At 58.3% G+C, this 115,343-nt stretch carries 86 protein-coding genes, 3 tRNA genes and 6 pseudogenes (1 of these 95 running past the window's edge); 44 read left to right on the top strand and 51 right to left on the bottom strand.

The annotated features are described in order from the left end of the window. From ACESTR_RS00475 to dinB, 3 genes are all read right to left on the bottom strand, one after another. Window positions 1-365, bottom strand: partial view of a BamA/TamA family outer membrane protein gene (locus ACESTR_RS00475; RefSeq protein ID WP_217729544.1) — the start only. Its footprint begins 1,939 nt before the window's first position; the window shows 365 of its 2,304 coding nt (coding positions 1-365); its start codon is at window positions 363-365; its stop codon lies beyond the left edge, outside the window. Further along, entirely contained in the window at window positions 349-5,223 is a 4,875-nt protein-coding gene (locus ACESTR_RS00470) for a translocation/assembly module TamB domain-containing protein (protein ID WP_373178669.1), read from the bottom strand. Before ACESTR_RS00470 ends, ACESTR_RS00475 begins: the two co-directional genes overlap by 17 nt. 205 nt (window positions 5,224-5,428) lie before the next feature. Further along, window positions 5,429-6,505, bottom strand: coding sequence for a DNA polymerase IV (dinB, locus tag ACESTR_RS00465; protein WP_195559191.1), 1,077 nt, complete (start codon window positions 6,503-6,505; stop codon window positions 5,429-5,431). A 90-nt stretch (window positions 6,506-6,595) separates the two neighbouring features. Here dinB and ACESTR_RS00460 point away from each other — a divergent pair, with 90 nt between their 5' ends. After that, a complete protein-coding gene (locus ACESTR_RS00460; RefSeq protein ID WP_279066838.1) occupies window positions 6,596-7,237 on the top strand; it encodes a nitroreductase family protein in 642 nt (213 codons plus the stop codon). Between the two features lie 41 nt (window positions 7,238-7,278). Here the strand turns inward: ACESTR_RS00460 and ACESTR_RS00455 are convergent, their stop codons facing one another. From ACESTR_RS00455 to ACESTR_RS00425, 7 genes are all read right to left on the bottom strand, one after another. After that, window positions 7,279-7,755 (bottom strand): TspO/MBR family protein, encoded by a 477-nt coding sequence (locus ACESTR_RS00455; protein ID WP_009597169.1) that lies wholly within the window; start codon window positions 7,753-7,755, stop codon window positions 7,279-7,281. A 173-nt stretch (window positions 7,756-7,928) separates the two neighbouring features. Then, complete coding sequence (locus ACESTR_RS00450) at window positions 7,929-8,138, bottom strand: hypothetical protein (RefSeq protein WP_009597228.1); 210 nt, start codon at window positions 8,136-8,138, stop codon at window positions 7,929-7,931. A gap of 186 nt (window positions 8,139-8,324) precedes the next feature. Next, entirely contained in the window at window positions 8,325-9,767 is a 1,443-nt protein-coding gene (locus ACESTR_RS00445; RefSeq protein ID WP_014775518.1) for an alpha-amylase, read from the bottom strand. 111 nt (window positions 9,768-9,878) lie between these two features. Next, window positions 9,879-10,850 carry a manganese catalase family protein gene (locus ACESTR_RS00440; protein ID WP_009597216.1) on the bottom strand — a complete coding sequence of 324 codons (972 nt, stop codon included), beginning with the start codon at window positions 10,848-10,850 and terminating at the stop codon, window positions 9,879-9,881. A 42-nt stretch (window positions 10,851-10,892) separates the two neighbouring features. After that, window positions 10,893-11,180, bottom strand: a complete 288-nt coding sequence (locus tag ACESTR_RS00435) for a hypothetical protein (protein WP_014775519.1) — start codon at window positions 11,178-11,180, stop codon at window positions 10,893-10,895. Window positions 11,181-11,191: 11 nt separating this feature from the next. Beyond that, window positions 11,192-11,461, bottom strand: a complete 270-nt coding sequence (locus ACESTR_RS00430; RefSeq protein WP_195291321.1) for a hypothetical protein — start codon at window positions 11,459-11,461, stop codon at window positions 11,192-11,194. Between the two features lie 68 nt (window positions 11,462-11,529). Beyond that, window positions 11,530-12,777: a spondin domain-containing protein gene (locus tag ACESTR_RS00425; RefSeq protein WP_195559195.1), complete on the bottom strand. Its 1,248-nt coding sequence runs from the start codon at window positions 12,775-12,777 to the stop codon at window positions 11,530-11,532. 354 nt (window positions 12,778-13,131) lie between these two features. On the opposite strand from ACESTR_RS00425, the gene ACESTR_RS00420 reads away from it, so the two are divergent. The 3 genes from ACESTR_RS00420 to ACESTR_RS00410 all read left to right on the top strand — a co-directional run bounded on the left by ACESTR_RS00420 (window position 13,132) and on the right by ACESTR_RS00410 (window position 15,390). After that, window positions 13,132-13,986, top strand: coding sequence for a VIT1/CCC1 transporter family protein (locus tag ACESTR_RS00420; protein ID WP_130063030.1), 855 nt, complete (start codon window positions 13,132-13,134; stop codon window positions 13,984-13,986). Window positions 13,987-14,166: 180 nt separating this feature from the next. Further along, a complete protein-coding gene (locus ACESTR_RS00415; protein ID WP_195291324.1) occupies window positions 14,167-14,601 on the top strand; it encodes a PepSY-like domain-containing protein in 435 nt (144 codons plus the stop codon). A gap of 102 nt (window positions 14,602-14,703) precedes the next feature. Next, window positions 14,704-15,390 carry an SOS response-associated peptidase gene (locus ACESTR_RS00410; protein ID WP_195291325.1) on the top strand — a complete coding sequence of 229 codons (687 nt, stop codon included), beginning with the start codon at window positions 14,704-14,706 and terminating at the stop codon, window positions 15,388-15,390. A 64-nt stretch (window positions 15,391-15,454) separates the two neighbouring features. Here ACESTR_RS00410 and ACESTR_RS00405 read toward each other — a convergent pair whose 3' ends face one another. The 4 genes from ACESTR_RS00405 to ACESTR_RS00390 all read right to left on the bottom strand — a co-directional run bounded on the left by ACESTR_RS00405 (window position 15,455) and on the right by ACESTR_RS00390 (window position 19,185). After that, window positions 15,455-15,769 carry a hypothetical protein gene (locus tag ACESTR_RS00405; RefSeq protein WP_178848675.1) on the bottom strand — a complete coding sequence of 105 codons (315 nt, stop codon included), beginning with the start codon at window positions 15,767-15,769 and terminating at the stop codon, window positions 15,455-15,457. Window positions 15,770-15,771: 2 nt separating this feature from the next. Further along, entirely contained in the window at window positions 15,772-16,032 is a 261-nt protein-coding gene (locus ACESTR_RS00400) for a GlsB/YeaQ/YmgE family stress response membrane protein (protein ID WP_014775522.1), read from the bottom strand. Between the two features lie 71 nt (window positions 16,033-16,103). Then, window positions 16,104-18,071 (bottom strand): type I pullulanase, encoded by a 1,968-nt coding sequence (gene pulA, locus ACESTR_RS00395; protein ID WP_022044134.1) that lies wholly within the window; start codon window positions 18,069-18,071, stop codon window positions 16,104-16,106. A 10-nt stretch (window positions 18,072-18,081) separates the two neighbouring features. Beyond that, complete coding sequence (locus ACESTR_RS00390; RefSeq protein WP_022044133.1) at window positions 18,082-19,185, bottom strand: mechanosensitive ion channel family protein; 1,104 nt, start codon at window positions 19,183-19,185, stop codon at window positions 18,082-18,084. A 171-nt stretch (window positions 19,186-19,356) separates the two neighbouring features. Between ACESTR_RS00390 and ACESTR_RS00385 the strand changes: the two genes are divergently transcribed. Further along, window positions 19,357-19,575, top strand: coding sequence for a hypothetical protein (locus tag ACESTR_RS00385; RefSeq protein WP_373178663.1), 219 nt, complete (start codon window positions 19,357-19,359; stop codon window positions 19,573-19,575). 338 nt (window positions 19,576-19,913) lie between these two features. Here the strand turns inward: ACESTR_RS00385 and ACESTR_RS00380 are convergent. Continuing rightward, window positions 19,914-20,000 (bottom strand) — tRNA-Ser (locus ACESTR_RS00380). A 273-nt stretch (window positions 20,001-20,273) separates the two neighbouring features. Here ACESTR_RS00380 and ACESTR_RS00375 point away from each other — a divergent pair. The 8 genes from ACESTR_RS00375 to ACESTR_RS00340 all read left to right on the top strand — a co-directional run bounded on the left by ACESTR_RS00375 (window position 20,274) and on the right by ACESTR_RS00340 (window position 27,884). After that, window positions 20,274-21,431, top strand: coding sequence for a hypothetical protein (locus tag ACESTR_RS00375; RefSeq protein WP_042493471.1), 1,158 nt, complete (start codon window positions 20,274-20,276; stop codon window positions 21,429-21,431). 20 nt (window positions 21,432-21,451) lie between these two features. Further along, complete coding sequence (locus ACESTR_RS00370) at window positions 21,452-23,179, top strand: OmpP1/FadL family transporter (protein WP_009597202.1); 1,728 nt, start codon at window positions 21,452-21,454, stop codon at window positions 23,177-23,179. A gap of 96 nt (window positions 23,180-23,275) precedes the next feature. Then, a complete protein-coding gene (proS, locus tag ACESTR_RS00365; RefSeq protein ID WP_009597231.1) occupies window positions 23,276-24,760 on the top strand; it encodes a proline--tRNA ligase in 1,485 nt (494 codons plus the stop codon). 202 nt (window positions 24,761-24,962) lie between these two features. Then, the gene (locus ACESTR_RS00360) at window positions 24,963-25,880 is read left to right on the top strand and encodes a cation diffusion facilitator family transporter (RefSeq protein WP_014775528.1); all 918 of its coding nucleotides are present in this window, start codon (window positions 24,963-24,965) and stop codon (window positions 25,878-25,880) included. Window positions 25,881-26,219: 339 nt separating this feature from the next. Then, the gene (locus ACESTR_RS00355) at window positions 26,220-26,804 is read left to right on the top strand and encodes an RNA polymerase sigma factor (protein ID WP_009597243.1); all 585 of its coding nucleotides are present in this window, start codon (window positions 26,220-26,222) and stop codon (window positions 26,802-26,804) included. Window positions 26,805-26,868: 64 nt separating this feature from the next. After that, window positions 26,869-27,018 carry a hypothetical protein gene (locus tag ACESTR_RS00350; RefSeq protein ID WP_022043830.1) on the top strand — a complete coding sequence of 50 codons (150 nt, stop codon included), beginning with the start codon at window positions 26,869-26,871 and terminating at the stop codon, window positions 27,016-27,018. 93 nt (window positions 27,019-27,111) lie between these two features. Next, complete coding sequence (locus tag ACESTR_RS00345; RefSeq protein ID WP_288298933.1) at window positions 27,112-27,513, top strand: VOC family protein; 402 nt, start codon at window positions 27,112-27,114, stop codon at window positions 27,511-27,513. Beyond that, window positions 27,510-27,884, top strand: a complete 375-nt coding sequence (locus tag ACESTR_RS00340) for a DUF488 domain-containing protein (protein ID WP_009597188.1) — start codon at window positions 27,510-27,512, stop codon at window positions 27,882-27,884. Before ACESTR_RS00345 ends, ACESTR_RS00340 begins: the two co-directional genes overlap by 4 nt. A gap of 277 nt (window positions 27,885-28,161) precedes the next feature. On the opposite strand, the gene ACESTR_RS00335 is transcribed toward ACESTR_RS00340, so the two are convergent. Beyond that, window positions 28,162-28,746 carry an HdeD family acid-resistance protein gene (locus tag ACESTR_RS00335; RefSeq protein ID WP_009597194.1) on the bottom strand — a complete coding sequence of 195 codons (585 nt, stop codon included), beginning with the start codon at window positions 28,744-28,746 and terminating at the stop codon, window positions 28,162-28,164. A 332-nt stretch (window positions 28,747-29,078) separates the two neighbouring features. After that, window positions 29,079-30,203, bottom strand: a complete 1,125-nt coding sequence (locus ACESTR_RS00330) for an MBL fold metallo-hydrolase (RefSeq protein ID WP_227042642.1) — start codon at window positions 30,201-30,203, stop codon at window positions 29,079-29,081. 219 nt (window positions 30,204-30,422) lie between these two features. On the opposite strand from ACESTR_RS00330, the gene ACESTR_RS00325 reads away from it, so the two are divergent. Both ACESTR_RS00325 and ACESTR_RS00320 read left to right on the top strand, forming a co-directional pair. Beyond that, on the top strand, window positions 30,423-33,539 hold the full coding sequence (locus ACESTR_RS00325; protein ID WP_227042641.1) for a SusC/RagA family TonB-linked outer membrane protein: 3,117 nt from the start codon (window positions 30,423-30,425) through the stop codon (window positions 33,537-33,539). Between the two features lie 2 nt (window positions 33,540-33,541). Then, on the top strand, window positions 33,542-35,170 hold the full coding sequence (locus tag ACESTR_RS00320) for a SusD/RagB family nutrient-binding outer membrane lipoprotein (RefSeq protein ID WP_302266936.1): 1,629 nt from the start codon (window positions 33,542-33,544) through the stop codon (window positions 35,168-35,170). 125 nt (window positions 35,171-35,295) lie between these two features. Here the strand turns inward: ACESTR_RS00320 and ACESTR_RS00315 are convergent, their stop codons facing one another. Next, window positions 35,296-35,541, bottom strand: coding sequence for a hypothetical protein (locus tag ACESTR_RS00315; RefSeq protein ID WP_022043826.1), 246 nt, complete (start codon window positions 35,539-35,541; stop codon window positions 35,296-35,298). Between the two features lie 134 nt (window positions 35,542-35,675). Here ACESTR_RS00315 and ACESTR_RS00310 point away from each other — a divergent pair, with 134 nt between their 5' ends. Then, entirely contained in the window at window positions 35,676-36,749 is a 1,074-nt protein-coding gene (locus tag ACESTR_RS00310) for a linear amide C-N hydrolase (protein WP_195291342.1), read from the top strand. 743 nt (window positions 36,750-37,492) lie between these two features. Continuing rightward, window positions 37,493-37,918, top strand: a complete 426-nt coding sequence (locus tag ACESTR_RS00305) for a hypothetical protein (protein WP_279183088.1) — start codon at window positions 37,493-37,495, stop codon at window positions 37,916-37,918. A gap of 387 nt (window positions 37,919-38,305) precedes the next feature. Here ACESTR_RS00305 and ACESTR_RS00300 read toward each other — a convergent pair whose 3' ends face one another. Further along, window positions 38,306-38,629 (bottom strand): helix-turn-helix domain-containing protein, encoded by a 324-nt coding sequence (locus ACESTR_RS00300; protein ID WP_373178657.1) that lies wholly within the window; start codon window positions 38,627-38,629, stop codon window positions 38,306-38,308. Between the two features lie 2 nt (window positions 38,630-38,631). Beyond that, window positions 38,632-38,796: a helix-turn-helix domain-containing protein gene (locus ACESTR_RS00295; RefSeq protein ID WP_373178798.1), complete on the bottom strand. Its 165-nt coding sequence runs from the start codon at window positions 38,794-38,796 to the stop codon at window positions 38,632-38,634. A gap of 1,249 nt (window positions 38,797-40,045) precedes the next feature. Here ACESTR_RS00295 and ACESTR_RS00290 point away from each other — a divergent pair. Next, a complete protein-coding gene (locus ACESTR_RS00290; RefSeq protein WP_019150245.1) occupies window positions 40,046-40,402 on the top strand; it encodes a plasmid mobilization protein in 357 nt (118 codons plus the stop codon). A gap of 2 nt (window positions 40,403-40,404) precedes the next feature. Then, the gene (locus ACESTR_RS00285; RefSeq protein WP_302266928.1) at window positions 40,405-41,769 is read left to right on the top strand and encodes a relaxase/mobilization nuclease domain-containing protein; all 1,365 of its coding nucleotides are present in this window, start codon (window positions 40,405-40,407) and stop codon (window positions 41,767-41,769) included. A gap of 79 nt (window positions 41,770-41,848) precedes the next feature. On the opposite strand, the gene ACESTR_RS00280 is transcribed toward ACESTR_RS00285, so the two are convergent. Further along, window positions 41,849-42,697, bottom strand: a complete 849-nt coding sequence (locus ACESTR_RS00280; RefSeq protein WP_302266926.1) for a hypothetical protein — start codon at window positions 42,695-42,697, stop codon at window positions 41,849-41,851. A 20-nt stretch (window positions 42,698-42,717) separates the two neighbouring features. Next, on the bottom strand, window positions 42,718-43,608 hold the full coding sequence (locus ACESTR_RS00275) for a HEPN domain-containing protein (protein ID WP_302266924.1): 891 nt from the start codon (window positions 43,606-43,608) through the stop codon (window positions 42,718-42,720). A gap of 712 nt (window positions 43,609-44,320) precedes the next feature. On the opposite strand from ACESTR_RS00275, the gene ACESTR_RS00270 reads away from it, so the two are divergent. Together ACESTR_RS00270 and ACESTR_RS00265 are read left to right on the top strand one after the other, a co-directional pair. Then, a complete protein-coding gene (locus ACESTR_RS00270; protein ID WP_302266922.1) occupies window positions 44,321-44,758 on the top strand; it encodes a hypothetical protein in 438 nt (145 codons plus the stop codon). Then, window positions 44,731-45,330 (top strand): hypothetical protein, encoded by a 600-nt coding sequence (locus ACESTR_RS00265; protein ID WP_302266920.1) that lies wholly within the window; start codon window positions 44,731-44,733, stop codon window positions 45,328-45,330. Before ACESTR_RS00270 ends, ACESTR_RS00265 begins: the two co-directional genes overlap by 28 nt. 59 nt (window positions 45,331-45,389) lie before the next feature. Here ACESTR_RS00265 and ACESTR_RS00260 read toward each other — a convergent pair. From ACESTR_RS00260 to ACESTR_RS00225, 8 genes and pseudogenes are all read right to left on the bottom strand, one after another. After that, window positions 45,390-45,500, bottom strand: a pseudogene (locus tag ACESTR_RS00260) (recombinase); the annotation flags it as partial. A gap of 9 nt (window positions 45,501-45,509) precedes the next feature. Then, complete coding sequence (locus ACESTR_RS00255) at window positions 45,510-46,550, bottom strand: nucleoid-associated protein (protein WP_279183080.1); 1,041 nt, start codon at window positions 46,548-46,550, stop codon at window positions 45,510-45,512. A gap of 465 nt (window positions 46,551-47,015) precedes the next feature. Continuing rightward, window positions 47,016-47,597, bottom strand: coding sequence for a hypothetical protein (locus ACESTR_RS00250; RefSeq protein ID WP_279183079.1), 582 nt, complete (start codon window positions 47,595-47,597; stop codon window positions 47,016-47,018). A 122-nt stretch (window positions 47,598-47,719) separates the two neighbouring features. Continuing rightward, window positions 47,720-47,962, bottom strand: coding sequence for a hypothetical protein (locus ACESTR_RS00245; protein WP_279183078.1), 243 nt, complete (start codon window positions 47,960-47,962; stop codon window positions 47,720-47,722). Window positions 47,963-48,109: 147 nt separating this feature from the next. Then, entirely contained in the window at window positions 48,110-48,631 is a 522-nt protein-coding gene (locus tag ACESTR_RS00240) for a site-specific integrase (protein WP_373178796.1), read from the bottom strand. A gap of 120 nt (window positions 48,632-48,751) precedes the next feature. Continuing rightward, a pseudogene (locus ACESTR_RS00235) lies at window positions 48,752-48,901 on the bottom strand (phage integrase SAM-like domain-containing protein); the annotation flags it as partial. A gap of 229 nt (window positions 48,902-49,130) precedes the next feature. Further along, window positions 49,131-49,271, bottom strand: a pseudogene (locus ACESTR_RS00230) (site-specific integrase); the annotation flags it as partial. Between the two features lie 337 nt (window positions 49,272-49,608). Then, window positions 49,609-49,690, bottom strand: a tRNA-Leu gene (locus ACESTR_RS00225). Between the two features lie 98 nt (window positions 49,691-49,788). Between ACESTR_RS00225 and ACESTR_RS00220 the strand changes: the two genes are divergently transcribed. Both ACESTR_RS00220 and ACESTR_RS00215 read left to right on the top strand, forming a co-directional pair. Beyond that, the gene (locus tag ACESTR_RS00220) at window positions 49,789-51,342 is read left to right on the top strand and encodes an NAD(P)/FAD-dependent oxidoreductase (RefSeq protein ID WP_288298936.1); all 1,554 of its coding nucleotides are present in this window, start codon (window positions 49,789-49,791) and stop codon (window positions 51,340-51,342) included. Window positions 51,343-51,366: 24 nt separating this feature from the next. Continuing rightward, window positions 51,367-52,434 (top strand): CDP-glycerol glycerophosphotransferase family protein, encoded by a 1,068-nt coding sequence (locus tag ACESTR_RS00215; RefSeq protein WP_288298937.1) that lies wholly within the window; start codon window positions 51,367-51,369, stop codon window positions 52,432-52,434. Between the two features lie 59 nt (window positions 52,435-52,493). Here the strand turns inward: ACESTR_RS00215 and ACESTR_RS00210 are convergent, their stop codons facing one another. The 3 genes from ACESTR_RS00210 to ACESTR_RS00200 all read right to left on the bottom strand — a co-directional run bounded on the left by ACESTR_RS00210 (window position 52,494) and on the right by ACESTR_RS00200 (window position 56,184). Further along, a complete protein-coding gene (locus ACESTR_RS00210; protein WP_195291346.1) occupies window positions 52,494-53,498 on the bottom strand; it encodes a glycosyltransferase family 2 protein in 1,005 nt (334 codons plus the stop codon). Window positions 53,499-53,526: 28 nt separating this feature from the next. Next, entirely contained in the window at window positions 53,527-54,372 is an 846-nt protein-coding gene (locus tag ACESTR_RS00205) for a glycosyltransferase family 2 protein (RefSeq protein ID WP_195559202.1), read from the bottom strand. Between the two features lie 1,074 nt (window positions 54,373-55,446). Beyond that, window positions 55,447-56,184 (bottom strand): RsiV family protein, encoded by a 738-nt coding sequence (locus ACESTR_RS00200; RefSeq protein WP_217729858.1) that lies wholly within the window; start codon window positions 56,182-56,184, stop codon window positions 55,447-55,449. A gap of 141 nt (window positions 56,185-56,325) precedes the next feature. Here ACESTR_RS00200 and ACESTR_RS00195 point away from each other — a divergent pair. After that, window positions 56,326-56,397, top strand: a tRNA-Glu gene (locus tag ACESTR_RS00195). A 276-nt stretch (window positions 56,398-56,673) separates the two neighbouring features. On the opposite strand, the gene hpf is transcribed toward ACESTR_RS00195, so the two are convergent. After that, window positions 56,674-56,970 (bottom strand): ribosome hibernation-promoting factor, HPF/YfiA family, encoded by a 297-nt coding sequence (gene hpf / locus ACESTR_RS00190; protein ID WP_009597127.1) that lies wholly within the window; start codon window positions 56,968-56,970, stop codon window positions 56,674-56,676. Window positions 56,971-56,994: 24 nt separating this feature from the next. Then, a complete protein-coding gene (locus ACESTR_RS00185) occupies window positions 56,995-57,897 on the bottom strand; it encodes a tyrosine-type recombinase/integrase (protein ID WP_009597134.1) in 903 nt (300 codons plus the stop codon). 52 nt (window positions 57,898-57,949) lie between these two features. Here ACESTR_RS00185 and ACESTR_RS00180 point away from each other — a divergent pair, with 52 nt between their 5' ends. The 3 genes and pseudogenes from ACESTR_RS00180 (at window position 57,950) to ACESTR_RS00170 (ending at window position 60,968) form a co-directional block, all read left to right on the top strand. Next, on the top strand, window positions 57,950-58,768 hold the full coding sequence (locus tag ACESTR_RS00180; protein WP_009597120.1) for an alpha/beta hydrolase: 819 nt from the start codon (window positions 57,950-57,952) through the stop codon (window positions 58,766-58,768). A gap of 8 nt (window positions 58,769-58,776) precedes the next feature. Then, window positions 58,777-59,337, top strand: a pseudogene (locus ACESTR_RS00175) (flavin reductase family protein); the annotation flags it as partial. 455 nt (window positions 59,338-59,792) lie between these two features. Next, the gene (locus ACESTR_RS00170; RefSeq protein ID WP_279066577.1) at window positions 59,793-60,968 is read left to right on the top strand and encodes an MFS transporter; all 1,176 of its coding nucleotides are present in this window, start codon (window positions 59,793-59,795) and stop codon (window positions 60,966-60,968) included. Between the two features lie 187 nt (window positions 60,969-61,155). Here ACESTR_RS00170 and ACESTR_RS00165 read toward each other — a convergent pair whose 3' ends face one another. Beyond that, complete coding sequence (locus tag ACESTR_RS00165; protein ID WP_278714489.1) at window positions 61,156-66,408, bottom strand: Ig-like domain-containing alpha-2-macroglobulin family protein; 5,253 nt, start codon at window positions 66,406-66,408, stop codon at window positions 61,156-61,158. Between the two features lie 39 nt (window positions 66,409-66,447). On the opposite strand from ACESTR_RS00165, the gene pbpC reads away from it, so the two are divergent. Next, window positions 66,448-68,757, top strand: a complete 2,310-nt coding sequence (gene pbpC, locus ACESTR_RS00160) for a penicillin-binding protein 1C (RefSeq protein WP_279066574.1) — start codon at window positions 66,448-66,450, stop codon at window positions 68,755-68,757. Window positions 68,758-69,080: 323 nt separating this feature from the next. Continuing rightward, a complete protein-coding gene (locus tag ACESTR_RS00155; protein WP_302266895.1) occupies window positions 69,081-71,417 on the top strand; it encodes a glycoside hydrolase family 127 protein in 2,337 nt (778 codons plus the stop codon). A gap of 64 nt (window positions 71,418-71,481) precedes the next feature. Here the strand turns inward: ACESTR_RS00155 and ACESTR_RS00150 are convergent, their stop codons facing one another. The 5 genes from ACESTR_RS00150 to ACESTR_RS00130 all read right to left on the bottom strand — a co-directional run bounded on the left by ACESTR_RS00150 (window position 71,482) and on the right by ACESTR_RS00130 (window position 81,415). Next, entirely contained in the window at window positions 71,482-73,626 is a 2,145-nt protein-coding gene (locus ACESTR_RS00150; protein ID WP_302266893.1) for a PL29 family lyase N-terminal domain-containing protein, read from the bottom strand. Window positions 73,627-73,974: 348 nt separating this feature from the next. After that, a complete protein-coding gene (locus tag ACESTR_RS00145) occupies window positions 73,975-76,260 on the bottom strand; it encodes a glycoside hydrolase family 2 TIM barrel-domain containing protein (RefSeq protein ID WP_276807569.1) in 2,286 nt (761 codons plus the stop codon). A gap of 6 nt (window positions 76,261-76,266) precedes the next feature. After that, window positions 76,267-77,250 (bottom strand): sugar-binding domain-containing protein, encoded by a 984-nt coding sequence (locus ACESTR_RS00140; RefSeq protein ID WP_278433262.1) that lies wholly within the window; start codon window positions 77,248-77,250, stop codon window positions 76,267-76,269. 23 nt (window positions 77,251-77,273) lie between these two features. Further along, complete coding sequence (locus ACESTR_RS00135) at window positions 77,274-78,824, bottom strand: sulfatase (RefSeq protein ID WP_009597133.1); 1,551 nt, start codon at window positions 78,822-78,824, stop codon at window positions 77,274-77,276. After that, window positions 78,821-81,415, bottom strand: a complete 2,595-nt coding sequence (locus tag ACESTR_RS00130) for a beta-mannosidase (RefSeq protein WP_227042602.1) — start codon at window positions 81,413-81,415, stop codon at window positions 78,821-78,823. Before ACESTR_RS00130 ends, ACESTR_RS00135 begins: the two co-directional genes overlap by 4 nt. Before the next feature lie 237 nt (window positions 81,416-81,652). Here ACESTR_RS00130 and ACESTR_RS00125 point away from each other — a divergent pair. The 13 genes and pseudogenes from ACESTR_RS00125 to ACESTR_RS00065 all read left to right on the top strand — a co-directional run. After that, window positions 81,653-82,579 (top strand): annotated as a pseudogene (locus ACESTR_RS00125) (sulfatase); the annotation flags it as partial. Beyond that, a complete protein-coding gene (locus tag ACESTR_RS00120) occupies window positions 82,506-83,936 on the top strand; it encodes a beta-galactosidase small subunit family protein (protein WP_315976119.1) in 1,431 nt (476 codons plus the stop codon). The pseudogene ACESTR_RS00125 and the gene ACESTR_RS00120, both read left to right, overlap by 74 nt. Before the next feature lie 3 nt (window positions 83,937-83,939). Then, entirely contained in the window at window positions 83,940-85,919 is a 1,980-nt protein-coding gene (locus ACESTR_RS00115) for a beta-galactosidase trimerization domain-containing protein (protein ID WP_237959108.1), read from the top strand. A gap of 426 nt (window positions 85,920-86,345) precedes the next feature. Next, window positions 86,346-87,749 carry a site-specific integrase gene (locus ACESTR_RS00110; RefSeq protein WP_039939816.1) on the top strand — a complete coding sequence of 468 codons (1,404 nt, stop codon included), beginning with the start codon at window positions 86,346-86,348 and terminating at the stop codon, window positions 87,747-87,749. Window positions 87,750-87,806: 57 nt separating this feature from the next. Then, window positions 87,807-88,415 carry a DUF6088 family protein gene (locus ACESTR_RS00105; protein WP_009597008.1) on the top strand — a complete coding sequence of 203 codons (609 nt, stop codon included), beginning with the start codon at window positions 87,807-87,809 and terminating at the stop codon, window positions 88,413-88,415. A 103-nt stretch (window positions 88,416-88,518) separates the two neighbouring features. After that, window positions 88,519-89,424, top strand: coding sequence for a nucleotidyl transferase AbiEii/AbiGii toxin family protein (locus ACESTR_RS00100; RefSeq protein WP_229104391.1), 906 nt, complete (start codon window positions 88,519-88,521; stop codon window positions 89,422-89,424). Beyond that, window positions 89,421-90,164: a hypothetical protein gene (locus tag ACESTR_RS00095; protein ID WP_014775639.1), complete on the top strand. Its 744-nt coding sequence runs from the start codon at window positions 89,421-89,423 to the stop codon at window positions 90,162-90,164. The genes ACESTR_RS00100 and ACESTR_RS00095 overlap by 4 nt, the downstream gene beginning before the upstream one ends. Before the next feature lie 214 nt (window positions 90,165-90,378). Continuing rightward, a complete protein-coding gene (locus ACESTR_RS00090; protein WP_014775640.1) occupies window positions 90,379-90,684 on the top strand; it encodes a helix-turn-helix domain-containing protein in 306 nt (101 codons plus the stop codon). After that, window positions 90,674-91,894: a primase-helicase family protein gene (locus ACESTR_RS00085; protein ID WP_009597055.1), complete on the top strand. Its 1,221-nt coding sequence runs from the start codon at window positions 90,674-90,676 to the stop codon at window positions 91,892-91,894. Before ACESTR_RS00090 ends, ACESTR_RS00085 begins: the two co-directional genes overlap by 11 nt. 183 nt (window positions 91,895-92,077) lie before the next feature. Beyond that, complete coding sequence (locus ACESTR_RS00080; protein ID WP_009597029.1) at window positions 92,078-92,935, top strand: toprim domain-containing protein; 858 nt, start codon at window positions 92,078-92,080, stop codon at window positions 92,933-92,935. 268 nt (window positions 92,936-93,203) lie between these two features. Further along, entirely contained in the window at window positions 93,204-93,572 is a 369-nt protein-coding gene (locus ACESTR_RS00075; RefSeq protein ID WP_009597001.1) for a MobC family plasmid mobilization relaxosome protein, read from the top strand. Continuing rightward, window positions 93,562-94,632, top strand: a complete 1,071-nt coding sequence (locus ACESTR_RS00070; RefSeq protein WP_009597064.1) for a relaxase/mobilization nuclease domain-containing protein — start codon at window positions 93,562-93,564, stop codon at window positions 94,630-94,632. The genes ACESTR_RS00075 and ACESTR_RS00070 overlap by 11 nt, the downstream gene beginning before the upstream one ends. A 24-nt stretch (window positions 94,633-94,656) precedes the next feature. Further along, window positions 94,657-95,415: a hypothetical protein gene (locus tag ACESTR_RS00065; protein WP_009597054.1), complete on the top strand. Its 759-nt coding sequence runs from the start codon at window positions 94,657-94,659 to the stop codon at window positions 95,413-95,415. A gap of 250 nt (window positions 95,416-95,665) precedes the next feature. Here ACESTR_RS00065 and ACESTR_RS00060 read toward each other — a convergent pair whose 3' ends face one another. From ACESTR_RS00060 to ACESTR_RS00025, 8 genes are all read right to left on the bottom strand, one after another. Continuing rightward, a complete protein-coding gene (locus ACESTR_RS00060; RefSeq protein ID WP_009597069.1) occupies window positions 95,666-97,861 on the bottom strand; it encodes a glycoside hydrolase family 97 protein in 2,196 nt (731 codons plus the stop codon). Window positions 97,862-97,873: 12 nt separating this feature from the next. Further along, window positions 97,874-99,751 (bottom strand): glycoside hydrolase family 13 protein, encoded by a 1,878-nt coding sequence (locus tag ACESTR_RS00055; protein WP_014775642.1) that lies wholly within the window; start codon window positions 99,749-99,751, stop codon window positions 97,874-97,876. Window positions 99,752-99,959: 208 nt separating this feature from the next. After that, on the bottom strand, window positions 99,960-101,267 hold the full coding sequence (locus tag ACESTR_RS00050; RefSeq protein WP_015545742.1) for an alpha-amylase family glycosyl hydrolase: 1,308 nt from the start codon (window positions 101,265-101,267) through the stop codon (window positions 99,960-99,962). A gap of 40 nt (window positions 101,268-101,307) precedes the next feature. Then, window positions 101,308-103,626 (bottom strand): alpha-amylase family glycosyl hydrolase, encoded by a 2,319-nt coding sequence (locus ACESTR_RS00045; RefSeq protein WP_118406589.1) that lies wholly within the window; start codon window positions 103,624-103,626, stop codon window positions 101,308-101,310. 107 nt (window positions 103,627-103,733) lie between these two features. Continuing rightward, entirely contained in the window at window positions 103,734-105,548 is a 1,815-nt protein-coding gene (locus tag ACESTR_RS00040) for a SusE domain-containing protein (RefSeq protein WP_009596999.1), read from the bottom strand. A gap of 23 nt (window positions 105,549-105,571) precedes the next feature. Further along, window positions 105,572-107,230 carry a RagB/SusD family nutrient uptake outer membrane protein gene (locus ACESTR_RS00035; RefSeq protein ID WP_014775645.1) on the bottom strand — a complete coding sequence of 553 codons (1,659 nt, stop codon included), beginning with the start codon at window positions 107,228-107,230 and terminating at the stop codon, window positions 105,572-105,574. A gap of 13 nt (window positions 107,231-107,243) precedes the next feature. Beyond that, entirely contained in the window at window positions 107,244-110,285 is a 3,042-nt protein-coding gene (locus ACESTR_RS00030; RefSeq protein WP_373178645.1) for a SusC/RagA family TonB-linked outer membrane protein, read from the bottom strand. Window positions 110,286-110,328: 43 nt separating this feature from the next. Continuing rightward, complete coding sequence (locus ACESTR_RS00025; RefSeq protein ID WP_014775647.1) at window positions 110,329-111,636, bottom strand: MFS transporter; 1,308 nt, start codon at window positions 111,634-111,636, stop codon at window positions 110,329-110,331. A gap of 223 nt (window positions 111,637-111,859) precedes the next feature. Here ACESTR_RS00025 and ACESTR_RS00020 point away from each other — a divergent pair, with 223 nt between their 5' ends. Beyond that, on the top strand, window positions 111,860-113,242 hold the full coding sequence (locus tag ACESTR_RS00020) for a sensor histidine kinase (protein WP_315976087.1): 1,383 nt from the start codon (window positions 111,860-111,862) through the stop codon (window positions 113,240-113,242). A 1-nt stretch (window position 113,243) separates the two neighbouring features. Next, window positions 113,244-113,996 (top strand): LytR/AlgR family response regulator transcription factor, encoded by a 753-nt coding sequence (locus tag ACESTR_RS00015; protein ID WP_009597005.1) that lies wholly within the window; start codon window positions 113,244-113,246, stop codon window positions 113,994-113,996. A gap of 374 nt (window positions 113,997-114,370) precedes the next feature. Here ACESTR_RS00015 and ACESTR_RS00010 read toward each other — a convergent pair whose 3' ends face one another. Both ACESTR_RS00010 and ACESTR_RS00005 read right to left on the bottom strand, forming a co-directional pair. Next, complete coding sequence (locus ACESTR_RS00010) at window positions 114,371-114,598, bottom strand: 4-alpha-glucanotransferase (RefSeq protein WP_373178794.1); 228 nt, start codon at window positions 114,596-114,598, stop codon at window positions 114,371-114,373. Between the two features lie 115 nt (window positions 114,599-114,713). Then, window positions 114,714-115,124: pseudogene (locus ACESTR_RS00005) on the bottom strand (4-alpha-glucanotransferase); the annotation flags it as partial. Between the last annotated feature and the right edge of the window lie 219 nt (window positions 115,125-115,343).

Below are 115,343 nucleotides of genomic sequence, written 5' to 3'. Positions count from 1 at the left end.
GCGACTTTGGTCCGCAGTCCGGGCTGTACCTTGGAGATCAGTACGGGCTGTTTGGCCAGCCGCTTGTAGAGCCAGTATTTGAATCCCTTCTCCTTCGGCGTGTAGAGGTAGTTGTAGACCCAAAGGCCGATCGGCAGCGGCGTGCGGAGATAGGGGCTGTAAAGCGGGTTGTTCGGGGCCACGGAGAGCGGCTCCTTCACGGCCGATTCGGCCGCTGCGGAGAGCACGACGCCCGAATCGGGTTCGATCCGGATCTTCCTAACTCCCGTGTACAGGACTTCGTCCGTTCCCAGACGCCGGGTCGTGGAACAGGCCGCCGCGAGCAGTGCGGCGCAGAGGAGTATGCAGCTATTTCTGACGCGCATCGGACTCGTTTCGTTTTTGTTTTTCCTTTTCCGCTTTGGGACGCATCGGTTTGAACAGGTCGCCCAGCCGGAGCAGTTTCTTCCGGATGACGAAGCCCACGCCCGTCTCGGTGATCTCGCCTTCGAGGATGCTTTCGTAGCCGGTGTGGCGGAAGACCTTCAGATACATGTTGTCGCGTTTGGTCAGCATGTATTCGAGCGAAATGTCGTCGATCAGGTTCTCCTTCAGGTTCTGCGACGGGTCGGCGTCGGTGCTGAACTTGCCCCCGATGACGGCGCGCACGCGGTTGCTGAAGAGACTTTTGGACAGCCGGTACGAATAATCGGTCCGCTGGCCGTTCGGGTCGTCCTCGCCGTAGGAGTCGATGCCGAAGCTGAGGTCCACGCCCTTCAGGTTGTTCTGTGCCCACTGGTTCAGCTCTTTCTGTATGAACGAGTTGAGCGGGTTCTCGGTGCTGACCTTGGCGGTCGTTCCCGGACCGGTGTAGGTGTTGTAGATGAGCAGGTTCATCGCCTGATTGGCCCGCTGTTCGGCCGTCAGCGAATTGAGCTGGTTCTGCATCGTGAGGTCTTCGGGGGCGGACAGCCCGAAGCTGACTTCGAGGTCGTTCAGCGTATTGCGGATATTGATGGAGATGTTGAAATTCACCGAGCGCGAATCCTGCCCGTCCGCGGAGACGCTGGCCCGGACGGTTTCGACCGCCGTAATGTTGAAGGCCGGGTCGGCGACGTTTCCGACCCAGTCTACATAGCTATCCGGCGTGATCTTGAATATCTTCTGGGAGATCACGGGCGGATTGTAGCGCACCGTCCCGCCCGAAAGGACGTATTTGCCTGACAGGCTGACGTCTCCCAGCGGATTCATCGTGAAGGTCAGGTTGCCGCCGCCCTGCAGGTCTATCCGGTTGCTGCCGTCGGCGGAGAGGTCCACGGCGGCTTGGACGTCGTCGTTGATGTCGACGTTCAGGACGATGTCCATGCCGCCGATCCGCACCGTCGGGGTGGCCTCGGCGAAGCTTTGGTTGTCCATGTCGCGGAACGAAACGAAGGTCACGATGTTCTGCGGACGCTCCTTCACGTCCATCGGCGAATCCTGCATGACATAGTTGATGTCGGTGTTTTTGAGCAGTGCGACGCTGCCGCGGACGACGAGTTCGTCCAGAGGGCCTTTGGCCGTCGCGTCCAGATCGAGATAGGCTTTCCCGTAGACGGCCGTTCCCTCCTTCCGGGCCACGTTCACGAACTGGAAATCCGACGCCCGCAGTGCGATGTCGGCCGTTATGCGGCCGAAGTCGGTCAGATCGACGTACCCTCCGATCGTCAGCGGGCTTTTGTTGGGGGCGGTGACCGCAAAGTCGTCGAACAGGACCCGGCTGTCGTCGATGCGGATCGTGTCGGAAGAGAGACGGAACGAAGTGCCGATCATCGGCACGCGGACCTCCGTCTGCGCGAACTGCAGGCCGCCGTTCAATTGCAGCCGTTGCGGCGTTCCGCCCGCGTGGAGCTTCCCGGAGAGGATGCCGGAGAGACGGAGCATGTCGGCGGGCAGAAAGACGTCGGCCCGCTGCAGGGGGAATCCGGGGATCGACGCCGTGATGTCGAGCGGGCTTTCCCGCTCTTTGCGGTAGTCGCCCCGCGCGGTCAGGACGTCGGCGCCGTCCAGCGTGAGCCGCACGTCGGCCTGCTGTTCCCGCCCTTGTGCATAGCGTACGCCCAGCCCGACGTCCCCGAAGCGCTGCTTGTCGTACGAGAGTCCGGCGACTGAAACGTCGCCCCGGACGGCCAGCGAGTCGGCGCCCGTGTTCAGGGTCACGGCGGCGCCCAGCACGCCGCCGACGGGCGGGGCGGAGGGGAGCATCGCCAGCGCTCCGCCGATGTTCAGCCCTGCGATGTCGAGCCGGATGCCGCGGAGCGAGTCGGTTTCCGGAACGGTATGGATCGCAAACCGCTGGTCGCCGTGAGTCATGGCGAGGTCGGCGCTCAGGTTTCCGTCGAACCGGTAGACGAGGTAATTGCCGGGATTCACCGTCCACGGCTCGGAGCCGAATACCGGGGCGAGGGGCGTTACGGACGCACGGATCAGGCTGTCGTTCCACGCTGCGTCCACCCCGAAGCGGAATCCTTCCCGGCCTGCGCGGTTCTTTTGGTAGAAATTCACCGCTCCCGTGTTCCGTACGACGTGGCCGTACACTCCCGCGAGGGCTATGTTGTCCAGATTTCCGGGGGCGTTCGCCACGCGGAGGGCGTATTCCAGCCGGCTCCCGTTCTGCACCGCGGATGCCGTCAGGGTGTCGAGAACGATGCTGCCGTAAGCCAGTTTTTCCACGCGCATCCGGAGCGATACGGGCAGGGAGTCGCAGTTCGTGCCGGCGATGTCGAGGTTGCTGAAAGCGATTCTTTTGGTTCTCAGGAAACTGCTGAGGATGTTGTCGCGTCCTGCCGAGACCCGCAGTCCGAAATCGGGCAGGACCGTTTTGAGCGAATCCATATCGACGTGTTGCGAGCGGATCTGCTGCGCCAGCACCCCGGCGCTCCGGGACGCGGCGGCGGTCAGCGAATCGAGCGGTTCGGGGGCGGCGAACGAGAGCGTCAGATCGCCGGAGGTCAGTCCGGCGCGGGTGGCTGTGGTGTCGGTGCCGAACGTGACGTTTGTCCGGCGGATGCGGTCCGTGCGGTTTTTGCTGCGGATTACGATGCTGTCCAGCGTGAGACGTGCGGCCATGCCGCCGGCATCCGAAGCGGAAGCGTCGGCGTCGAGCGCGAACGATCCGCCGATCTGCTCCGGGGTGATTCCCATGTCGGCCAGATCGAAGTCGAAGACATTGCCCGACACGCCGATCCGCTGTTCCCGCTCCGTCAGCGTTCCCGAAACGGACAGCAGCAGACGGAGCGCTTCGTCACGGTCGGAAAGACGGCCGGAGAGGTGCTGGTTTTCGAGGTCCGCATCCAGCTCTATTCCGCCGAAATCGTGGCTCCGGTACTCCCCGCGGCCGATCCGCATCCGGACGCTTCCCCGTGTCTGCGGCAATAACGGATCGAATCCGGCGCCCCCGGCCGTCAGCGTGAAATCCAGTGCGCCCAGCGAGTCGGCCGGAAGGAACCGGTTCAGCGGAAGGCTGTCGCATCGGACTTCCGCATCGTATATCTGTTTTTCCGGGTCGATCCGGCCGTTCAGCGTCAGCTGGCCGCCGTCGGCGTTCAGCGTCGAAGCGAGCGAGTAAAGTCCCCGGTCCGCGTCCGCCGCTCCGCGGAGCGTGATCCGTTCGGGAATCGTCACGCGCCGCCGCAGGGCCGTGTCGGGCAGCATCTCCAGCAGAAAAGCCATGTCGCGGAACTCCCCTTCGAAACGGGCCGCGGCTTCCAGCCGCTCCGGGGCGAGCAGGTTTTTCGCGGTGCCGTTCACCGCAAGGTCGATATGTCCGGGCGACGAGATGTCCAGCCCCGCCTTTTTGATGTCGCCCAGCGTTCCCGCCGCCGAAAGCTTGATCCGGACGATCCGGTCGTCCAGCGCGGCGGGAATCAATTGCGGATAGAGCAGTTTTATCTCCTCCGTATTCAGGCTCGCCGAGAGGTCGGCGGTCAGCGGGGTGTCGGGCGCCATTCGCATGATTCCGGCTCCGGCGTGCGCCTCGGCCCGGACGCCGGAAAGCGGCGTCGCAAGTTCGAACCCGGAGAGCGAAATGCCGGTGGAGTCCATTGCGAACGCTCCGGCGGCATTCCGTACGGACAACCCGCTGCGTTCGGTGAACGCCAGCCGGCGGATCCGAAGGGCGATGTCGGCGCCCCGGTTGTAGATCGAATCGACCGACAGGTCGAGCGGCGAGAGGACGATGAACGCCGGATCGAATCCCGCCGCGGGGCGGTGGTGCAGCGTTCCGTATTCGAGACTGTTGTCGTTCAGTGCGATGCTGCCGACCCGGACGGTCCACGGCAGGGCGGGAGCTTCGCCGTCGTCGGCCGCTGCGTCGTGGGGTGATGATGCGTTGTCGGCGGCCGCTGTTTTATCGGGGTGCGCCGCTTTGCCCTGAGTCGCTGTTTTGTCGGAGGGCGCCGCTTTGCTCCGGGCCGTCGTTTTGTTCGAGGCCGTTCTCTTGTCCGGAACAGCCGTCTTGTCCGGAGCCTTTTCTCCGGCGTCCGCCGGGGCCGTCAGGTAGGCGTATCCGCCCCTGTTCAGCAGGATGCTTTTCACGGATACCTGCCGGCTGTCCAGCAGAACCCGGCAGCTATCCACCTCCCCGTCCGGCAGCCGGACGGAGAGGTCGGTTACCGCGGGGGCGGTCCGCATCCCGAAGACGAGGTTTGCGACCGTCAGTTTCCCGACGTCGATCTGCCACGGCAGGGCCGCGGCGCTGTCCGCCTTTTCGGCGGGAGCGCTCTCCGCCGTATTCAGAAATACATCCCCGTCCGTCAGCGCGATGCGGGAAATGCCGACCGTTTTGGCCGGCAGGCCGACCCGGCAGTCATTCACGGCGAACTGTCCGGCGGCGACCTTCAGGTCCATGCCTGCCGTGGAATCTCCGTAATGCGCCGCGAGTTTTGCCAGTTCGAGACTCCGCACGGCGACCTCTTTGCGGAGCAGGGGCCACACGGCGACCTCCAGCGAAAGGTGTCCGCAGGAGAGGAGCGTGTCGCCCTTGTCGGTCAGCAGCGTATTGTCCACGGACAGCCGCAGCGGGAAGGAGAGCCGCAGACGCTCCACCGACAGGTCCATTCCGAGCGTCCGGGATGCGTAGCCGACCGCTTTGCTCCGGACGAAATCCTGAACGGCCGGGATGTAGAGCAGGGCGGGGACCAGTATCAGGACGAGGAGGATGACGAGCAGCGTCCGGAACGTATATTTCAGTATCTTTTTCAGCATTTGCAGAGTGACTGATTCCGTGTTTGTCAGGCGGCGACGCGTCTGCGTGCGATTGTCCGCCCGGTGCGCGGGGCCTGCGAAATTTCGCGCAAATTACTAAAAACCCGATGATCGGGCAAGGGCTCCGCTCCCCATAAACGGTCTCTTTTTAAACAATTATCGTCTTTTCCCTTCCCGTGTTGCCGCCGGTCGTGCGAAAAGTCGTTTAAACGTTCCGGGCGGATTCCCCGAAATCGAACCGCAGCTGCACGCACTCGGTGCAGGCTTCGGGCGAATTGCCGACCGTAAGGCCGATCAGGCGGATCTTCCGTCCGCGGAAATCGACCGCCGCCAGCAGCTCCTCGGACACCTGTCTGAGCGTTTCGGCCGAATTGACGGGAGCGAAAAGCGTCTTCGACCGGGTTATCTGGCGGAAATTGTCGAACTTGAGTTTCAGCACGACGGTCTTTCCCTTGAATTCGTGCCGCATCAGGCGGTTCCAGACCTCTTCGCGCACGGCCGACAGCTCCAGCCGCAGCTGTTCCCGGTCGTCGGTATCTTCGGCGAAGGTCGTCTCCGCGCCGAGCGATTTGCGGATGCGGTTCGGCGTGACCTCGCGTTCGTCGATGCCGCGGGCATAGCCGTAATAGCTGTGTCCGGCCTTGCCGAAATGGCGGACCAGCTCCGCTTCGTCCCGCAGCCTGAGGTCGGCGCCCGTATGGATTCCCATGCCGTGCATCTTCCGGGCCGTCACCTCCCCGATGCCGAAGAACCGCTCGATGGGAAGAGCCGCGACGAACTCTTCGATCTGTCCGGGCGGGATCGTGAACAGTCCGTCGGGTTTCCGGTAGTCCGAAGCGATCTTGGCCAGCATCTTGTTGACCGATATTCCGGCCGATGCGGTCAGTCCGGTTTCGGCGAGGATGCGGGCTTTGATCTCGCGGGCGGCGAGGGTCGCCGAGCGCAGGTGCGTCACGTCGAGGAACGCCTCGTCGAGCGAAAGAGGCTCGACGAGTTCGGTGTAGTCGCGGAAGACGGCGCGGATCTGCCGCGACACCTCCTTGTAGACGTCGAAACGCGCCGGCACGAAGATCAGGTTCGGACAGAGCCGTTTCGCCAGCGCGGAGGATATCGCCGAACGCACCCCGTAGGGCCGGGCTTCGTAGCTGGCCGTGGCGACGACGCCCCGCGGGCCGTCATGGCCGACGGCGATCGGCCGGCCCCGGTATTCGGGGTGGTCCCGCTGTTCGACGGAGGCGTAGAACGCATCCATGTCGATATGTATGATTTTCCGTTGCGTCATGGTGGTGATTCCTGCAAAGATAGTGAATAAATGCCGCTCTTTCGTCCGGTGATTTTGCGTATCTTTGTCTCCGGATTAATTCTGAAGAAAATGGCGGACGACTATTTAGGACGGAAAATGGAAGAGTATCTGGCCCGGACGGCATCGGGGCCGCGCAATCGCAGGCCGTTGGCGACGCTGGGCAGGCTGCTGCTCAAAAACCGGAGCCATCGCGGTTACGACGCGCGGTTCGTCGTGCGCGGGGATCAGCTCCGGCGCATTATCGGCGTGAATGCCAAAATCCCCTCGGCGCGGAATCAGCAGGTGCTGCGCTTCCGGCCCGTACTGGCGGACGAGGCTCCCAAAGTATTGCCCCATATCCGGCTGGGAGGGGCTTTGCCCGAACTTCATCTGCCCCTGCCGGGGACCGAGCCGAACGCTTTCATCATCATCTGCTCGACGGTCGCCGAGGACCGCTATGTCCATATCGATCTGGGCATTTCAGCCCAGAGCATGCTGTTGCAGGCGGTCGAAATCGGGTTGAACGGCATCTGCATCGGAGCGTTCGACAAGGAGCCGATCAGGCGGGAGTTCGGACTGGATGCGGAGCCGCTGCTGATTCTCGCACTCGGCAAGGGCATCGAGAAGATCGAGCTGACGGAGATCGGCTCCGACGGCGACCGCGCCTATTACCGGAAAAACGGGACGCACTATGTCCCCAAAGTCCGTCTGGAGGATCTGCTGATCGGATGATGCGCCCTCTTTCCGCGTCGGGCGGGTGGCCGTGCGGCAGCTTAAAGCTCCGTGCCGTTGGCCGCGAGGATGCCGGCGTTGAGATAGGTGGCGAAGAGTATCCAGCAGAGGTACGGAACGAAGAGCCACGCCGCTCCGGCCCGGATTTTCCCGCTCTGCGCAATGTAGGCGGCGACGAGAATGTCGAGCAGCGCGATGTCGATCATTCCCAGCAGGGGGCTTCGGCATACGAAGAAGAGGATGCTCCACAGCACGTTGAATCCCAGCTGTGCGAACCATAGCGCCATAACCCTCCGGCGCAAGGGCGAGACGGAGGTCAGAACCAGTCCGGCGGAGAGGCCCATGCAGAGGTAGATGATGCTCCATGCGATGGGAAATGCCGCATTGGGCGGCGTCAGCGCAGGTTTTACCAGATGCGGATACCATTCGCGGATCGCGTCGTTCTGCCACCATCCGACCAGCCCTCCCAATACGAAGCAGAGCAGTGTGGGAAGAATATAAGCCCAAGCCTTTTTCATCGTTCAGCCGTTTCTGATTGTGTGTGCAAAATCGGTGCCCGCCCTGTTGCCGGACGATCCGGCGGCGTGAATCCCCTGCAGGTCTGCCGGACGGTCGGCGGATAAAAGACGGGACTGCCTGAACCCGGTCAGACAGTCCCTTGCGACACTCTATCGAAAGACGAACTGCGTCGTTAGCAGTTGCCCTGCGATTTTTTGGTGTACTGGTTGTGTCCTTCGGGATTGTTGCTGCGCGATACGCGGCCCGTGGCGGACGACTGGCTTTTGGCGGTTCCTCGGCTCGTCGAGCTGGCGTGCGAGGTGGTCGTGCGGGACGACTTGGTCGCCGATTTGTTTTGTCCGGTCTGCGTGCGGCCGGCGGTCTTGTTGGTTGACTCTTTCATGACTGATAAAGAATTTAGTTTGACATTGTGCTGTCGTTCGTGCCGAAAAAACCTTTCGGCCGAAAGCAAGTTTGTAACGCCGCACTGTTGACGCAATATGCGGCGTTGCTCGGAAAGAATACAAAACGTATACCATTCCGGCCCGGCAGGCCGTTCTTTCGGCTGTTTCGGCCTATAGGGGACGCATTATTTTTTGACCCAGACGGCCAGTTTTCCTCCGTGTACCCTGAAGAGGGCCTTGCCGTCGTCTCCGATGACTATTTCGTCGTCGTAGCTTCCCGTGATCTCGTGCCACGTCTCATTGGCATGCGTTACGCCTACGGACATCACCTTTTCGCCGTCTTCGCCGTTGGAGAGCAGCAGCGCAAGTCCCGAATCCGGATGCTGCTCGTCGCCTGCGCGGGTGAACCCCACGGTGTTGGGATGGTCGAAGTAGTCGGTCTGCTCGCCGAAAGCCCGCGAGCGGCGTGCGTCGAGCAGTATGTCGAGAACGGCCCGGTGGGGCGACGCTTCGCCCTTCATGCTGTAATAGTCGCCGTAGAAGATGCAGGGGTACCCCTCCTTCATCAGCAGGATCAGGCCGTACGCCAGCGGCTTGAACCACGACTTGACCTGCGATTCGAGCGAACTGCCGCGCTGCGAGTCGTGGTTGTCCACGAACGTCACGGCGAGCGTGGGATGTTTCCGCACGAGGGTGTCGTCGAGCAGCGTCCGCAGGTCGAAATCGCGCCCCTGCTGCGAAGCGGTGAAGAGTTTGAAGTGAAGCGGCGCATCGAACAGGTCGATCTGGTGGTCCACGGCGTCGAGGTAGGCTTCCAGCGACTCGAAATCGCCGCTCCAGTATTCGCCGACGGCGTAGAACTCCTTGCCGCGCGAAGCCCGGACGCTGTGCATGAATTCGCCGATAAAGGTGTTGCGGATGTGTTTGAGCGCATCGAGACGCATGCCGTCGGCATCGAGCGTTTGGGCGATCCATGCGCCCCAGCGTTTCATCTCCTCGATCACTTCGGGATGGTCGAAATCCACGTCGTTGAAGATCAGGAAGTCGTAATTCCCGTTCTCGCCGTCTACCCCTTCGCTCCACTTCTTGCCTTCGCCTTGGATGAGGTAGATGGCCCGCTTGCCGGTCTCGTAAACCTGATCGGTTCCGGAGAAGTGGTACCAGTGCCATTTGAAGGGGGAGTACTTGTCGCCGCGCCCCGGAAAGGTATATCCGGTCCAGCCTTCGACTTCGACGGGGGCGCCGATCACCTGCTCGCGGTTTTCGGGATCGACTTCGCAGGCCATGAACTTCTCGGTGTAGTCGGCGCCGGTTTTCTGGTTCATCACCGTGTCGATATAGACCGAAATCCCGTTGGCGTGCAGCGCCGCGATCGCCTCCTCCAGCTCTTGTCGCGTGCCGTACTTGGTGCGGACGGTGCCTTTCTGGTCGAACTCGCCCAGATCGTAGAGGTCGTAGACGGCGTATCCCTCGTCCTGCTGTTCGTCGGCTTTGTAGGCCGGCGGGATCCAGACCGAGGTGACGCCGACGTCGTGCAGGTGTCGGGCGTCCTCTTTCAACTGCGTCCACAATTTACCGTCATTGGGCAGATTCCATTCGAAATACTGCATCATTACTCCGTTTTTCATAAATATATGTATTTGATGTTTGCGGTATTTTGCTGCAAAGCGCATGCAAAACAGGAAGAACGCTCCGGCTGAAATTCCGGAGCGTTCACACCCAGCGGGCTGACGGGATATTTAGTCCTGTTCGACCGGCTGGCGGCGGGACGCCTTGGTGTCTTGCGGTTCGTACTCGCACCACCGGAGGTTCTTCTCCGGCGTCGCCTTGCGGATTTCGCCGCTGCGCTCCTTGCTGAGTTTCTTGTCCGCACTGCGCACCGAAGCTTCGGTGCGGGGTGTTCCCTGCGGTTTGAGCTGCGTGAGTCCGTCGGTTTCGAGCACCTGCTCGCGCGGGTCCTCGACATAGAGCCACTCTTCGCCCAGTCCGGTGCTTTCGCCCTCGTTCCACGGGCCGCGGGCATCCTCTCCCGTCGAATGATTGGAGTAGATGTTGCTGTAGCGGGGATCGCTCTGGAGCACTCCCGGCGGGAAGTTGGGCTGGATGGTCCCCAGCGCCGCTTCGAACTGCTGGAAGTGCGCCACTTCGCGTGTCATCAGGAAGTTGAGCGTCGCCAGCACGTCTTTGTCGTCGGTGAACTGCATCAGGTATTCGTAGACGATCTTGGCGCGCGATTCGGCGGCTATGTCCGAACGCAGATCGACCGTCAGGTCGCTGTTGGCATTGACGTAGGAGCCTTGCCACGGCACGCCGTTGCTGTCGGTGAGACGCGGACCGCCGCCCGTCAGTACGCCGAACTGCGGATTGATCGAAAAGGCCGAATGGATGAAATCGTCCTTCGAAATGCTTTCGCCGAAGACGTCGTTGCGCTCGGCCGCATCCTTCAGGTTGCCGTTGACGCCGGCGAGCAGCATCTGGATCGTGGCGCCGACGATTTCGAGGTGGCCCAGCTCTTCGGTGGCGATATCCATCAGCATGTCGTATTTGTCCGGATAGGGGTTGTGGCAGGCGAACGCCTGCACGAAATACTGCATCGCGGCTTTCAGCTCGCCGTTGCCGCCGCCGAATTGTTCGAGCAGCAGCCGCGCGAAGCGGGGATCGGGTCTCGACACCCGCGCTTTGAACTGGAGTTCTTTGGAATGGTAAAACATATATTCGCTGTATTAAGTTGAACATGCCGGAAGCCGGCCTGACTATTGTTTCTGCTTGAGACTCTCCTCGTTCATGCGGCTTCCGATGCTCTGTTCCCGGTCGGAGCCCTTCTCCTCCCAGTACGAGCCTTTCTTCGAGCCGTATTGCTCCTTGTTGTCCGGCTGTGGCCGGTAGCTGCTGCCTTCGGTGCCGCCTGCGTGCATGCCGCTGTTGTCGCGGTTGTGGCTCCGGCTGTCGAGGTCGTTCGTATTGCCGTTTTGCATCGGGGCGCTCTGCGTATCGTTTTGCTGTTCACGGCTTTCGCCGTGCATCTGGTTTGTCTTGTCCATAATCGTGATTTTTAAATGATTCGGTTTAATTTGTCCGTCCCGGATTCGGGGCGGTCGTGACCTTCGGTCTTGACGATCTTGTTGTAAAGGCCCATGATCAGCAGCGGGGCGGCCCACTGGCCGACGAGCAGCGCTGCGGATTTACGGCCGCGGAACATCATGCAGGCCGAGACCGCCAATGCGCCCAGACCGGCACTCAGGTAGACCATCGAGGGAATTTTGGAGGTCTTTTTTTCTACGGCAACGGTAACCTTGCCTTCTTGTGATTTGTCGTTTGTCATGATTGTACGGGTTTAAAAACCGGAGCAGTTTCCTGCTCCGGACGCAATTAACACACACACGACGATCCTTAGTAGATCGTTATCTTGACGATTCCGTCGACGGCGGGAACCGGGTAGGTGTCGCCGACTGCGCTGATGGCCTTGTCTTCGGGCATCAGCGTTCCGCCGAATACGGACTGGGCATTGCCGGCGCCGGGATACTGGCTTACGGCCGTACCGTCGTCGAGCAGGACGGTCTTGCTCGTTATGTCGCCTTTGGTCAGTGCGTTAAGCTCAGGACCGTTGGCGAAGAACCAGTCGTTCGAATAGCCGAACATCGTTGCGAACGCTACCTTTTCGTTGGCTGCGGCCTCATAGGTGCATTCCATGCTCTCGCCCGGCAGGGCGGTCTTCGTAATCGTGTAGATCTTGCGCACCTGCGGGACTTTTTCGAGCGAAGCTTTCAGCTGTCCCGGATCGCCGCGCTGTGCGAGAGCCGCCAGACCGAGCTGAGCGTCTTTCTGTCCCAGCTGATAGATCGGGTTGGTGTTGCCCGTGTAGACTACTACGATGGCGCCGTGCAGCGTGGTGATGATTCCCGTCTGATCGGCTACGAGCGACTTCAGGGGATCGACGTTGCCCGCTTCGGCCAGCTTGGTCAGCTCCACGCCCGATTTCTGATCGACGTTGAAGAACGGCTTCTCCATCACCAGCTTGCCGTCGAGCATATTCGATACGACGAATACGCCGCCGGAGAGCGGAGTCTCGTTCGAGGTGCCGTTAGAGATGTTGGAGATCGTGCAGGTGAACAGCGACTGTACGGCGTCGAAAGTCAGACTTACCTGAAGCAGGCTCGAAGCCGCCGGGTAGGTGTGACCCTCCGCGTCCGTACCGTTCACCTCGCTCACTACGCCGGCCTGAGCTACGCCCGGATGGTTGACGCTGGGGCCGGGCTGTTCGTTGACGCGGGTTCCGTTGTCCCAGAGTTTCACGGCATTGGCTATGACGCCGGTATAGGGGACGCCCGAATCGTTGAAGAGTGCGATACCCGGATTCTCAGGGGCGAAGAACAGGTCGTTGGAATAGGAATACATCGTGGCGAACATCAGCCGCTGTCCTTTGGCCGCATGGAATGTGAACGAGGTCGTCGCACCGGGAGCCACGGCGGCGAACGTGCCGCTCTGAACGTAATTCTTCGTCGGGATTACGTTTTCGAACTTGATCGTCGGCTTCGTGCCGGGGGCGCTGTTGTCGTCATCGTCGTCACAGGCCGTAAAGGCGAATCCTGCGAAAAGCAAAGCCGCAGCGAATGCGGTGAAAAAGTACTTTTTTTTCATAGTTGATAGAATGATTAATTAAGTTAATACTCGGTTAAACCGTTATTGCTATTTATATTAAGGTATATGCTCGTATTTGTTGTCCGGCACCCTTTTCGATGCAGTTGCGTGCATCATTTATGCCATGAAAAATACTTTTGGATGGATTGAAAAAACGGGAGGATGGATATTCCTGCAAAACACGCAGTAAGGGGTGGATGGATTTTTTTCGGGTTTTCGGACCCTGAGGTAGAAGCTTCTTCCTGCGGAGGTTCGGTCGCTGTTCGGCAGATTTTTTGCGGACCCCGGAGTGTAGGCCCGCCACTCCCCGGCCGGGGAGGCTCCGGGTGAAATAACCACACAAACGGGACTGCGATGACAAAAAACCTTTTGACCCTGCAACGGGACGAGACTACCTTGTGCGAAGTTTACCGCCGGCTGGCCGGACTGGAAAAGGATCCGGTCCGCCGACGGACGCTGCTGCGTATCATGCAGGACGAAAGACGGCATTGCGAGGTCCTCAGAAGCCGTACGGGCCGTACGGTGACTCCCGATCCCAAACGTGTTTTGTGGTATGTGGGCATGGTCAGGGTGCTGGGACGGGCTTTCGTGGTCCGGCAGATGGAGCAGTGTGAGAAAGGCACGGCGGCAAGCTATTCGCGCTATCCCGAACGCGAGGAGTTCGTGCGGATAGCTTCGGAGGAGCGACGTCACGGGGAGGAGCTGACGACGCTGGCCGGCGGGATGCGATTGTGCTACATAAGTTCGGTCGTGCTGGGGTTGAATGATGCTTTGGTCGAGTTCACGGGCGCGTTGGCCGGATTCACGCTGGCGCTGAACGAGCCGCGGCTCGTGGCGCTTACGGGCGGCATCACGGGCATTGCCGCGGCCCTTTCGATGGCGGCTTCCGAGTACCTTGCGACCAAGTCGGAAAAGGGCCGGGAGAAGCATCCGCTTCGGGCTGCGGTCTGCACCGGGGTCACCTATCTGGTGACGGTCGCCATACTGATACTTCCCTATCTGCTCTTTTCGAGTGCGCTTGCCGCGCTGGGAGTCATGCTTCTGGCGGCCCTTACCGTGATCGCCCTGTTCAATTACTATTACGCCGTGGTCCGGTGCGAGAGTTTCAGACGGCGTTTTTTCGAAATGGCCCTGCTGAGTTTCGGCATCGCCGGAATCAGCTTCCTGATCGGCTATATCCTCAAACTGTTTACGGGTGCGGACGTATGAGGCGGCCCCGCAGTCCGTTCGTGCTGTCCGGCAGGCCGGATCCGGACATGCCGGCGGCTTGGGCGTCCCCTGAAAAAAACTGATTCTCAGTATGAAAAATATTTTTCGGACAATTTCAACCTCAATGGAATACCATTTGCAGGTATTCCGGTATCATTCATCACTTAAATTCTTTATATTATGAAAAAAATTCTTTTACTCGTCGCAGCTGCGGTATTTGCTTTTGCCGTGAACGCTGCTCCCCAGAAGGTGGATTTCGGTAAACTGCCGAAGAATTCGCAGGAATTCATTCAGAAGAACTTCCCCGGCGAAAAGGTGAAGGCCGTGGAGATGGACCGCGAGGCGTCGTGGGACAAGTACACCGTCTACTTCAACAGCGGCAACCAAGTCTCCTTCGAGGGCGGCAGCGGCGATTGCTCGCAGATCATCATGAAGAACGGTTCGGTTCCCATGTCGGTGATTCCCGCCAAGATCAAGACCTATGCGGGCAACAACTATGCGGGGCAGCGGATCGTCATGATGGAGACGACCGCCGACGGCTACAAGGTGGCCCTCGCGGACAAGACGGTACTCGATTTCGATAAGGACGGCAACTTTACGAAAGCTACGAAATAGTTTTTGCCGTATGAAAAGCGCAGGGGGCGACCGTCGTCATGCTCCCTGCGTTTTTATGTCTCGAACGGGCCGTGCAGGCCCGAATTGTAATTCTGTCATGCCATGTGTTATCATATTTTCCTCGCTGCCGGGCCTGAGGAGCTTGCCCGGCATTTCGGCCGGAAGGCCGATCTGATCCGTAATCTCCGTCCGCCCTTGCGTGCCTGCGCGTTTTCGCACCTCCCCTATCCGGTCCTGACCGGGGACGAGCAGATCCGGTATTCCCGCTGGGGGCTGATTCCCTATTGGCTGCGCAGACCGGAGGATGTCGTGACGGTCCGCAACCAGACGGTCAACGCCCGTGCGGAAACCATTTTCGAAAACGCCTCGTTCCGGGTTCCGATCCGTCAGAGACGGTGTCTGGTTCCCGTGAGCGGATTCTACGGGTGGCGCCATGAACAGCATCGTAAGATCCCCTTGTACGTGACCCTGAAGGAGCGTCCTCTCTTCTCGTTGGCCGGGATTTTCGATCGCTGGTACTGCCGCGCGACCGCTGCGTGGACGACGACATTCTCGATAATCACTACCGAAGCCAATCCGTTGATGCGCTACGTCAACAACGCCAACGGCCGGATGCCCGTCATCCTTCGTTCCGACGATGAGAGCCGCTGGCTCAGTCCCGCGCTGTCCGATGCGCAGATCGCCGCACTGCTCAAGCCTTATCCGGAGCAGGAGCTGCACAGCGAACCCGTGCGGTGCGACTTCATGCACGAAGTCGCTGCCGATCCGGGCATACTCGTACCCGCTTAGACGGGCGCGGCAAAAGAAAAGGGAAGTCTTCGGACTTCCCTTTTCTTTTGCCGCGGCTGCCGGGTCATACTTTCTCCTTGATCCGGTTCGCCGCCTGCGTCGCAGTCTCTTTTACCTTGTGCGCGGCTTTGGTCATGCCCTCTTTGGTCGCGTTCTTGACTTTCGTGCCGGCCTCTTCGATTTTGCCGGCCATCTTGTGAACGCCCGTTCGGGCTTCGTTCTTCGCTTCGATGGCCGCCTCTTCGGCGTCATCTTTCAGCTTCTGCATGTTTTCCTGCAGGTTGTGTCTGGCCTGCTGGCCGTGTTCTTCTACCTTGTGAACCGCTTTTTCGGCGTGCTCCCGGTAGGTTTCGTTCTCTTTAGTCGAATACTTTTCCATAATTACATCGTTTTAGCGGGTTTGTGCCGTGTGAACAGCGATACGATCCACAGCAGGACGATGGCGCCGATGATCGACGAGAGGAAAGTTCCCCATGTGCCCGTCGGAACCCATCCGAACAAAGAAACGAGCCAGCCGCCCAGAATGCCGCCGATCAGACCGACGATCAGATTGACCAGCAATCCGGAGCCGCTGCCCTTGAAAATCAGGCTGGCGATCCATCCGGCCGCCAAGCCGATGAGTAAATACCATAAGAAATACATAATTTTTATAATTTTGGTTGACAGTCAATGTAATACAAAATTTGTACCCCGGAGGATGAACTTCCGGGAAATTATTCGCAATATGCGATAAGCGCCGAGGAGGGGGCCATGCGGACGACCTCTCCGGAGAGACGCTCGCGGCTGTCGGGATCGATCCGGCCGTCGCGGCAGACCACGATCCGCTCCGCTTCGGGAATCCGGAATTCGGCCGGATGGCGATTGCCGTTGTAGGCCACCAGTATCTCTTTCCACGCATCGCCGTTGGCGTGTTCGCCCAAAGTATAGGCGATCACGCCCGAATCGCCCGTGTCGAGGAACCGGAGCCACTGCCGCAGCCCTTCGGCCGTCGGGATGCGGAACGCCGGATGCGCTTTGCGCAGGGCGATCAGTTGCCGGATGTAGTCGAACAGCCCGCGGTGTTCGGCTTTCAGCGCCCAGTCGATTTGGTTGACGGCATCGGGCGAGCGGAAGCTGTTCGGTTCGCCCTGCTTGTCCTGCATCATCTCCTCGCCGGCGCGGATGAAGGGAACGCCCTGCGCCGTGAGCAGGATGGTGTGTATCAGTTTGTCGATCGGGAGCAGCTCCTCTTCGGCACGGTTGCCCGTGACGGAGAGCCGCAGTTTGTCGATGACCGTGTAGCCGTCGTGGCTGGCGACGAAGTTGACCGCTTGGGACGGGGCGGCCGCGTAGGGCACGGAGCTGTATAGCAGTCCGTTGTAATCCACCTGAGGATGCTGCGTGGCGCCGACGATCCCGAATTTCACGGGTTCGTAGTGTCCGCCGATATTTCCGGAAGCGTATCCGCAGGCGTGTTCGTCGAACGTGCTGCCCCGCACGGCGTCGCGGAAGTCGTCGCAGAAAACGGCGATGCCCTCCATCTGTCCGACGTGGTCCCGCACGGCCCGTTTTTCCGGCGGCAGGGGAGAGTCGGCCGCAAGCCACCCCTCGCCGTAGATGAAGATGGTCGGGTCGATTTTCGACAGCTCCTCCCGGATGCGGTTCATCGTCTCGATGTCGTGTATGCCCATCAGGTCGAACCGGAAGCCGTCGATATGGTACTCCTTCGCCCAGAACTTGACGGACTCGACGATGTAGTGCCGCACCATCGCGCGCTCCGAAGCCGTTTCGTTGCCGCAGCCGGAGGCGTCGGAATAGGAGCCGTCGGCGTTGTGGCGGTAAAAGTAGCCGGGGACGGTAAGGTTGAAATTCGAATGCTCCACCGAGGCCGTGTGGTTGTAGACCACGTCGAGAACGATGCGCATGCCGTTCCGGTGCAGGCTTTGCACCATTTGCTTGAACTCCCGGATGCGTGCCGCGGGGTCGGCCGGATCGGTGGAGTAACTGCCTTCCGGAACGTTGTAGTTTTTCGGGTCGTATCCCCAGTTGTAGGTCTTGTCGTTCAGTCTGGCTTCGTCCACGGTCGCGTAATCGAAGGAGGGCAGGATGTGTATGTGCGTTACGCCCAGCTCTTTGAGGTGGTCCAGTCCCGACGCCTCCCCTTGGGGTGTCTTGGTGCCGGTTTCGGTCAGGGCGAGGAATTTGCCTTTGTTTTCGATCCCGGAATCGGGGGCGACGCTGAAGTCGCGGTGGTGCAGTTCGTAGAGAATGATGTCGGAATACATTTTCAGTTCGGGCGCACGGTCCGCCTCCCAGCCTTCGGGATCGGTCTCGCGCAGGTCGATTACGGCCGCCCGGTCGCCGTTTACGCCGACCGCCTTGGCCCAGATGCCGGGCGTTTCGTCCAGCCATTTCCCCTCTTTCTCGATCTGGAAGGTGTAGAAAGTCCCTTTCAGATCGCGCTCCGCCGCGACGCGCCATGTTCCGTCGTCGGAGGGCCGCATCTCCAGCCGCTCCTCCGGTTCCCCGCCTTCGCCCGAAGCGTAGAGGTTCAGCCGGACCTTGTCGGCCGTGGGCGCCCAAAGCGTAAAGACGGAACGCTGAGGGGTGTATGTCAGTTCCAGATCGCTCCCGTAATAGCCGGGATATCGGTCGAACGAATCGGGCTGTCCGGCCGCTGGATGGTTTTTCTGAGTCGTCATGGGATGTTTTTTAGGAGTTCTGAATTTGCGTACCGTCTGCGGCTGCCGGTTCGCCGCCGGCTTTTTCCGCGTCGTCCTGATGCACGAGCAGCGTGCGTGTGGGGAAGGCGAATGTGAGTCCCGCTTTGGCGAAGGAGTCGAGGATCTCCAGATTCACGTCCGACGTCGTTTTCAGGACGTCGCCCTGCTTCTCGATGTAGTAGTAGAACGTGACGACCAGCGCCGAGTCTGTGTAGTCCGAGAAGTAGGCCGTGACGTCCGACGGATTTCCGGAAACGTCCTTGATCTTCGCGGGGATGGCCCGCAGTATCTCCAGTGCCTGTTTCATCTTTTCGGCTCCCGTGTCGTAGGTCAGCCCCAGCTTCACCATGGCCCGCCGCATCGGCTCCGAGGAGATGTTGACGATGGAGGCGTCCGTGATCTTGTAGTTCGGATAGCTCGTGATGCGCCGGTCGTAACCCAGTATCCGCGTGCTGCGCATGCCCACGTCGATCACGGTTCCCTCCAGCCCGTTCACGTTGATCGTGTCGCCGATGCCGAAAGGCTTGTCCGTAAAGATGGTGAATGCGCCGAAGATGTTCTTCACCGTGTCCTGCGCGGCCAGCGCGAAGGCGATGCCGCCGATGCCCAGCGTACCCCACAACGCATTGATGTCGACACCCACGTTGCTCAGGGCCGTTACCAGACCGATGATCCAGATCAGGACCAGAATCGTCCGCCTGACCACCGGCATCATTTTCACCGCATGGCCGTCCGACCTTTGTCCCCAGTACTGCTGGAGCAGGGTCGTGGAGAGACGTGCGAGGACCCACGTTATGTCCAGTATGATCAGTATGCGGTAGGCGTTGTCTACGTACTTCACCAACTGGTCGGGATAGACCAGCCGGTGAATGGCGATCCAGATACCCAGCAGCATCACGGCGAATTTGAGGGGCGCTTCGAGAGAGTAGTAGATGATGTCGTCCACCCGGTTGTTCGTGCGGGCGATAAACGGCTTTATGACCTTTCTGCCCAGCAGGGAGAGCAGTTTTACGACGACGAACGCCCCTATTACGATGAGTATGGAAACGATCCATGTCTGGACCGTATTTCCCCAAATTTCATATTCCAACATTTTTCGATCGGTTTTTAAATTATCTGTTCAATTTGTTATTTATGTCTCCTCTTTTGCCATCCGGATTCTTACAATGGCGCATGCCGCGAGGTTTTTTTCTTATCCGGAGATTCAATTTTTATGCCTTTGGAGACAAATTTGCACGATTTCGGAATGAAAATCTGGTTGAGGATGAGGATGATAATTCATAAATCGAGGAAGAAGGCGGTGTGTATCACCGTCGCAGGGCTGCTTGCGGGCATCGCCGGCGGACTTGTTCTGTACTATGTCCGCGACGTCGTTCTGGGGTGGTGTTTCGTGATAACGGCGGGCTTCGCCCTGTTGTACGGCATAGGGTCGCTGTTCGACCGCCGGCCCTATATCGTCCTGACTACAAGCCGCAGCTCATAAGGCCGGCTTGGTTCTGGCGGTTCGACCGTCTCTACGAGTCGAAAGGCGTCAAGGCGGTTTATATCCGTACGATGGGACTGGAGGTCGATTCGATGCGGCTGGTCGCACTGATCCGCAGGATGAAAGAGGCGGATATGTCCGAGAGGATCGGACTGCTCAGGGAATTCCGTTCGGAGTGACGCGGAATCCGGTGTACTGTTTCAGCCGGTTTTCAGGTACACCGAATAGGCCACCGCCGACCTGCGTTACATTGCTTTTTAATGCCTGTGGACTAAATACACAAAACCCTGCAAATGTGTGATTTGCAGGGTTTTGCTATTTTATTCGTTGTATTTCTGCGGAGAGAGAGGGATTCGAACCCCCGGTACAGTTGCCCGTACACCGCATTTCGAGTGCGGCCCGATCGACCACTCCGGCATCTCTCCAATCTCCCGGACGAAAAACCTTTCGTTTGGGACTGCAAATATAGACATATTTTTTATTTCTCGGCATTTTCGTGCGAAAAAAAATTCAGTCCGCAGGAAAAAATGCGGCTATAGCGGTTCGTTTTGATGCTTTTGCCAAATAATTTCTATCTTTGTATCAGGCGGACAAGTGCAGTATTGCTGCGCTCCGGCCGTTTATATGGTGAAAACGATACTAAAAGCGGTATGGTTTTCGTTTATTGGAAAAGAACTAACGCAAACACCATGTGCGCTATGAAAAAGTTGAATATTTTAATTGGAACCCTTATCCTGTCTGCAGGATTGGCCGGCTGTTCGTCGAGCTACTATGCGTCGTCGGGGTATGCCAACGACGATTTGTATGCTCTGCACGATAAAACGGCCATCGCCCGCAAGCAGCAGGCCGCTGCCGAAGCCCGCAAGGCCGAGGCCGAGGCGCGCCGCGCCGAGTGGGAGGCGAAGATCGCCGAAGCGCAGGCTTTGGCTGCGGAGAACGGTTATTACGACGAGTCGAGTTCGAACCCTTACAACGATATTCTGGCCGATACGTACGAGAGTGCCTATGCGCGCCGTCTGAGGGGATTCGAGTCGCCGACCTACCGGATGCCGTCGAGTTACTACAACTTCCGCTACGGCAGTTCGTTCACCTATGCCACGGCGTATGATCCGGCTTTCTACAACATCATCATTTCCGGCGACGAGGTCTGGGTCGAACCCAAATACATAACCTCGATGTTCGGAACATGGGGCGGCACGCCTTACGGCGGCTGGTATTTCGGCTGGAACTACTCGCCCTCGTGGTGGGGCTATCCCAGCTACGCATGGGGCGGCTGGAACTGGGGCTTCGGCTTCACTTGGTATGATCCGTGGTGGGGTCCCGGATGGCATCCCTACTGGGGACCCGGTTGGGGGCCCGGATGGGGCGGCGGCTGGCATGGACATCACCATGCGGGATACAGGCCCCGCGACTATTACGGCAATCCCGGCGGACGCGGCAGGAGCTACACTCCCGGCCGAAGCACTTCGGGGGCGCGGTACGGCAACGGAGGTTATGCCGGCGGTTCGCGCGGCGGCCGCAACGGCTCCTACAGCACCAGCTACGGCAGCCGCAACGGCGACAGTCCGTTCAGCAGCGGCTCGCGCGGCAGCAGTTACAACAACCGGGGCAGCAGTTACAATAACCGCGGTAACAGCTATAACAGCGGTTCGCGGGGCGATTTCAACAGCGGCTCGCGGAATGACTTCAACAGCGGTTCGCGCGGCAGCAGCTACAACGACCGCGGCAGTTCGGGCAGCGGCAGCAGCTTCAACAGCGGCGGTTCGCGGGGCGGCAGTTCCGGCGGCGGTTACAGCGGCGGCGGCTCGCGCGGTGGCAGTTCGGGCGGCGGAGGACGCGGTTATGGCAGTCGGTAGCAACTAAAACGGAGAGAATTATGAAAAGCATGAAAATAGTGGCATTGTGCGCGGCCTTCGTTGCTGCGGCGCCTTTGCAGGCGCAAAATACGGGTCTCGAATTCGGCGGTTCGGTGCTGAACCACGACATGTTGTGGGCTACCGATCTGGCGCAGCTTTCGCAGACGCACGTTTTCGGCACGGCCCGCGTGATGGGTATGGGCGGGGCTTTCACCTCGCTGGGCGCCGACTTGTCGTCGATGTCGCTCAACCCGGCGGGGCTGGGCATGTACCGCCGCAACGAGATTTCGCTCACGCCGCTCGTGCCCATGGCGAAGGCGTCGACCGCGGGAACGGCTTCGTGGAAGGGAAACAGCAAATCGCAGTTCGCATTCGCCAACGTGGGCGTCGCCCTGAACGTCTTCGAGAGTTCGAGAAGTTCCCTGACCAGCCTGACGCTCGGTATCGGCATGAACCGCATCGCGGATTTCAACAGCCGCTACTCGTTTTCGTCGGAATCGCGCTACGATCCCGACCGGCCCGACCGACTGATGCCGACGATCGCCGATATCTTTTCGCAGCAGATGAATAATTTCGGTGTAAGGCCCGACCGCGAGGCCGAGGGCGGAGGCCCGAACGGACCGGTTCCCGTCGATGCGTGGAATCCCAATGTCTGGCCGGCCATATTGGCCTACGACGCCTATATGCTGGGGAACTATGGAACGGTGAAGGACCCGATCTGGGCGGTGGAGCGTATCGGCCGCAACGCTTCGGTGCTGCATTCGATGGATGTGGTGAATTCGGGTTCGATCAACGAGTTCACGATTTCGATGGGCGGCAATATCAACAATATCCTCTACTTCGGCGCGTCGATCGGCATTCAAAGCGTACATAAGAAACTGGGCGTGACCTATCAGGAGGAATACGGCTATTTCAATACGGACGGCATCGGACACGACGGCAGCGGCAATGCGCTCGCCGAGCAGCTCGACGTGATGAATCTCTATCAGGAGATGGAGATGAACGGCAGCGGCGTGAATTTCAAGTTGGGCTTCACCGCACGGCCCCTGACCGGCCTGCGTGTCGGCGTGGCTTTCCATACGCCGACCTACTATTCGCTCGACTATTCCTATCGGGCCGATATCTTTTCGGATATCAGGAATAATGCCGACAACAAGGTGGCTACGGTGGGAAATGCCACGCCACGGGCCAACAACAGCGGCGGCAACAGCTGGGATTTCACCTCGCCGGCGCGCCTGATGTTCGGCGCTTCGTATACGTTCGGCACCTTCGCCATCGTGTCGATCGATTACGAGCGCGACTGGTACAACGGGATCCGCGTGAAGAACGTTCCGCAGTATAACTACTTCTCCGAAGAGGACTACAAGGCGGAGTTCAAGCATAATTTCCAAGGCACGAACTCGATCCGTGCGGGCGTCGAGGTCAAGCCGCTGCCGATTCTGGCCCTGCGCGTGGGCGGCGGTTATACCGATTCGATGCTCAAGGAGCGGGATTTCTATGTAAACGACGCCTATACCAGCATGCCGACGACCTATGAGAGCTACTATTTCTCGGCCGGCGCCGGCGTGAACCTCGGACGCAACACGACGTTGGATCTGGCCTATCAGTATGTCACCAACAAGCAGACGCAGTACCAGCTCTTCTTCAGCAGGCCCGAAAACGGCGGCGACATGGAGACGTGGAGCGGTCTGTACGACACCTCTCTGAAGCGTCACTATCTGGCCGCGACGCTCAGCTTCCGTTTCTGATGCGGCCGTTTCGTCAATATAAAGGTCCGTCGCGGTGACGGACCTTTGTTTTTTTATTATATTTGCAGGCTGAAACAAAATCAAAAATAAAGATATATGGCAAAGGAACTCAAGGACCTCACCAAGTCGGACGAGAACTACTCGCAGTGGTACAACGATCTGGTCGTGAAGGCGGGGCTGGCCGAGAATTCGGCCGTACGCGGTTGTATGGTCATCAAACCCTATGGCTATGCCATCTGGGAGAAGATGCACGATGCGCTGGACAAGATGTTTAAGGATACGGGGCATCAGAACGCCTATTTCCCGCTGTTCATCCCCAAATCGTTCTTCTCGAAAGAGGCCCACCACGTCGAGGGCTTTGCCAAGGAGTGCGCCGTGGTGACGCACTACCGTCTGAAGAACGATCCCGAAGGCAAGGGCGTTGTCGTCGATCCCGACGCCAAGCTCGAAGAGGAGCTGATCGTGCGTCCGACCTCGGAGACGATCATCTGGAATACCTATAAGAATTGGATTCAGTCGTACCGCGACCTGCCGATCTTGTGCAACCAGTGGGCGAACGTCGTGCGCTGGGAGATGCGTACGCGCCTGTTCCTGCGCACCGCCGAATTCCTGTGGCAGGAGGGCCACACGGCGCACGCCACGCGCGAGGAGGCTGTCGAGGAGGCCGAAAAGATGATTCATGTCTACCAACGGTTCGCCGAAGAGTGGATGTCGCTGCCGGTGGTGGTGGGCCACAAGTCGCCCAACGAGCGTTTCGCCGGAGCTGAAGATACGCTTACGATCGAGGCGCTGATGCAGGACGGCAAGGCGCTGCAGAGCGGCACGTCGCACTTCCTCGGCCAGAATTTCGCCAAGGCGTTCGACGTGCAGTACGTCAACAAGGAGGGCAAGCTCGAATACGTGTGGGCTACCTCGTGGGGCGTTTCGACCCGTCTGATGGGCGCGCTTATCATGGCGCATTCGGACAACAACGGTCTGGTGCTGCCGCCGAAACTGGCGCCGATTCAGGTGGTGATGATTCCCATCTACAAGGGCGACGACCAGCTGGCCGAGATCCGCACGCGCTTCGAGGCCATTGCCGCGCAGCTCAAGGCCAAAGGCATCAGCGTGAAGATCGACGACCGCGACAACGTGCGTTCGGGCTTCAAGTTCGCCGAATACGAACTCAAGGGCGTTCCGGTGCGTCTGGCGATGGGACCTCGTGACATGGAAAACGGCACGATCGAACTCGTCCGCCGCGACACGCTCGAAAAACAGACCGTTTCGCAGGAGGGACTCGTGGAGCGTATCGAGGGCCTGATGACCGAAATTCAGGAGAACATCTACCGGAAGGCGCTCAACTACCGCGAGTCGATGATTACCAAGGTCGATACGTGGGAGGAGTTCAAGCAGGTGCTCGACGACAAGGGCGGCTTCCTGCTCGCGCACTGGGACGGCACGGTCGAGACCGAGGTGGCGATCAAGGAGGCCACGAAGGCCACGATCCGCTGCATTCCGATCGACGCGCCCGACGAGGAGGGCGTATGCGTCTTCTCCGGCAAGCCGTCGCACCGCCGCGTGCTGTTCGCCCGCAGCTATTAGTCTGCGGCGTGCGCGATGCCGCGCGATCATATGGAATATCCCCGGCGAATATCCGCCGGGGATTTTTCGGCCCGTTGTGTCGGGTGGTGCCGGCCGTGCGGGGCGCGCTTAGGGATGGGGGAAGCCGGCCGGAAAAGCGATCGCCGGTCTTGTGTTTCCGTAAATTTCACTATTTTTGTTCATTGTCGTAAAAACGTACGTTATGTCCGGTGAGGCTGAAATCCGCAAAAAGAAAATATACCGCGTGACCTTTATCGGTTTCGCGGTCAATCTCCTGCTCGCCGGGATCAAACTCGCGGCGGGTATTCTGGGCCGAAGCGGCGCCATGGTCGCCGACGCCGTACACTCGTTCTCCGACATGGCGACCGACGTGGTGGTGATCGCCTTTGCCAAGATTTCGGCCAAACCCAAGGACGAGGGACACGACTACGGCCACGGCAAATACGAGACGCTCGCCACGATCATCATCAGCCTTGCGCTGGCTGCCGTAGGTACGGGGATTCTGGTGAACAGCATCGGTGCCATCCGCGTCGTTGTGGACGGAGGGCTGCTGCCCCGTCCCGGCACCGTGGCGCTGCTGGCCGCCGCGGTCTCCATCGTCGTCAAGGAGATTCTTTACCGCTATACGGTGCGCGAAGGCCGCCGGGTGTCGAGTCCGAGCATGATCGCCAACGCATGGCATCACCGCAGCGACGCCCTTTCGTCGCTGGGAACGCTGGCCGGCATCGGGTGCGCCTATTTTCTGGGCGATAAGTGGCGCATCGCCGACCCGATCGCGGCGCTCGTCGTGGCGGTTTTCATTTTCAAGATCGCGTTCGACCTGATTCGCACCGGACTCGACGAACTTCTGGAACGTTCGCTTCCGGAGGATGTGGAAGAGGAAATCCTGCGTGTCGTTGCGGCGAATCCCGAAGTGCGGGAGCCGCACAACCTGCGCACGCGCCGTATCGGCGCATCGATCGCCGTCGAGGTGCATGTGCGCGTGGACGGCGCGATGAGCGTCTGCCGCTCGCACGAGCTGACCGAGGACATCGAACGCCGCCTGCGCGCCCGGTTCGGCGAAGGCACGATGATCGCCATTCATGTCGAGCCGCTCAAGGCGGCGTGCCGTGCGGAGTGATGCCGGGTGGCGGGGTGGATTCCCGCGAAAAACGGCGTGCCGGTTCACCCGCCTCTTCGACCGTTTCGCCTTGACCGCTGATTCCGAATAAAATGCCTTTCGGTGCTGTCCCGGCACGGATTTTGCTGTTTCTGCAATCCGAATAAACAGGCCGGGACATTCCCGCCGGAGTAGAAAGAAATTTGGATTTTCGGAAAAAAGTGTTTATCTTGCCGCCGATAAGGCTCCGGAGCTCCGGGTTTCCGAAAGCCCGAACGATGAAATTATCGACATACACAACTTAAAAAGGATTGCCTATCGGGAAAAGTCTACTCTTAACTACATTTAGGAGACAAGAGTATGAACGTGCAAGTATTAAGTGACCAGGTATTGCTTAATCACTACCTCTCAGGTGACCAAAGTGCCATATCCAAGCTCATCGAACGCCATAGCCGCCGTGTGCGCGACTACATCAATATGATGGTGAAGGACCGCGATGTTGCAGAAGATATCTTCCAAGAGACATTTATCAAAGCCGTGCGTGTAATCGACGACGGCCGCTATACGGACAACGGGAAGTTTCTCTCGTGGGTGCTGCGCATCGCGCACAATCAGGTGATCGACTATTTCCGCGCCCAGCGGCAGAACAAGGCCGTCACCGAAGCCGAAGCCGGATACGATGTATTGGGATCGCTGCGTTTCGCCGAGCGGAACGTGGAGGACGCCATGGTCAGCGAACAGATCGAGCGCGACGTGCGCGCTCTGGTCGAACTGCTCCCTGCCGAGCAGCGCGAGGTGGTGATGATGCGTTATTTCGCCGGTCTCAGTTTCAAGGATATCGCCGAGCAGACCGACGTGAGTATAAACACCGCGTTGGGCCGGATGCGCTATGCGCTTATCAACCTGCGGCGGATGATCAAGGAAAAAAATATGATTTTGTGCTGACCGGCACACAATATTTCCAAAGGCGCGGCGTTTAGTTAGTACAAAGCAAAATTACAAGATGCCTATGGAGGATATTGACAAAAACGAAGTTTCGGACGACGGCATCTCCGATGAAGAAGAACTTCTGCATCGGGAGGTGATTCAGGGTGATGCGGATCTTTACTACCTTCACCACTACCTCTCGGAAGTTTTTCGGAATGGGGATAATTTTTAAGGGTTAATTTTTGATGGGGAAGGGCGCCGGGAGGCGCCCTTCATTTTAGGGGCTACGGCCCGTTCGCGCATCTCTTTTTTTAATTGGACGATTATGAAATTCAGCAATGTGAGATTATTGGTCAGGGACTATGAAAAGTGCTTCCGGTTTTATACCGAAAAACTCGGTTTGGAGGCGGCTTTCGATATCGAAGGCTGTTACGGCAGTTTCAAGGAGGCCGAAGGCATCGAGGGGTTGGCGATATTTACGTCCGACCTCATGGCGCCGGTCGCCGGGAACGCAGACAAGGAGCTGCCGGCCGGCTGCAGGGATAAGATGATGGTATCGTTTGAAGTCGACAATGTGGACGAAGCCTTCGAAACGCTCTCTGCAAGGGGCGTGGAGTTTGTCAACCGGCCGACCGACATGCCCGGCTGGGGGATGCGGGTCGTGCATCTGAGAGACCCCGAAGAAAATCTGATCGAACTTTTTACGCCTTTGGCAGCGAACTTATGACACGCATACGAATCAAACGCGTTTACGAACCCGCCGCTCCGGACGACGGCTGCCGCGTGCTGGTCGATAAACTGTGGCCGCGCGGCGTGCGCAAGGATGCGCTGCATTACGACATGTGGGCCAAGGAGATCACGCCCAGCCCCGAACTGCGCGCATGGTACCACGCCGATCCGCAGACCCGCTGGCCGGAGTTCCGGCGCCGGTATCTCGAAGAGCTGCGCGGCTCGCAGGCCGTGCGGGAGTTTGTCCGCCGCATCGCCGGAAATGAGACCGTTACGCTGCTGTACGCATCGAAAAATGCGGCTGAGAATCATGCGCTTGTCCTGCAGGAATTTCTCGAACACGCCGTGACGGAGATCGCGCACGCCTGACCGGCGTGATGCGCGGTTCGCTCCCGCCGTTCGGCCTTGTGTTCCTATGGCTTGTGCCGTTTCCGGTTGCATCGGTTTCGCCGCCGGGAGGGGTTGGTGTGCCGTGGTGTGGGAAAGGGAAGCCCCTCCTTAGAGGGGCTTCCCGTGTGAACTTTTTTTTGTGTGGCAGTCGCTGTTTGGGGACGGCAGAGTTCCCGGTGCGGCGGCGGAGAACAAAAAAAGCCCCTCGGTGCGAGGGGCTTGTACGGTGAGGCAGACTTGACGGCGTACGGAAATATCAGCGGTTGCCGAGACATTGGTGCGCCCGCCGCAGCTGGATCGAAAGCGAACAGGCGGCGATGCCGGCGAAGAGCAGCGAAATGCCGACCCAGATCACGACGGCCGTGGTACCGAATACCAGCGGCTGGAACAGAATCCACAACGAGCAGAGCACCAGCAGGATGCCGCTGAAAACGGTCCAGCCCGATCCGGGAATCTCCATGGCGTTCATGTCGCCGCCCAGACCGATGGCGCTGAATCCGCGCAGCATGAGCCAGAAACCGAGGAAAATCGGCAGCGTGGCGGCCGAAAGCGCGACGTTGAAGATCAGGATGATGCCGAGGATGATTTCGATGATGCCCCCGGCCAGCATCCAGCCGCGGCCCGTGATGAAGTGTTTGTTGGCCGACGAAAGCACGACTTCGAGAATGCCCGAAAAGAGCATCAGCCAGCCGAAGACGAGCGACATGCCCAGATAGCTCTGGGTGGGGTAGACGAATATCAGAATGCCCACGACGAACAGGGCGATGCCGATGATCAGGAGCAGCCACCAGTAACGTACGGCCCGCTTCGAATTTTCGATCAGTGAGGAAAAATTGTTCATAGCATATGGATTTTCCTCCCTCCGGAGCAAATTGCATACCAGAGCCGGAGCGCTCAGGTCCTGAGTATGCGTGGTAAAGGCCGTTTTTTCCGCGGGTGTCGGATGCGGGTTTCCGTGGCCGTAGGTCGGCGCCTCACTGCCGCCGCAGATGTTTCGGCGCAGATGTTTCCGCAGAGATCGCTTCGGCGAAGATGTTTCGGCGCGGGGCGCTTTGCTTCGCCGTAGGTTGCTTCAGTGCGGGTTGCTTCGGTGCGGGTCGCGGGCTTCCGGCGGAATAAGCCGGCCGGAACCGGGATAGTCCCGTTGAAGCCGGAGCGCCCCTGTCCGATGCGCTATAATCCCGTCGGATCGTCGGCCTGCGCACGCTCCGGTTGCGGAGTTTCCAGCGGAACCACCTCGCCGATTTCGGGCCGCAGGAGGTGCTGCGCGGTGTCCGCGGCCAATGCCGCCTCGGTCGCCAGCGGCTCGTCCCAGCGGTGCTTGGCAAGGGCGTATTTCGAGTGGTGGACGGTCATGATCCGCCTTGCACCCAGCTCTTTTGCGGCTTTGGCCAGTTGGTCGGGCATCGTGTGGATGTATTTCCACGCTTCGTCGTACTGGCCGTTTTCGAGAACGGCGAGGTCTATGTCCGGAAACTCTTCTCCGATCTCGGCGAAATGGCATCCGTATCCGCCGTCGCCGCCCATGTAGATTTTCCGCGCGGGCGTTTGCAGCAGGAACGATCCCCACAACGTCTGATTGGACGACCGCCCGCGGCCGGAGAAGTGGCGCGAGGGGAGACAGCGGACGGTGAATCCGTCGCCGAGCGTCTGTTGTTCGTGCCAGTCCAGCTCGACGATCTTCGCCGGGTCGAAGCCCCAGTACTCGAAGTGCTCGCCCACGCCCAGCGGACAGATGACCGTGCCGATGCGCTCTTTCAGCTCGCGGACCGTGCGGTAGTCGAGATGATCCCAGTGGTCGTGCGTGACGATGAGGTAGTCGATGTCGGGCATCTCTTCGGGGCGGTAGATGTCGGTGCCTTTGAACGGACGGTTGAGCAGCGAGAGCGGCGCCGCGCTGCGGAAAACCGGATCAACGAGCGTCCGGCGTCCTTCGGCCTGAATCAGGTAGGACGAGTGCCCGAACCAGACCAGCAGGTTGCTTTTGGAATCGAGCGCCCGCAGGTCGGTGCGGATCGCCGGTACCGCATCTTGGGGACGGAGTCCCTCGCGCTTGCGGAAGAGAAATTCCAGTATGCCGCGCAAACGGCTCTTGTCGCCCGTCATCATCGGACCGGCTTCTTGATTGCGGAACCGGCCGTCGCGGTAGTTCGGCGACTGCCGGATGCGTTCGAGCCGTTCGCCTTGGGGCAGACGCCCGAAGCTCGGCAGACGGACGATGACGAATGCGGCGGCCAGCGCCGCGAGCAGGATGCTTGACAGTATTATCATTTTGCCTCTTTTTTGCTTGCCCGACATGATTTTTCAGGTTTGTATGGTGCAAATATACCGTTTCTTCCGAGACGGTGTGTATACGGATTACGGTTCGGGCTACCATTATTCCGGAAATGTCTCCGGCAGCGGCCGCCGATAGGTTGTTCCGGGCTGTTTTGACCGACGATTCGGCTGATTTGTTCTATTTATTATGATTTAATGCCAAAGTTTTATATTTTTGTGACGGATTGTTTCTGCAATGTGATGCCTTATACGTCTTACTCTGAAAAATTACCGGGACCCGGTTGCCGGATTTTATTCCGCACTCTGGTCTTGACGTTCTGTTTGTGCCTGCTCTCCGGATTCGAAGTCCGGGCGCAGTCCGCGCAACGGAAGTTCGTGGTCCGCGGCCGCGTTACCGATGAGGCGGGAACGCCCCTTGTCGGGGTTACCGTCGTGGAACACGGGACTTCGAACGGTGTGGCGACCCTCTCCGGAGGCGAATTCTCCATCGGCGTCGCTCCCGGCGCCGTGCTCGACGTCTCGTGCGTGGGCTATGTGCCCCGCAGTGTCCCGACCGAAAACCGCACCGGGTTGGACATCACGCTGGAGGAGGACGTGAAAGCTATCGCCGACGTGATCGTGACGGCTCTGGGACTGGAACGCAACTATGCCGACCTGACCTATTCGGCCGACAAGATCAAGGGAACGCAGCTCACGAACGTCAAGTCTTCGAACATGATTCTCTCGCTCGCGGGCAAGTCGGCCGGCGTGCAGGTAAACGAAAGCTCTTCGGGTGCGGGCGCCTCCTCCAAGGTCAGCATCCGCGGCGTCCGCTCGGTGGCCAGCGACAATCAGCCGCTGTACGTGGTCGACGGCATGCCGATTCTCAACTCTTCGCCTGAGCAGGCCTATACGGCCATCGGGGGTGTCGCCGATGCGGGCAACCGCGACGGCGGCGACGGCATCTCGAACCTCAATGCCGAGGACATCGAGAGCGTCTCGATCCTCAAGGGCGCCCCGGCGGCCGCGCTGTACGGCAGTCAGGCCGCCAACGGCGTGATCTTGATCACGACCAAGAAGGGCAGCGCCGCGAAACGGCAGCCCGTGACCTTCACTTCGAACCTTACGTTCCAAAGCCCTTTCCGCCTGCCGGACTTCCAGAACCGTTACGGGGTGAGCGGCGGCGTCGAAAGCTGGGGTGCGCGCGCCGCGATGAAGGCTTACGACAACGCCGGGGATTTTTTCCGGACGGGCGTTACGGCGATGAACTCGCTGTCGGTCTCTTCAGGCACCGAGCAGATGCAGACCTACTTCTCCTACGCCAATACCGCCGAGCGCGGAATCACGGGCTCGAACCGCCTGATGCGGCATAACTTCAACCTGCGGGCGACGACCGGGCTGTTCCGGGACCGGATCAAGCTCGACGGCAACATCAGCTTCATGCGTCAGGTCGTGAAGGACAAACCGGTGCCGGGCGGATTCTACATGAACCCGCTGGTCGGGCTTTACCGTTTTCCGCGCGGCGTCGATATGACTCCCTACCGCGAGCATTTCGAGGTCTATGACCCGGACCGCAAACTCAGCGTGCAGAAATGGATCGCTCCGAGCGACGATTTCGAACAGAATCCCTATTGGATCACCAACCGCATCCGCAGCAAGAGCCTGCGCAACCGGGTCATGGCCTCCCTCTCCGCCGACTGGAAGGTGAACGGCTGGCTGCGCATCCGCGCCCGCGGCAACGTCGACTATATCGACGACAAGGTCCGCCAGAGGTTCTACGCCTCGACGGCTCCGGCGCTGGCCGGGAACAACGGCCGTTACATCGAAAGCGGTTATTCGGAGACCCTTTTCAACGGCGAGGTGCTGGCCCTCTTTGACAGGCGGTTCACGCCCGACTGGACGTTCAGCGCTACGGTCGGCGCCTCCCTGAACGACCGCACGGTGAATTCGCTGCGCATCGATTCGAAGACCGCGTCGCTCTATTACCCCAATGTGTTCAACGTGGCCAATATCGTCATGAACAGCTCGGCCTACGTCGACGAGCAGATCGACGCCCGCCGCCAGATACAGTCGCTCTTCGCCACGGCTTCGGTCAAATACGCCGAGAGTCTCAACCTCGAAGTCACGGGGCGCAACGACTGGGCTTCGACGCTGGCCTACACCTCGCACGAGGGCAGCGGGTTTTTCTACTGTTCGTTCGGCGCGTCGTGGGTCGTCGGCAAGATGTTCAAACTGCCCGAATGGATGTCGTTCGCCAAGGTGCGCCTGACGTGGAGCCGCGTGGGCAACGACATTCCGATGTTCATCACCAACCCGAAGGCCCACATTACGGCCGGCGGGGGCATCAACGCCGCCGATGCTGCTCCGGGCACCGACCTCAAGCCCGAAATGACCAATGCGCTCGAAGCGGGTTTCGAATGGCGTTTCTTCGGCGACCGGCTGGGAATCAACGCCACTTACTACAAGACCAACACCCACAACCAGTTCTTCAAGCTGCCGGCCCTGTCGGGCGAAGCCTATGCTTTCCGGTACGAAAATGCCGGCAACATCGAGAACGAGGGCGTCGAGGTGTCGCTGAGCGCCTATCCGGTTTACGGCAGCGGTCTGACGTGGCAGTCGGTCGTGAACTTCGCGCATAACAGGAACCGGGTGATAAAACTGCACGACGAACTGCGCGAATATGCCTACGGTCCGTCGAGTTTCTCGTCGTCCTACGCCATGAAACTGGTCGAGGGCGGGGCGATCGGCGACATCTACGGCCGGGCGTTCGAGCGCGACGCCGACGGGAATATCGTTTACGAAACCGAAGGCGATTACGCCGGTCTGCCCCGCACCGCGGGCGACGGCAATACCGTCAAGGTGGGCAATGCGAATCCCGTATTCGCGCTGTCGTGGAGCAACACCTTCTCTTACAGGGGCGCGTCGCTGTCGCTGATGCTGGACTGCCGTTACGGGGGCCGGTTGCTGTCGCAGACCATGGCCGATATGGATTCCTACGGTGTCTCGGCCGCAACGGCCGACGCCCGCGACCGCGGTTACGTGACGCTCGAAGGGCGGCGTATCGACGACGTGAAGGGATTCTACAAACTGGTCGGAGGACGCGCCGGCGTGACGGAATACTACATGTACGACGCCACGAATATACGGCTGCGCGAATTGGCTGTCTCCTATGCGCTGCCGCAGAAGCTGGTCCGCCGCACGCGGGTGCTGAGCGGCGTCACCCTGTCGCTGGTCGCGCGCAACCTCTTCTTCATTTACAACGCCGCGCCGTTCGATCCCGATCTCATCCTTTCGACGGGCAACGACAATCAGGGAATCGAAGTGTACGGCATGCCCACCGTGCGCAGCGTGGGATTTAACATCAAACTGGAATTTTAAGCATGAAATGCCGGCATATATATCTTTTCGCGGGACTTTGTGCGCTGCTTCTCGGCGCGTGCACGGGTAATTTCCGCGACATAAACGACGACCTCTCCGGCATTACGGACGGCGAGCTGGAAGCCGATAACAACGGCTTGGGATACCGTCTGGGCATTATCCAGCAGGGGGTCTATTTCAATTACGATTTCGGCAAGGGCAAGAACTGGCCTTTCCAGCTCACGCAGAATCTCAATGCGGACATGTTTTCGGGCTACATGCACGACCCGAAACCCCTGCAGGGCGGGAGCCACAACTCCGACTATAACCTGCAGGACGGCTGGAACAGCGCCATGTGGCAGTTCACCTACTCCTATGTGATGCCCGAAATCTACCGGCTGGAGCAGACCGCCGCTGAGCTGATGCCGCCCTTCTATGCCATTGCGAAGATACTCAAGGTGCTGGCCATGCAGCGGGTGACCGACTATTACGGTCCGGTGATTTATACCCGTTTCGGCGCGCAGGGCGCCGAGTACGTGCCCGACGGCCAACGGGAGGTCTACATGCGCTTCTTCGACGATCTGGATCAAGCTTCGGAAATCTTGTCGGATTATGTCGCGGAGCGTCCGACGGCCGGCGAATTTGCGAAATTCGACCTGCTGCTCGACGGCAGCTATGCCGCATGGCTCCGCTTCGCCAACTCCCTGCGCATGCGTCTGGCCGTGCGTCTTGCGTCAGTCGCGCCGGAGAAGGCCCGCGCGGAGTTCCGGAAGGCGGCCGCTGACCCGTACGGGGTGATCGAGGTCAATACGAACAATGCGGCGGTCGAGACTTCGGGAATCTACTCGAATCCGCTCGGCGCGATCAACCGGAGCTGGAACGAAGCCGTCATGAACGCCTCGATGGAGTCCGTGCTGACCGGGTTCGGCGATCCGCGTATCGCGAAGTTTTTCGAACCCTGCGCCGAGGATCTCGTTATTGCGAATGACGGCGGGGAATCCGTTTCCGTTACGTTGAAAGGACAATATCACGGCGTCCGTCAGGGAACCGCCTTTTCGCATAACTATTACGCCGCCTTTTCGCGGCTTACCGTCGAGCCGACGACCGAAGTCGTGCTGATGTCTGCGGCCGAAGTGTGGTTCCTGCGCGCCGAAGCCGCCCTGCGGGGATGGACCGATGAAGACGCCGGAACGTGCTACCGCGCCGGCGTCTCCATGTCGTTCGCCCAATGGCAGGTGTCGGGTGCGGAGCAGTATCTGGAAAGCAACGCTTCCGCGGCCGATTACCGCGACCCGATCGCCCCGGAGAACGATATTGCGGCCCGGTGCCGCGTGTCGCCCCGCTGGGACGAGTTGGCGGCCGCCGAGATCGGACTCGAACGGATCATTACCCAGAAGTGGATCGCCATGTATCCCGAAGGCTGCGAAGCTTGGGCCGAGCAGCGGCGGACGGGTTATCCGCGTCTGTTTCCGGTGCGCTTCAACCATAGCAAGGGCCAGAGCATCGACACCGAGACGATGATCCGCCGCCTGCCCTATCCCGCGACGCTCGAAACCTCGGACCCCGAACAATACGAAATGCTTCTGAAAGAGCTTGGAGGTCCCGATCACGGCGGCACCCGCCTGTGGTGGGACACGGGGCGCAATTTCTGAGACTTGTCCGTCGGCCGGAAACTGAAACACACCGCTTTTGCGGTGTGTTTTTTTGTTGTGTCCGGCGACGTCCGGCCGATTGTTCGTGTGCGGTGATGCCCTGCGGCGTTGCCCGGCTTCTGGGTTTAGCCCCGGCTCTCCATGCTGTCTACCGAGGGGTTGACCGCCACGACGTCCTGTTCGATCTGCTGCCGGGAGGGAGTTCCGTTTGCGGATGCGGGGGCGATGGGGCCGTCGTCGGAAATGTCGTCCGGCGTGATCTGGGTGCGCGTGGTTTCCTGAGTCTGCTGCGGATCGGCGGAAGGCTGTCCCACTTGCATTCCGCCCTTGTTTTCCCGCAGAGCTTCCTTGTCGTATGCAGGTCGTTTCATAATTCGAATTCTTTTTTTTGTTCCGCGTGCAAAGGTCATACCATAGGGCGGCCCGCTGCGGGATATCGTCTCCGACGGGAATTTGCACGGAATTTGGGGCGGGTGCAAAGGTATTCACCGTAAACCGGACGATTATGAAAACAAGGAATTTGTTGCTGGGTATGGCCGCTGTCTGCGGCGGTTCCTTTCAGGCGGTCGCCTGCACGGGCATCGCGCTCACGGCTGCTGACGGCAGTTATGTGCAGTCGCGCACCATCGAGTGGGCCCGCGGCGTTTTGCAGAGCGAATACGTCGTCATCCCGCGCGGTCAGCGGCTCCGCTCCTTCACACCCTTGGGAGCCGACGGCATGACCTTCACGGCCAAATACGGCGTCGTGGGGCTGTCCGTGGTGCAGAAGGAGTTCATCGCCGAGGGGATCAACGAAGCGGGGCTGTCGGCCGGACTCTTCTTCTTTCCGCAATACGGAGGGTATGAACCCTACGAACCGGCGCAGAACGACCGCACGCTCGCCGATCTGCAATTCGTGGCATGGGTGCTGACACAATTTTCGACCGTCGATGAGGTCAAAGCCGCCGTCGGAGGCGTGCGCATCGTTGCGTTGGAAAAGACGTCGGTCGTACACTGGCGCATCGGAGAACCGTCCGGACGGCAGGTCGTGTTGGAAATCGTCGGCGGAGTGCCGCATTTTTACGAAAATGAGGTCGGTGTGCTCACCAACGCCCCCGGTTTCGAGTGGCAGCTCACCAACCTGAACAATTACGTGAACCTCTATCCGGGCGACGCCCCCGTCCGCCGGCTGGACGGCGTAACGCTGCGGCCTACGGGCGGCAATTCGGGGTTCCTCGGCCTTCCGGGCGACGCCACGCCGCCATCGCGCTTCGTGAGGGCCGCCTTCTACCGCGCCACGGCTCCGCAGCGCGCCACCGGGTTCGAGACCGTACAGCAATGCTTCCACCTGCTCAACAATTTCGACATTCCCATCGGCATCGAACATCCCGAAGGCGAGTGTCCGGACATTCCGAGCGCCACGCAGTGGACCTCGGCCATCGACCTGACCAACCGCCGGGTCTATTACAAGACCGCCTACAACAATACGATCCGCTGTATCGACCTCGCGGGGATCGACTTCGGGAAAACGGCCTATCAGTCCCATCCGCTGGACCCGAAACGGGAACAGCCCGTGGAACGGATCGCTGTTCCGGAGTAAGACGGCGGTTGCGGTCCGTTTTCGGCCGCTTCTTCGTCGGCGTCGCCGGGGCTGAACTCCTCGTCGGCGAAAAAGCCGGCTTGTCCCGTGAGCTGTTTCTGGCGCAGCAGTGCGTCGCGCTCCGTGCCGATATGGCGCATGGTTCACCGGTCGGACCGTTGCGTCCGGATAGGTTTCCCTTTTGCAATCGGCCGGCAGGGATTCCCTGACGACCGGTTGGCCGCTGGGGGTGGTTCCCGGCCGGCGGCTATCGTATCCGCCGGACCCATATATTCTCTCCCTTTGCATCCGAAGACAAAAGGCTGCCCGCGGCAAAATCGGACTGCTTTTTCATGCCCGTCCCGAATATTGGTGTGGAAGCGTTCCATATCGGCTTGGAAAGCTTCCCCGGATTCCGGACCTTTGCCGCGCAAACGAAAAAAACGGCTTTCCGACCATGTCTGTACGACCTTGCGAAATACTGAACTGCGGGGATGTCTATCTTTTTCCTGAGACGAATTCTCGGTGTCAGGGCCGCTCCTCGCTATGGAGCGTGATCGTCTTGCGGAAGAGGAATGTCGTGCTCGAATCGGATACGGGGGATTATCGGCATTTTGCGATGTGGCGGCCCCTTGCCGTCGGTTGCCGTTATTGCCGACTGGCGAAACGCTCCGAATTTCGGGATTATAGGGTGAATCTCACGTATGCCGAAATGCGTAAAATAGGATAAGGATAATGTCGTCCTGCTTAAAACTTTAGCGGTTATGAAAAAGGATAACGAGAGTCCCTATCGTTACTATCGTGTCGTAAGCGTCAAAAAGATCGATCAGTGGTTTTTCGACCGATACGATCATCGCAGAACCCACGCGAAAATCTATGAAACGGTCATCCGGCCCAAATTCGGGATGTGCGAGAACACGTTTCTCGACTACCGTCATGAACCGGACGAGCTGCTGGAACTGTTTCCGCAGTCGGCCAGCGTCGAGTTTTCGCTGTGGCTTCCGACAGTACAGACCAAGTACATGGTTCCCGCCGAGGCGAATCGATTCAGCCTGATGCTCTGGGATTCGATCGACAAGGCTTTTCGCTGTATCCGGCGACGGGAGCCGGGCTGCTGCATAGACGCCGACAAGTTACTGACGTATATGACGCTTTATCTGGAAGAAAGATCATCCGTCGGGATGAAGTGACGCAACTTATGAATGAAGAGAGGGGCTGTCCGAACAATTCGGGCAGCCCCGGTATTTTCGTGCGGTCTTTTCGTTTTCGGTTCGGGGAATCGGCCGAAGTTTTTGCAAAATGATGATATACAGTCGGTTTTCCTCTTTTGCGCCGGACGGGCAACAAAAAAGGAGCCTCGGAAAAAGGCTCCTTTGTGCGGATAAAGGGACTCCGCTTATCTTTTCAGTACTCTGAATATCAGTCGAATAATCTAAATATCAATCTTCTGCACACACTTTGGCGTTGCATGAAAAGCGTTGGTTTGCTTGCCTATGTTCTGGCGTTTCAATACGGTACAAAGGTAAGCAATCTATTTGAATAAAACAACCCGGCCACACAGCCGGGTTGTTTTTGTATTAGGTTTTCGGAACAGTCGGTTTATAATAATTCTTCTCCACTACTTGGTTGATTTTAGCTTCCGGGTATAGAATATTCCCACCTATTGAGGTGTATGGTATTAGTCCTTTATCCCGATAGTTCTGTAAAGCTCTTCGGCTGATATGGAAATGTTCCATTACCTGTTCTGTGGTGAAATACCGTTCGTTGAGCAGAGAGGGGCGCACTTTCTTCATTAGCTTGTCGGTAATCCGCATGATGTTCTGCATCGTAGCGGCCAATTTCCTGTACTCCGGCGTTTCGCAGGTTATTACGTCGTCGCATGTAATCTTACTATCTTCCATAGCTATTTTTGTTTAGTCAGACCCCTGTCAAGCACTGCTTTTACATCTTCAGACTTGTAGTAGCATTTGTTCCCCATCACGGTATAGGGTAGAACTCCGCTGTTCCGGTAATATTGCAGGGTTCGTTTGGAGATATTCAGCCATTGGCATACTGCGGCATTATCGATTCAGCCCGAACCGTCCGCTGGGAAAAACAGACGTTCTAATGTCTGCATGCGTTTGTTTTCCTGCTCGGCGTTAGCTTGCGTTTCCAGCCACGCCCTTTCTTCGATCAATAGATACTTCATACGTTAATTTTAATTAGTAAATGTTTTTTATCTGCAATATATCCTTACTTCGGGCAACTCCTGCCACAACGGACAAGAACGGACGCAACTGGATTATCGGCAAGGCAATATAGTAATGGTTTTCCGGTTCCCGGCCTTTGGCCGCTCCAGACCGTTCCAGACCGTCCGCCCTTGTTCTCTATTGCAAATCCGGCGGCAATATAAGGGACGCCCCGCTGTTTTGATGCTGTTTACGCCCTCGTTCTCCCTCATTCGCCCTAATTGGCCCCATGAATCGGGCGGATTCCGCGGCATAACTCCCCGGACTCTCTCCTCGGTACTCCTGCAAACTTGGCGGCAAGATAAGGGCAGCGTCCCGACTTGGTGCTGTCCGGGGAGTGAACGGTTATGAACGGTGCTAATTGACCCCGAAAACCGGACAAAATCAGCCGCAGTTTCGGGGTATCAGTGCCAAAATCAAACATCCGGAGGTTTTGTCCATACTACGGAGCAGTTCCGCGCAGCAGGGCGCAATAATATCAGGCATGTAACAGATTGGAAAATTGTGTATTATCTTCGCCGCAAATCTTAAAATCCGACACATTTATGACTACCCGAACCATCCATTCCACTCCGGCGATCTTCCGCCCGTCGTGAAGAGCCGCCCGCCCTGAAATCAGCTCTCCGATCTCCCGCCTTTCGGGGTACTGACTTTCCCGCTCTGTCCGCCTGCGCCTTTGCGTGAGCGTCGATGCGATACGTCCCGCCTTTGCCGCCCTAAGCCTCCGCCGACTATATCCGGCGGGTCTTGCGGGCCAGCTTCGGCGTGCCGTGTCCGGGGCTTCGGCCCCGGCATCGACCGCTCCCGAAACGGGAGGAAGCAAGGTTGTGTTTTCGTGCCACAAAAATCCGTCTCCGACGTTTTTTGCGACCACTTCAAACAACCTTGCTCTGCGAGGCCATCCCATTCGGACTGCTCCCGGTGCGGGTCGCATTCCGAAACGCCCGCCGCTCCCTGCGGTCGCCGCGGGCTTGGGATTCGGGGCGTCTGCGACGCGGGTTTACAACCGTGCCCGCTTCACGGGTTTTACCCGGTCATCCGGCAGCGGTCGGACGTGCGGCCATGCGCTGAACTAACACGGGTTCGCACATGGCCGAGAACCGAAAGAACAAGGGCGGCAGACCGCCCAAAACCGCCGCCGCAAAACACTCCGAAACCGTCCGTTTCCGCGTAACGGCCGCACAGATGCAAACCCTGCAACAAAGCGCAGCGAAAAGCAGGCTGACCCTGTCGGAATACGCCCGGCAAATGGTGCTTGCCGGAAAAGTCATCGCCCCGGCCAGCCCCGAAGAACTGGGCCTGATTGCCGAGCTGACCCGCGAGAAGAACAACCTGAATCAACTTGCCAAAGTCCAGAACGCCGCAGGAGCCGCAACGCGGGAAGCGGAACTGATCCGGATCATCCGGTTTTACAATCGGATGATTGCCAAACTGAAAAGAGAGTAGCAATGATAGGAAAAATCGTAACGGGCAAATCGTTCGGCGGAGCCGTCGAGTATGTCCTCAGGAAAGAGAAAGTCCGCCTGCTGGATAGCGACGGGGTAGATACCGAAAGCATCCGGTCGATAATCGACGACTTCAATTTCCAGCGCAAGGCCCGCCGGGAGATCGCAAAGGTCGTGGGGCATATCTCGCTCTCGTTCCATCGGGACGATGCGCCGACGCTGACCGACGATCGGATGCGGGAACTGGCGGCGGCCTACATGGAGTGCATGGGCATTGCCGATACGCAGTATATCGTCGCCCGACACAACGACACGGAACATCCCCACCTGCATATTATCTACAACCGGGTGAAATACGACCGGACGCTTGTGGCGGATAAGAACGAACGCCGCCGGAACGTCAAAGTCTGCAAACAGCTTAAACGCCGATACGGGCTGACATTCTCCAACGGCAAGCGGGACATAAAGAGTGAATGGCTTCACGGAGCGGACAAGGTGCGGCAGGAGGTGTTCGACGCCATAACCCGCATCCTGCCCAAATGCGACCGGATCGCCGACCTGTCGGCCAAACTGAAACGGCAGGGGATCGGCGTGCAGTTCGTCCACCGGGGCAACGACCCGAAGAAAGCGGTTCAGGGCGTAACCTTCACCAAAGACGGACTGACATTCAAAGGCTCGCAGGTAGACCGCAAATTCAGCTATGCCGGATTGTCGAAGACGATCCGCGAACGGGTCGAGACGTTGGCACGGGAAGCAGCCGACGAGGAGATCAAATACATGCGGGAAAGACGGCGGGAGCAGGAACGCGACACAACGCCGAAGCCGCGGAAAGCAGAAAAGCCGCAACCGCCGCAGGTCAAACGGGAAGAAACACCCCGCCTGCAACCTGCTACACAACAGCCGGAGCAAAGGCAACCAGCCCCGGCCATGCCGAAACCCTCCGCGCCGCAGCAGGTCGAAATCTGCGGTACGCGCTTTACGCAGGACCAATGGCGGCAGTTGCAGGAGAACCGAATGCTGCGGATAATCGTTCGCCGCAGGGATGAAGCCTTTACACGTGAATTGGTTACGGCGATAAAAGGCTGTCGGCTGACGGTGCAGGAACAGAAACAGTTGTATTCCGAGCAGGGGTTGATTAAGACGTTCCGCAGGCAGGACGGAACGGTTTACCGCTCCCGGTTCGGGGTGGAAGCAAAGCCCGGACAGAAAGACATGCTGACCGAGTGCGTATTATCCGTGCAACAGCTGCAAGAGGTGAAGCCCAACACAAAGCCGCAGATGAAACCGGAACAGCAACAAAAACCGAGGCCGCAGGTGAAACAGCCTGAAAACATTCAACTACATAGGAAAAAAGGACGAGGAATATAATTCAAGTAAAAATCTGCAAGGTTGTAATATTGTGCAACCACGCAGATTTATATTTGATCTTTAAATCAAAAAATTGTATTTAGAATGGAATTAATGAGTCATATACAAATTTTTCTAAATTATTTCGATTTTTACAAAGCATACATATTTCAGAATTCCTTTCCACATAATCATATAATTCCATTGTCAGGTCTTTATTGCTTAAGATCTGGGGTTCCTTGACTCTATATTCATCACAAAATCGATCAATCATTGTTCTGATTAAATCTTTGGCCGCCTTCTCTTCTTCCGGTGATGGCTCTATTCTTCGTGTATTTATTGGATTCCGTCTAAGTGCTGCTACTTGAGATGAAAGATTATCAATTTTTTCCAAAAGAAGTTGGCTACTTGTACCTTCATACATTGGTAATTTGGCCACATCTACAATGGCAAAATGCTTTAAAAATGTTGAATAAGAAGATTTTTTTGCAGCCTCAATAGTTACTTGAATTTTTTTAGACAACTCTTTCTTAAATTCCTCTATTTTAGGATGTCTCAATTCCTTTGGATAATTTATATGTTCTATTGGGGATGTATCAAATGAATATGCAGTCGTATCGTCTTTAACAATTACTACTGGTTTGTCAAATGCTAATCTCATGCCTAATTCAAACATTACATTTGAATTTTTAGAGCTAACATCACATACAATGATCTCATTTTGATAAAGGTTATGTACGATTGTTTTATGAATGATCTGAGTTTCATTGGCCTCGCTAACTAAACAAGGCGATAATCCAATAGAAGCTATTGAATCCGATATGATTTGGCGAACATCAGCCCAGTGACCAGCAGGATAACCAGGCGTATCCGATATTGGCATTATAATACCACATTTTGTAGGTTCCTCTTTTGGAGGCGTTTCTGTATTCTTTTGTATGCTTGCCATAGGATTAGTGTTTATCGTTCTTAGTTTGGTAAACTCGAATAATACGCAATTTGTAGCCTACAACCCTTTTCCACGATGTCGCGTAATAGTTCGATCTTGGGGACGAGAGCGTCGATGTCTGCTTTGGTGACGATGAAGTTCTTTTTGTTGTAGCGGGCTTCCAGATAGGCGCGGCGCAACAAGTCGAACAGGCGTTTTTCTTCGTCCGTGTCGCAGGGGAATACTTTAGCCAATTCCAGCGTATAGGGCTTGCATTTCTCAATCAGAAATTGCAGATCGTGTTCTTTATAGCCGTAAAGAATATAAACCAACGGGATAGTTTTTAGAAAACTTTCTGTTGCTTGGTGCAACATGAAAGCAGTCATGTGATAATTTTCCTCTTGGTAGTAAAAATTTGCTCCCTTAAAAAAATCAAGGCCATCGGAGAACTTATCACCGTAATACTCTTCCGCCATCTTCTTAATCTCTGCATAATCCAACTCTCCGGGCGTGGCTAACTGACATTCGCCCGAATCGTAGAGCATGATTCCCTTTGCGACGATCTCGACGTAGAAATAACGTCCCATCGTCAGGGCGTCGTTCAGCTTGGAGATGCTTTCGTTGATAATCTGGGGTCGGGGCAGGTTCTCGTCATTCTTCCCGGCTGCAAACCGCTCCCTTATGCGGGCCTCTACCGTGCTTTCCCTTTCTCCCAGCCGACGCTTGGTAACGACCAGCAGATCGTAGTCGCTCATGTAGATTGTCCGCACGCCGTAGTCGCGCCGTTCGTCGCGTTCGACGTAGGTATTCGCCGCATAACTCCCGTATAGGATAATCATAACGACATCTTTCACCTCGTCGCGGATCAGTGCGGCCAATTCGTGTAAATCCCGCTGTTTGCGTTCGGGCAGAAAGTCGATGGAGTTCTTCATACCCACAAAATTAGCAAGATTTTTCCAAAAACACACGGCCCGTTGGTATTAGATTCGAAATTGTTCGTATATTTGTTTCACGATTCCTTGAAGCAGTTTCGTTGTATAGGGGCGGCAGAAGCCGTCCGGGAACAAACTGGCAAGCAACTACTATGCAAACTTCAAGGAATTATCTCGACTCGGCATAAGCCGAGGGACATAACATATAAAGGGTAAACAACTCTTTATACCTCTGTATAAACTTGGGAGCCTCCTCGGAGGTTGTTTAATTCGGGTATAATAGTTGTCAGTCCTTGTTATGTCCTGCCCTTTACGGGCGGGGCAGGCAAGGGCGCAGGACAGCTGCCGAATTAAGGTTCCCAAGACCTATACAGAGGGGCTGCAAATGCGCCCCTTTTTTATTTCCATCCGGGGCGCACTCACACAATCTCAACCCCGGTATTATGTCACGGCAAATCAATCGAAAAGAGGCGTTTTTGGCATCCGTCGGCCCTTGGCCGGCGGGCATTGCTGTGTCTGCCGGGGGCTTCACAAGGACGGCGGACATGGCCCTGAAATCTGGTAGTAACACGCAAGTAATCCCGTGCCCGGCCGTCCTTTCTTTTTTACTTCTGCGGATGCGGGCGACCGAAATGAATTCTTCAATCTGTGAAGTTGCGTCACTTGATTGTTTCGGTCCCGCATCCGCTTTTTAATCCGACAACCACAAACTATGGAACCAGCCTTTACCCTCGGTATCCTGTACGGCTGCGGCTGCGGTTTCCGCACGGCACAGTATTTCGAACAACTCGCCGCATACTATCTGAAATCCATGTCGCGCGTCCGGGTGCTGATCGCCCTGACGGGCAAAGCCGAGCGGTCGGTTGCGGCCTGCCTTTTGGAACAACGAGCGAAGCACTCCGGGTTGGAGGTCACCGTCGTGCTGACGGCCCGGCAATGGCGGGAATATCTGCAAAACGTTTCGCACGGCAAAGCCGCCGAATGCAACCCGATTATCGACGCGGCGGATCGTCGGGAGGTGATGAAACGGTGCGCGGAGCGTTTTTCGCCCCGGAGCTGTTCCGGCTGTTTATCGAGCGTTGCGACCTGCTCGTTTTTCAAGAACACCATGCCGGGGCGCAGATGGTCGGACTGCTGCGCGAACTGCTGACGGATATGGCCGTGCCGCTGCCCGTGCAATACGAACTGCTCCATCCCGGCTATGCGAGCCTGCATTATCCGGCCGACCGGAAGCAGTACCGAATATACGGAGGCCCTTATTACGATCCCTATCAGGAGATTCGGCAAAGCGTCGCCTACCTGCGGCGCAATAATTTCGTGATCCGGGCGGAACACCTGCCGATGATCTTCGTGCACACATGGCAGTCCGAGCCGCCGCCGGGATGGTATCATTACCTGACGACCCCGGACGATACGGACGCGATATTCCGCCTGCGGGAAACGCCGCGCCACGATCATCTTTCGCTCAAGGTGTTCGCATACGCCTATGCCGTAAGGCATGATATGTGGGCGGGAGGCCGGGCAACCCCGTCGGGAGCCGACGCGATAAGACGGTTCCGGCAATTCCGGCAACTGTTGGAGATGATAGCCGCCCGGCGGGAAGCGGGAGAGCGGGTGAAATCGTTTGACCTGATGGATTTCGACGGGTACGATAAATTGCTGAAACAATATGGCTGGGTGCAAAGGCCCGATGAAATGAACACAAGACTGTGCGATGAATAACGAAATACCGCCTTTGAACTGTGCATGGTTCAAAGGCGGTATTTCATTGTCGGGACAGATTAGTTCGCTGCGGCCAACATCTCGCCGATTTTCTGCATTTCCCGGCCGATAAGCTGCTCGGAGAATTTCGCGTAATGACGGGGCATGTTCGTATTGGTGTGGCCGAGAATAAAAATCAATTAGAGTTCTTCTTTGAAAAAGAGTTGATAATAGTACATTCCAGTTGTTTCGTCATAACCTTTCTTTATGTATTGGTTATTGCCATGTACATAAATATGAAAATTTTTATCAAGTTTGATGACGCTTTTAAAAGCTCTTGATTGTTTTTTTACGGCAGAATCAGATATCGCAAACTCGTCCTCAATTTGAATGTCTCGTTCCTGTTCGTATTCATCTTTGAATCGATTGAAACTTTCAACGACTTTTGGGTCGGATATTACTTTTTGTGAAAATTCATCAAAGGAAAAATTGTCTTGTTCTTTGAAATATTTTATTGTCTCATTTAGAATCTCTGCTTGATCAGCTTTAGTAATCATAAATTCGTTAGGCAAATGCTTGGTAACATAATTTTTACACATTGCCATTACGTTGTGAGTATTATAATACTCGTCTTTTCGTTGTTGAACGTGTAAAAAATTATCAAACCAATATTGTGCTTCTGTCCCTTTATTTGTATTATCAACTACTGATAAAGTGTATCCTTCATCTTTTTCAATATTAAATATTAGGCAACCTTTATCAAGTTTATGGGTGTTGATTCCTGATAAACTTTCTATGTGTAGATCATTTTGCTCTGTATATATATTTAAGAATATATCCTTATTTTCAGATTTGAATAATCCTATTATGTCAGTAGCTTGATCATTAACTAAGCAATCAGTGAATCGAACAACATAAAATTCTCCCGCTTTAATTTTATTATGATTACAACACTCATAAAGATATTGGGCTAAATGCTTCGATTTATCAACAAAAGATTTATTATCCGTAAATATGTCTTTTACATACCTATATGTTTCATTTAGAGATAAATCTGTGCTGTGAAAAAAATGGAATAATTCATTGCCATTGAATGAATTTAGGAAATATTCTTTTAATACGCTTTGTAAGATTTCATCAAGTTCTATTGTTTGGGATGATAAAATACATCCATCATCATTTAATCTATTCCCAACATAATGAATAATAATATCAGATATTTCACCTAGTTCAAATTTCATTTTTTGCTTCTTATAATTAATAAATAAAAAAAATGTAAAAAATGCAAGGAGTCATATATAAACCAACTTAATAAGCCTATGAAAATTGCGGTGAATATATGCCCTATACAAATATATATATTTATAGAAATACGTTCACAAAATAAAGTATAACTATTAGTAAACGCATAAGCGGAAAGTGCCATAATTAATGATAAAAAGACGACCCTTTTATTGAATTGAACCACTCTGTTATAGAGGTTTACCCGTGTATTTAGCCATTTTATGGTTTCGCTGTCCCCTTGGATTATTAGACTTAGTATTGTTAATAAAAAACCAAAAACAAAAATTCCTATTTCTGGGAAATTATCTACAATCCCTTGACAATCTGTATATTTTATGCTCGATCTCAATAGGAGGAAACATGTTAGCAGTCCAATAAGTATCCCGCCATAAGTTTCTTTTGCTTTTCTCCATGTCATATTTTTATTCAAATATTCGTTGTAATTCAGGTTTTATCTTTTCATATGCTCTTTCAATTTCCACCTTTCTATCATCTATTTGTAAATTTATATGAATGATAGCTGTTGGCAAATTTATATAAAGAGTACGGAAGGTATCTGCAATTAGATTAATAGGCTGTAGTGCTTTGATATTCTCAACATCCTCGACATAGCCTTTTACGCGTAGCTCTTCAACATTTCCGCGTTGCGGAGTTTGTAGAATTTGTCTCGTAGCGTCTATCATGCGTTTAATACGCGTTCTTTTTAAGCCTTGTGGATTCGTCTTTTTCCCTGCTGCCGTGTAGTGCAGTGTAACTTTATCGGTATTTGCTTTTATACCGGCCTCTAGATGTTTTTTCAATGCAGCTCCGATTCCATCTTCGGTATCTTGAATTTCTCGTAATACTGCTCTTGGTTCTGCGATATCTAATTCAAATTCTTTGATATAGTACATGTTTAAAAATCGTTCATACTCTGCTTTGCGAACTACTGCAAGAAATTCTAAACTATATTTATCTTCATCGTCTATTGTTTCGTTATTATAGATTTCGATAATATTGTTCAAAAAACAACCATTGCGATTTACTTCATATAATAACACATTAAGATTACCATCATATAAAAACACATTAGCATATGCTAGCCCTTCGATTTCTGGGTTAAGTTCAATAGGGCTAATTACATCGGTTATTTTATTTTTTTAGGTGCTAAATCTTTATCTTGTGTAGTAATAATAATGCCAACAAGGCAATTCGGTTTGTCTGTATGTTGTAAGTGGAACTCATATTGTTTCCCTATTTGATTTGTATATTTTTTGCCGTTCAATAAGTTTAAAATATCGGCGAAAGATACATCATTTTCAATATTATTATTGATTGATCTCAAATATGGGGTAACAACATCAACCCGTTTTTTTATTGTCTGTGCCATGATTTGGTAGTTTTTGGTTAGTATGTTAACAAATATACAATATTTTCTACGAAAGTGCATCTAAAATATGCTCTAATTTTTAAGGAAACGTTTTCAATGTCATGAATTTGCAAGAATTTGCCGACAGCGCAAAAGGACATTAATTAATTATGATATTATACTAAATATTTGGCCGATCTTCTGCATTTCCCGACCGATAAGCTGTTTCGAGAATTTCGCATAATGACGGGTCATATTCGTATTGGAGTGTCCCAGAATCTTCGCAAGTACGTCGATAGGCATTCCGTATTCCACGGCAAGACACGCGAACGTGTGGCGGGCGCAGTGCGTCGTCAATTTTTTGTTCAGCCCGCAGATCGTGGCGATCTCGAACATATAGGCGTTCATTTTCTGATTGCTCGGTACGGGCAGTAGCTTGCCGGATTCCATGCAATGCAAGTCGAACGCATACTTTTGTAAAATAGCTTTGGGTTGTTTTAGTAGTGGGATCGTACTCATTACCGCCGTCTTTTCACGGGGCTTGCGAATCCACATATTGCCTTGTTCATCAGTCGTAAGGTGTTCGCGTTTCAACTCTTTGACATCGGCGAACGCCAGCCCGGTATAACAGCAGAATACGAAAATGTCCCGCACGTTTTCCAGCCGCAGGTTCGGCATCGGTTTTTCCATCAACCGTTCGATTTCTTTCTTGGAAAGGTGTTCTTTGGGTGGTGGGGCAACTTCTTTCAGTTTGTAGTTTTTAAACGGATTTTTCTCGATCCACTCGTTTCGCAGGCAATAGAGCATGAAATTGCGCAGACAGTCCAAGATATTGATCGCGCCATTGTGGTGGCAACGGTGGGCGGTCTGTAAATAGGTATTGAAGCCGTCGAGATAGCCATAGGAAACAGCCGACAGGCGAATATCGTCTTTTTTGCACTCCTGTTTGGTGTAACTCACGCAGGTAGCGGCAAAGACGGTAATATTTGTTGGATGTAAGTTGCGTAATGCGCACTCCGACCTCTTTCTGTCGCTTTTCGCAGTAAAGTGTCAGTTCTTCCAGAAACATTTTCGCCTGGTTGCCGGGACTTTGCAGGCGTTCCTTGATTTCCAGAACGTTGCCTTCGAAGCCTTCGGCTTGTAGTGTGCGATATATTTCGACGACCTTTGCCCGGAAGTCGTCGATATAGGCATTTACCTCGTAGGCGAGTTTGTCGCGTCCGGTGGCCCGCCCTTTGGCTGTATCCCATTTATCGACCGGGGTGCGGCATTGGGTGTAAACTTCTTTAGAAATACCGTTTACGGTAATCCGCGCCAGAATCGGCGCCATCCCTTTGACGGTGCGTACTCGTCGTAAAAAGAACGAGATACAAAATGTTTTCCTGTTCATTTCAACCTGCTTTAATTGTTAATACTACGATTGAAAAGCCTGAAAGGTTTGCAGCAAAACAATGCTTATCAGTGCATTATGTCCTAAATCGTGTGCCGAGAATCGGCCCAAATGCTTCTGCACACAGTTTGGCACACGCGAAATGTGCTTTTATCGGAACAGCTTTGCTCCGGAGAAAGATCGTAAATTCGATTGTAAGGTGTTGATATACAGATTGAAATTCTCTTGTTTGCGCAGATTCGCTCACAAAAAAAGTCCTCAAAAGAGGACTGAAAAGTGCGGATAAAGGGACTCGAACCCCCACGCCGTAAGGCATCAGATCCTAAGTCTGACGTGGCTACCAATTACACCATATCCGCTCGGTATGTGCAAAGGTATATAAAAATTCACAAATCGCAATCCGGGGCGGGGATTATAAGGCTTTTTTATTTACTTTTGTAGATAATTTTACCCGATTATGCCGCAGAATATCACACTCGTCCTGACACCCCGGCAGGCTGCCGATGCGAAGTATTACACGTCGCTCGCCGCACGGCGTTTGGGCATGCCGGAGCAGGATATCGCTTTGGTGCGGGTCGTCAAACGGTCGATCGACGCCCGGCAGCGGCAGCCCAAGGTGAACCTGTCGCTGGAGGTATATGCAGACCGCGAACCCCGGCCCGCGCCCGTGCATTTCGACTATCCGTCGGTCGCGGGGAGGACCGAAGTGGTGATCGTCGGGTCGGGTCCGGCGGGCCTTTTCGCCGCTTTGCGGCTGATCGAGCTGGGCCTGCGGCCCGTGATTCTGGAGCGGGGCCGCGACGTCTCGGCCCGCAAGGTCGATATCGCGCAGATCAACCGCAACGGCGACGTCGATCCCGATTCTAACTACGCTTTCGGCGAAGGCGGTGCGGGGACCTTCTCCGACGGGAAGCTCTTTACGCGCAGCAAGAAGCGCGGCGACTATAACAAGGCGCTGCAGACGCTCGTCTTCCACGGCGCGACGCCCGAAATCCTTTACGAGGCCCATCCGCATATCGGCACCGACAAACTGCCGCGTATCATGCAGCGCATCCGGCAGACGATCCTCGATGCCGGCGGCGGGTTCGTTTTCAACAGCCGGGTGACGGACCTCGAAATCAAAGGCGGCCGGGTGCAGGGCGTATGGTGCGGCGCGACGCTCGTCGAAGGTGCGGCCGTGGTGCTGGCTACGGGACATTCGGCCCGTGATATTTACGAACTGCTGCATCGGAAAGGCGTGCGTCTTGAAGCCAAGGCCTTCGCCATGGGCGTGCGTATCGAACATCCGCAGGCGCTGATCGACTCGATCCAGTATCATTGCGAAACCCGCGGCGAATACCTTCCTGCGGCGGCCTATTCGCTCGTGAGTCAGGAGAACGGCCGCGGCGTCTATTCGTTCTGCATGTGCCCCGGCGGATTCATCGTCCCCGCCATGACCGATGCCGCCCAGTCGGTGGTAAACGGCATGTCGCCCAGCGGCCGCACGTCGCCTTATGCCAATTCGGGGCTGGTGACCGAAGTGCGGCCGGCGGATTTCGAACACCTGCGCGCCGAATGGGGCGAGCTGGCCGGGCTGAAATTCCAGCAGCAGTTCGAGGAAATGGCGCGGCGGAACGGCGGCGACCGCCAGATCGCCCCGGCGCAGCGCGTCGCCGATTTCGTTGCGGGCCGTGCGAGCGCGTCGCTTGCCAGAACTTCCTATATTCCGGGGATCGTCCCTTCGCGGCTCGACCGGTGGATGCCCGGATTCATCGCGCAGGGACTGCGGCAGGGACTTGCGACCTTCGGCCGCCGGATGCGCGGCTTCGTCACCAACGAAGCCGTCGTGGTCGGCGTGGAGTCGCGGACCTCTTCGCCCGTGCGCATTCCGCGCGATCCTGCGACGCTGATGCACCCCGAAACGGCCGGGCTTTTCCCGGCGGGTGAAGGCGCCGGATATGCCGGCGGCATCATCTCGGCGGCTCTCGACGGCGAGCGGATTGCCGAAGCGGTGAAGAATTACATAGCTTGAGGATATCTAAAAACCATATGACCGATGGAATCTAAAAAGTACCTTTTGTTCGTTACCCTGCCTTATGCCTACTCGATCCTGCGGCCGCTGGAGCATGAAATCCGCCGCCGCGGCGATTCTGCGGCGTGGTTTATCGAAGCGGATTGTCCGGTTGCGCTGGAGGAGGGCGAAGTGCATCTGAAAACGATCCGCGAAGCCGTCGATTACAATCCCGTCGCGGTTTTCGCGCCGGGCAACTACATTCCGGATTTCTTTCCGGGCGTGAAGGTGGCGCTTTTCCACGGTTATGCCATTCAGAAACGCATCGAGGCGATCGACGACCATTTCACCGTGCGCGGCTGGTTCGACATCTACTGTACGCAAGGTCCCAGCAGTACGCCTTATTTCAAGGAGCTGGAGCGGCAATACGGGTTTTTCCGGGTCTACGAGACCGGCTGGCCCAAAGCCGACACCTATTTTTCACCCGAAACGCAGCTCAGGCCCCGCAACGACCGGCCCGTCATTCTCTATCCGCCGACCTTTACGCGCAATGTATGTTCTGCGCCCCATCTGATGAAGGAGATCGAGCTGCTGGCCAAAACCAAGCCGTGGGACTGGATCATCACCTTCCATCCGAAGCTGACCGATCCCGATATCATCGCCGGATACAAGCGCATCGCCGCCGAAAACGACAACGTGACCTTTTTCGAGGGACCCGATAAGATGTCGCTCCTGCAGCGAGCCGACGCGATGTTGTGCGACAGTTCGTCGATCATTCTGGAGTTCATGTTCCTCGACAAACCCGTCGTCACCTTCCGCAATTCGCATCCCGGCCCCCATCTGATCGACGTGGACCGTCCCGAAAAGGTCGGTCCGGCGCTGGAGCGGGCGCTCTCCCGGCCCGAAGAGCTGATGCGCGAGATTCGCGCCTATACGATGCACCATGAGCCGCACCGCGACTGCCGCTGTTCGGCGCGCGTGCTGGATGCCGTCGACGACTATATCGCCCGCGGCCATGCGGGACTGAAGCGCAAGCCCCTGAATCTGATCCGGAAGTGGAAGCTTCGCCGTCAGATGCGCTATTACCCGCTGCTGGAGATGTTCCGCCGCTGATTGCGTGCGAAAAACGAAACGCCGCATCCGAGGGATGCGGCGTTTGCCGTTTGTATATGTTATATGTGCAGTCCCTTGATGACCAGCTTGACCCATAGCCGGGAGTTTATCATGCAGCTCAGTCGGGCGATCCACAGGGCTTTCGTGTCGTAGAATCCCTTGCGGAATTCCGAACGGACGTAGGCGCGGTAGAACTTCCAGTTGTCCAGTATGCCCTGCGCCAACTCGTTGGCCAGCTCTGCGTTCCAGCCTTTGGTCCTGCGCAGTTCGCGGCGCAGGCGCGAAAACTGCGTCCGGGTCGTGAGGTAGAGTATCTCGTCGCAGTAGCCCAGCGACTTGTACTGTTCGTGGATGTAGCGGCGTATGCGCATCAGCATCATCGGGTCTATCTTTCCGCGCAGCAGACTCGTGGGGACGTACCGGTAATGGTATGTGGGGTTGCTGTTGCTGACGAGGTGGGTGATATGGGCGCAGTACTGGGCCGTGAATATCTCGTCTTCGGCGTATCGGATGCTGCGGTCGAAGCGCAGGCCGTGCCGTTCGATCGTGGCGCGCGAGAACATTTTGTTGCAGGTCCAGCCGAGGCAGTGTCTGCGCAGCAGCTGCGCCAGTACGGGCATGCAGGCATCCCGGCCGCCCGTGACCCGGCAATCCGGTATCGCATAAATCCGGGTGTGTCCGTTGGGGTGCCTGCCGCTTGCGGGACGCTCTTCGAACAGGTTTGTGAAGGCGACTCCGTCCTCTCCGATATTGCTGTCGGCGAGTTGTTGGAGGTGGTCCGGAGTGACCCGGTCGTCGGAGTCCACGAAGACCACGAATTCGCCCCGTGCGTTGTCCAGTCCGAGATTTCGGGCCGCGCTGACGCCGCCGTTGGGGATATGGAATACGCGGATGCGTTTGTCCTTTTCAGCGTAACGGTCGCAGATTGCGCCCGAACCGTCGGTCGATCCGTCGTCGATGAGCAGCAGCTCGAAATCGGTCATGCTCTGCAAGAGAATGCTTCCGATGCATTCATCGAGGTATTTCTCTGTATTGTAGACGGGGGTGATGACTGAAACAAGCATATGGAATCTGAAAATTGTAGGAATTCGGTCAGCTGCCTGCGCCTGCGGGGACGGCAGTCTCGGTGTTGGTATATACGATCCGCTCCGATGCGGGCAGGTGCCGGTCGAGTCCGCACCGGCAGCGGGTGCGGTGTTCGAAGAGGCTTTGTTTGTAGCGTTCCTCGTTGGCTGACTGCCGGTCGCGGTCGCATTTGCCGTGGTAGAGGTGGAAGACGATGCCGCGGAATTTCATGCACCGCTGTCTCACGCCGCTGTTGTTGAGCCGGGTTGCCAGTTCCGAATCTTCTCCGCCCCAGCCCCGGAACTCTTCGTCGTAACCGTTTACGCGGATCAGGTCGCTGCGCCAGAAGGCCATGTTGCACCCCTTGACGAAGCGGGAGGGACCCAGCGTCCGGTAGAGATAGGCCATCAGCGGAATCCGGACGACGTTGTTGCTGTTGCGGACGCCCTTCATCAGCGGGGTCAGCGAGGTGATCTCGCCCCGCAGCACCTGATTGGTGAGCATCTCGGTAATGATGCCGCGCGATCCGGTGACGAAGCAGCCGGGCTGCGCGAAAATCATGTGGTCCTGAATGAAATGACGTTGCAGGATCAGGTCGCCGTCGATCTGGATGACGTATTCTCCGCGGCTGGCCGCAATGGCCTTGTTGCGGATTTCCGCCAGCCGGAATCCGTCGTCCTCGTGCCAGATATGGCGTACCGGTACGGGCGAAACCGCTTCGAAGTGGCGGACTACGTCGCGTGTGGCGATGCCCGAACCGTCGTCGGCGATGATGATTTCCGAAGGCATGACAGTCTGCTGCATCACGCTGTCGAGGCACAGATAGAGGGCTCTGGGCCAATTGTAAGTGGAGATGATCAACGATACAGTCATTACAGTAACATGTTTTTAGGATACCTTACCGGTACGGCCGCATACGGCACGACGCAATATCTTTGCCGTTGTGCCTTCGTTCCGTAGTTCCGGTTTCCGGTATGTTGTATAATGCCTACCGCTTTGTTCATTGCGCAAAGGTAGTGATTTATTCCCGTCTTCCATCAGCGGCAGCCCTTCAATAGGGTGTCACTATGTATAAACGCGCGTTTCCGGTAAATACTGCGTGGAATCTGAAAAAAAATATTGCGGACTGTAAATATTTTTCTGTATTTGCTATATACTTGGTTATTATCGTGTTATTCTATTTGCATGATAAATTTTATTAAAAAATATGAAAAAATTATAAAATTTTTTTAATAAAAACTTGCACGGAATCTTTTTTCGCCTTATCTTTGCAGTGAAGTTTTAAGGTTCATTTAGGTTAGTAGTTTTAGGTTGGTGAGGAAACTCTGGAACCCGGACAGCAGTCCGATTCCGTGTTTCCTTTTTTTGTGCCCGTTTCCGAACCGCCGGTTTTCTCCCGGCCGATTTGTCTGTCGCTTTTTATTCGCCGCCGTTTTTTCTCCGGTCGGTTTGTCCGACGCCTTTTTTCTTTGTCGCTGTCTTTTTGTCTCCCGTGTTTTTTCTCCCGTGGCTTTTTTTGTTTGCAGGCCGTCGTTTCTGCAACTTTTTCCCACGCTGTTTTTGTGGGACGGCTGGCGTCGTGATTCTCTCCGAACCCGCCCTGAGGGGCTTTTTCAGCGCTTTTTCGCCGCCAATGTTACTAAATTGTTAAATATATTTAAAATATTCATAAAATATTTGCGTAATTCAAAAACGCCCCGTATCTTTGCAGTGAAGTTTTAAGGTTCATTTAGGTTAGTAGTTTTAGGTTGGTTGAGGAAATCGGTAGGTTGTAACGGAGATTCCGTTACTAAGACTTGAAGGGCGGTGCTCGTCCGAGAGTCGAATACCTCCGATTAAACCTCGTTTTTGGAGGGGGTGGTTCCCCGCCAAAAAAAAGGTCTGAGTCGTGAGACTCCGGCCTTTTTTCATTTTACGGCCCTGCGGCCGTCTCTTTTTCGGAGGATGTTACAGATTCTCCAGCTCTTCGCGGCTCATCGTCACGTCGACGGCTCCCAGCGCATAGCATCCGATGTCGTAAGGATTGTAGTAGAAGGTGATCCCTTCGGGCGTAATCCGGAAATTCTCCGTCAGGGAGATGTATTCCGGGAAAAATCCCCGTTCGGCCAGCTCGTCGTCGTTGGCGGCTTCGTATTGCTCGCAGAGTTTCCTGCGCAGCAGGGCCTCCATGCCGAGCAGCTGCCGTTCGGAGAAGAGGTCCGCCGTGGAGAGTTCGTACCCTCCGGCCAGCGAATAGGTATGGCACTCCGTGGCGTACATGCCGTGCGCCCCTCCCGTGTAGCTCCACCGGCTGATGATGTAGGTGACGAGCGAGTCCGTGACGGCTGCTTCGGCTTCGGCCGAGATTTCGTAAGGCTCCGTCATCTGCGGGGCGCTCTGCGGAAATGCAAGCTCCGCGACGATCTGGCGGAGGGCGGAATCGGCCGCCTGACGCGCCGTGCCGCCGAACTCTTCCAGTTCGAAGAAATAGCCTGCGTTGGCGGCTTCGATGGAGCGCAGGGCGGGGGATTTCTCTGCGTTGGCGATCGTGGCGAAACGGTATTCGATCTTGCATCCGTTTGCGGGCGTGCCGATGAGGGTGTCGATGGACAGCATGCCGAATTGGGGAGCGACGGGCTTCCGCGTGCAGGCTGCCGTCGCCGCAGCCATGCCTGCGATCAGTATGGCGGTTTTGATGTATTTCATGGTCTGGACATGTTTTGTATTTATCGTAAAGATACGGAAAATGCGGCTATATGCGGGGTTTTCCAAAAAAAATCGTAGAATTTGCAGGAAAATTTTGCAGTTTTAAAAGAAGGCGTTATCTTTGCACCACAAAACTCACACGGTGGATTCATCTAAGGGTTAGGATACGTGCCTCTCACGCACGACATAGGGGTTCGAATCCCCTATCCACTACTAAGCGATCGGTTTCCGGTCGCTTTTTTTGTGCGCAGCTCCGCGTTGGGGCGGAGTCATTCGCCGGAATTCCGCGCGGTTTCAGCTTCCGGATAGTTTCGCGTGCCGGTTTTTCCCCGCTTTCAACGGTTCTCGGATGGCGTGTGCTTCCAGATGGCGTGTGTTTCCAACTTCCCGCGGTCGCCATGTGCCGGATGTTTTCAAATGCAGCGGCCGTCCCAAAAAGGACGGCCGCTGCGGCATTGAAGTTAAAGGTTATTTGATTGGTTGGTGGGTTTACTTTTCCGATTTGCTCTTGAATTTGTCTAACTGACGCTTGAGGGCGTCGATCGCTTCGTCCACCGACTCCTCGAAGGCTTTGGACTGGTGGCAGGCCACGAGGTCCTCGCCCGGCATATGGAGCGTGATCGTTGCGATCTTGTTTCCTTTTTCATGGTCTTTATCGAGTTTCAGAATGACCTCGGCACCGGTCGAACGCTCTGCGAAGCGGTCGAGCTTTTCCATTTTGTGCTCTACGAATTCGATCAGCCGTTTGTCTGCGTCGAATTTCACGGATTGAATCTGTACGTTCATAGCCTTGCAGTTTATAAAAGTTAATCACTTCCCTCCCTTTTCGCGGGGATGGGCTTTTGCGTATATTTCCCGAAGCCGGGCGATGCTGTTGTGCGTGTAGACCTGCGTGGCCTGCAGCGAGGCGTGGCCCAAAAGCTCCTGAATCTCGCGCATGTCGGCTCCGCCGTTCAGCAGGTGCGTGGCGAACGTATGCCGCAATACGTGCGGGCTTTTCTTGCCCTGTACGCCCGCGCGGGTGAGTTCCTCCTGCACCGTGCGGTAGACGACGCTCCGGGATATGCGCTTCCCTTTATGTGTTAAAAATAGTGCTTTTTCCGAAGAAATGCAAATATTTTGCCTCTCTATTAGGCCGAGGTAGTGCAAAATCTTTTCGCGCAGGAATTCGAGAATCGGGACCATGCGCTGTTTGTCTCCCTTGCCCCGGACCCGCAGCGAGGTGTAGTCGGCCGAAAAGTCGCTGCGGTCGATGCCGACCAGCTCGGCCAGACGCAGTCCGCAGGCGTAAAACATCAGGATGATGAGCGAGTTGCGCTCGGTCTGGAAATCTTCGCTGTCCGGTCCGCACTCGCTGACGATGGTCGTCATGCGGCTTTCGGGAACGAATGCCGGCAGGCGGCGTGAGGTTTTGAGCGTCGAAATCATGCGGAAAATATCCTTTTCGACGGCTCCCGTGCGGTGCAGCCACCGGAAAAAGGCCCGGAGCGAAGCCACTTCGCGGTTCATCGACCCGGCGCTGAGCTTTCCCTCCTCCGTGCGGAAAATGATCCATTCGCGGATCTGCTCGGTCGTGACCGACCGCGGGTCGAACCGCGACTCGTCGCAGTCCAGCCACGCGAGGAACTGCTCCACGTCGTGCTTGTAGTTGCGGACCGTGAGCGGCGAGTAGCGCCGCTCGGCGGAGAGATATCGGATGAATTCCGTCAGCATGCGGCAAAGATACGGTTTTTTCGTATTTTTGCGTATTCATAAATAGTATGCCATGAAACGAATCTTCATTTTAGCCTTTCTGCTGGCGTGGCTGACGGCGCAGTTTGCCGCCGCCGCTGCGGTCGATACGCTTGCGGTGCGCAGCGCTTCCATGGACCGCGACATTCCCGTGATCGTGATCCTGCCCGACGGCGCTTCGCCTGCGAATCCCTGCCCGACGGTCTACCTGCTCCACGGTTACGGCGGCAATCAGACGACGTGGCTCCGGATCAAACCGTCGCTGCCCGCCATCGCCGACCGCGAAGGAATCGCCTTCGTCTGTCCCGACGGCGCGACGAGCTGGTACCTCGACAGCAAGGTGCGGGCGAAGAGCCTTTACGAGACTTTCATGACGCGGGAACTGCTTCCGGCCGTCGAGGAGCGTTATCCCGTTTCGCGCGACCGCAGCGGTCGCGCGATCACGGGGCTCAGCATGGGCGGCTTCGGCGCCGTGTCACTGGCGATCAGGCATAAGGAGCTGTTCGGGGCCGTCGGCAGCACGAGCGGCGGGCTGGATATTCGCCCGTTCCCCGAAAACTGGGAGATTCCGCAGCTGCTGGGCACGCAGGCCGAGCATCCCGAAGCTTGGGAGGCGGCTACGCCGATCAACCTGATCCCGCGTATCGCCGACGGCGATCTGGCGATCGTTATCGACTGCGGTTACGACGATTTCTTCTTCGGGGTGAACAACGACTTCCATGCCGAGCTGCTGCGCCGCGGCATCATGCACGACTTCTATGTGCGTCCCGGCCGTCACAACAACGAGTATTGGGGCAATTCGATCGACTACCAGATCGTATTTTTCCGCAACTTCTTCTTTCGGGACAAATAGTTGGGCCGATGAAAGAGAGCTGGAAACCCGGAACGCTCATCTATCCGCTGCCGGCGGTGCTGGTGAGCTGCGGCGCGACGCCGGACGAGTATAACCTGCTGACCGTGGCGTGGACGGGGACGGTCTGCACCGATCCGCCGATGTGCTACGTCTCGGTGCGGCCCGAACGCCACTCCTACGGGATTATCCGCCGCACCGGCGAGTTCGTCATCAACCTCACGACCCGCGGTCTGGCCCGTGCCGCGGACTGGTGCGGCGTACGTTCGGGCCGCGATTACGACAAATTCCGCGAAATGGGCCTTACGCCCGGCAAGGCGCTCAAGGTCGCCGCGCCGATCGTCGAAGAGTCTCCCGTGAGCATCGAGTGCCGCGTGCGGCAGGTGCTTGAGCTGGGTACGCACGACATGTTTTTGGCCGAGGTGGTCGCCGTGCAGGTCGATGCCGATTATATCGACCCTGCCACGGGCCGTTTCTGCCTCGAACGGGCCTGCCCGATCGTCTACTCCCACGGCGAATATTTCGCACTGGGCGAAGCGCTCGGCCATTTCGGCTGGTCGGTGCGGAAAAAGCCGCGGCCGAAAACGCCGAAATCCGAGACCGGAACAAAGCCCGTGACCGGAAAGAAATCCGCACCCGGAACAAAGCCCGTGGCCGGAACGAAATCTCTGACCGGAACGAAAACCGCATCCGGTGTAGAATCTGAGGACCGGACTTCCTCCGCATTATCTTCCGCAACGCCCTCTGCCTCATTGTCATCCTCCGCATCCGCAATGACTCCGGCATCCGCCTTGTCTTCCTCCGCATTATCTTCCGCAACGCCCCCTGCCTCTCCGTCATCCTCCGCATCCGCAATGCCTTCGGCATCCGCCTTGTCATCCTCCGCATCCTCCGCCGCATCGTCAGCCGGCCCCAACTCAAACTCCACCCCAAGCCGTAACCCGAACCGCGATCCGAACCGCAGGCCGGGACGCAACCCGGATCGCAGGCAGGGGCGAAAGTCGGGACCCGAAAAACCGCGCCGCCGATGAAGGCGATGTTGAAGGAGGGCGCCGGGCTTTCGAACGGTTTGTTATGCACGCTGGCCGTCATCGCCGGCGTGTCGGTCGCCAATCTGTACTACAATCAGCCGCTGCTCGATATGCTCCGGCAGGATCTGGGCACCACTACGCTCGCCGCCAACCATGTCGCCCTCTTTTCGCAGTTGGGTTATGCGCTGGGGCTGCTGTTCATCATACCCCTCGCCGATCTTTTCAGCCGCAGGCGCATCGTACTGGTCAACTTCCTGCTGCTGGCCGTTTCGCTGCTGGCGATCGCCACGGCTTCCGATATCCGTGTGATTCACGGGTTTTCGCTGGTGACGGGCGTCTGCTCGGTCATTCCGCAGATCTTCATTCCGCTGGCGGCGCAGTATTCGCGCCCGGAATATAAAAACCGCAATGTCGGGATCGTCCTTTCGGGCCTGCTGACCGGAATCCTCGCTTCGCGCGTGGTCAGCGGCGTTGTCGGCGAGCTTTTCGGCTGGCGCGAAATGTATTTCGCCGCTGCCGGACTCATGGTCGTTTCGGCGGCCGTCGTGCTGTATGTACTGCCCGATGCGCGCCCCAACTTCCGGGGAACCTATGCCGCCCTGATGAAGTCGCTCCTTACGATCGTCCGGTGCTATCCGACGCTGCGTATCTATTCCGTGCGCGCCGCGCTGGCTTTCGGCTCCTTTTTGTGTTTCTGGGCGTCGCTCGCCTTCAAGATGGCGCAGGCGCCGTTTTATGCCGGCAGCAACGTCGTCGGCATGCTCGGACTCTGCGGAATCGCGGGCGCTCTGACGGCGACCTTCGCCGGGAAGTACATCCGGCGCGTCGGCGTGCGCAGGTTCAACTATATCGGCGTCGGCCTGCAGATCCTCGCATGGCTGCTGTTCTTCTTCGGTGCGGATTCCTATGCGGCGCTCGTCGCCGGAATCGTCGTCGTCGATATCGGCATGCAGTGCATCCAGCTCAGCAATCAGGCCACTCTGTTCGAACTCGATCCCTCGGCTTCGAACCGGATCAACACGATCTTTATGAGCACCTACTTCGCGGGAGGTTCGCTCGGCACGCTGCTGTCGGGAGCCGCATGGTCGCTTTACGGCTGGACGGGAGTCGTCGCGGCGGGAATCCTGCTTTCGTCCGCCTCGCTGCTCGTCACCGTTTGTACGAAAAAATAACGACCGCGCCGGGTTGCATGCAATTCCTGCCGGCAGCGGCTGTTTCCGAAAACTGGGAATAAAGCAATCCCCGGAACCCGCACAGGTTCCGGGGATTTGCCTGAAATTTCGGGAATAATCCCTTTTGCCGCTTCCCGTCTGTCCGGCGGAAAGCTTTGCCGGGCAAGACCTGCCGGCAGGCTCCGGTCTATTCGACCACCTCGATCCATTCGCCCTTTTTGAGCGCGCGGACCGAGTTGTCGTACATGGCTTCGCAGTAGATCGACGGCAGGTAGTAGCGGCCCTTGTATGTCGCCGTCAGCTTGACCGGTATCTCCTTGCTTTCGCCCCGTTTCAGGTCGAAGTAGCTCAGCACCCGGTCGTCGCGGATGTCCTGATAGGTGACCGACGTGAGGTCCCGCTCCGAAGTGATCTCCCAGCCCGCCGGAACGATATGTGTCAGCGCCAGATTGGTGTATTTCTCATAGCCGCTGATGTTCGAGACGGTCACCACGGCGTAGAAATCCGTCGAAGCGCGGATCGACCTGGGGTCTATGGCCTTGCCGTCCATATCCGTATACCGGACGCTTATCCGGATGTTGTCGGCCGCCTCCGTCTCTTCGCCCTTGGCGGGGTTGTAACGCTGGCTGACGACGGCGTACAGACTCTCCTTGCCGTTGTTCGTCACCCCGGTCTCTTCGGTCAGCGGCATGCTGACGAAGGATTTGTCGGTTCGGATGCTCTCTTTGCCCGCTTTGGCGTCGATGCCGGTCTGGCCCGACACGATGAAGTTGGAGAGGGTGCTGAGCATCCACGCCGTAGACTGCGTGCTCAGCCACTTCTCCTTCTTGAGGATGTCGGACATCTTCAGGGCCGTGCGGAACGCCTCTTCCCGCTTGCCGAGCAGCGTCTGCGTCATGAGCACCACGGCCATCTGGCGTTCGCTGCTGTTGTAGGTGTCGTCGTACGGATCGACCTTGCCGGTCTGGCCGCTTCCGCCCTGCGCGGTCAGCTCTTCGGCTACCTTCCGGTTGCCGTCCAGCGCATAGGCCGCCGCCAGCATCCATTTGACGTCGTTCTTCAGGTCGGCGGCTTTCTCCCTCAGCCGGTTCATGGCGCCCCGGTCGGCCATGTTGTTGAGCGCCAGAACGTATTGGGCGTAAGCCTGCGTCAGGAAGCTGTCCGCTTCGTTGCCGCGCAGGTATTTGAGCGCGCGGTCGAGCATCGGGCGGTCGATGCCGTAGCCGTATTTCGCGGCTTCGGTCAGGAAGTGGGCCGCATAGGCCGTTCCCCAGTCGGAGCTGTTCGAGCCTCCGCTCCAGTAGGCGAACGATCCGTTGTAGAGCTGGTAACCGCCCAGACGCGACAATACGCTCTTGACGTTGCGGTCGATGTCCTGAAGCGTCCGGACGTCGCACTCCATGACGGCGGGCAGGTAGAGCTGCGGGAATGCGCCGGAGGTGATCTGCTCGATGCAGCCGTGGGGGTACCTCACCAGATATTCCATGCGGCGCGTGAGGTCTGCGGACGGGATCGACGAGAGTTCGAGCTTTGCGCTTCCGGTATCCTTCAGGGGCCTGAGGGCGATCGTTTTGCCCGGCTCCAGCATGTAATCCTCCGACGTCGTTACGTAGGGGTTGGGTTCGCGTACGTCCAGCTCGATCTCCGAAACGGAGCTGTCGCCGGAGGAGGTCGCCGTGACCCGAACCTTTCCGACGCCCGTCTCCTTGTTGACTTTCAGCCGGAACGTTACGACCTCCTCGCCGCTTTGGCTGAGGGCGATCGTCTTGCTGCGCGGGCCGACGGCCGAGAAGAGTTCGTTCGCGGAGACTTTCAGGTCGATCTTGCCGACTCCCTTTTCGAGGGCGAAAACCGTCACCGGCAGCTCCACCTCTTCGTCCGTGGAGACCACGCGCGGCAGGGTGGCCTGCACCAGCAGCGGTTTTTTCACTTCGGCGACCTTCTCCGCGGCGCCGGAAGCCCGTCCGTTCGAAGCCACGACCATCACGCGCACCGACCCGAAATAGGGCGGCAGCGCGATTTTGTGGGTGTTCGTTTTGCCTGCGCCTAGCTTCTGCGCTTCGAGGAACCGTACGACGGGTCTGAACCGCTGCGCCTTCAGTGCGCCGGTGTTCTGCTGCTGCTCCGCGTCGCCGCCGATGGCGAACAACTGTTCGATCCTGCCGCCGTAGGCGCCGATCACGTGGTCGAACATGTCCCACGTCCGTACGCCCAGCGCCTCCGTGGCGTTGAAATGGAGGTAGGGGTTCGGCGTCTTGAAGCGCGTCAGCCCCAGCAGGCCCTCGTCCACCAGCGCCAGCACATAGCTCATCTTCTTGCCGTCCTTTTCCCGGACCTTTATCGTGATCTCCGACTCCGGTCTGACCGTTTCGGGCATGTCGATCACCGGATCGAGCTTCGTGGCGGCGTCTTCGACGTCGAGCCGGACCACGCCGAACAACCTTATCGGCGCATCGTTGTGCGTATGGTTATGGGGCTGGACGAGCGTCACCGCGGCGTAGACGTTGGGAGCCATTCCGGCTTTGATCGGTATCTCGAACGCGGTCTGTTTGTCGGCGCAGTCGATCCAGAAACTTTCCCGTACGACGCTGCCGCTCTCGACGCTCACCAGCGCCCGCGCTCCCGGCGAAGAGGGGATCGTGATCTTCGCCTTGTCGCCCGGCGCATATTTCTCCTTGTCCTTGGTCACGGCGAGTCGGGTGGCTGCGTCCGTCACCGAGGAGACGTCGCCCCGCCAGTCGGAGGACGATACGCAAACGACCTGAGTCGCAGCGTGTTCATGGCCCGAACCGGTCACGCGGATCATATAATAGCCGTAATCGCCTGCGCTCCAGCGCATCGCGACCTGCCCCGCGCCGTCGGTCAGGGTCGTCTGCAATGTCTTGTAGCAGGTGTTGAGCGCATTTTTCGCATAACGGGCCTGCGAGTCCGACGCGGCGTCCCACCACCAGTAGGAGGTGATCTTGTAGACCGAGACGAGCACCTCTTCCCTGCCGGGCAGGGGACGTCCCTGCGCATCGAGCATGACGATGCGCAGCAGGTGCTCCTTTTTGCTGTCGAGGTATTCGTCGCCCCAGTCGCTCGTCTGGGGCGTCACTCCGATTCCGAAATAGGCGTCGTAGGGCGACACGGGGATGATCTGCTGATCGACGCTGAAATCGCCGCTCTTTTCGAAGACCTTCACCGTGAATTTGCCGCTCAGCATGCCGGGGCTGAGCCCCTCCAGCGAAGCGAGTCCGCCGGTCGTCAGCTGCAGCGTTCCCTGCTGGTCCGTGGTGCCGGAGACGATCTCCCGCTCCTCGGTTTCGAAATATTTCGTCGCGTCGTCGAACGAGTACTTCTCATAACCCTTGAAACGCGTCGGAATCTGCCTGAGCTGCGCCTGAAGCGTCACTTTTGCGCCGTCCGCCGGAGCGCCGTGCAGCCATTTGGCCGTCAGGCTGCCCGTGAACTTTCGGGCGTCGATCCGCTTGCCGTCACCGAGCCGCATGTCGATTTTCATTCGGTTGGGCTTGATGGCGTCCACGCGGATCGCTTTTTCGAATACCGCGCCGCCCAGACTTACGCGCGCCAGCCACTGTCCGGTAGGCGCCGCCGGCGTCGTTCCGAGTTTGAACGTGTAGATGCCGTCCGAGGAGCCGTTGCTGACCAGCGTCTGCACCAGCTGCCCGTTGGGGTTGAAGAACTCCACGGACGCCGGATGGTTTTCCGGCAGCGGATTGTCGGACGTGACGATGAAGGTGAGGAAGATGTCGTCTCCGGGCCGCCATACGCCGCGCTCGCCGAACAGAAAACCCTTCGTGCCTTTGGGGTTGGTGGTGCCCCCGACGTCGAAATTGCTCAGTGACAGCGCCGCGCCCCGCTCCACCTTGACGAAGGCGAGCTGTCCGTCGGCTTCGGCCGCTACGATGGAGGGCTCCTCCCTGCATTTCAGCACGGCGCGGCCTTCGGAATCGGTGGATGCTTCCGCCACGGTCTGGTTCTGCTTGTCGTAGGCCCGTACCTTGCAGCCCCCTTTGGGCCGGGCTGACAGCAGGTCGGTGGTGTAGACGACGTACTCCTCTTCGCCGCTGTTTTTGCAGATGATGCCGATGTCGGACTGCAGAACCAGTTTCGACCGCTCCCGGTAAGTCCGGTAATCTCCGAAATAGTAGTCGTAATCATACTCGTCGGTGGGAACCAGCGGTTCGACGCCCTTGATCTCCAGCAGGTACATCGACTTCCGGCTGTCGGTTATCAGGCGGCTGAGATCCAGCGAATAGGTGTTGGAGAGGTCGAGCTTGGTCGATGCCTTGGCCGAGAGATCGACGGTCGTATCGCGGACGATGCGCGACACGTAGTCCATATCCGAATAGTAGTCGCCGCCGTAGTAGTTCTGCTGGAAGAACTGCAGCAGGTTGTTGGCGAATATTTTCCGCACGCGCACCCGCGCCTTGCGGTAGTTCACCGCTTCGAACAGCAGGGACATGTCGTTCGACGAAGGCAGGACGGAGCCTTTGCCCGCGAAGCGGATCGCCGGTACCCGCGACGGCAGGTTGGCCGTGAACGTATAGCTCTCCTTGAGCCGCTGTCCGCCCTTGCTGAGCACGTTCCGGCTTATTTCGATGTCGAAATTCCCCGTGACGTGCGATTCGGGATAGATGTAGAGCCGGTTCTTGTCGACCGAGGTGCGGAATTTCGTGTCGAAGCGGATCAGGTCCTTCAGGTTCTGGTTCTGTTTGAGCGGTTCGGAGAAGGTCACCACCACCGCGAGCGGTTCCGCCGCGACGCTGTGGTCCAGCACCACATACTCGTCCTTCTTGGGCACTTCGACGGTCAGGGTCTTGCTGTCGCCGTAGCCGAAATCGAGCGTCAGCGTGTAACCCGCTCCCTCGCCGGGGGCGATGTTGCCGACGGTATACTGGTGCGTGGTGCCGTTCGCGGAGTGCACCCACGCGACGTCCGGATTCTTCAGTCCGCTTATCTTGAGGTTCTTCTCCACGTAGCCGCTCTCCGCGTAATCGGACGAGACCACCTCGCCGACCAGTACGTAGGAGGTCATGTCGTCGCTTTGCTGCAGCCAGTAGTCGCTGTAGGCGAACCGCAGTTTCGGCGTGGCGAATTCGAATTCCGCGACGCCTTTGAGCTGCCGTCCGGTGAGTTTCGCGGCATCGATGGTCACCTTGTAGCGGGTGTCGTATTTCAGGGGCGACCGGGGGATGATCCGCAGCATCCGCATTCCCGAAAGGTAGACGTCGAAATCGACGGAGGGCGAGATCGATACGGCTTCCCGGATTCTGTCCTCCTTCGGCTCGACGTTCTCCTTGAACGTCACGAGAATCGGCATTTTGACGCCCGTCACTCCGTTCGGCGACGATTCGATGATATCGGACGGCTGCCTGCCGCATGAGGCGAAGAGCAGGAGAGCCGTTGCAAACAATACGTAGCGGATTGCTTTCATAGTGGTTTTTTTGGTAACTTTGTCAAAGATACATAAAATATGACTGAAAAGCTCAAGCGGAAAACAATATATTTCCTGCTGTTGCCGCTCCTTGCCGCGGCTGCGGCGGGGTATTGTTTCTGCCTGCCCCGGACGCTTTTCGACGAGCCTTTCTCGGCGACCGTCTGGAGCCGCGACGGCCGTCTGATGTCGGCCAAGGTCGCTTCCGACGGACAGTGGCGCTTTTTCCCTACGGACAGCGTGCCTTACAAATTCCGTGTCGCTATTACTACTTACGAGGACAAACGTTTCTACCGCCATTTCGGGGTCGATCCGCTGGCGCTCGGCCGCGCCGTGCGGCAGAACCTCGCTTCGGGAAGGGTGGCCAGCGGCGCCAGCACGCTTACGATGCAGACGATCCGCCTGAGCCGCGGCCGGAAAGCGAGGACCTTCCGGGAGAAAATCATCGAGACGATTCTGGCGACCCGGCTGGAATTCAGATACAGCAAGGAGGAGATACTCGCCCTGTACGCCTCCCACGCCCCCTTCGGCGGCAATGTGATCGGACTGGAGAGCGCCGCATGGTACTATTTCGGCCGCAGCGCCGGCAGCCTCTCGTGGGGCGAGAGCGCCATGCTCGCCGTACTGCCGAACTCGCCCGCGCTCATCCATATCAGGCGCAACCGGGAGCGGTTGCGGCGCAAGCGGGACGACCTGCTGGAACGGATATGGCGCGGCGGGCATATCGACTCCCTGACGTGCGCTCTGGCCCGGCAGGAACCGCTGCCCGACGCTCCCGAACCGATGCCGATGCAGGCGATGCACCTGCTGGGGCGGATGCGCGGAGGATCGCTCCGCTCGACGCTCGACTATGACCTGCAGCGCAGGGTCAACGAGCTGGCGCTGCGGCACAACCGGCGCAACAGGGGCAATAAGATAAATAACCTCGCCGTCGTGGTGATGGATGTGAAGAGCGGCGAAGTGCTGGCCTATGTGGGAAATGTCTACGATCCCGCGGACCGGAGCGAGGGCACCAGCGTCGATGTCGTCCGGGCGCCCCGCAGCAGCGGAAGCGTGCTCAAACCCCTGCTTTACGCCGCGATGCTGGACAACGGGACGGCCCTGCCCACGATGCTGTTTCCGGATGTTCCGACTTATTACAAGGACTTTACGCCCCAGAACTTCAACCACGACTTCAGCGGCGCGGTGCCTGCCAACCGGGTGATCGAACGTTCGCTGAACGTTCCTTCGGTGAAGATGCTCGACAAATACGGGCGCGAGAATTTTCTGGCGCTGGTGCGGAATCTGGGATTCGGGACGATTGACAGGAGCGCCGACCATTACGGGCTTTCGCTGATTCTGGGCGGTGCCGAGATCACGCTCTGGGACCTGACGTCGGTCTATGCGATGCTGGCCGCCAAGCTCGGCGGCGGGCCGGTCCGCATCCCGCACTGCGATCCGGAGGCCGTAAAGACGGTCAGCGCGGACGACATTCCGCTGTCGAGGGGTGCGATATGGCTTATGTTCAATTCGATAAGCCATGTGGCCCGTCCTGAGGAGGAGGGCGAGTGGCAGTATTTCTCCTCGTCGAAGAAGATCGGCTGGAAAACGGGCACCAGCTACGGCAACCGCGATGCGTGGGCCGTCGGGGCGACGCCCGACTATGCCGTCGGCGTCTGGGTGGGCAACTGTTCGGGCGAAGGCCGTCCGCTGATGACCGGGGTGGGGTATGCCGCGCCGCTGCTCTTCGACGTATTCGGGCTGCTGCCCGGCGGGGAGTGGTTCGCGGAGCCTCACGGCGATCTGGAAGCGGCCGTCGTCTGCCGGCAGAGCGGCTGTCTGGCTTCGCACATATGTCCCGACCGCGATACGCTGATGATTCCCCGCACGGCTGCCGCCGGCGAAGTCTGTCCCTACCACCGGATCGTGAATCTGAGCCGCGACCTCCGCTACCGGGTGACCGCGGACTGTTACGACCCGGCGCAGATCGTCCGGATGCCGATGTTTATCCTGCCGCCCGCGCAGGAGTGGTATTACAGGAAGCAGCATCCCGACTACCGTCCGCTGCCGCCTTTGCATCCGGGACTTTCGGGCAGCGGGGCGGGCGGCAATCCGATCGACATCGTCTATCCCCAGCCGGGGCGCGTGCTGGTGGCGCCCAAATCGCTCGAAGGCGAGGCGCAGAGTCTGGTCTTCACGGCCATACACCGCGACCGCAACGCCGTGTTATACTGGCATATCGACGACAATTATATCGGCGCGACGACCCTCGAACACAAGATATCCGTCCGTCCCGCTCCCGGCGCGCACCGGCTGACTGTTATCGACGAACACGGGGCGCGGCAAAGCGTCGCCTTCAGCTGCCGCTGACCGCCGCCTGCGGCTTCTTGCGGGTGCGGAGGGGCTTTCCGCTGGGTGCCGCTCAGTGCTTTCCGGGGGGGGCTGTTTCGGGCCTATGTGGGGCCTTCCCGATGGGTTCGGACTTCGGCGGGCTGCCCCGGTTGTCGGCTCGTGGCATCCTGAGTCGGCGTGGCGTCGCCGCGGGAAGGCAGTTCGCCGGCAGTATCGCCGCGACGGGGGATTTTGGGCCGGGAAGCATAAAAATACCACAATAATCTGCAAATTTTCCCGAAGATCGGTTGTCAAAAAAGGCGGAACTTTGAGACGAATTCTAATCCTAAAAACTGCTTGATATGAAATGGCGATCTTTTCCCCTGAATATGCTGCTGGCGGCCGTGGTGCTGGGAACCGGTCCGGTCTCGATTTCGGCGGCCGTGCCCCGGACCCGCGAGAGACATGCGGCGGTGCAGCCGCAGCGTTATCCTGTTCCGCTGAACGACGTGCGCATTACGGGCGGTCCGTTTCTGCATGCGCAGGAGATGGACCGCCGCTGGCTCGATGCGATGGACCCCGACCGTTACCTTTCGGGATTCCGCTCCGAGGCGGGGCTCGAACCCAAGGCACCCCGCTACGGCGGCTGGGAGAGCGCCGGATGTTCGGGCCACGGGTTCGGGCATTTTCTGTCGGCGGCCGCGATGATGTACGCCGCAACCGGCGATCGGGCGCTGCTCGATAAGATCAATTATTCGATCGACGGCCTTGCCGAGTGTCAGGAGAAGGAGGGCACAGGACTGCTGGCCGGGTTCGAACGCAGCCGCGCGCTCTTCGCCGAGCTGGAGCGGGGCGATATCCGCTCGCAGGGATTTGACCTCAACGGCGGCTGGGTGCCGTTCTACACCCTGCATAAAATGTATGCCGGGCTGGTCGATGTCTGCCGTTATACGCCCAATGCCAAGGCTTTGACCGTGCTGGTGCGCTTTGCCGACTGGCTTGACGGACTGGTGGCGAAGCTTTCGGACGAACAGATGGACAAAATCCTGATTTGCGAACACGGCGGAATCACGGAATCGCTGGCCGACATCTATGTCCTGACGGGGGAGCGTAAATACTTGGAGCTGGCCTGCCGTTTCGACCACCGCGAGATTCTGCGTCCGCTGGCCGCCGGGGTGGATTCGCTGCCGGGCAAGCATGCCAATACGCAGATACCTAAGATCGTCGGCGCCGTCCGCGAGTACGAGTGTTCCGGGGATGAGCGTTACCGGCGTATCGCCGACTATTTCTGGCACCGCGTGGTCGGATTCCACAGCTATGCGATCGGTGGCAACAGCGAATACGAGCATTTCGGCGCACCGGGCATGCTGGCAAACCGGCTTTCGGACGGAACCTGCGAGACCTGCAATACCTACAACATGCTCAAGCTGACCAAACACCTGTATCAGCTCGATCCTACGGTCAGGCGGGCCGATTATTACGAGCGGGCGCTTTACAACCAGATTCTCGCATCGCAGAATCCCGACGACGGAATGGTGTGCTATATGTCGCCTATGGGATCGGGACACCGCAAGGGGTTCTGCCTGCCCTTCGATTCGTTCTGGTGCTGTGTCGGCTCCGGTATGGAGAATCACGCCCGTTACGGCGAGTTCATTTACTTTACCGACGCGCGCGAAAACCTGTATGTCAATCTTTATATCCCTTCGACGCTCGACTGGAAATCGCGCAGGGTGAAGGTTGAACAGCTTACCGACTTTCCCTGTTCGGACGAGGTGCGGCTGCGCGTCGAAATGTCCGGGGCGCAGCGGTTCGGACTGAACCTGCGTTACCCCGAATGGGCGGCCGAGGGTTACGAACTGACGGTAAACGGGCGGCCGGTGAAACAGAAGGCCAAGCCGGGAAGCTATATCTCCGTAAACCGCAAGTGGCGTTCGGGGGACGAGGTGCGCTTCGTGCTGCGCCAGTCGCTTCACTCGGAACCGATTCCGGGCGACTCCGCGCTGCGGGCCTATTTCTATGGTCCCGTCGTGCTCAGCTCCGTGCTCGAAGACAAAGAGGAGATTCCCGTTATCGTCGCCGACGACGTGACCGATGTATCGGCGTTGGTGAAATGCACCGATAAGAAGCGGCTGCGTTTCGAAACGCTGACCGCGCAGCCCGTGCAGAAGGAGCTGATTCCCTATTACGAAGTGGGCGGACGGCGCATGATGGTTTACTTCCAGCATTTTCCGGAGACGACGTGGAAAGAACAACTCGCCGACATGCGCCTGCGGGAGCACCGCGAGGAGTGGCTGCGCGAACGCACCGTGTCGCAGTTTACACCCGGCGAGATGCAGCCCGAACGCGACCACAATCTCCGGGGCGAGAAGACCGCGCCCCATGAATTCGAAGGCCGCAAATACCGCGAGACGCTCGGCGGCTGGTTCTCGTTCGACATGGCCGTGGCCCCTGACGTGCCCAACACGCTCTACTGTACCTATTGGGGCAACCGCTTCTACAACCACTCGTTCGACATCGAGATCGACGGCCGGAAGGTCGGTTTCGAGAACATCCATAACTGGGGGCCGCAGTACGTCGAGCGCAGCTACCGGATTCCGGCGGAGCTGACGGCAGGCAAAGAGCAGGTGACCGTGACGCTGCGCGCCATCCGCGACGACGCCGTGGCCGGGCCGCTGTTCGATTGCCGGATTATGAAATAGAGGAGGCTGAACGAAAGAAGCCGGGGACAATCGTTCCCCGGCTTCCTTATGTCTGCAATCCCCGTCAGCGGATCACACGGTATGCGGGCCGTGCGCTGACCGTGCGGCGGCGCTTGGCGGCCGAGTTCAGGTCGGGCTGGTCCACCGTTCCTTTGGTGTGGACCTCGACGATCTCCGGCTCGGTCGTGATTCTGCCGTCGGCGGAGCATCCGTAGGCGAAGACGATGTAGGCCGATGCGGCTTTCAGGCTTACGACGTTATAAGCCGCGTCGCCCGTGTAGAAGCAGTCGTCGTCCCCGATCGTCTGTCCCGCTTCCAGTCCCTGCATACGCCAGTAGAGGTCGTAGGGCGGATATTGCCGCGGCGTGGCGAAATTGTCGCGGTAGGTGTCGCGCTCGTCGATGAACGTGATGTAGCTCGTGTTTTTGTCCGACGGGATCACCTTGATGGCGAGGTCCTGTTGGTCGACGGTTACGTCGATGGTGAAGGTGCACGCTTCGGTCGGCGTGAAGGCTTTGGTATGGAAAAGCTTGCGCGAGACGCGGCTGTTCGAGAATTCGCCGTTCTCGTTGCAGCCGAACGCCACGGCGTAATAATCGGTGTCGGATTCCAGCGGGTAGATATCCTCCGAGATATAGAGCGGATCGCGCCGCACGAATCCCGGCGAGGAGAATGCGAGGTCGCCCGTTGCGGTGAAGTCGCTCCAGAGCAGGATGCCGTCGCTCAGCTCGCCGTAATAGGGCCAGAGGTAGCGGTCGTCGATGTAGGTCTGTGCGAAATCGGCGTCGTCATAGGCCATGTCGAAAGTCGATTTCTTGACGAACGTGCAGAAGTAGGGCAGGTCGTCCGAAGGATGGACGGCGCACTTCGCCCCGTACCACGAAATGTCGGAGAGGGTCATCAGATAGGCCGTGTTGATGATTTCGGGGGCTTTGGTGCTGAAAGGAACCCGCATGAGCGGCGTGACGATGTCGAGCGTCTTGGCCGTCAGGTCGTATTTTACGCCGACCACCGAGAGGTCGTAGCTCTCGCCGGGCGTCAGGCCGCTGTATCTGTAGTCGGTTTTGGTGCCTTTGAAGAAGTAATCCACATATTCCGGTCCGTCGGCGATGTCGGCTTTGAAACGCTTCTGGAGCTGGGTGATACATGCCTCGTCGCTCTTGGCCGGATCGTAGGGATAGACGTAATAGGACATTTCGGGATCTTTCGGCGTGATGGCGGCCCTGACGCGGGTGTCCCCGACTTCGGTGATTTCGAGCGTGAAGTTGTCGCCTTCGGTTACGCCCGTGTAATCCTTGTCGATCTTGACCTTCATCTTTACCAGCGAGCTGCGGTCGTTGTCGCCGAAGTAGATGACGGCGATTTCGCCTTCCGTTTCGCAGACGGCCTCTTCGGCGGGGGCTTTGATCGTAAGCACCTCGTCGGCGTACGAAACGACCCAGCCGGTGGGCTTGGTCAGCACGACGTCGTTCACGCCCACGCTTTCGGTCTCATAGGTTTTGTTCTCGCCGTAGGCGTAGGTGCCAAGCGCCGGGGCCATTTTGACGAGCAGGTAGAAATCCGAACGCATGGCTACGGTGATCGTCGTGCCGTCCATGAGCGTGAAATAGGCGTATGCGCCGTCCTGCGTCACCTCCTTGAAGAACGAGTCGCTCACGCCGCCCTGACCCAGCGCCGAAACCGGCTGGTCCTTGTCGTCGGTGATGTAGTTCCACGTCGCGCCCTTGTCGCAGCTGATGATCCAGAATCCCTTGTCGTCGATCTTCAGCAGGGGCACGACGGCGGCGGCCGTGACGGGGATCTTTTTGCCGTCGGCCAGCAGCCATTCAGGCTCTCCCCCTCCCGATGTCAGGGTCCAGTAGTAGATCTCGTCCGTATCCTTCGCAACGCCGATTACGGGTGCCGCGGCGCCGTCTTTTCCGTCGGTGATCGTGATTTTGGTGTTTTCGGGGTCGGTGAAGTAGATCGTGTAGGAGCCGTCGGCGTTGGTTTCGACCTTCGAGACGTAGACCTTTTCGTTGAGTTTTTCGATCAGCGTCTGCATGGCCGAAACGTCGGAGTTGAGTTTGGCGACGGCGGTTTCGAGCGCTTCGACGCGTTTTTTGATGTCGTTCACGCTGTTCCACAGGTCGGTGTCGTCGTAGTCGCTGCATGCGGCGGCGAACGTCAGCAGGAGCGCGAGGCTCCAAAGGGCGAATTTTTTCATCATGATTTTGAGGTTAGGATAAATAAGTGACGGCCCTGCATTGTCGGTTGCAGGGACGCGGGAATTGCATGAGGGGCGCGGCAGGAATTTGCAGCCGGAGACCGCAGCCGCCGTTCCGCGGGCGGACGGGATTCATCGATGGACGGGACTTTCGGAGTTAGGTGACTTAACAAAGGTAGCAAAAAATCCGTACATTGTACGAATCGGCCGATTTTTGATCTTTTTTACACCCGATACTTTTGCCGGATCTCCGGTGGTATTGACATTACGCCCGGCCGAATTTCGGCCGGGCGTAATGAATGTTCCGTGACTTTCTGCCGCTCGTGTCTGGACGGCGGAAATTGCAGGGACTTATTGGTTCCTGAACAGGCTGCGGCCGTTGCGTATCGTTTCGGCTTCGCCGTTGCAGGGGATGATCGTGAACCGGCAGGCGTAGTGTTTCTCCAGCAGCCGGTACTGATCCGAAGGCCGGGCCTTGAGACTCCAAGTGTCCGTGCCGCCGACACCGGTCTGCGTACGGTCGATATTGACGGTCAGAGCATCGGCCAAAGGTTCGACTTCGTTGCTGTGGCGCGCCTTGTCCAGACTCTCCTGCGTGCAATTCCATACCGATACGCTCAGCGGTTCGGCCCCGACGAACTGAACGCCCCGGCCGTCGGAAGCTGTCAGCGAGAGCCAGCGGACGTCGCAGCGGTTGCCGTTTTCCTGAGGGGTGATGTAACTGTGCATGAATTTTTCGGGCGTGCTGCGGTAAAGTCCCAGAAAGGCGCCTTCGCAGCGGTCCGAATAGTTTTCCTGCGGACCTTTTCCGAAATAGGCGATTCGCTCTAGCGTGTTGGGGACGCAGGTTTGCAGTCCGACGCGCAGCGGCTCCGGCATCCGGTCGGAGATGTCGAGCTTGTAATCCACGGCCAAGGCCCCTGCGCCGTCGAGGGTATAGGTCAGCGTCAGCCGGACGCTGTCGGGTATCGCCTTCTCGACGGTGACCGAACCCGCCGATTCGTCGATTCGTACGGAGACGGTCTGCAATCTTTCGGGGGCTTCTTTCCAGCATCCTGCGATTTTCCCGACGCGCCAGCCGCGCCAGTCGTTGTCGGTGGAGGCGCGCCAGAAATTGGGGCGCAGCGGGGCGCTTATCAGTTTGCATCCGCGCACCGAGTGCGAGACGACGTACCCGCTGCGGCGGTCGATCTCGGTGCGGGAGCCGGCGGCGCTCAGCACGATGAACTCGTCATCCTGCGCGACGCTTGCCCTGCCTTTGGGCGCACTCCGGACCGGCTCTTTGTAAACGGGCAGTGCAAACTGCTCCTCGGCGGCTGCGTATCCGGCTTCGGCGTACGGCGTACGGCGCTTTTCGCGGGCCTGCACCCGGAGCAGGTATTCGGCGCCGGGTTCCGGTTTGAAGAGCCGGAATGCGATCGCGGCTTCGGAGCGGCAGCCGGCGGCGGTCGGCGGCACCTCGAAACTGCCGTGCTGGAGCACGCCCTTGTCGGTCGAGATTTCCCATGTGAAGTCATAGCGTTCGGTCCCGGCGAAGAAATTGCGGTTGCGGACTGCGATCTTTCCGGCCGCAAGGTCCGAAGCCGTGAACTCGACGGGCTGGAAGACATATTTGCACTCCAGTGCGGCGGGTTTCAGCGTACGGTCGGGATTGACGATGCCGTTGCAGCAGAAAGCGGCGTCGTTATGTTCTCCGGCCGGTTCGAAATCGCCGCCGTAGGCCCAGTAGGTGCGTCCCTGCGCGTCTTTTTTCACCAGTCCCTGTTCCACCCAGTCCCAGATGTGTCCGCCCAGCAGTCCGGCGTGTGTCCGGATGAGTTTCCAGTAGTCGTTCAGTCCGCCGGTGGAGTTGCCCATCGAATGGGCGTATTCGCACATCATCACGGGGCGGTCGAGCATCGGGTTGAGGGCCATCTGTTCGAGCTGCGCGGCGGTCGGATACATGCGGCTGAGGACATCGACATAGGCAGGGTCGGTGGGGTTGCCGCCGTTTTGCGGCTTCTTGACCTGTCCGGCGGCGGGCTGGTTGTCCGCAGCCATTACGCTGGTAAAGGCTGCGGCCGAAGTCCGTTTCAGCGGAACGTAAAGCGGGTGCATAGGCTGTCCCTGCGCTCCTTCGTAATGGATCAGGCGGGTCGGGTCGTAATCTTTGGCCCAGCCTGCCGCAGCCGCGTGCGCCGGGCCGCAGCCGGATTCGTTGCCCAGCGACCACATGATGACCGACGGGTGGTTGCGGTCGCGGATGACCATCCGGCTTACGCGTTCGAGAAAAGGCGTAATCCATTGCGGATCGTTCGAGAGCAGGCCGCCTTTGCCGTGCGTTTCGATGTTGGCTTCATCGACGACATAAAGGCCGTAACGGTCGCAGAGTTCGTAGAAATAGGGGTCGTTGGGGTAGTGCGACGTGCGTACGGAGTTGATGTTGAGCCGTTTCATAAGGCGGACGTCCTCCTCCATCGATTCGCGCGAAACGGTTTTGCCGCCATATTGGTCGTGGTCGTGCCGGTTCACGCCGCAGAGCTTTACCGGCACGCCGTTGACGAGCATTTCGCGGCCGCGCAGGCGGACGTCGCGGAATCCGACCTTGCAGCTGCGGGCTTCGGCGAGTTTTCCGGCGGCGTCGCGGAGAGTCAGCACCAGCGTTTAGAGTGCGGGATTCTCGGCGCTCCACTTTTCGGGTGCGGTGATACGCTCTTCCAGCAGGGCGAAATAGACGTTGTCGCGCTGGGGATAGGCTTCCGCAAGAATCTCTTCGACGGGCAGCGTCAGTTCACGCCCGGAAGGGGTTCCGTCGGGTGCGTAAAGCCGTGCGCCGAGTTGCCAGCCTGCGGCGGAGGCCCCTTCGCGCAAATCTATTGCCGGACGGATTTGCAGCAGCGCGTCGCGCATGTCGGCGTCGAAGATCGTCCTGACGCCGAAATCGCCGATCGCGGCATCGGGCTTGGCCGAGAGGAAGACCTCCCGGTGAATGCCCGCCATGCGCCAGTGGTCGGCGTCTTCGAGGTAGCTTCCGTCGGTCCATTTGAATACTTGGACGGCCAGTCTGTTCTCTCCCGGCTGTAAAAGTCCGGTGATGTCGAATTCGCTGGGCAGGCAGCTGTCTTCCGCATATCCGGCCAAGGCGCCGTTTACCCAGACGTAGAATCCGGAATAGACTCCCCCGAAGTGCAGGGTCACACGGTTGCCGCTCCACGCTTCCGGCACCGAAAAGGTGCGGACGTAACAGCCCGTGGGATTGTCGCGCGTGATGTAGGGCGGCTTGAATTCGAAGGGATAGACGACGTTGGTATAGATCGGGTAGCCGTAGCCCTGCATCTCCCAGCACGAAGGGACGGGTATTTCGTCCCAGCCGGTCAGGTCGGCTCCGGGGCGCCAGAAATCCGCGGGGCTTCGGGAGACGTCTTCGGCGAAACGGAATTTCCACACGCCGTCGAGCGATTGGATGCGCGACAGCGTGCGGTCGCCCGCAAGGGCGTCCTGTTCGGAGCTGTAAGAGTAGGAGGTGGCTCGTGCGGGAAGCCTTCGCAGGGCGTTGACGAATTGGTCGGCCGGAGCGTTCCGTTCGGAAGCGGCTGCGGCGGTGCAGAGGGTCGTTCCGCAGAGGAGAATTGCCAGAAGTCGGTTCATCGGTGAGGTTTTAGAATACAAATTTAATAAGTTTTCGCATTGCGATGGTCGCCGTGCCGGTAATAAACGCTCCGTTTGAGCGGAATCTGCATGCCGCCGGTCGTTTCGAGCCAGTCGTAGAGGTCGTTGGCCAGCGAGCGGATCGTATCCTGCAGCTCCGGACGGTCGATCAGGTTCACCGTCTCGTAGGGGTCTTCCTGCAGGTCGAAGAACTCGTTGGTGTCCCAGATGCCGTGGTAACGGATGTATTTGTAGCGGTCGGTGCGCACTCCGAAAACGGTCGGAGTCTGGGGGAACGCATATTCCCAATAATATTCGTAATAGATGCGCTTGCGCCAGTCGGCTGCCGTGCCGCCCTTGAGCAGCGGCAGGAACGACTCGCCGCACATCTGCGGCGCTTTGGCGAGTCCGCAGGCGGCCATGATCGTGGGGGCGACGTCGATGTTCTGCACCATCTCCTCCACCGTGCGGCCCGCCGGAATGAGTTCGGGACAGTAGGCCAGCATCGGCACGCGCACGGAGGGTTCGTAGAAGTTGCGTTTGTCGATCAGTCCGTGTTCGCCCCACGTGAAGCCGTTGTCGCCCATATAGATCACCAGAGTCGATTCGCCCAGCCCTTCGGCCTGCAGAAAATCCAGCAGCCGCCCGATGGCGTCGTCCATGCTGGTCACCGTCTCGCAGTAATTGCGGAAGTCCTCCTCGTACGGCAGTGCGCCGTGATACTGGTAATCGACGCCGTGCCAGCTTTCCCGCTGGTTCTTTACCCAGTCGGGGAGCCGGCTCTCGCCGTACCAGCCCCGTCCTGCGAGCGGCCTGCCGTCCGCATCCTTGCCGGGCAGTCGGGGGATTCCGTACTCCGGCACGTTGAACGACGGCGGATAGACCGCTTTTTCGTCCTTGTACATCCCTTTGCGGGAGGGTGAAGGCTGGAATCCGGAGTGTACCGATTTGTAGGAGAGGTAGATGAAGAACGGACCCTCTTCGTTGTCGCGTACGAAGTCGATGGCGTGGTCGGTCAGTATGTCGGTGGAGTAGAGTTCCGGATCGAACTTTACGCGCTCGCCGTTGATGTTGAGCACCGTGTTGTAGTAGGTCCCCTGTCCGCGGAATCCCTCCCAATGGTCGAATCCGGGCTGGGGCATGTCGTCCTGATTGCCCATGTGCCATTTGCCGAAGAAGGCGGTGCGGTATACGTTCTGCTGGAGGTACTGCGGGAAAAAGACCAGATCGTCGGGCTTCGGCGCCTGATTGTCCACGACGGTATGGGTGTGCGTAAACAGACCGGTGAGGATGGAGGCCCGGCTCGGCGAGGAGAGCGACGTGGTCACGAACGCATTTTTCAGGCAGGCGCCTTCGCGGGCCATGCGGTCGAGCGCCGGGGTCTGCAGCCACGGAACGGCTCCCGTGAACCCCATGAAGTCGTAGCGGTGGTCGTCGCTGAGGATGAAGATGACGTTGCGCGGTTTTTCGCCGTTGCGGGCGACCGGGACCGGAGCGGCCGGTTGGGCTGCCGCCTGCGAAATGGCGAGGGCTGCGAAGCCTGCGGGCAGCGCGATTCGTTTCAGGTGTATCATAGCTTTATGATTGTGGTTTCAGGGTTGAGTGCCATACATTCGATGTGTCGCAGGATTTCTGCGGCATCTTCCGGCGCGGCAAACGTGACGCTCCGGCTTTCGCCCGGCAGCAGGTCGAAATAGTTGTCGGAGAAGATTCCCGCCGTACCCTTGTAATGCAGGGTGAGATTCTTCGCCAGTTTGTCGCTGCTCACCGTGATCCGGCAGGTCGCTGCGTCGGGCTTCTCGGCGCGGATGCGGACCGCCGCGGCCGGGAGTGCGGCGTTTTTCATCGTCTCGAAATACTGCAAAGCCCGGTACGCGGTCTTGTCGGACCGGAATTCGCAGACCAGCACCGCGTTGCCGGGGTCTGCACCGTCCAGATAATCGCGTACGCCGTACCGGAGCGCACGCTGCGATGCGGCGGCTCCGACGGTCACGGGGTGGGAGCTGCTTTTCAGCTCGTTGCCTGAAAAATCCGTCAGCGTGAGTTTCATTACTCCCCGGAGCGGCTTCCGCAGGTCGGAGACGACGAAAATGTCGAGCGTATCGCCTTGGATGTAAGGGGAGACGACGACCGGTTCGCACGCTTTCCTTACAAAGTAGTGCATGGCTTTCCACCGGCCGTAATAGTCGATTCCCGACCAGCTGGCGCAGGGCCATACGTCGTTGAGCTGCCAGATGAGCGACCCCATGCAGTAGGGCATGTTGCGCCGATGCGCCTCCATCGCCGTCTTCATCCCTTCGGCCTGCATCAATTGGCTGAGGTACAGCGTGCGTGCGAAATCGTCGCTGCGCAGGTATGACCGATCGACATATTCCAGCATCCGGGCGTCTCCCTTTTTCCGGTCGCCCTGATGCGACGTCATGGACGGAGAGGCGAGGCGGCGCTCCCCTTCGGGGATGAAACGCTCGACCGAGGAGAGTTCGGGGTAGGATTGGAGTCCGTATTCCGAGATGAAACGGGCGATTTGGGTGTTGTAGGCCGATATGGGGTCGCCTTTGTGCCAGACGTCCCAGTTGTGTACGTCGCCGTAGCGCCAGCGGTCCGCCGTATCGAGCCCCCAGCCCGGCGAGGGCGACGAGTGCCAGTAGGGTACGGTGCCGCCGCAAAGGCTGTCCACCACGCCGGGCAGGATATTCCGGAAGATGGTTTCGTTTACGCGGTCGAACTGTTCGGCCTCTTCTTCCGTATAGAATTTGCGGAACCGGCTGTTGCGTTTGTCGTGGGGTTTCCATGCTACGTCTATTTCGTTGTTGCCGCACCAGAGGACGAGCGACGGGTGGTTGCGCAGCCGGCGTACGTTGTCTTCGGCTTCGGCCCGGATGTCGGCGTAGATCTGCGCCGATCCGGGATACATGTTGCAGGCGAAGACGAAATCCTGCCACACCATGATGCCGTACCGGTCGCACATTTCGTAGAAATCGTCCGACTCGTACGTGCCGCCGCCCCAGACGCGCAGCATGTTCATATTGGCTTGGGCGGCGCTCCGCACGAGAAATTCCGTTTTCTCCCGCGAAATCCGGGGCAAAAACGCGTCGGCCGGCACATAGTTGGAGCCTTTGCAGAATACCGGGATGCCGTTGATCTCGAAGCCGAAACCGCGGCCGCGGCCGTCCGCATCGTCGCGGCAGCGGAGCGATACGGTTCGTACGCCGCATCTGACGGCCGTGCGGTCAAGCTCCCTCCCCTCTTTTTCCAGCACCAGCTCCACGTCGTAGAGGTAAGGCTCGCCCATTCCGTTGGGATACCACAACCGCGGAGAGGGAATCTCGAACGGCTCTTCGATTGAATGCGTCCCGGCATCCAGCGTCTTGTCTGCCGTGAGGATGCTCTTGCCGTTCAACAGTATCCGGATGCGATAGCAGCCGGCCGCATCCGTCCGTAATGCGGCCGATGCGCTCATCTGCGCCTTTCGCGGCCCTGTCGAGCGGGTGCGCACGTGGAAATCCTCCACGCGGGCTTCGTTCCACGCTTCGAGCGCGACCGGACGCCACAATCCGGAGGTGACATAGCGCGGCGCCAAGTCCCAGCCGTACTGGTAGCCCGACTTGCGGGTGAAAACGCTTACCTTGTTGGGGCCCAGTCCGCCCAATGCGCCGAGGTCGTTGTTGGCGGTGAGACGGCCGCCGTAGGCCGCCATGTTTTTGAGCCCCTGCATGACCGGGGAGTGAAAAACGACGTGCAGGCGGTTGTTCCGGGATTTCAGCAATCCCTTGACGTCGCTTTTCCATGTGCGGAACATGTTGCCCGTGCGGTGAAGCAGTTCGCCGTTCAGCCTGATGTCGGCATAGCAGTCCACTCCTTCGAAGACGAGCCGCACGTTGTCGTACGACGCCAATTCGGGTGCGTCGAACGTGCAGCAGTACTCCCAGTCGGTCTTGTCGATCCACTGCAGATCGCTCTGGCTGCTGCCGTAGAACGGATCGGGGATCTGCCCGTTTGCCAGCAGGTCGGTATGCACGGTTCCGGGGACTGCGGCCGGGAGCCATTCGCCGAGTCCGTATTGCCGGAATTTCCATCCTTGGTTCAGTTCGGTGCGGCCGGCGGCCGAAATCCGGCTTCCCGCCGCGGCGGTCAGAAGCCATAGGATCAGGAGAAGTCTTTTCATCGTTTGTCGGGTTGGGTTGTCGCAAACATAACTCAAACGGCCGGAAATGATGGTCAGCGATCCGTCAAAAAATAACACACCGCCCTGATGCGGTAATTTTCCGACGCTGAAAACGCGCTTTCGGCTTTTCTGTTAGTTTTGGATGAATCCGTGCTTCGTGAGCTGCCCGGAATTTCGTAATATTGCCGTCGGGACAAAACGTATGCAGGTATGAAAACAACACATCTTTCAGGACTTTTGACCACCGCGGGACTGGTGTTCGGCGGCGGGAATTCGTATGCGCAGCAACGGCCGAACATATTATGGCTTACGATCGAAGACACGAGTCCTTATGATTTCGGCTGTTACGGCAACAGGCATGTCGCCACGCCCACGATCGACAGTCTGGCCGGAGCCGGCATCCAATATATGCGGGCCCATTCGGTCGGCACCCAAAGCTCGCCTTCCCGGTCGTGCATCATCACCGGATGCTACGCCTCGACTTTCGGCATGGAGTGGCACCGCTGCCGGTTTGCCACGCCGGAGACTGTTTTTCTGCCCGACTATATGCGTGCGGCGGGATATTACTGCACCAACAAATCCAAAACCGACTACAATACGCTGTGTGACAATAAGGCCATGTGGGACAGCTGCGGTCCGGCGGCGACATACAACAACCCGGCGCGGAAGAAGGACCAGCCGTTTTTTGCCGTATTCAACTCGATGGCCACCCATATGGGGCGCATCCGTTCCTATCATACCGACCAGCGGCGGGATTTCGCCCTCGAAGGGCTCGATCCGGCGCGGCTGGAACTGCCGCCGCATGTGCCCGACATTCCGGAAATCCGGTCTGACTTCGCGTTTCATATGGAGGGGTCGCAGGACATCGACGCATGGGTCGGGATGTTTCTCGACGATCTCAGGCGGCAGCGGCTCGATGAAAATACGATCGTCTTTTTCTTCAGCGACCACGGAGGATGCCTGCCCCGCGGCAAGGGGTTCGTCTATGAGACCGGGACCCACGTGCCGTTCATCGTCTACCTGCCTCCCAAATGGAGACATCTGGCCAACGGTCAGTCCGGCCGGACCGACCGGCTGATCGGGTTCCCCGATCTGGCGCCCACCGTACTCTCGCTCGCCGGCATCGAACCTCCGGCCTATATGCAGGGCAAGGCGTTTCTGGGCCTACGGCGGCGATTTCGGAAGCCGCGAGAACCATGACGCCAACTTCAATATCAACGGAATCATCAATCCCGACCGGAGTCTCAAGCCGGCCGCGGCGGAGGCGAAGCATGTCTTCCAGCCGCTCGAAATCGCGCAGCCGCGGCCCGGAGAGGATTTTTTCACGATCCGGAACCGCAATTTCTTCGTTTCGACCGATGAGTATGTTTTCGAATGGCGCATTACGTCCAGCATGGGCGCGACGCTGGGAAGCGGGACTTTCGAAGTGCCGCGCACGGAAGCGGGAGCCTGCACGGAGTGCCGCGTGGGGTACAAGGCGCCCCGTCCCGAATCCGGCGTCGATTATTGGCTGGATATCGTTTACCGCCTGAAAGAGGATAAACCCTATGCCCTGCGGGGATTCGAGGCGGGCCGTTACCAGTTCGCACTGCCCGCTGCGGCGCCCGTGCGCGCTGCGGCCGCCCGCAGTGCCGTCGTCAGCCGTACGGAACGTTCGGTGACGCTGACTGCCGGGAGTGTGACCGCGACGGTCGATGCGGCGACGGGATATCTGTCGGGATATGCGGTGCGGGGCTGCGAGCTGATGCGGAGTCCGCTCGTACCGAATTTCTGGCGGGCATCCACCGACAACGACCGCCGGGGCTGGCGTACGCGGGAGCGCATGGGCGCATGGCGCACGATGCCTGAGCGGCTGAAACTCGAAAGCCTGAATGCGGCCGACGGTGCGGTGACGGCCGTCGTGTGCGGCGGGGGCGTCAGGCTGGCTTTGCGCTATCGGCTTGCGGCGGACGGGGAGCTGGCCGTTTCGTACGACCTGCGGATCGCAGACACGCTTCCCGAACCGCGGCGCATCGGTCTGCAGGCTCTGTGGAGCGGGGTGCTGGACCGATATGTCTACTGCGGCCGCGGTCCCGGAGAGAATTATGCCGACCGTAAGGAAGGCTCCCTGTTCGGGGTTTACTCCGGCAATACGGCTGATTTCAGTCCCGCCTATATCTATCCGCAGGAGTGCGGCAACCGCTGCGACGTCCGCTATCTCCAGCTTGCGGGCAAAGGCGGCGGAGTCGTTTTCGCGGGCCGGCAGCCTCTGTGCGTCTCGGTCTGGCCCTGCACGCAGGAGGCGCTGGATGCGGCGGAGCATACGCACGAGATCGTGCGGCTGGACGACGCATGGCTGGTGAATGTCGATTGTGCGCAGGCCGGCGTGGGCGGCACCGACTCGTGGAGCGTGAAATCGCGTCCTTCGGAGGCGTACCGACTCTTGGAGAAGCACTACGGATATGAATTTGTAATTGCTCCTGCGGGAACTCCGGCCGATGCGGCGCGGACGAGCCGCCGGGTGGCGTATAAAAATGAATAAACGATGAGAAAGTGGTTGATGGCGTTCCTACTGCTGGCCGGAACGGCCGGGGTGCGCGCCCAGCAATGCGATGTGCCGCAGATCGGCGCTCAGGTTTTTGTAGAGCCGGGACAGACGCCGGAGGATATCGACGGATTTTTCCGCCTGCTGCGCGATAACGGGATGAAGGTGGCCCGTATCCGGATGTTCGGAGCGCACATGTACCGCGGCGGGGAGTGGGATTTCTCGCTTTACGACGAGGCGTTCCGTGCGGCGGACAAATACGGCGTCCGGCTTTTCGCCACGCTGTTTCCCGTCACCGACGAGCTGAACGACGTGGGCGGTTTCAAATTCCCCCGTTCGAAGGCGCACCTGCGCGAAATCGACGATTATATCACGGCCGTGGTGTCGCATTTCCGGCAGTATGAGTCGCTGTGGACATGGGTGCTGCAGAACGAACCCGGCAGCGGCGGGACGCGCGTCGCCATGACCGACCTCGCAAGGGAGGTCTATGACCGCTGGCTGGCGGACTTCCCGCCGGAAGAGCGCGGGGAGGGTTATCTGAAAGCCGATTTCACGCAGGAGAAGTTCCTGACCTACTATACGACGTGGTATCTGAACCATATCGCGCAGCTGGTCGAACGGCTCGATCCGCAGCGCGGGCGACATATCAATCCGCACCAGATTCTGGGCACGCTGCCCGATTACGACTTTCCGGCCTACTCGAAATTCCTCACCTCGGTCGGCGCATCGCTGCACCTGAGCTGGCATTTCGGCATGTTCAGCCAGCGCGAATATCCGCTCGGCGTCTCCCTGATGTCGGATATCATCCGTCACAACGCACTCGGCAATCCGTTCTGGATCACCGAACTGCAGGGCGGAAACGTCACCGCCAGCGGCAATGTTCCCTACTGTCCCACGGCGGCGCATACAGCGCAGTATCTTTGGACGGCGATCGCTTCCGGCGCCGAAGGGGTGATCTTCTGGTCGCTCAATCAGCGGGCGGCCGTCATGGAGGCGGGGGAGTGGGGGCTGCTCGACTTCCTGCGCAGGCCCTCGGACCGTATGCTCGAAGCCGCGAAGGTCGCATCGGTATTGCAGCGTCACGGCGAAGAGTTTCGGGGGTTGAAGCCTGCGCCGGCTCCGGTGACGCTCCTCTATAACATCGCTTCCCTGCGCATTCAGCGGCGCAATGCCGAAACGCCCGCATCCGGTGAGGAGGGGCGGCAGGCTTCGGCCTGCATGAAGTCGCTGGCCGCCGCTTATGAGGCCATATCGGCATGGGGCGTAACGCCCGAAGTGGCCGATATGGCGACCTTCGACTGGGACGACGCGGCGGGCTGTACGGCCGTGATCCCGCATATGGTGGCGCTGCCTTCCGAATTCCGGCCCCGCATCGAGTCGTTCGTCCGCAACGGCGGCAAGCTGATCGTTACGGGATTGTCGGGATTCTACGATGAAAACATGCGATGTCTGTTTATGAACGGCTTCCCGCTGAAATCGTGTTTCGGAGCGGAGGTCAGCGAATTCAAAGTCGCCGGGGAGTATTTCACGCTGGGCGAGGAGCTGCCTGCGCATCTGTGGCGGGGGATCTTGGTGCCTGCTTCGGGCGAGACGATGATGACGGACGGCGGCGATGTCGCGGCCGTGCGCAACCGCTATGGCCGCGGCGAGGTCGTGTGGGTGCCCTCCCCGATCGAATTGGGCGGATATCACCGCGATATGGTTCCGCTGACGGCTTTCTACGGGCGGGAGTGCCGCGATGCCATAGACGCGGCTCCGGCTTCGTTCCGCACGCCCGAACCGGACGTGCTGATGCGCACCATGCGCAAAGAGGGCGTTTTGACGACCGTGATTGTCAACAAGCGTCCGGAAAGCGCGGCCATACGGCTGCGTACGGGACGATACGGCGTTCCGCGCGTGATCTACGGGGATGCCTCGGTTAAGGGGGCGCAGGTCACGGTCGGAGCGGATCGCTGCGCCGTGGTGGTCTGGAGCAGGTGACGATTTGAGGATAAGCCCTTCGGCCGTTCGGATAGGAATGCGCATCCCCGCTTGTTTGTCGGCGGATGCGCATTTTTTCGTGTGAATACGCCGTGAGCGGCCGGAACAGGCCGGGATTGTTGTTTCGGACATATTGGAGTCCGGCTGTCGGCGGGGATTTCACACAAACAAAAATCCCCGTAATCGAAAGATTACGGGGATCACCAAGTGCCCAGGACAGGAATTAATTTGTGAAAACATATGCAAATAACTAAAATTTGAATATATTTATAATATGTTGAAATATAGTATATTAAAATGATATACTATGAAATGTATTTTGTCTGTTTTTAGCTGTTTTGCAAAAATGCGGACACGGTGCGGACATGAAAGTATTGCTGTATTCGAATCTAAATCATATCTTTGTAGAGCATAAAATGAGGATGTATGGCAAAAGTTACATATGTTTTGGCGCAAGGGGAGAACAGCGCGGGAGAATCGCAAGTTAATTTCCGTGTCTATGTTTCCCGCGAATTGCGTGTACGTGTGCCGTCCGGCATTTGGGTCGATCGGAAACGTTGGGGAAAGAAAAACGATATCAATATTCCGAACATACCGGGGGAGGAGCGCGATGCGCTGTTGGCAAAGCGGGCGAAATTGAAAGAATTGGTCGATGTAATTGAGACCTCGGTCGAGGCGGCAGACGATAAATCGACCGTTACGCGCGAGTGGCTCGAAAAGTTGATCCGGCGCACTTTGCGGCCAAAGACGGCGACTTCCGTTGAGGAAAAGAAAATAGGCTTTTTCCCGTTGACGGATGAATACCTCGCTACGCATAAATTGTCCGAATCGCGTGTCAAGCATTTCAATGTCTTGGTGCGGACGTTGAAGCGGTATGAGTTGTATCGTAAACTGTCGAACCGACGGTTCGTGCTGGACGTACACACCGTATCTCCGACGACACTTGATGATTTCGGGGCATTTCTGATGAAAGAACCGGAGATTTTCGACGAACATCCGGAGTTGTACGACGAGGTGCCGTATGCCCGGCCGAAGGTGAGGAAGAATCTGCCTGTGAAGCGCGGCCCGTACCTCAATGCTGCGGGAGAAACGGTAATTCCCGGCCGTCCGAAAGAGCGGGGCATGAATTACGTTTCGGATATGTTGATTCGTCTACGGTCGTTTTATGTATGGTTAAATGATAACGGACATACCTACAATGATCCGTTCAAGCAGTACAAGATTGCGGAGATTGTCTACGGTACGCCTATCTATATTACGACCGACGAACGCAAACAGTTGGCCGAAGCGGATATGGGGGATGACAAGCAACTGGAAACGCAACGAGATATTTTTGTTTTCCAATGCATGATCGGCTGCCGGGTGAGCGACCTTTATAAGATGACCTATGCCAATATCATCGGCGATTGCATCGAATATGTTCCCCGCAAGACGCGAGACGACCGAGTGGTGACGGTCTCGGTGCCGCTGATCGGTGCTGCGAAAGAACTGATTCGTAAATACCTCGATGAGAACCGCGGAACATTGTTTCCATTTATTTCGGAGCAAAAATATAATGTCTATATCAAAGCGGCGTTCCGTAAAGCGGGACTGACGCGCATGGTGACGACGATCGACCAGCGGACGCGGCAGAATGTTCAGGTGCCGATCTGCGACCTTGCTTCGTCGCACATGGCGCGCCGGACATTCATCGGGAATGTTTATAAAAGCGTGAAAGACCCTGCGATCGTGGGAGCGATGTCCGGGCATAAGGACGGCAGCCGGGCGTTCGCCCGCTATCGCGATATCGACATGGATATAAAACGGGATGCAGTGAGTGTGTTGGAGTAGAATTTGTTTTGTCGATAAATTTGTATAAATTTACGACAGATATATGTGTGTAAATAGATGCAAGCAATAGAGGATAAGATACTTAATAAGATAAAGAAGTGCGGACGGGGTAAGCTGTATTCCGCATCCGATTTCGCTGTATACGGATCGGCTGTATCGGTTGCGAAGGCATTGGAACGGCTTACTCGAAAAGGCGGTTTGGTCCGTATTGCAAGGGGCCTCTATTGCTATCCCAAAATCGATAGAAAGTTTGGAATGGGCATACAATACCCGACCATCAATGAAATCGCTGAAAAGGTAGCTCGGCAGAGCGAAGCCCGAGTTGTTCCGACGGGTATGCACGCATTGAATGTATTGGGATTGTCTGCCCAGGTACCGATGAACTATGTGTTTTATACCGACGGCAATTCCCGGACAGTTAATTTGTTCAACGGTCGCAAATTGCGATTCAAGCGTGTAGCGCTTAAAAATCTGGCCTATCAGAATAAAACGCTGATGCTTGCCGTGTTCGCTCTGAAGGAGATCGGTCGGCCGCAGGTGACGGAGGAGCACACCGCCCAACTGAAGACGATATTCGCCCGGATTCCGAAGTCGAGCATTCTGCCCGATCTGCGGTTGGTGCCGGCCTGGATTCGTAAAATCATTATGTCGTTCTATGAAGAATAATTTTTGGACGTTTTCCGACGAGCAGAAAAGTATGTTCGTTGCACAGACGAGCGAGCGTGTCGGGCTTCCTCCGCAGGCTGTCGAGAAGGACTGGTGGGTGACGATGACGCTGAAAGCCCTGTTCGAATCGTCGTGCCGGGACTTCATCACCTTCAAGGGCGGTACGTCGTTGAGCAAGGGTTGGCATGTCATAGAACGCTTCTCGGAGGACATCGATATTGCAATCGACAAGTCCTTTTGGAGAATTGCCGGGGACAACAAGTCGCAGCGCGATCGGATTCGGAAACTTTCGCGGGCCTATATCGAGCAGCGGCTCGTTGCGGAAATGCAGGCATTGCTGGAAGGATATGGGGCTTCCGATTTTGAGTTGCGTGCCGTTCCGGCGCAGGACTCCGATGCCGATCCGACGCTGGTGCTGTTGCCGTATCGAAGCATTTATGCGAATATCGAGTATGTGGAATCGCAAATCCGGATCGAATTCAGCTGCCGGTCGATGAAAGAACCGCGTGAGCGGATCGAGATTCGTCCGCTGATTGCCGAGGCATATCCCGATGTATTCGGAGAATTGGTGTTCCCGATTTATGCGGTCGTGCCGTCACGGACGTTTTTGGAGAAAGCGTTTTTGCTGCATGAAGAGTTTCAGAAAGAGAATCCGCGCGTCGAGCGAATGACACGCCATCTGTACGATTTGGAGCGGCTGATGGATACGGATTTCGGAAAGGCAGCCTTGGCCGATCCGAAAATGTATGTCGAGATTGTCAGGCATCGCAGCATATTCAATACGATTCGCGGAGTCGATTATCGGACGCACCATCCGAGCCGGATCGATTTTATTCCGCCCGAAAAATTGGCGGAGGTATGGCGCAGGGATTATGAGCGGATGCAGGAGTATTTCATCTATGGAGATTCGCTGCCATACGATCGACTGATCGCGCGGATGGCGGAGTTGCGGGATCGGTTTCGGAAAGTTGTAATGGAGGATGATTTTTTCAGCGAATCGGAATTATGAATCCCGAGTATTATTTCCAGAAAGGTCTTCGTCTGATCGTGGCAAGCGCCGTGATTTTTGCTTTGATCGTTTTGTTCAGCGCCATGGTTTCGCGGGGATTTCCGCTTTGGCTGGCGCTTGTTTTGCTTGTCCCCGCAGGACTTGGCGTGACCGGATTTTACTTTTTCAGCGTGGGCAGTTCGGCGGATCTTTCGGAGCGTTTTTTTCGTCGTTTTGGGTGTAGTCAGCCGAGAGGCGAAGAGAAAACAACGACAGAAGGAGTCGGTTCCGAACAGCGGTGTGAAAGAAGCCCGGACGCGATCGTGCCGGAATCCGCCGTTGTTTCTGCCGATCCGGTTCCGGACGATCGGATTCTCGAAAATGCACTCGCCACCGTCTACGAATATACCGATAAGGATTTGGGCGATGCCGTTGACGGGACGAATCGGCAAATTTTGCGACGACGTTTGCTTTATTTGGCATGTATGGCGCCTGTTCCGAATGATGTGCCGCAGGTTCGGCTTCGGCATGATCGGGTGAGCTATGGGGATTTGTGTCACTACGGTTGGAACGTCTGGAATGCTTTTAAGGGCGCGACCAATCGTTTTTATGACCAGACCGAATTGGCGGAATGGCTGAAAGCGAGCTTCGAGTCTTTGGCCAAATACAATACGAAGACGTTGCGGGCCAAGCTTCGGGCGACGGACGGAGGTTATCGCATCCGATTGATCGATAATCTGAAAGAATATATCCAAAAATAAAGAGCTGTATAAGGATGAGATATTCCCTGCACCCGGTCGGTGCAGGGAATTTTCTTTCTGTTGTCATGTAATTGCAAAATGCTGGTAAGTAGCAATATCTGAAATTGTTTGCCGGTGCAAATGCGGTGATTCGATTGCAAAAACAGGTGCAGGAAAAGCACCTGTTATTTTCGTCGCCGGACCTGCTGTTCGGGTTCGGTTAAATTATCGTATTATGGACTTAAAACAATTGAGTGAGCTGGGCGGTGAAGTGAATGTGACCGTCCGTCTGGAAGATCTCCGGCAATGGCACAAGGAGTTGACGGCAGTCGCGTCGCCGCCGTCCGTAATGCCGGTTCCGCAACACGCGGGCGAATTGTACACGCGAAAACAGACCATCGCGTTGTTGGGTGTCGATTCCTCTACGTTGTGGCGATGGGCCAAGAGCGGTTATCTTGTTCCCGTGGAGTACGGCGGGCAGCGCCGTTATCGCGTGGCGGATGTGCAACGGATTCTAAACGGAGACAGCTATGCCCGCTAAAACAGTGAAAAGAGAAAGCCCCTACCTGCGCGTGGGAACGACCATCTACAAGCGGGTCCGGCAGCCGTTGAGCAGCGGCCGGAGCGTCGAGACGCTCATCCCGTGGAATGTCGAGACCTTGCGTCAGGACTACGGGAAAAGCTATCTGGCCTGCATTCCGAAATACGACGGCTTTTGCACGGTTCCCGACCACACGAACTACCGCCGGGAGATCGACGGTTTCCTGAACCGTTACGAGCCGATTCCCTTTCAGCCCGCCGATGGCATCTTTCCGCACATCCACGACTTTTTCGCTCATATCTTCGGCGAGCAGGTCGAACTGGGGTACGATTATCTGCAACTGCTCTACCTGCGCCCCTTGCAACGGCTGCCGGTATTGTTGCTGGTGTCGGATGAACGCAACACGGGAAAGACGACCTTTCTCAATCTCTTAAAGTCGATCTTCGGCGGAAACGTTACCTTCAATACCAACGAAGATTTCCGTTCGCAATTCAATGACGACTGGATGGGCAAACTGCTGATCTGCGTGGACGAGGTGCTGCTCAACCGCCGCGAAGATTCCGAGAGGATCAAGAACCTATCGACTGCACGCAGCTACAAGGCTGAGGCGAAAGGCCGCGACCGCCGGGAGGTGGAGTTTTTCGGCAAGTTCGTCCTCTGCTCCAACAACGAGCGCAATCCCGTCCTGATCGAGGCTGCGGAAACCCGCTACTGGGTGCGGCGCGTGCCGCCGCTCCCGTATGACGATCAACACCTGCTGGCCAAAATGCGAGCCGAGATACCGGGGCTGCTCTTCTATCTGCAACAACGTATGCTCTCGTCACATGAAGAGAGCCGTATGTGGTTCGCGCCCCGGCTGCTGGTCACCGATGCCTTGCGGCGGATCATACACTACAACCGCAGCAAGACCGAAACCGAAATGCTGTCGATTATTCGCGATATCATGGATGCCGAGAACCTTGCGGAGTATCGGTTCGACGTGAGCGATATGGTCAATATGCTGGAGATACGCGGCATCCGTGTTGACCATCCCACCGTGCGGCGGATTCTTGCCGAAAATTGGCAGCTGCGACCCGCACCACCGACTTACTACCAACGCTATACGATTACCTACAACGGCGAAACGCAGCGGCAGGACAGCAAGACGGCACGGGTCTATACCGTCACGCGGGAACAACTCGGCGGATTGCTGGACGATGCTGCGATGTAAGAATGTTGAAAAAAGGAAGTAGCTTTCTTATTTTCATAATCTTACATCTCTTACAAATCCTCTTACAAAGTCTTACGGGTTCTTTCGGACTTACAGCGCCGGATGCCGTGTAAGAGATATGTAAGACGCCAACCTTTTCTTTCACTGGATTTTACACTTTTTCTCAACAAATTTACGGAAAAAATGACTGTCATACCATACAGCAACCGGATTTCCATCCGTGATTTTCTCGCCTGGCGCGGGATTCAGCCCAAATACGAACGCAACGGCTACGGTATGTATCTTTCACCCTTGCGGGAAGAACGCACGCCGAGTTTCAAAGTGGACTACGTGCAAAATCTCTGGTACGACTTCGGACTGGGCGAAGGCGGTACATTGCTCACCCTCGTGATGCGGTTGGAGCGGTGCGACAGCCGCGAAGCGGTCCGACGGCTGCAAAACGGTGAAAAAGGAGACACGGGGATTGCTTCTATCTCACCGGGTATTGGTGAGCCTCTTGGCGTTGGCGGGGCATTGTCGGTCGTGCGGCCGGCCACCGTCCCCGCGCTCCGCATCCTCTCCGACGCTTCGCTCCGGCATCCGGCATTGGTCGGTTATCTCGCCTCGCGCGGCATCGTCCCGCCGGTCGCCGCGGCATTCTGCCGCGAGGTCCGTTACGAGATAAACGGCCGCGCCTTTTTCGCCGTCGGTTTCCGCAACGATGCCGGAGGGTGGGAGCTGCGCTCCGCACGGTTCAAAGGCGGCTCCTCGCCCAAACATATCACCACCATCGACAACCGTTCCGATACGGTAATCGCTTTCGAGGGATTTATGGATTTCCTCGCTTATCTCTCACTGAAATACCCCGAACGACTGCGCATCGACGCCGCGGTTCTGAACTCGGTCGTCAACCTGCCCAAAGCCGTTCCGTTTATCTCCCGACATCCGGTGATCCGCACCTTCTTCGACAACGACGAAGCAGGACGCAAGGCAACTGCCGATCTGATCCGTCTTTGTCCCCGCAGCGAGGTAATCGACCAAAGCAGTTTTACAAGGACGTAAATGACTATCTGATCGCCCATATAAAAGACCGGCCGAATCTCCCGAAAACGACATCCGACCGGCAGGGTCACCTTTGTCGGAATAATCTGCAAGCCCTGAAAGCGGAACCGGAGGAAATTGAACCACCGCGTCGGAAAGGGATAAAGGTTTAAGGAAGGCAAGGTTGTGTTTTCGTAGACGAAAACTGCGCCTTCCCCGCTGGCCGGCGTAAAATCCCGCTGGTCTGAACAACCTATATAGCATGAACAATCTATCGAAACAACCTGTCATGGAAACACCGAAGAAAACATACAGCAAACAGGGCGGTCGGCCGAAAGTCGGCATCGGCCGCATCTGCAAATACGTCGTCAGCACACGACTCAGCCCCGAACGGAAACTCCGATTCTCGGCCCTTTGCCGCGAGGCCGGGCAACCGCCGGCCGAAGTCCTGCGCCAGCTGATCGACCGAGGAACGGTGAGGGCGCGGATCACCCGTGAACAGCTGGATTTCATGGCCCAACTCAAGGGCATCGCCCGAAATCTGAACCAACTGACCCGGCTGGCCAATGCCAAAGGTCTGGCGGCTGTCAGGGTACGGCATGCGGCGATCGTCACGGCCATCGAAAAACTCCTGAAGCAGATATGCGATGGTCGGTAAGGTCATATCCGCTTCGTCCTTTTCGGGGACGGTAGGCTACGTGATGAAAGAGGAATCCCGGATACTGGAAGCTGAAGGCATTACGCCTCCGGAAGTGAAGGACATGGTGCAGGACTTCAAAGACCAGACCTTATTGAATCCGCGGCTGAAAAACACCGTCGGGCATATCTCGCTGTCTTTCTCACCCAAGGACGCTCCGCGGATGACCGACGCCCTGATGACGCAGATCGCAAAGGAGTACATGCAGAAGATGGGCATCACCGATACGCAATACCTATTGGTGCGCCATCTCGACCAGCCCCATCCGCACTGCCATCTGGTCTACAACCGGGTCGGGAATAACGGGCAGACCATTTCGGACAAGAACATCAAGCTCCGCAGCGCCAAGGTATGCCGGGAGCTGACCGAGAAGTGCGGATTGTATCTCGCACCGGGAAAGGACGACGTGCGGCGGGAGCGGCTGCGCGAACCCGACAAGACCAGATACGAAATCCACGATGCGATCAAAAGGTGTCTGCCCCGATGCGCCGGATGGAAAGGGCTGGAGAAGCAACTGGAAAAACAGGGCATCGGCATCCGTTACAAGTATTGCGGTTCGACTGACCGCAAACAAGGGGTTTTGTTCTCGAAAAACGGCTTCGAGTTCTCCGGATCGAAGATCGACCGGGCTTTCAACTTTACGAAACTCGACAACCGGTTCAACAATATTCAACAACAAACCCAACACCGGGCAACGCTCTTCGGGAACCTCTCGGCGGCGGCAGGCAATTACCGTTCAGCATTTGCAGGGTTGTTCGGCGGTATGGGTAGCAGCGGCACGCGCGAAGAGCCGTCATCGGTAAACCTCGGAAAGGCAGGCGGGATTCCACTGCCGCCGGCCGATTCGCCCGGCGGAGTGTCCGCCAAGCAGTTACAGCGCAAGCCGGGAGAAAGCCCCGAAAAGTATATAGCACGAATCACGGCACTGCTCAACGCCGCGGCCGAGGCGATGGCCATCGCTGCGATGGAGCACCGCCGCAGGATGGAAGAACAGAAAAGAAGAGCCAAAATAAAACTGTAACCGAATTAGAAAATCTCAAAAATCATGAACGACGAAAATAAGATCGGACTCTCGATCGAAATGTACGAAGACCTCAAAGAAACGCTCGTCAAGGCTGTCAAAAGCACCAAAGCCAACGCGGGTCTGGAGAATGCACAGCTGGAACGGATCGAGCGGCTGATAGAGGCCACGGAGCTCTCGCAGGGGCAGGTCGCACAGATGCTCGAACAACTGCAACGGCATACGGCCTTGCCGGGAGTAAAAACCGAGCAGGAGCGGGAATTTACCGACAAATACAACGCTCTGTTGGCGCAGTTAGCGGGTAGGCTGGAGGTGATCGACAAAGAGATCAGGCAGACACATACATTGATAGAGCAGGTGAGGCAAGCTGTCGAAGCAGCGGCAAAGCCCGAAAACCTGCCAGTGCGGGAGCACCGGCATACTTATACGCTCGATATCAGTTCTTCGAAAACATTTTTGACGATGTTCGTCATGCTGGGATGTATTTTCCTGCAAGGCGCATTCATTTACCGAATCTCAGAGAATAATCGGCTGTTAGCTGCGAACGACCTGAAATACCGCTACGTGAAAATGCGTGGTGAGATCAAAGAAAAGGAGCTTATGGAGTTGGAAACGATATTCAGGGATGAGCAGCACACGGCCATACGCGATACCGTCCGAAACCAAGTTGAACGGTACAAAGAAGCCGTAAGGCGGCGGGCAGAACAACTAGAGCGGGCTGCAAGCAAAGAGCGCAAAGCGAAAAAGCTACTTGATGATGCAGCACAGTTGCGGGGAAAATAATTTATTTTCCCCGCTATAATGATTCGTTAATTTTGATTGACCACCTCCATGTTGTTTTGAAAATCAAGCAGTTGTGTTAATCTTGGATTTGTGGGCGTAAATGGTTTGGAGTCAATAATATAGGGGCGAACTTTTGCGTTTTAAAAATACGCATAAAAAAGCCCCTGTTCTTGAAAAGAACGAGGGGCAAAGGATTTTTTGAGGGGGCTGTGTGGGCCCCGGCATGATTGCCGTCCGCAGGCATCGCCCGTTATTTCAGCTTGCAGAGTTTGCGGTCTGCGTCGGTTGCCTCGCGTATGGAGATTGCAAAGCCTCCGCCGCGCGCCATCTCCACGTCGAGTTCCGTGCGTTGTCTGACCTTCCCGGTGCGGATGACATATGCCTGCGGATTGGTCTGGTAATCGGCATCGGGGGCATCGGCGTAGAGCGTCGCCACGTACTCCTTACCGGGATCGAGGTAGTCGAACGGGAGCGTCACCGTACGTCGGTTCTCGTCCGTCACGCCGCCCACGAACCACTCGCCCGTGTCTTTGGCCTTGCGCGCCACGACGATGTAGTCGCCCGGTTCGGCCAGCAGGTAGCGGCTCTCTTCCCAGTCCAGTGCGACGTCCTCGATGAAACGGAACGCATCCATGTATTTCTCATAGTGCTCGGGCAGGTCTGCCGCCATCTGCAGCGGCGAGTACATCGTCACGTACAACGCCAGCTGGTTGGCGAGCGTCGCGTTGACGTGCGAGTGGTTGCCGGGGTTGACCTCCGCGACGTCCATCACGAAGATGCCGGGCGTGTAGTCCATCGGGCCGCCCTGCAGGCGCGTGAAGGGCAGGATCGTCACATGGTGGGGCTTCGAGCCGCCGAACGCCTGGTACTCCGTGCCGCGTGCCGACTCGTTGCCGATCAGGTTGGGGTAGGTGCGGCAGAGGCCCGTCGGGCGCACCGCCTCGTGGGCGTTGACCATGATCTTGTGGTCGGCGGCCCGGCGGACGGCATAGAGGTAGTGGTTGTTCATCCACTGCCCGTAATGGTGCTCGCCGCGGGGCAGGATGTCGCCCACGTACCCGCTCTTGACCGAGTTGTACCCGTATTTGTCCATCAGGCGGTAGGCCGCTTCCATGTGGCGTTCGTAGTTGCGCACCGAAGCCGACGTTTCATGGTGCATCATCAGCCGGATGCCTTTCCCGTGCGCATATTCGTTCAGTGCGGCGATGTCGAAATCGGGGTAGGGGGTCACGAAATCGAAGACGTAATCCTTCGTGTGCCCGAACCAGTCCTCCCAGCCGACGTTCCAGCCTTCGACGAGCAGCTGGTCGAACCCGTGTGCCGCCGCGAAGTCGATGTACCGCTTCACGTTCTCGTTCTCGGCGCCGTGGCGGCCGCTGGGCCTGCATCGGGCGTAATCCGTCACGCCGAGCTGTACCGACGGCACGTCGCGCGTATAGGCCCAGTCGCTCTTGCCGGTGATCATTTCCCACCATACGCCCATGTATTTCACGGGCTTGATCCACGAGGTGTCGTCATAGGCGCACGGCTCGTTGAGGTTCAGGATCAGCTTCGAGGCGAGGATGTCGCGGGCGTCGTCCGAGACCGTCACCGTGCGCCACGGGGTATGGCAGGGCGCCTGCATGTAGCCTTTCCACCCCTGTGCGTCGGGCGTAAGGTGCGAGGTGAAGATGAAATTCCGGTCGTCCAGGTCGAGGTGCATGCACGCATAGTCGACCAGCGCCGCTTCGTGGATGTTGATGTAGAGCCCGTCGTCGCTCTTCATCTGCAGGGCCGTCTGTACGCCCGTGGGCGAGAAGGGCGTCTGCGACGAGTTGGGCGTGATGGCGCCGGGCATCAGCTCCCGTATCTGCGAGAGTTTCGACTCCGTGTAGTCGTACTCCTGCGTGTCGTAGTCGCCCGGGATCCAGAACGCCGTGTGGTCGCCCGCCATGGCGAACTGTGTTTTCTCCTCGCCGATGACGAAATAGGTCAGCGACTCCTGTTCGGGGAATTCGTAGCGGAATCCGAGCCCGTCGTCGTAGAGCCGGAAGCGGATCGTCATGTCGCGGCCTGTCGCGGCCTGCCGCAGCGTGACGGCCATTTCGTTATAGCGGTCGCGGATCTCGGCCTGCTCGCCCCATACGGGACGCCATGTCTGGTCGGACTCGCTGCGGGCCACCTGCCCGAGGGTGAACCCGTCGTAGAGCGATACCGGGCGCCCTGGTTCGCCCTTGCGGATTTCAGCCCCGAATTCCAGCTTTGGGGCTTCGCCGCGCAGTTCGAGCCCCATGCCGCTGGGCAGGATCACGGGGCGCTCCTTGTAATCGAGCGTATAGGTGGGGCGGCCTCCATCCGCCAGGCTGAACTCCAGGCGGAGGCGGCCGTCGGGCGAGAGGAGCGTCTCCTGTGCCGTGCAGGCTGCACCGGCCAGCAGCGCGGAGATATATAAAAATATTTTCTTCATGGTTCGGTCTTGTTATTTACGTTTGAATTCTACGATCAGCGCCTGCCGCGGGCCGACCGTGGTGGTATCGTCCACCTCCGTGGCTTTGCCCGTCAGGACGTTGCGCCCGTCGCTCAGCCCCGAGGCGATCTCGGCATAGTGCGACCACGGCACCTGTTTCTTGCCCCGCGAGTTGTTGATGAAGACGAATACCGCGTCGGTGTCGTCATAACGGAAATAGGCGTAGGTGTTGTCGCGCGAGAGGAAGTGCATCGTGCGGCCGTTGTGGATCACGGGCTTCGACTTGCGCCATTGGAAGAGCCGCTGCGTGTAGTCGAAGAGCCCCGCCTGTACGGCATCGCGCTGCGCCGGGTCGAACAGGTTCACCGCGTCGCCCTCCCAGCCGCCGGGGAAATCCACGCGCAGCCCGCCGTGTCCCTGCGAGAGGTCTTTCGAGGTGAACATCATCTCGTCGCCCGAGAATATCTGCGGGATGCCGCGCATCGTGGCCAGCATCGCCATCGAGAGTTTCAGCCGGTCGGGGTTTCTGCGTACGATGTCGCCGATGCGGTCGGTGTCGTGGTTGGCGACGAAGATCATCATTTTCGACAGGTCATGGTAGACGAAATCGTGCGACAGGCAGTCGTAGACGCGCGTCATGCCCTCGCCCCAGCGGAGCGAGTCGGTGGGCAGCGCCCGGCAGATGGCCTCCTGCAGCGGGAAATCCATGATCGACGGCAGGTGCGAGTCGAAGCCGTCCTTGTTGGGATTGCCGCCCTGCCAGTATGCCAGTTGCGGGATCGACGACGTCCAGCATTCGCCCACGATGTTGAAATCGGGGTATTCCCTGCGTACGGCCGCGCACCACTCGCTCATCGGCACCTTCTCGTTGTAGGGGTAGGTGTCGACGCGGAACCCGTCCAGGCCGGCATACTCGATCCACCACACGGCCCATTGCTTGAAATATTGCAGCACATAGGGATTGTCGAGGTTCATGTCGGGCATCGACGGCACGAACCAGCCGCTCTCCTGCAGGTCGAGGTCGTAGCGCGAAGCGTTGGGATCCATGTTCGTCGAGAAGCAGACGTTCGTCCCGGTGTATTCGGGGAACTGGTGTATCCAGTCCCTGAAAGGCAGGTCTTTCATCCACCAGTGGCCCGTGCCGCAGTGGTTGGTGACGATGTCCATAATCACCTTCAGCCCGTGCTCGTGGGCTTTGCCGACGAACTCCCTATACAGTTCGTTCGAGCCGAACCGGGGGTCTATGCGGTAGTAGTCGCCGCAGGCGTAGCCGTGGTACGAACCTTCGGGTTCGTCGTCCAGCAGCAGCGGCGTGGGCCATACGGCCGTGGCGCCCAGCCCTGCGATGTAATCCAGGTGGTCGATCATCCCCTGCAGGTCGCCCCCGTGGCGGCCGAAGAAGGCGCTGCGGTCGGCGCGCTCCCGCGTGTGGGGCGTCGAGTCGTTCGACGCATCGCCGTTGGCGAAGCGGTCGGGCATCAGGAGGTAGATCATGTCGGCCGTGGTGAAACTCTTGCGTGCGACCGAGCCTTCGGCGCGTGCCGCGATCTCATAGGGAACCTTGAACTGTCGTTCCCCCTGCGAGAATACGAGGTAGTAGGTGCCCGGCTCCGCGTCGGGTTTCACCTCCACGTCCACGAATAGGTAATTGGGACTGTCGGCTTTGTGGCGGGCCTTCACCCCGACGCCCTGTCCGCCTTCGATGCGGACGTCGTATGCCGCGATGCCGGCCCCGTTGACGAGCAACTGGAGCGGGGTCTGCATCCCCGTCCACCACGAGAGGGGTTCGACGCGGGTAACCTCGCCCGAGGCGTCTGCCACCGAGGCGGGGTCGAATGCGGACTGTCCTGTCCCTGTGCAGGAGAGCAGTCCGGCTGCTGCGAGTGTCATGAAAAATCGGTTCAAAATATCGTCGTTTGTAAAGTTAGCAAAAAATCGGTTTCCAGCGATTCCCGTTTCGCCCGGGGCATCCCTGTGCTTCTCGTGCGCATCCCTGTGCTTCTCGGATGGTTTACTGTCTATTCCCGTCGGGTTCTATCGGGTTCCCGGCGGGTTCCCGGCGCTGTTTCCGCGCATCCCCGGCGCATGTCCGCAACTTTTATCTCCTGTCTTGTGCGAAGACCAGCCATTGCCATGCGGGAAGCACGGTGCGGGTGCCGCCCGTGTATTCCTTCCCGGTGAAGAACTCGCGGCGCGAGCCCTCGAACGGCAGGTCGAATGCGACCTCCTCCGCACTGAGGTTCGCAGCGACTGTCACCTCGTTGCCGCCGGCCGTACGGGAAAACAGCATCAGGCCGTCGGGTGTTCGTTCGCCGAGCGGGTATGCGGCCTGCCCGCCGCGTTCCCCGGCTGCGAGCGCCGGGTTCTCGTGGCGCAGCCGGATCAGGGCGGCGTAGAAATCCGTAAATCCGTTGCGTTCCCACGCGGGGACGGGGTCTTTCTCGAAGAACTCGAAGCGGTGGTCGAACCCCATCTCCTGTCCGGTATAGACGAGCGGCTGCCCGTTGGGCAGCGTGAAGGTCAGCAACGCCATCACGCGTGCCGCGTCGCCCATGCGCTCGAATTCCGTCCCGGCCCACGAGTTTTCGTCGTGGTTCGAGGTGAACATCAGGCGGAACGCCTCGCGCGGCATGGCAGCGGCATCCCTGGCGACGTAGGCACGCAGGTCTGCGGCGCTTTTCCGTCCCTGTGCGATGTCGTTCAGCAGGTGGTGCAGCTCCCACGCATACGAGGCGTCGAACGCCCCGTCGTGCAATGCGGGGGCTTCGCCCTCGGCGAGCAGGTAGATGCCGGGGTACTCTTTCCGCAGTGCGGGCAGCGTCTGCTGCCAGAAGTCGATGGGTACCTCGCACGCCATGTCGCAGCGGAATCCGTCGATGCCGCGGTCGAGCCAGAAACGCATGGCGGCCGCCATTGCGGCACGCATGTCCGCGTTGCCGTAGTCGAGCTTGGCGATGTCCGTCCAGTCGTACTGCACGATGGTGTTGCCCTGCGAGTCACGTACATACCAGTCGGCCGGGCGCTCCTCGATCCAGCGGGCATCGGGCGAGGTGTGGTTGGCCACCCAGTCCAGGATCACGCGCAGCCCGAGTCTGTGGGCTTCGGCCAGGAACCGGTCGAAATCCTCCAGCGTGCCGAATTCGGGGTTGACGGCTTCGTAGTCGGAGATGGCGTAGTACGAGCCGAGGGTTCCCTTGCGCTCCTTGACGCCGATGGGGTAGACGGGCATCAGCCAGACGATGTCCACGCCCAGTTCTCTGAGCCGGGGCAGGTGGCGTGCGGCCGCCGCCAGCGTCCCTTCGGGGGTGTACTGGCGCACGTTCATTTCGTAGACGACCGAGTTGTAACTCCAGTCGGGGTGGGCGGCCGGTTGCTGCGGCCGTGTGCCGCAGGCAACCAGTACCATTGCGAGAAGTAATGCGGGCAAGCGTTTCATGGCGTGTCGTTTAGAGCGTGAATACCACCGACGACCAGGCGCCCATGAGCAGTTTCGACGAAGCGTCGCCGCGCTGAAGTTTCACTTCACCTGAGACGCCTACGGCCTTGTCCGGTTGGTCGGTAAGGGTCAGTATCTGCTCCTCCCGGCCGAAGTTGTGCACGACGAGCATCCGTTCGCCGTCCAGCTCGCGGTACCAGGCCGCGATGGATTGCTGCGAGGTGTTGCCGTCGTTGTAGACCGGGTGTTTGACCATCTTGCCCTGCGCCAGCACGGGGTAGGTGTTGCGCAGCCGGGCGAACGTGCGGTAGAGGTTGAGCAGCGAACCGTCGTCGTCGGCCTGTGCCTCGACCGAGATCGCCGGGGTCAGCATCTGCATGTCGATCTTGCCCGAGAGGCTTCCCGAAGCCAGTTCGTTGCCCGCCTTGTCCCACAGGATCGGGGTGCGGACATATTCGTCGCCGTTGGATTTGGTGCCCCAGTACCCGAGCTCTTCGCCCTGGTAAATGTAGGGTGCGCCCTGCGCCGTGAGCAGCACGGCGGCCGCCACCTTCATCTTTTCGGCGGACTGTCCCAGGTCGGAGCCCGTGCGATCCTCGTCGTGGTTCGAAAGTTTCGTGGCTTCGATATAATCGCTGCGGTACTGTGCGTAGAGGGGCTGCACGTCGAGGATGTCCTTGACGAAATAGCATCCGATGCCGTTTTGCAGCGCCCATTTGAGCTTGTACCAGAACGTGAATTCGAACAGCGCCGGCAGCCCCCGGTAATAGGGTGCCGCCTTGTCCGCTTCGTCGAGCATCTCGCCCACCATGTAGAAATCGCCCTCTCCGCCGGCGGCCTTGTAGCTCTCGTTCATGCGGTCGTAGAATTTCTTGAGGAACGTGGGGTTCTCGTCGTTGTAGGCGTTGTGGTAGATGTGCTTCACGGCATCGAGGCGGAACCCGTCCACGCCCATGCGTACCCACTTGTCGGCCGCTTCGGTGACGGCCTTGAACGCCCCGGACTGCTCGGCCTCGGCGGCCTTGCCGTAGTTGAGGTCGGCGAATGCCGCCGTCCAGAAGTGCGAATGGTACATCGTCGGCAGCGAGAACTGCACGTTGGCCGGATCGGCCGAGCGGTTCGACATCAGGGTGAAGGGCTCCCCGAACCGGATGATCGTCCGGTTGTCGGGGGCGCCGTATTTGGTGCCTGCGGCCCACGACGTGGTCGAGGTGCGGACGAGGAATCCCCAGTCGGAATCGAAGTCGAGCGTCAGTTCGTAACTGTTGCCGCCCCTGGCGTAGAAGCGTTTGCTCGTGCCGTTGCCGAAATAGAGGTATTTGTCGTCCGCGCCGCCCTGCGTATTGTCCGCATCCGCGGCATCGGTCGTTTCGGTAACGGTCACCGTCGGGCTGTCGGCATTTGTCCAGTCGAGCACGAACTTGAAGCGCCCGGCGGCACCCGCCCCCGTGTCGGTCGAGAACCATTGTCCGGCATCGTAGCCTGCGGCGCCTTCCGTGGCGATCTGGTCGATCCGCCCGGCCGCGATGTCGGCCTGCGGGTCTTCGGAGAAGATATAGCGGTCACGGTAAGGGCTCCCTTCGGACGCGGCGGCCGATTTGAACCACGGGTGGTCTTTGCCCGTATGGTTGAGCACGTAATCCAGGTAGACCCGGATGCCGCGGGCATGGGCCGCGTCGATGAATGCCCTCAGGTCGGCGTCCGATCCGAAGGCGGGGTTGACCGCCTCGTAGTCGAGCACGTCGTAACCGTGGTACGAAGCCGCCGGATGGATCGGTGAGAGCCACACGGCCGAGGCGCCGAGTGCGTCGATGTAGTCGAGCCGCCGGGTCAGCCCCGGCAGGTCGCCCACCTTGTCGCCGTTGCCGTCGGCAAAGCTGTATACCAGCAGCTGGTAGCTTATGTCGGCGCGTTTGCGGTTGTCCCACGCATCGGGCTGGGCGACGACCTGCTCGCCCTCGAAATCCTGGGAGGCATCGCCGCTCTGTGTCACGGTGACGACGACCGGATCGCAGCCCGGGGCGGTGAAGGTAAGCGTCGCGGAGCGTTTCGACGACTCGTTTGCGGTCGCCGTGACCGCGAACGACGTGGAGGTTTTGCCCGATGTGAGGGCCGGTGTGCACCATGCGGTATTGTCGCTCTGCGTCAGCGACCACGCGCCCGCATCGGTGCGCAGGTCGAGCAGCCGGCTGCCGCCTGCGGCTTCGAATTCTATCTCCGTGGGGGTCACGGAGAGCATACTGCCGCCGGTATCGCCGGTCTTGTCGTCGCTGCACGACACGGATACGGAAAGTACGAGTGCCAGCAGCAGGAAAAGAAATTTTTTCATAGCGGAATCTCGGTTAAAGTTCGTTTCGGGGCCTGCCGTCCGGTCAGGGGCGGCAGGCCAGAAACGGGACGGCAATCTCTGTGTGCCGTCCCGTGAAAGGGTGGCCGTTATTCGGCCTCTGCCGGGGTCTTGCCCTCGGACATGATGTATATCTGCGAATTCGCGAGGTCGAAATAGATGTCGTAGGTGCCGTCGAGCTGGACTTTCATGTTCTGCGAACCGCCGCTGGTGATGATGTCGACGGCCTTGTTGATGTCGACCGCACCGCCCGACGCCGTGCCGTAGTTCTTGGAGTCGTCCCAGGCGTTGTTGAAGCGGATCTTGAATTCGCTGGCGGTGGTCAGGACTACGCCTTTGCGAACGAGGTAGGCGCCCTCCTCGCTCATGGAGAAATCGCCCAGGTCACCCCATCCGGTGATGTTGCCGACCAGTCCCCATGTGTCGGCGACCAGCTCGGGCTTGGCGCCTGCGGCCATCACGTAGGCGCGTCCCGCCTCGGGCAGCAGCCAGTAGTCGTACGTGCCGGCTTCGGCGATCACGGCATTGACCTTGTCGGCGGAAACCTTGAAGGCCGAGCCGATCGTGCAGGTGTAGGGGCTGCTGCCGGCGAATGCGGCGTCGGCCCCGATCCACTGCGACTCGTCGCCGCTCTTGAAGAGGAATTCCGAGTTGGCGGCTACCTCGACCCCTGCGGCCTTGTAGGCCACGATGTTCGAGCTGGCGCTCTCCATGGCCGTCGGGCCCCAGTCGGGGGTTGCGACGGTCTGGCCGTGGATGTACCAGTCGGCCTTTTCCGGCCCCGGGTCGGGTTCTTCGCCGCCGCCCGTGCCGTAGTCGCCGGCATTGAGTTCGTAGGTGATCTCCGCAGAGTTGTTCAGGGTTGCGTATACGCGGTAGTTGCCCGCCGTGGCCTTGATGTTGTCGCCGTTCTGCGAAAGGCGTCCGTCCGCCCCGCCGAAGTTTATCGCCCAGTCGTTGTCCGCACGGAATTTGAATTCCCCGGCGGTCAGTGTGACGTCGACCCAGAAACGCTGTTTTTGGGTGTCGAAATTCATCTCCGTGTCGGTGTCCCAGCCGCCCGGAGTGGCATCGCCGATAATACCCATCGAGTTGAACGACAGCTTATTGCTTAACGTTAATGTCGAACGGTCGAATACGAAGCGGTAGAAGCGCTTGGAATAGACCATGATGTTTCCGGAACCGCCGCTGGAGATCAGCGTGATCGACGGGGCTTCCGTTTCCGGAGCCGCAGCATCACCGTCGGTGCCCCAGTTGCAGGCATCGTTCCAACCGGCTTCGCCGCTCAGTTTGAAGCCGTTGGCGGCTTTTTCGCCCAAGTCAACGATAGCTTCGTAGGTGACCTCGTCGCCGGAGAAACAGAACAGTCCCTGTGCGTTGTCGAAATTCCAGCCGCAGTAATCGCCGATTACCCAGACCTGGGGATAGGTACGCTCGGCCGTCGTCACGGTCATGCGGACGGTGGCGGGGGCGGAGTAGAATTTTTCGAAGTCGGTGCCGATCGTGGCGCTGATGTAGAAATCCACGTCCGTAGGTTCGCCCGAGGGAACCCCCAGGCCGCCGTCTTCCACGGACAGCGCAAGGATGTTGTTGAGGCTTTCATAGGTCTGTTCCGACGAGGTGCCGTTCATTCCCGTGAAGAGCACCAGTTTCGCACCGTCGTTGTACGAGGCTTCGATCGAGTAGTTGATCTGGGTGCGGACGCCGAAGTCGGCGGCGTCCCAGGTGAAGGTCTGCGTCGAGCCCATGTTGTCGGGCGTAATGACGATCTCCCCGGGCAGCGCATGCAGCACGGGCGCCACGACCTTGTCGGGGTCGTAGGCCTTTACCTCGTCGAGCTTTTGGCAGGCGGAGAGGAGCCCCGTCGCAGCCGCCAGCATCATCGCATATCGTGTAATTTTCATAGTCGTACGATTTTTAGGGTTGGTTATTTATCGGTTGCGTTTCCGTAGCCGGGATTCTGGTGCAGTTCGGGGTTGGAAGCGAGCTCCGACGAAGGGATGGCAAAGATTTTCATGTAATCATCGAACCCCTGTCCGGTGAAGGTGCCGCCCTTGTATGTCCAGAGGAACGACGGGGTGGTGAACTTGCCGTAGCGGATCAGGTCGGTGCGGCGGTGCCCCTCCCACATCAGCTCGCGGGCACGCTCCTCGAGCAGGTAGTCGGCCGTGACCGACGAGGGGGCCGATACCCCGGCGCGGTCGGTCAGCTCCTTGAGCTTCGGCAGCGCGGTGTTGGCCTGTCCCAGGTTCATGCAGGCCTCGGCGTAGATCAGGTAGATCTCGCCCAGGCGGATCATCGGGAAGTCGATGTCGCTGTATGCCTTCGATGCAGCCGTGGCAAGGAATTCGTCGTTGGTCATGTCGTGGGGGATATTGTTGAACTTGAGGCAAGTCCACCCGTTGAGGAAGACATAGAGCGCATCGTTCATCGACTCCTGGCGGCCTTTGATGTAGAACATTCCGCCGCGTTTGTCGTTGACCGTATATTCGCCCGTGGTGTAGTCCGCGTTGCGGGCGTTGAAATATTTCTGTACGTATTCGTAGGGTACGCGGATGCCGGCCCAGCCGTTGTTCACGCCGTTGATCTTCTGTTCGGCCGTCACGTCGGTGGCGGCGATGGCTGCCAGCGTCAGGTACGACGTGCCGCCGTAGGACTGCGTCTGCTCGGCGTCGTATGCCACGCCGAAGATGATCTCCTTCAGGGCGTCGGCGTTCTCGCCGTTGTCGCCGCGGAAGAGGTCGGAATACTCCGGGCAGAGCGAGTAGCCCATGCCGAAGATCGCTTCGCAGGCGGATTTGGCCTCCGTCCACATCGGGGTGCCGGCATAAACCTCGGCATTGAGGTACATGCGGGCCAGCAGGCCGTTGACCGCACCCTTGTCGGCACGCGGGTAGTTCGAGCGTGCGGCAGGCATCGCGCTTTCGTCCGAAGCCAGGTCGGTCAGCTCCGAGATGCAGTAGTCAAAGACATCCTTGCGCGAGGCCTGTTTGGGGTTCACACCGCCGCCGAAGGGCGAGGTCTCGGTCGTAAACGGCACGTCGCCGAACACGTCGAGGGCGATCCAGTAGAAATAGGCGCGCAGGAAACGGGCCTCGGCGCGGAAGCTCTGGATCCTGGCGGCCAGTTCGCTGCTCACGCCGCGGTCGGAGAGTTTGTCCGAGGCGGTCTGGCGCAGGTACTCGTTCACGTAGGCGATGCCCTGCAACGTACGTACGTAGACGGCGTAGGTCGCGTCGTTGTCGGCGTCGGACCACGTGTCGGTATTCATGGCGCGTACCCAGGCGTCGTTCTCCCAGGCGCATTTGCAGGCGTCGGCCGTAACCTCCTGGATCGTCCAGAATGCGCGGATGAGCTCCGAGGCGCCGCCGTCGCTGACCTGCAGGTCGGTGGTGTCGTTCGAGACGAAATTGAAATAGAGTTTGGTGAGCCCGGCCAGGTAGCCGTTCTCGTCTTTCCCGTAGACGGTCTCCGAGGTCGAGTCGGACGGGTTGAGGGGCAGGGTGTCGAGATCCCCGATGCACGAAGTGAGCAGCATCGTTGCGCCTGCCGCCGCCAAGGCGAAATGTTTTATGTCGATTTTCATGGTTCGTTCGTTTTTAGAAGTTTACATTCAGACGCAGCGAATAGGTGCGCGGGCGCGGCCAGATCGAGCCGTCGATGCCGTTGACGCCCGGTATTTCGGGGTCTACGCCGCTGTAATCGGTGATGACGAATACGTTCTGCACGCCGAAGGCGACGCGCATCGAGCCCTTCCAGTTGCCGATCTTGTTGAACGTGTACCCCAGGTTGATGTCGTCCATGCGAAAAAACGAAGCGTTTTCGAGGAACATGTCCGAATACCACTGCTCGCCGCTGTTGGCCTTTGTAAAGCCGGTCTTCTTGACCAGCCGTGCGAAGTTGGGCAAGTTGCCGGCGTTGATGTCGATGTTGGACGTCGAGTTGGCCGAGGCGAAATCGTTGAAGACCCAGTTGCCCGCTGAACCGTGGCCGTTGAAGCCGAAGTCCCAGTTCTTGTAGTTCAATTTGAGGCTGATGCCGTAGAAGAAGTCCGGGTTGGGACTCTTGTCGGTCATGTAACGGTCGGCCTGCGTGATCTTGCCGTCCTTGTCACGGTCGACCAGCGCGTTCTGGATCGGATTGCCGTCCTGGTCGTATACCTGCTGGAAACAGTAGAAAGTGTAGGGCGCATAGCCTACCTTGTGGATCTGGAGCAGGTTGCCCGTGCCCTTGGTGATGCTTCCCGTCTGGATGTTGTAGTCGGGGTCGTCGGTGTTGTTGAGCTTGGTGAACTCGGTGTGCTGGAACGTGCCGTTGAAGCCGACCGTGAGGTTCCAGTCCTTGGTCTGCACGGGGATGAAATTCAGGTTGAATTCCACGCCCTTGTTCTCCATCGAGCCAATGTTGGTGAGCACCGTGTTGCCGAAGTTCGAGCCCATGGGGGTGATGACGCTGTTCAGAAGGTCGTCCGTCTGACGCAGGTACCAGTCGACGCTGCCGTTGATGCGCCCGCCGAGGAACCCGAAGTCGAGGCCGACGTTGTAGGTCGTCGTGGTCTCCCATTTGATGTTGGGGTCGTAGGCGCCCGGCGTGAGGTAGAACATGTGCCCGGCGCTGCCCATGTAATAGGTCTTATAGACGTCGGTCGACATGTAGTAACGCGCCAGGTAGGGATAATTGGAGCCGATCTCCTGCTGCCCGGTCTGCCCCACGCTGACGCGCAGCTTGAGGGCCGAGACGGCACGCGAATCCTTCAGGAAATTCTCCTCGGCGATGTTCCACGCAAAGGCGCCCGAAGGGAAGAGGCCCCAGCGGGTATCCTTCGAGAAACGCGATGAGGCGTCGTCACGCAGTGTGAAGGAGAAGAGGTATTTCGAGGCGATCGAATAGTTCAGGCGTCCGTAGAACGAGAGCAGATAATTCTCCTGGCGGTTGAACGGGTAGCGCGAATCCTCGCCCTTCTGCTCGTGCGTCTCGTTGAAATAGGATACCGAGTGGTCGGAGCTGTAGAAATGCTGCCACGAATAACCGGCCATCACGTCGAGGTGGTGGATGCCCCACTCCTTATTGAAGTTGGCGTAGAATTCGAGCAGCTGGTTGCGGCGGAAGTTCGTCGTCCACGAATACTGTCCCCAGCCGCGGGCCTCGGTGTCGGTGTATGCCTGGAACGAGCCGGGGTTCACGCCGTCGTAGGTCTTGGCGCTCGATACGTCGAGGCCGAGGTTGAGGTTGAAGCGCAGCACCTCGAAGCCGTGAACCTTATAGTCGATCTGGGCGTTGCCGATGAAACGCTTGGCACGCGCCGTATTGTCGCGGTCGTAGAGCTGCGAGAGCGGGCCTGCGCCCAGCAGGGTGTTGGGCGTGAAGTCCTCGCCGCGGCCCGATCCGTAGTTCCAGTATCCGTTGGTGGTCGTGTAGTCGATCGAACCGTCGTCGTTGCGGAAATAGGGGTCGATCGTGGGGTTGAAGAAGGCCGCCGAACCCACCACGCCGCCCGAGGCGTAGCGCTGCGACGTGATGACGCCCTTGGCGTTGAGGTTGACCGTGAGGTGCTTGTCGAAGAAGTTGGGCGAGAGGCTCAGGTCGAGCGTCCCGCGTTCGTATTTCGATGTTTCGAGCGTACCCTGCTGGTTGGTGTAGCCCACCGATGCGCGGTAGGGCATCCTATCGTTGATGTTGCCGATCAGGCTGACGTTGTGGTCATGCGAAATGGCGGTGCGGAAGACCAAGTCCTGCCAGTTGGTGTTCTTGTCGCCGAGCATCGACTGCACCTTGTCGCCCGTGGTCGTACCTGCGGGGTATACCTGGTCGATGTAGGTGCGGAACTCGCCGGGCGACATCACGGGCAGCTCGTCGGAGTTGGTCTGGACGCTCACGCTGCCGCTGTACGATACGCGGGGCGTGTTGCCGCGCCCCTTCTTGGTGGTGACGAGGATGACGCCGTTCGAGGCGCGCGAACCGTAGATGGCCGCCGCCGAAGCGTCCTTGAGCACGGTGAAGGATTCGATGTCGTTGGGGTTGATCGTCTCCAGCGGGTTGGCCATACCCTTGCCGCCGTCGACTGCGATGGGCACCCCGTCGATCACGATCAGCGGGTCGTTCGAGGCGTTGAGCGAAGCCGCACCGCGCACGCGGATGGTGGCGCTCGATCCGGGGCCTCCGTCGCCGGGGATGATATGCACGCCCGGAACCTTACCCTTGAGCATGTCCTGTGTGGAGACCACGGCGCCGCGGTTGAACTCTTCGGCCTTGATCGCCACGACCGAACCGGTCATGTCGTTCTTCTTGACCGTACCGTAGCCGATCACCACCACGTCGTCGATACCCATGGCATCCTCTTCGAGCGTGAGGTGCGCCAGCAGCGACGAACTGGCCACCAGGCTGACGGTCTTGTAACCGACATAGCTGACCTCGATGACCGACTCGGGGCCGGCGGCGCGGATGGCATAGTCGCCGTCGATGCCCGTCGAGACACCGTTGGTCGTGCCCTTTTCGACGACGGTAGCGCCCAGGATCGGCATCCCGGACTTGTCGACAACTACGCCTTTTACCTCATAACCAGCGTTTTGCGCCAGCGTGAGGGGGGGGGTAAATTGACATATGAGCAAGATACCCGCACACATAGTTAAAAATCGTTTCATAAGAATTTTGGTTAGTTTATAAGTTGATTTTATGGATTGTAGGTCATTGGGCCTTGTGTTCTTTGACCAGGAAGACCGACACGGCGGCCAGCAGCATGAATACCCCGGCGAGCGCCAGCATGTCGGCCGCATCGGAGGCGAAGCAGTACTTGACGATGGCACCGCCGGTCAGTCCGATGACGATCTGGGGGACGGTGATCGTGAAATTGAAGATACCCATGTATACGCCCATGCGGCGTGGCTCGACCGCGCGCGACAGGATGGCGTAGGGCATGGCGAGGATGCCCGCCCAGGCGATGCCGATCCCCACCATCGGGAGCATCAGCGCGTACTGGTCGTGCAGCAGGCACAACCCCGCGAAGCCCAGCGCCCCGGCGAGCAGGCAGGCAGCGTAGACGGGTTTGTTGCCGTAGCGCGCGGCGACGCGCCCGAGGAACAGGGCGGCGATGCAGGCGGGGATGGGGTAGGTGCCGTTGAGCACGCCGACCCATGTCTGCGTGGCGCCGGCCGAGAGCACTTCGCCCGTGGCATGGTCGGTGACTACACCCGTGATGGCGGGTTTGAGGTAAGTCCACATCAGGAAGAGCGCCGCCCACGAGAAGAACTGCGTGACGCCCAGCCGCACCATCACGCCGGGGACGTTGCGCATGAGGCCGACGAAGCTCATCGGTTTGGCGTCCTCCTCGGAGAGGTTGTTGTAGCGGGCGAACTCCCCGGGCGGATATTCCCGTGTCTTGAACGAGGTGACGAGCACCGTGAGCAGCAGGATCGCGCCCCCGGCATAGTAGGAGTAGGCGATGTGCGGCGAAACATGCCCCGGAGCGGCCTCGTCCGACACGCCGAGCCATGTCATGACGAGCGGCAGGATAGCGCCGACGACCGCACCGAGGTTTATCAGGAAGGTTTGTACCACGTAGCCCTGTGTCTTCTGCGAATCGTCGAGCATGTCGGCCACCAGCGCCCGGAAGGGCTGCATCGTGACGTTGAACGACAAATCCATGAACAGCAGGATGAAAGCCCCCATGGCGAGCGGGGCGAAGGCGAGCAGTTTGGGGCAGTTGGGCATGAGCACCAGCGCCAGCGCCGAGATCAGCGACCCGCCCAGGATGTAGGGGATGCGGCGGCCCCAGCGCGTCCAGGTGCCGTCGGAAAAAAGCCCCACGATGGGCTGGACGATCATGCCGGCCAGCGGTGCCGCCAGCCAGAAGTAGCTCAGGTGGCTGACATCTGCCCCCAGCGATTCGAAGATGCTCGACGTGTTGGAATTCTGGAGCGAATATCCGATCTGCACGCCGAGGAAGCCGAAGCTGAGGTTCCAAATCTGCCAAAATGAGAGTTTAGGCTTGGTCATTTCGGTTTTTCGGTTGGTTTTCAGGTTATACAAATTTTAATAAAAAAATCCGGACGGCGAACCGCAGGGCGACGAACGGAAGGTTCAGCCGGATGAACGGGCGGATTTTTACGACGAACGGTAGCTCGCGGGAGACGATTTGGGATTTACGTGAAAAAACACTACCTTTATTCATAAATAAACGAAACTCATATATACTTTAATACAGCTTCAGTCAGCCGATATGCGATCGCTCAAAGTGTCCGGAATCATTCACCTGTTCGCCGTGCTCCATGCCGTGGTCGCCCTTTCGTGCCATCTGGCGGGGATCAACGATGAGTTGGTGCTGACGCTGCTGACGATCGTGCTGATCGTGCTGATCTGCCTAAAACGGGGCCTGAATGTGGAGTTCACCGCAGCCAGCGTGATCGTCGTCAATGTGATCGGCTACCTGCTGGGTACGGGCGGTGCGCAGCTGATCGAGCTGTTATTGCACGCTCCGCCCGTGGTGCATGCCGTTTCGACCTTCATCACCACCGAGATCCTGGGCTGGAGTATCGTGTGGTTTACCAAGTTGTTTCGCCGCGGCGACGACACGGCGAGCCGCTCCTCGGCTTGGACGCCCCGCATCGGGTTACTGCTGCTGGCCGTGGGGGTGATTTTCGTGCTGAGGCTGGCCTATGTCGAACTTTTCACCTCGCCCTCCTTTTCCACAGACTGCCTCTACCACATGGCCGACTTGCTGGCTTCCAATTCCGCGGCACTGATTATCCTGCTGTGCGTCAATATCATCTATGTCCGGCATACGCGCAGGCGTGAAACCCGACACGGCCCGATCGCCGAAATCGCGGCCTTCCTTCTGTTCGTGCTGCTCACGTCGGCCTGCGTGGCGCTCATTACGGGGCTGCACCTGCCGTTCGCCTTCGACCGCTCGTTCACCGCACGGGAGTTCCTGCAACTGTGGATCGTCACCCTGCTGGTCGAGGTGACCCTCTATTCGGTCGTATTTATGGTCGATTACGCCCTGGTCGCACGTGCCGTGCTGCGTGCCGAGCGCGGCAAGGCGCACCAGGCGCAGTTCCGTTACATGAAACTCAAACAGCAGGTCAACCCCCATTTCCTGTTCAACTCGCTCAATATCCTCGACTGCCTGGTCTGCGAGCAGCGCACGGAGCAGGCCAGCGCCTACATCCATAAACTGGCGGGCATTTACCGTTACATGCTCCAGAACGAGGAGGAGACACTCGTGCGCCTGCGCGAGGAGATGGCCTTCGTGGGGATGTACGTCGACCTGTTACAGGTGCGTTTCCCCGAAGGGTTCCGCGTGGAGACCGACATTTCGGATGAGGCCATGAACCGCCATGTCCTGCCCTGCTCGGTGCAGTTGCTGATCGAAAACGCCATCAAGCATAACTCGGTGGGGGCCGACCGGCCGCTGGTGATCCGCATCGTCGCCGTGGCCGAGGCCGTGACGGTGTCGAACAACCTTCAGCTGAAGGTATCCGGCAACCCCTCGACCCGTGTGGGGCTGAACTACATCCGCCAGCAGTACCTCGACCTGTCGGGCATCCCGATCGGGATACGCCGTACCGATACCGAATATTGTGTCACCTTACCGTTGCTGTAATATGAACGTACTGATCGTAGAAGACGAAATGATGGCCCAGGCAAACCTGGCGCGAGCGCTGACCCAGCATTTTCCCGACGTACGGATCGTCGGGACGACCGGCTCGGTCAGGGAAACGGTGCTCTGGCTGCGCACGCCGGGGAACAGTGCCGATGTGATTTTCATGGACGTGGAACTCTCCGACGGGGATTGCTTCGAGATATTCCGCCAGGCGGACGTAACGGCGCGGGTCATCATGACCACCGCATATGACAATTACGCCGTGCGGGCGTTCGAGGTCAACAGCATCGACTACCTGCTCAAACCGATCGACCTCGCGGCGCTGCGGCGTGCCGTGGAACGTTGCCGTGTGCGGAGCGGGGGCATCGACCCCGACGTATTGCTGAACGCAATCCGCAGCCCGCGCGAATACAAACAGCGCTATGTCGTGCGTTTCAACGACCGGATCGTCCCGGTGCAGACCACCGACATCGCCTATTTCTACTCGGAAGAGAAAAACACCTACCTTGTCACGAACGACAACAACCGCTACATCATGGATCAGTCGCTCGACGTCCTTTCGGACGAACTGGATCCCGGGCGGTTTTTCCGCATATCGCGCAGCTGCATCATCGCCATGCCGGCGATCGTCAGCATCGTGAAATACCTGGGCAACCGGCTGAAGATCACGGCACGTCCGCGTCCGGAGTTCGAGATGGTGGTGAGCCGGTCGCGGGTCGACGACTTCCTGAAGTGGCTGGAGGGGAATGGCTGAGCCTTGGTCGCGACGGGCAGGTCTTCGGCCCCCCCCCTCCGTTTCCGGGTTTTGTCCTCCGGCCTTCCGGGTTACCGTTCCTGCGGCGGGCGGGGGCTCCGGTTCCGGCGGGAGAGGGGAGTTCCGCAGAGGAGTTCCTCTGGAATTTTCCGCCGAGGACTGAAAGTTCACTTTGAAGGATCATGCTGCGGGCGTTCCTCCGGAGGCGTCCTTCGAGGGCTTCGGTTGAGAGATCCCAGGAAGGGATTCCCGTGGAAGGTTTCCGCAGGGGCACCCGGGAGGATGGCGCGGCGGCATGATAAAAGGGGCGCTCCGGAAATTCCGGGGCGCCCCTTATTTTTGCGGCCGGGGTCGGCGCTGCCGCAGTCTGCCCGTCAGCGGCGCCCGCTGCAGGCGATCATGTCGTGCAGCGACTCGTTGAAAGTCTCCTTGTGCAGCAGTTCCTCGAGCGGGAGGTGCATTCGGTAACGCCAGTAGTATCGGGCGACGGCCGGGACGTTGATGCGTTCCTTGGCCGGGTCGGGGTAGCGCAGTTCCCCGTCGGTCGAGAACCAGTCCTGCAACGGCAGGATGGTGAGCATCGCCGGGGAATTGAGGTGCATGTCGAGGATGCGCCGGCATATCCACGGCTCGCAGAAATAGGGAACGTCGCCCCCCGATGCCGAGTGCTTCGTGGTAGAAGCGCGCCGTGAGTTCGCGGTCTTCCTCCCACCATGCCCGCAGCGGGTTCATGTCGTGCGTCGAAGTGGTGCAGACCGAGAAATAGGGGTAGTGCGCCGGGTCGGCGAAGAGTTCCCCCGGCGTCTTGGGCATGCGCTGGATTTCGAGCGAGAGGATTTGCAGTTCGTGCATCGTCTCGGGGACGCTGTCGGGAATCATGCCCAGGTCTTCGCCGCAGGTCAGCATCTCGGTCGCCGAGAGGAGCACCGGGAGCTTGCGCAGGGCGGATTCCTGCCAGAAACGGTTGTGCCGGTGGTAGAAGAAGTCGGTATAGAGCCGGTCGAAAGCTGCACGGCGCTCTCCGTCGAGCCGGCGGTAGGCGTGCGTCGAGTGGGGGGCGATGCGGGGGTGGAAATAGCCCTTGCGGCGCGGGTCTTCGATGAAGAGCACGTCGTCGAGCAATGCCATGAGCCCTTCCCGCAGCCGGGTCTGGCGTTCGTCGTCGCCCGGGAAGCGGGCTGCGACCTTGCGCTGGGTGGCATAGGCGGGCAGCAACCGGCCCTCCTTCATGCAGGTCGTGCGCACTTCGTCGGCCAGCTCGCCGAACAGCTCGCCGAGCATCCGGTCGTCGGGCGCGGGAACGGTGAAGCGTCCCCCGGCCGTATCGAAGCCCATGCCGCGCAGTTC

This window comes from Alistipes sp. DJF_B185, assembly GCF_964250025.1.
Lineage (GTDB): Bacteria > Bacteroidota > Bacteroidia > Bacteroidales > Rikenellaceae > Alistipes > Alistipes finegoldii.
Note: the sequence above shows the minus strand (reverse complement) of the source record. Positions and strands in the feature narration are given on the sequence as shown.

Coding starts and splice junctions, on each gene's coding strand:
- ACESTR_RS00035 (WP_014775645.1), bottom strand. CDS start 107,230: ATGAAAATCGACATAAAACATTTCGCCTTGGCGGCGGCAGGCGCAACG.
- ACESTR_RS00210 (WP_195291346.1), bottom strand. CDS start 53,498: ATGCTTGTTTCAGTCATCACCCCCGTCTACAATACAGAGAAATACCTC.
- ACESTR_RS00410 (WP_195291325.1), top strand. CDS start 14,704: ATGTGTTATCATATTTTCCTCGCTGCCGGGCCTGAGGAGCTTGCCCGG.
- ACESTR_RS00015 (WP_009597005.1), top strand. CDS start 113,244: ATGAACGTACTGATCGTAGAAGACGAAATGATGGCCCAGGCAAACCTG.
- ACESTR_RS00180 (WP_009597120.1), top strand. CDS start 57,950: ATGAAACGAATCTTCATTTTAGCCTTTCTGCTGGCGTGGCTGACGGCG.
- ACESTR_RS00270 (WP_302266922.1), top strand. CDS start 44,321: ATGGAACCAGCCTTTACCCTCGGTATCCTGTACGGCTGCGGCTGCGGT.
- ACESTR_RS00440 (WP_009597216.1), bottom strand. CDS start 10,850: ATGTTTTACCATTCCAAAGAACTCCAGTTCAAAGCGCGGGTGTCGAGA.
- ACESTR_RS00265 (WP_302266920.1), top strand. CDS start 44,731: ATGGTCGGACTGCTGCGCGAACTGCTGACGGATATGGCCGTGCCGCTG.
- ACESTR_RS00285 (WP_302266928.1), top strand. CDS start 40,405: ATGATAGGAAAAATCGTAACGGGCAAATCGTTCGGCGGAGCCGTCGAG.
- ACESTR_RS00340 (WP_009597188.1), top strand. CDS start 27,510: ATGACACGCATACGAATCAAACGCGTTTACGAACCCGCCGCTCCGGAC.
- ACESTR_RS00075 (WP_009597001.1), top strand. CDS start 93,204: ATGGAAACACCGAAGAAAACATACAGCAAACAGGGCGGTCGGCCGAAA.
- ACESTR_RS00135 (WP_009597133.1), bottom strand. CDS start 78,824: ATGATACACCTGAAACGAATCGCGCTGCCCGCAGGCTTCGCAGCCCTC.
- ACESTR_RS00290 (WP_019150245.1), top strand. CDS start 40,046: ATGGCCGAGAACCGAAAGAACAAGGGCGGCAGACCGCCCAAAACCGCC.
- ACESTR_RS00130 (WP_227042602.1), bottom strand. CDS start 81,415: ATGAAAAGACTTCTCCTGATCCTATGGCTTCTGACCGCCGCGGCGGGA.
- ACESTR_RS00315 (WP_022043826.1), bottom strand. CDS start 35,541: ATGAAACGACCTGCATACGACAAGGAAGCTCTGCGGGAAAACAAGGGC.
- ACESTR_RS00200 (WP_217729858.1), bottom strand. CDS start 56,184: ATGAAATACATCAAAACCGCCATACTGATCGCAGGCATGGCTGCGGCG.
- ACESTR_RS00095 (WP_014775639.1), top strand. CDS start 89,421: ATGAATCCCGAGTATTATTTCCAGAAAGGTCTTCGTCTGATCGTGGCA.
- ACESTR_RS00455 (WP_009597169.1), bottom strand. CDS start 7,755: ATGAAAAAGGCTTGGGCTTATATTCTTCCCACACTGCTCTGCTTCGTA.
- ACESTR_RS00345 (WP_288298933.1), top strand. CDS start 27,112: ATGAAATTCAGCAATGTGAGATTATTGGTCAGGGACTATGAAAAGTGC.
- ACESTR_RS00280 (WP_302266926.1), bottom strand. CDS start 42,697: ATGGCAAGCATACAAAAGAATACAGAAACGCCTCCAAAAGAGGAACCT.
- ACESTR_RS00085 (WP_009597055.1), top strand. CDS start 90,674: ATGCCCGCTAAAACAGTGAAAAGAGAAAGCCCCTACCTGCGCGTGGGA.
- dinB (WP_195559191.1), bottom strand. CDS start 6,505: ATGACGCAACGGAAAATCATACATATCGACATGGATGCGTTCTACGCC.
- ACESTR_RS00415 (WP_195291324.1), top strand. CDS start 14,167: ATGAAAAAAATTCTTTTACTCGTCGCAGCTGCGGTATTTGCTTTTGCC.
- ACESTR_RS00040 (WP_009596999.1), bottom strand. CDS start 105,548: ATGAAAATTACACGATATGCGATGATGCTGGCGGCTGCGACGGGGCTC.
- ACESTR_RS00045 (WP_118406589.1), bottom strand. CDS start 103,626: ATGAAAAAATTTCTTTTCCTGCTGCTGGCACTCGTACTTTCCGTATCC.
- ACESTR_RS00320 (WP_302266936.1), top strand. CDS start 33,542: ATGAAATGCCGGCATATATATCTTTTCGCGGGACTTTGTGCGCTGCTT.
- ACESTR_RS00450 (WP_009597228.1), bottom strand. CDS start 8,138: ATGAAAGAGTCAACCAACAAGACCGCCGGCCGCACGCAGACCGGACAA.
- ACESTR_RS00055 (WP_014775642.1), bottom strand. CDS start 99,751: ATGACACTCGCAGCAGCCGGACTGCTCTCCTGCACAGGGACAGGACAG.
- ACESTR_RS00430 (WP_195291321.1), bottom strand. CDS start 11,461: ATGACAAACGACAAATCACAAGAAGGCAAGGTTACCGTTGCCGTAGAA.
- ACESTR_RS00275 (WP_302266924.1), bottom strand. CDS start 43,608: ATGAAGAACTCCATCGACTTTCTGCCCGAACGCAAACAGCGGGATTTA.
- ACESTR_RS00300 (WP_373178657.1), bottom strand. CDS start 38,629: ATGGAAGATAGTAAGATTACATGCGACGACGTAATAACCTGCGAAACG.
- ACESTR_RS00220 (WP_288298936.1), top strand. CDS start 49,789: ATGCCGCAGAATATCACACTCGTCCTGACACCCCGGCAGGCTGCCGAT.
- ACESTR_RS00025 (WP_014775647.1), bottom strand. CDS start 111,636: ATGACCAAGCCTAAACTCTCATTTTGGCAGATTTGGAACCTCAGCTTC.
- ACESTR_RS00020 (WP_315976087.1), top strand. CDS start 111,860: ATGCGATCGCTCAAAGTGTCCGGAATCATTCACCTGTTCGCCGTGCTC.
- ACESTR_RS00420 (WP_130063030.1), top strand. CDS start 13,132: ATGACAAAAAACCTTTTGACCCTGCAACGGGACGAGACTACCTTGTGC.
- proS (WP_009597231.1), top strand. CDS start 23,276: ATGGCAAAGGAACTCAAGGACCTCACCAAGTCGGACGAGAACTACTCG.
- ACESTR_RS00425 (WP_195559195.1), bottom strand. CDS start 12,777: ATGAAAAAAAAGTACTTTTTCACCGCATTCGCTGCGGCTTTGCTTTTC.
- ACESTR_RS00165 (WP_278714489.1), bottom strand. CDS start 66,408: ATGAAAGCAATCCGCTACGTATTGTTTGCAACGGCTCTCCTGCTCTTC.
- ACESTR_RS00460 (WP_279066838.1), top strand. CDS start 6,596: ATGGCGGACGACTATTTAGGACGGAAAATGGAAGAGTATCTGGCCCGG.
- ACESTR_RS00140 (WP_278433262.1), bottom strand. CDS start 77,250: ATGAACCGACTTCTGGCAATTCTCCTCTGCGGAACGACCCTCTGCACC.
- pulA (WP_022044134.1), bottom strand. CDS start 18,071: ATGACGACTCAGAAAAACCATCCAGCGGCCGGACAGCCCGATTCGTTC.
- ACESTR_RS00305 (WP_279183088.1), top strand. CDS start 37,493: ATGAAAAAGGATAACGAGAGTCCCTATCGTTACTATCGTGTCGTAAGC.
- ACESTR_RS00240 (WP_373178796.1), bottom strand. CDS start 48,631: ATGGAAAAACCGATGCCGAACCTGCGGCTGGAAAACGTGCGGGACATT.
- ACESTR_RS00070 (WP_009597064.1), top strand. CDS start 93,562: ATGGTCGGTAAGGTCATATCCGCTTCGTCCTTTTCGGGGACGGTAGGC.
- ACESTR_RS00080 (WP_009597029.1), top strand. CDS start 92,078: ATGACTGTCATACCATACAGCAACCGGATTTCCATCCGTGATTTTCTC.
- ACESTR_RS00375 (WP_042493471.1), top strand. CDS start 20,274: ATGAAAAAGTTGAATATTTTAATTGGAACCCTTATCCTGTCTGCAGGA.
- ACESTR_RS00325 (WP_227042641.1), top strand. CDS start 30,423: ATGCCTTATACGTCTTACTCTGAAAAATTACCGGGACCCGGTTGCCGG.
- ACESTR_RS00405 (WP_178848675.1), bottom strand. CDS start 15,769: ATGGAAAAGTATTCGACTAAAGAGAACGAAACCTACCGGGAGCACGCC.
- ACESTR_RS00310 (WP_195291342.1), top strand. CDS start 35,676: ATGAAAACAAGGAATTTGTTGCTGGGTATGGCCGCTGTCTGCGGCGGT.
- ACESTR_RS00100 (WP_229104391.1), top strand. CDS start 88,519: ATGACGCTGAAAGCCCTGTTCGAATCGTCGTGCCGGGACTTCATCACC.
- ACESTR_RS00435 (WP_014775519.1), bottom strand. CDS start 11,180: ATGGACAAGACAAACCAGATGCACGGCGAAAGCCGTGAACAGCAAAAC.
- ACESTR_RS00330 (WP_227042642.1), bottom strand. CDS start 30,203: ATGTCGGGCAAGCAAAAAAGAGGCAAAATGATAATACTGTCAAGCATC.
- ACESTR_RS00105 (WP_009597008.1), top strand. CDS start 87,807: ATGCAAGCAATAGAGGATAAGATACTTAATAAGATAAAGAAGTGCGGA.
- ACESTR_RS00010 (WP_373178794.1), bottom strand. CDS start 114,598: ATGCACCTCAATTCCCCGGCGATGCTCACCATCCTGCCGTTGCAGGAC.
- ACESTR_RS00150 (WP_302266893.1), bottom strand. CDS start 73,626: ATGATGAAAAAATTCGCCCTTTGGAGCCTCGCGCTCCTGCTGACGTTC.
- ACESTR_RS00115 (WP_237959108.1), top strand. CDS start 83,940: ATGAGAAAGTGGTTGATGGCGTTCCTACTGCTGGCCGGAACGGCCGGG.
- ACESTR_RS00205 (WP_195559202.1), bottom strand. CDS start 54,372: ATGACTGTATCGTTGATCATCTCCACTTACAATTGGCCCAGAGCCCTC.
- ACESTR_RS00065 (WP_009597054.1), top strand. CDS start 94,657: ATGAACGACGAAAATAAGATCGGACTCTCGATCGAAATGTACGAAGAC.
- ACESTR_RS00215 (WP_288298937.1), top strand. CDS start 51,367: ATGGAATCTAAAAAGTACCTTTTGTTCGTTACCCTGCCTTATGCCTAC.
- ACESTR_RS00335 (WP_009597194.1), bottom strand. CDS start 28,746: ATGAACAATTTTTCCTCACTGATCGAAAATTCGAAGCGGGCCGTACGT.
- hpf (WP_009597127.1), bottom strand. CDS start 56,970: ATGAACGTACAGATTCAATCCGTGAAATTCGACGCAGACAAACGGCTG.
- ACESTR_RS00370 (WP_009597202.1), top strand. CDS start 21,452: ATGAAAAGCATGAAAATAGTGGCATTGTGCGCGGCCTTCGTTGCTGCG.
- ACESTR_RS00445 (WP_014775518.1), bottom strand. CDS start 9,767: ATGAAAAACGGAGTAATGATGCAGTATTTCGAATGGAATCTGCCCAAT.
- ACESTR_RS00390 (WP_022044133.1), bottom strand. CDS start 19,185: ATGTTGGAATATGAAATTTGGGGAAATACGGTCCAGACATGGATCGTT.
- pbpC (WP_279066574.1), top strand. CDS start 66,448: ATGACTGAAAAGCTCAAGCGGAAAACAATATATTTCCTGCTGTTGCCG.
- ACESTR_RS00185 (WP_009597134.1), bottom strand. CDS start 57,897: ATGCTGACGGAATTCATCCGATATCTCTCCGCCGAGCGGCGCTACTCG.
- ACESTR_RS00090 (WP_014775640.1), top strand. CDS start 90,379: ATGGACTTAAAACAATTGAGTGAGCTGGGCGGTGAAGTGAATGTGACC.
- ACESTR_RS00400 (WP_014775522.1), bottom strand. CDS start 16,032: ATGTATTTCTTATGGTATTTACTCATCGGCTTGGCGGCCGGATGGATC.
- ACESTR_RS00110 (WP_039939816.1), top strand. CDS start 86,346: ATGGCAAAAGTTACATATGTTTTGGCGCAAGGGGAGAACAGCGCGGGA.
- ACESTR_RS00360 (WP_014775528.1), top strand. CDS start 24,963: ATGTCCGGTGAGGCTGAAATCCGCAAAAAGAAAATATACCGCGTGACC.
- ACESTR_RS00350 (WP_022043830.1), top strand. CDS start 26,869: ATGGAGGATATTGACAAAAACGAAGTTTCGGACGACGGCATCTCCGAT.
- ACESTR_RS00245 (WP_279183078.1), bottom strand. CDS start 47,962: ATGGCACAGACAATAAAAAAACGGGTTGATGTTGTTACCCCATATTTG.
- ACESTR_RS00470 (WP_373178669.1), bottom strand. CDS start 5,223: ATGCTGAAAAAGATACTGAAATATACGTTCCGGACGCTGCTCGTCATC.
- ACESTR_RS00030 (WP_373178645.1), bottom strand. CDS start 110,285: ATGAAACGATTTTTAACTATGTGTGCGGGTATCTTGCTCATATGTCAA.
- ACESTR_RS00385 (WP_373178663.1), top strand. CDS start 19,357: ATGAGGATGATAATTCATAAATCGAGGAAGAAGGCGGTGTGTATCACC.
- ACESTR_RS00170 (WP_279066577.1), top strand. CDS start 59,793: ATGAAGGCGATGTTGAAGGAGGGCGCCGGGCTTTCGAACGGTTTGTTA.
- ACESTR_RS00255 (WP_279183080.1), bottom strand. CDS start 46,550: ATGAAATTTGAACTAGGTGAAATATCTGATATTATTATTCATTATGTT.
- ACESTR_RS00060 (WP_009597069.1), bottom strand. CDS start 97,861: ATGAAGAAAATATTTTTATATATCTCCGCGCTGCTGGCCGGTGCAGCC.
- ACESTR_RS00155 (WP_302266895.1), top strand. CDS start 69,081: ATGAAATGGCGATCTTTTCCCCTGAATATGCTGCTGGCGGCCGTGGTG.
- ACESTR_RS00355 (WP_009597243.1), top strand. CDS start 26,220: ATGAACGTGCAAGTATTAAGTGACCAGGTATTGCTTAATCACTACCTC.
- ACESTR_RS00050 (WP_015545742.1), bottom strand. CDS start 101,267: ATGGTACTGGTTGCCTGCGGCACACGGCCGCAGCAACCGGCCGCCCAC.